The following is a 115343-nucleotide window of genomic DNA, read 5'->3' on the forward strand; positions in this document are numbered from 1 at the left end:
GCGTTCGGGGTCCACGAACCGCCCAGACTGGTCGCGGTGAACGAGCGGAAGTAGCGCCCGTTCGCGCCCATCGCCTCGACGATCATCAGGTACTGGTTCTGGCCCGCGACCTTGTACACCTGCACCGCTTCGAACAGGTTGGCGGTCGAGTCGCTCATCACCGTCGTGTAATTCGAGCCGAAGCTGCCCGGGAAGTTACCGATCGGCATGCTGGCCCGGTAGATGCTGCCGTTGTCGCCGGCGAAGAACAGGTACATGTTCTGGTCGTCGCCGATGAGCGTCTCGTCGATCGGGGCCGCGCCGCCGGAGAGGCTACCGGTGAACAGCGGCTGGTTCGACGACCAGCCGTTCGGATTGGTGGGGTCGCTCGCCGTCCGGTAGAAGAACGGCGTCGCACCCCACTGGGACGCGATCACCCAGATGTTCTTCGGCGCGAAGTAGAAAAGCGTCGGCGCCACGGTGCCGGAGGACATCCCGTTCTGACTGGCCGAGGCCATATCGGACCAGTTGGTGAACAGGCCGAAGTTCATCGAGCCGTACGAGCCCGCGGTGTCGGTCGTCGACGCGTAGACCAGATGCTTGCCGTTGTAGACCACGCTGGAGAAGTCCTTGAGCCCGACCCACCCCGACTTCGGGGCGGCCAGCGGACCGGTCGAAGTCCAGCGGTATGTCGACGGCAGAGTGCAGGTGCCGGGCGGGGTGGTCGGGGCCGTGGTGGGCGGCGTGGTCGGCCCGGTCGTCGGAGTGGTGCCGCCGGTGCACGCCACGCCGTTCAGGGCGAAACTTGTGGGCGCGGGGTTGCTGCCGGTCCATGAGCCGTTGAAACCGAACGACACCGCGCCGTTGGTCGGCACTGACGCGTTGTAGCTCATGTTCTTGGCCGTGACCGCGGAACCGCTCTGCGTCAACGACGTGTTCCACGCCTGGGTCACCGTTTGCCCGGCACCGAACGACCAGGTCAGCGTCCAACCGGTCAACGGATCACCCAGGTTGGTGATCGCCACGTTGGCGCCGAACCCGCCCTGCCACTGCGACGACACCGCATAGTCCACCGAACAGCCCGCGGTCGCCGCGTCGGCCGGCAACGCCACGACGACCGCCGCCGACGCCAGCCCCAAGACGCCGGCCAGCACCGCGCCGACATTGACCGCTCTGAATCTCGTCATCGCTGTTCTCCTGACCCGAACGGCCGCCTACGCATTGACCGGAGCGGATGGGAGCGCTCCCATAGAGCCTGTCATGTTGCCAGAATGCTGCTGCATGTTCAAGACGTCTTTCCGGGGAGACTCGAGGCCGCCGAGTCGGCAAGGAGCTCTTCCCTGACAACGCCGGTGCTGAATCGGCCGCAACGAGTTTTCATTGCCGGGTATTCGCATTATGGGAAGGCACGTGACATCACATCCACCGTGCCGGCCCGGGCTCGTCCCAGGTTCTGGTGACCCGGCCCCGTCGTCACGACGAGCCGAGCAGCTCGGCCACCGTCCGGACGGGCACCAGCGCGCCGGCCGCCGCCGCGAGCTTCTCGTCCATCGTCACCAGAGCCGCCGTCGAGCATCTTCCGCGCGGTGCGGACGTCGCTCGCTCCCGCCCGGACCGAGGCGTGGGCCTGCGGGAGTGCTTGTGCGAGCGCAGCAGCGCGGGAGCGATCAGCGCGTGCCCGGCCGGGACCGGCGACCGGTCGGTCACGAGCCGGACGGCCACCGGGACGTCGATGACGAACGTGGACATGGGCGCAGCCTTCCCAGGCGCCGGCCGGGCGAGGGCCGGTCAGCGTCGAGCCTCCTCCCCCGCGGCGGTGAGCCGTGCGCGATGTGATCACCGCCTCGGCCGCCGCTACGGTCGGCAGCAGGTCGGTCCCGGCTCGAGGTACACCGGCCGGATCCCGTTCATGCGCAGCCACATGTCGTGATTGAAGTAGTGCGGCTGCCGGGCGACCGTGCCGATGTGCTCGATCACCTCGGGCGCCGCCGGGTACCGCGGCGCCGCCTGAGCGAGATCGAGCAGGTCGCGCTTCCTTGCCCGGTACTCGAGGACTTCGTACGCCGCGCCGATGGGTGAGTCGATCTGCCGCACCACTGCGGGGTCAGCCGCACCACGCGCTCCTTACCACGCTGCCGGGATGGCGTTGGCGGCCACCCGGTCATTCGCGACGGTGACCCCTCAAGACAGCGGTCACGGGCCCGGGCCGCCCGTCCCCGATAAAGGGACAGGTACCGGACCTCGTTCGCCGCCCGCGGTTTTGTCGAACCCGCGGTGACCCGCGCGGTTCCGTGGGATCGGTTTCACGGTCGCGACCAACGGCCAATGGACGTTGCCATCGGTCTCCTGCAGTAGGTGACGTCGTGTCCGCCGGGCAGCGCCTGGATCAGCAGTTCACGGCCGGTGGCGCCGGTACCCCGAGAATGAGCAGTTCATGCGAAGTCTTCGACGTGGTCTTTCGGCGAACATGACCGGGTCGTCCGCAGCCGGGATGCCGTGCAGCCGCATGACCGTCGCGGGCTCGCCGCGGTCCGTCGGCGTCGGGCCGGAACAGCCGGCCGCGCAGGGTGACGCCTTCGGCGTCGATCTCGACATCATGCATGGTCATGGGTCGGCTCCCGGTTCTCAGTGGGACGTGATGGGGGTGTGGCGGTCCCGGAGTGCTTTGCGGGCGAGGTTGACCGGCCCGACGAGCCGGGCGAGGCGGATGGACCGGTCGAAGGTGGCCTTCCCGGGGCGAGCGCCAACCGGGTTCGGCGCCCGTAGCGGCGGCCGACCGCTCCGGCCGTGCTCTCGTCCCCACGGATGACGAACGCCTCCGGGCGTCGATCATGGGGTAGGTCATCATGACGCGGGTGCCGACGGGGAGGATCCCCGCCGGCACCGGTGGTGCGGGCCTACTTGACGGCGAATGCTTCGGCGTAGGTGTAGCCGGTGACGTGGTGGCCGCCGTAGGTTCCGGTGACCTTCGCGCTGCCTTCGTAGCGCGGGAAGGGGGCCAGCAGTTCCTGGTTGTCGGCGGTCACGGTGACGGTCAGTGTGGCGTGGCGGGCGGGGATCGTGACGGTCCAGCGGGTCGCGTACCGGTTACCGCTGACCGGGCTGGTCCAGAGGCTCGACGGGTCGTACGCCGTGGTGACCGTGGTGACGGTGTGGGTGCCGTCCGGGCTCAGGATGGTGGCGAAGGCGTTTCTGGTCTTGCCCCGCTGGTCCCACAGGCTGACCTTGTCGCCGTTGGACAGGTTGAGGTCCATCCACGTCCACGAGCTGGGCTGGGTTTGCCTGTCGGGCAGCGGCCCCCACTGCCGATCGAACCAGGACTCGCCGTGAACCCCGGCTGGGTGCGCCCGTCGAGGGTCAGAGTTCCGGTGGTGTCCACCGTGGGGATGCTGTATTCGTCGTTGCCGTATCGCGGGTCACCGAACATGGCGAAGTAGCCGGTTCCCCCGTTGTAGAGGACGTTGCCGCGCGGGCGCAGGGTGACGTCGATGGATCCCTCCGGCACCGTGGCGTGCAGGGTCATCTGGTTGATGTCGCCGGTCCAGGTGATGTTGCTGGCCATGGCCTCCGACGACTTCGCCCGGCGGTGGCGCGACGCCAACGCCGCCAACATCGAGCAACTCGCCGACCACCTGCGCGAGGCACGAGCCCACGGCTGCCTTCCCGGGCAGAACCCCCGCCTGGCCGCCGCCGCCCTGTCGGCGATGCTGGAACACGCCTGCCTGACCTGGGGCAACCCGGACTGGCGCCCACCACACCTACCCGACGACCCCGAACAGGCCATCGACGCCCTGACAGCCCTCGCGCTGGGCGGCATAGCGGGAAACGACGCGATCCCCTCGCAGCCACGGTGACAGCCCCACCAGCGCGCACCGGCAACCATGATCGACGAGCCGGCACCGCCTCCGTCCGCGCGACCGGAATCGCGACCGGAACGCCGGGCCGGGCGACGGGTGCCGACGGCGGAGTCGCTCGTCTTCTCACGTACGGCCGCGGAAGGTCGATGATCCTGGTGCGCCCACCGCTCTCACCGTCCCAGGAGCGCCATGATCGTGCGCCCGGACGCCGCCGCTGGCCAGCCCCAACCCGAAGCCGAGCCACGGGTCCTCGGCCGCGCAACCGGCCTCGACGATGCCCCGGCAGGCCCGCACCTCGTCGGCGAGCGCCGCCTCGACGAGCACCTGCTTCGTCGGAAAGCGGCGGTAGAGGGTCGCGGGACCCACTCCCGCGCGACGAGCGACCTGGCGCATGGTGACCCCGAGTCCGTGCTCGGCGAACAACGCGCGAGCCGAATCAAGAACTCGATCGCGGTTCTCCCGCGCGTCGGCGCGAAGCAGATGAGGCACTTGCTCGCTCATCCTTCTCACTTCCTCCAAGTGGACGCCAGCGTCCATTAGCGTCCCCGCCGTACGACGTCGGCGGTGCCGGAGACGGAAGTAGCGGTGCGAGCAGTGGCAATCCAAGCTTTCGGGGATCCCGGCGGCATGGCGACGATCGAGGTCCCCGCACCGCGGGCCGGCTCCGGGCAGGTGGTCATCGAGACCGAGGCGATCGGGGTCGGCGGGGTCGATGCCGTCATCCGCCGCGGGACCCTGGGCGGCTACGGGTTCACGACCGGACTGATTCCGGGCAGCGAGGTCGCAGGGCGGGTGACGGCGGTCGGCACTGATGTCGGCGAGTCTTGGCTGGGTCGCCGCGTGTGGGCGTTCACCGGAACCGGCGGCGGATACGCCGAGCAAGCCCTCGCCCGGATCGCCGACGTCGTCGCGCTCCCCCACGACCTGAGCTCCATCGACGCGGTGACTCTCGGAAGCGCGGCCCCCGTCGCACATTTCGCTCTCACCCACGCGCACTTCGCACCGGGTGAGTCCGTGCTGGTGCGCGGCGCATCGGGCAGCATCGGCATCGCGACCGTGCAGATCGCCGCACGCGGCGGGGCGGAAATGATCGCGGTGACGACGTCGTCGCCCGAGCGTGGGGGCCTGCTTCGTGGGCTCGGCGCGACCCACGTCCTCGACCGCTCCGGGGCGGGGGGTCCGACAACGCCGGAAACGTACGACGTCGTCATCGACATCGTCGGTGGACCCGACCTGCCGAGCTTCATCGACCGACTCGCTCCGAACGGGCGCACGGTGATCGTTGGCGTGGTGGCGGGGATGCCCCCGACGGACTTCGGCATGCGCCTGATCGCCGCGTTCCAGAAGTCCCGCTCGCTGGCCAAGTTCAGTCTCGATACTGTTCCGGTTGCCGCCAGGGACGCGGTCCGCCAGGAGCAGTTCGCCGCTGCCGCCAGCGGCGAGTCGCACGCGGTCGGGCACGCCGTGCTGCCGCTGAACCAAGCCGCCGAAGCGCATCGACAGATGGACGCCGGTGAAGTGTTCGGGCGTATCGTCCTCACGCCCTGACTCCTCAGCGGGGCGCGTATTCGGATCTTGTTCAGGACCGGTACGGGGCCGGGGTCAGCAACAGATTCGGGTCGGTGGCGGTGGTGTGTAGGCGGCGCTGAGCACATGACCCTGCGCGCCGCCCACGTCACCAGAGGAGACGCTGTGCAATCGGGGCTCCCGTAGAGACGGCGAGCCTGCGGGCGCGGACCACCAGCATGGGTTGTCGGCGGCTCAGGGTGGCGACCACCGACGAGCCGGGCTTCCACCGGCGGATCGGCAGCGGGTTGTCCGGCCGGTGGAAACGGCTGTCGAGGGGCCGATGACCGGGCTGACGTCAGTCGCCGGGCTGGACGAGGCCGATGCGGTAGGCGAAGACCACCGCCTGGACGCGGTCGCGCAGGTCGAGCTTCATCAGGATGCGGGAGACGTACGTCTTCACGGTCTCGCCGCCGATGACCAGGGTGGCCGCGATCTCGGGGTTGGACAGGCCGGTGGCGATCAGGCGGAGCACCTCGCGTTCGCGCGGGGTGAGGGCGTCGACCGCGGAGCCGGCGGTCGTGGCGGGGCGGATGCGGGTGGCGTAGCGGCCGATCAGTCGGCGGGTGACTGCCGGGGCCAGCAGTGCCTCGCCGCGGGCGACCGTGCGGACCGCGTCGATCAGCTGGGGTGGGTCGGCGTCCTTGAGCAGGAAGCCGCTCGCGCCGGCGCGGAGGGCGTCGTAGACGTGTTCGTCGACGTTGAACGTGGTCACGACCAGGACCTTGGCCGGGTCGGTGACGCCGGTGCCGGCCAGGGCGCGGGTCGCCTCGATGCCGTCCATGACCGGCATGCGGATGTCCATCACGACCACCTCCGGCTTGAGGCGGCGGGCCTGCTCGACGGCGGCCCGGCCGTCGGTGGCCTCGCCGACGACCGTGATGTCGGGCTGGGCGTCGAGGATGGTGACGAACCCGGTGCGGACGAGGGCCTGGTCGTCGCAGACCAGCACGGTGATCATGTGGCCTCCGCCGGGAGGTGGGCGGCGACGGTGAAGGCGCCGTCGCCGGCCGGGCCCGCGGTGAGCGAGCCGCCGAACAGCTCGACGCGTTCACGCAGGCCGGCCAGGCCACGGCCGGAGCCGGCGGCGGCGATGCGGGGCAGGCCCGGGGCGGTCGTCACCGAGATGTCGACGCTGGACGGGCGGTAGCCGAGCCGGACGACGGTGGGGCGGCCGGCGGCGTACTTCAGGGCGTTGGTGAGGGATTCCTGGACGACGCGGTACGCGGTGAGGTCTCGCCCGGTGCCCAGCGTCGCCGGCGGCGAGCCCTCCTCGATCAGCGCGACCGGCTGGCCCGCGGCCCGGGTGCGTTCGATGAGTTCGGGCAGCGCGGTCAGGCCGGGCAGCCGGTCGCGGGGAGCCTCGCGGGCCGGGTCGAGCACGCCGAGCAGGTCGCGCAGGTCGCCGAGGGCCCGCTTGCCGGTGTCCTTGATCGCGGTCAGGCTCTCGCGGGCCGGGTCGGGCGGCAGGAACTGCGCCGCGTTGGCCTGCACGACCATCGCTGTCACGTGGTGGGTGACCACGTCGTGCAGTTCGCGGGCGATGCGGGCCCGCTCGTCGGCCCGCGCCGCTTCGGCCTCGACGCGGCGCCGCATCTCGATGGTCGAGCGCATGGCCCGCACGTACGACCCGACGAGCCACGCGCCGGCGAGGGCGGCGTAGAAGGCCGCGTAGTCGGCGACCTGGTCGACCGAGCCGGCATGATGCAGCGCGACCGCCAGAGCGGCGAAACCGCCGGTGGCCGCGAGGGCGGTCCACCGGCGGGATCTCTTCTGGTACGCGGCCGCGCTGTAGATCGCGACGAGCAGGCCCAGGCTCGCGAACGTCGCGTACCCCCGCAGCTCCTGGACCGAGAAACCGGCCGCGACCACCGCCAGGGTGACCGCCGGCCGGGGCCGGCGCAGAGCCAGCGGGAGCGACTGGGCCAGCACGGCGAACGCGGCCAGCGCATCGACCGGCCGATGCGGGAGTTCGCCGAGCCGCGTCCCGTGGGTCGCCAGCGGCGGTACGAAGGCGATCAGCGCGAGGGCCACACCCAGCGCGGCATCGCGCACGAGCGGCGAACGAGGGGACACGGCAGCAGCGTATCGGCGCCGGGTGTTCAACGCGCCCGCGAAGCGCGACGCAGCAGCCAGGCCGAAGCGACCACCCCGACCAGGATCGCGAAGATGCTCGCCTCCGGCCCGAAACCGCCGCCGCTGATCAGGGCGGCCCCGTGCGGCTCGCCGACGACGAGACCGCCGTGGAACGCCGAGCCGGAGTCGGTCGAGCCGAACAGGCCCGACTCGGCGAAATTCCACCCCAGATGCAGGCCGATCGGCAGCCAGAGGCTACGGCTGACCGTGTACGCGGCGCCGAGCAGCACCCCCGCCTCCACCGCGATGGCCAGCGCGCCCCACAGCGTCGCCCCAGGGTTGAACAGGTGCAATGCCCCGAACAGCAGGCCAGAGACGGCAAGCGCGACCGCGGTGTTGGCCCACTGCTGGATGAGCCGGAACAGGACGCCCCGGAAGAGGAGTTCCTCGGTCACGGCGACTCCGCACATCACACCGAACGTGGCGATCGTGCCGCTCACCGAGCCCCAGCCGGCGATGCGGTAGCCGCCGAACAGGGCGATCAACGCGATCACGACGCCGAACAGCAGGATGCCGAGCCCGAAGCCGCGGAGCACGCCCCGCCGCGCATCGCCGAGCGCCAGCTCGTCGACCGGCCGTTGTTCCAGCCGGCCCACCAGGGCGCGGTAGGCGAGGAGGCCACCGGTCGCGACCACCGCGCCGACGAGGAGGCCGAGGACGGCATGCCCGGCGACGGCCGACTCGATCGGCCCGGCGATCACGATCAGCGCGAAGAACGCGACGAGCAGCACCAGCATGCGCACGCCCGCGGGCCGCAACCAGCGCGGCAGGCGGGAGAGGGAGGTCGAAGTCATGGGAGAAACGCTAGGGATCCGCCGCCCGGCAGTCGTCCCCGTCAGGTAAGCAGTCGCGATCCCCCACAGGGGGGATGACTCAGATCGGAAACGACCTCCCTGTTCTGCCGGGCGTCAGTGGCAGTGCTCCTCGATGCCGATGGAGGCCGATGGGCCGCCGGCTGCGAGTAGGTCAGCAAGCTCATGCGCCGAGCTTGGCCGCTCGGCCTGGCGGTCTCCGCCCTGTGGGCGCCGAGCGCGGCGACGCGCGCTGATCGAACTAGTCCAGAAAGCATCGGATAGGCCGTGGTGTCTTAGGGGTGCACGGGCTCCCGTCCGGGGCGCCTGGTGGTCGGCCATCCACTGCACTGCGTTCACCGCCGGGCGGAACCGCTCGGTCCGCCCGACTTGATCGCCCGGCGGACGTCGTCGGCGTACGCCTCAGGCTGTGCCCAGGCCGCGAAGTGGCCGCCGGTGTCGTGCTCGACGTAATCGCTGATGTTCAGGAACGCCTCGGCGTAGCTTCGCGGTTCCGGCTTGGTGTCGTCGGCGAACACCGAGAGCACGGTGGGCGTCTCCACCCGGGCGAGGACAACGGCCGGTTCGGTGTACGAGGTGAGGGAGGTGCCGATCGTCCCGGTGACCCAGTACGCGGTGATCCAGGTGAGCAGCTCGTCCACCGTGAACGCCGACTCGCCGGACCAGGAGTCGAGCTTCTCCACCAGCCACGCCGCCAGCCCGGCGGGTGAGTCGCCGAGGGCGACCGCGAGCGTGTTCGGCCGGGTCGACTGCTCGGCGATGTATCCGCCGTCGGTCCGGAACCACTGCGCCGCCCGGTCCAGGTAGGCGGCCGCGTCCGGTGCCAGCTGCGCCCGGTCGGCGCAGCGTCGCCGTGAGCAGGGCACTCCCCCGAGTCGCGGAGAGCAAGGCGACGGCCAGAACGCAGGCTGCGCGCAGACGACCTCCCGGAACGCAGCACCGCGCCCAGGCTGCGGCGTCAGCGGCCCGTGTCGGGCCGCCTTGAAGACGTACAGAAAAAGGTTGAACAGGAATTCGGCAGCCAATCCGGCAGCCGGTTGCCGACCGCCAGTTGAGCGCCTTGATCAGGAGCCGCACGGCAAATGCGCGGCAACAAGCTCGCCACGTAAGATGTCCGCGCAGGTCAGATGGCTTGGCTCTACCGATCTTCAAGACTGGTGTGACCGGCATCCGGGTCAGTCGGGTTCGATTCCCGTCCGCCTCCGCTGACCAGCACCGATGTGGGCGGGAAGGTGGCATGGCGATCGATCCGCGGCGGGTGGACAACGAGGTGCTGACCGAGGAGACCGATTTCGCCGACCTGGCCTACCGGGCGCTGATCGGCACCGCCGGCGGGTCGACCCGGGCCGACTGCTTCCCGCTGGACTGGGTCTTCCGCGCCTATCGGGAACTGGCCGGGTCACCCTATGCCGACCTGCTGGCGAGGGGCATGGCCGACTGCCTGACCGCGGACGATCCGTTCGTACGCGCTCAGGCCCTGATCTTCTTCGACGCGGAGCCGGAGGCGGCCGGCGGGGAGCGGATCGCGTCGCTCGACAGCAGCCACCGCGATCTCTTCGCGGGAGTGCCGGACCCGATGTCGCCGGGTCACGACCTGGGCGAGCGGCTCGCCTGGGTGGCCGCCGTCCGAGCCCGGCGCGGGGCCGGCCGGGACGCGGAACCGGGAGCGGCGCCATGAGTGGCGAACTGGCGCAGAGCATGGCCATCGCGGCGTTCGGCACGATGTGGCTGGCGGGTTCGCGCGGTGACCTGCAACGCCTCCCCCAGCTCGCGGATCTGGTCGCCTTCGACTCGGTGGCGGGCGTCGAACCGTGGCTGGAGGGCCTGGCCGCCGACGGGGTGGAGCGGCTGTGGCTGGCCGTCCCGGGCCTCGGGATCACGGGCTCGCCGTACGGGCCGGTCGCGCCGGTGAGTGCGGGTTTCCTGGGTGGCCTTCCGGCCGGGCTGGTGAGCACCGGCACGGCCGGCCGCCACCGGTGGCGAGGACAGTGGAGTCCCGCCACCCGGGCCGGCGACGGCGCCCAGATCCTGGTGGTCAACTACCTGTCCGAGCCGGTGGCGGTCGCCCCGGCACGGATCGGCACCGGCGAGGCCCGCGCTGGCCTGGACGAGGCGCTCGACCGGGCCGCCCGCTTCGCCGACCGCCACGAGCTGCCGGAGTGGGCGCGGTTGTTCGCCGAGGCTCGCCGGCCGCCGGAGGCGCGCCGTCGTGACCTGTTCCCCGCGTCGTGGCCCGATCCCGACGGCCCCGCGCTGGCCGCGACGGCGATGGCGGCCTGGGTGTTCGGGGGCATGGGGTCGTGGAACGACCTCGGGTTCGCCGACGGCGAGGCACAGCGGGAGTACGAACAGATCAGCCGCGACCTCCTCGAGACCGTCCTGCGGGCCTGCATCGCGGCCGTCAACATCGACCTCCGATGAGCCGGCCGCTCTCCCCCGGCCGGAAATGAGCCGGCCGCTCTCCCCCGGCCGGAAATGAGCCGGCCGCTCTCCCCCGGCCGGAAATGAGCCGGTGCGGGCATCCGACCCGCGCCGACCGGATGGTCAAGGGGTTCGGGCGGGAGTGCGCCGCCCAGTTGGGGCTGGTCGGCCGGACGGTCGACATCGAGCACGAGGGGCCCGACCTGTTCGACGTCCTCGACGACCTGACGGACGACGCCTGCGACGGCGCCGACCGGCCGGCCGACCGCTGAGCTCAGGGCTCCAGGTCGACCGCCGCCTTCAGCGAGCCGTCCATGGAGAACGGGACCGAATCGTGCTCGTGCACCACCAGCCAGCGGCCGTCGATCCGGCGCAGGCCGAGCGTCGCGCGGTACCAGAGCGTGAACGGCGAAGTGGCGCCGCGCGGAGTCGCCGTCATCGAGTCGAGGCTGGTCGCGAAGGCCACGTCGCCGTCGGCGGTGATCTCGAGCCGGGTCACCGTGCGCTGCGGCGGGGCCTCGAAGCCCTTCAGCCACGCCTCGAGGCCCGACGGGTCGTGCCCGTGCGGGTCGCTGACCAGCGGCGGGGCGAGGGTGTAGGCGACCACCGACGGCGCGTTGTACTGCTGCATGCCGGCCACGTCGCCGGCCGACAGGCGCTCGGCGCGGGCCAGGATCACGTCCCTGATCTGCTCGTTCATCTCGTTCTCCTTCTTGAATCAAGAAACTTCCGCGGGTACGTCGAAGCCACCGGCCCGGTTTCGACATCCTGGTGAGCGAAGGAGTGAGCATGAAATATCTGATCCTGATCCAGTCGAACCCGCGCAGCCTGGCCGCCTGGGAGAAGATGTCCGACGACGAGCGGATGGCGTTCGGGCGCGATCACCGGCGGCTGTCCGAGCGGATGGCCGACGAGGGGGTGCTGGTGGTCTCCGAGGGGCTGGCCGACCACTCCCTGTCCAAGTGGGTCTCGGTGCGGGACGGCGGCACGATCAGCTCGGACGGGCCGTACGCCGAGGTCAAGGAGCATCTGGCCGGGTTCTACCTGATCGACACGCCGAGTCTGGACGAGGCGATCGCGTGGGCGGCCCGGGTGCCGGACGCCAGGTACACCGAGGTCGAGGTGCGGCCGGTGCTCGACATGAGCGGCTGGGAGTTCTGACCGTGGTCGAGGACCTGCTGCGGACCTCGGCGCCGCAGGTCCTGGCCGCGGTCGCCCGGCGTTACGGCGACTTCGACGCGGCCGAGGACGCGGTGCAGGAGGCTCTCTTTGCGGCCAGCCGGCAGTGGCCGGCGGACGGAATTCCCGACAACCCGGTCGCCTGGCTGATCCGGGTGGCCTCCCGCCGGCTCATCGAGATCGTCCGCAACGAGCGGGCCCGGCGCCGCCGTGAGGAGTCTCTACTTCAAGATCCCATTGCTTGCGTACGGGGTGACGACGAGCTGACGCTGCTGCTGCTCTGTTGCCATCCGGCCCTGACGCCGCCCGCCCAGGTGGCCCTCACGCTGCGCGCGGTCGGCGGGCTCAGCACCGCGGAGATCGCCCGGGCGCTGCTGATCCCGGAGAAGACGGTCGGCCAGCGGATCAGCCGGGCGAAGCAGCGCCTGCGGGACGTGGGCGCGAAGTTCACGCTGCCCGGTGACCTGGAAGCGCGGCTCCCCGGCGTACGGCAAACCCTGTATTTGATCTTCAATGAGGGGTCGACGGCGAGCTCGGGATCGGCGTTGCACCGGGTGGAGTTGAGCGCGGAGGCGATCCGGCTGACCCGGCAGTTGCGGGCGTTGCGACCCGAGGACGGCGAGGTGGCCGGGCTGCTGGCGCTGATGCTGCTCACCGATGCGCGGCGGCCGGCCCGGACGCGGGAGGACGGGGCGCTGGTGCCGCTCGCGGAGCAGGACCGTGCGCTGTGGGACCGGGACTTCATCGCCGAGGGCGTCGCGCTCATCACCGACGCGCTGCGGCGGTACGCGGTCGGGCCGTTCCAGGTGCAGGCGGCGATCGCGGCGGTGCACGACGAGGCGCCGAGCGCGGCCGAGACGGACTGGCCGCAGATTCTCGAGCTGTATCGGCTGCTGGCGGCGCTGGCGCCGGGGCCGATGGTGACGCTGAACCGGATCGTGGCGCTGGCCGAGGTGGACGGACCGGCGGCCGGGTTGCGGGCCCTCGACGCGGCGGAGCTCGATCACTACCGGGTGGCGGCGGTCCGGGCGCATCTGCTGGAACGCGCCGGCGATCTCGGGGCGGCCCGGGAGGAGTACCGGCGGGCGGCGCGGCTGACCCTGAGCCTGCCGGAACGTCGATACCTGGAGGCGCGGGTGGCCCGCCTGGCGTAAACCTCTTGGTATGCCGGAGTGGAAAGAAGTCCTCGACGAGGCCAGCCAGTATGCGATCCGTTATCTCGACGGGCTGCCGTCGCGGCCGGTCGGCAGCAGCGCCACGCTTTCGTCGCTGCGGGCGGATCTCGACCTGCCGCTGCCCGTGCACGGCACCGACCCCCGTTCCGTGGTCGCGGATCTGGCGCGGTTCGCCGATCCGGGCATGGTGGCGTCGTCGAGCGGGCGGTTCTTCGGGTTCGTGATCGGCGGTGCGACGCCGGCGGCGCTGGCGGCCGACTGGCTGACCTCGGTGTGGGACCAGAACGCGGGGCTGTACGTGATCGGGCCGGCGGCCGCGGTCGTCGAGGACGTCGCGGCGCGGTGGCTCGCGTCGCTGCTGGGTCTGCCCGCGGGCGTCTCGTGCGGGTTCGTGACCGGCGCGCAGATGGCCAACTTCACCGGGCTGGCGATCGGGACGCAGGTGGTGCTCGGCCGGGCGGGGTGGAACGTCGCGGTCGACGGGCTGTGGGGCGCGCCCCGGGTGCGGGTGCTCGCCGGGCGCGGGCGGCACGGGACGATCGACCGGGCGCTGCGGTTCCTCGGGATGGGTACCGGCTCGATCGTCGAGGTCGAGGCGGACGGCCAGGGGCGGATGCTGCCCTCGGCGTTGCGGGCGGCGCTGGCCGCGGAGAGCGGGCCGGCGATCGTGTGCGCGCAGGCCGGGAACGTGAACAGCGGCGCGTTCGACCCGGTCGGCGAGATCTGCGACCTGGCCCACGCCGCGGGCGCCTGGGTGCACGTCGACGGGGCGTTCGGCCTCTGGGCGGTGCTGGATGAGCGGCACCACGTGGCGCGGGCAGGCGGCGATGCGCATCTCGGTGTCCAACTGGTCGACGACGCCGTCCGACGTGGACCGCTCGGTCGAGGCGATCCTGCGCTGCCTCTAATGCTCGACCGTCGGCAGGATCGTGCGGCTGCGGCCGGGTCGCGGGTACGCCTCGGCGGCGGCCGCCAGCCGTACAGCATGATCGCGCTGTTTCTGCCAATGCCCGTAGAGCGCGCCCCGCCGCGACAGCCGGTCGGCCTCGCTGATCGTCTCGGGGTCGACATCGCCGGGCGGCGCGTCCCGCCAGGGCGTGCCCGGCAGCGGCATGAAGGTGTGCGCGTGGATCCGCGCGCCCAGATCCGCCAGCTCACGGGCGAGCCCGAGCGACGCGTCCACGTCCGCCCGCCCCTCCCCCGGCATCCCGAAGATCATGTCCACGTTGATCTGGAAGCCCTCCTCGACTCCCAGCCGCACCGCCCGCCTGACCTCCTCGACACCGTGGCCCCGCTTGGCCGCGTCCAGCACCCGATCGGACCCGGACTGGGCACCGACTATGATGTTGGTGTTCGCGCAGTAGCGTCTGACCAGCTTCAGGGCTTCGCGGCTGACGTGCTCGGGGCGGATCTCGCTGGGAAAGCTGCCGAAGAAGACGCGCCCGTCCGGGCCGATCCCCTCCTTGCAACTGGCCAGCAGCTCCTCGACGGCGGCGAGGTCGGGCTCGTCGGTCTGGCTGCCGTAGGACATGGCCGTCGGGGTGATGAAGCGGACGTCGCGCAGGCCGCGGGCCCGCATCTGGTCGACGTGCCAGCGCACGTTGCCGACGCTGCGATGCCGGAACCGCGCCGAGAACATGAACGGCGTCTGGCAGAAGCGGCAGGCGTAAATGCAGCCGCGCGTGATTTCGAGCGCGTTGAATTTTCCCCACTTCAGCGCGAAGCCCGGGAAGTCGTCGAGTGGGCGTTGCCTGGCCTTCCCGGTCTTGACGATTTGGCCGGATTTATCGCGATAAGTTAGGCCAGTGATGCCGGTCGGGTCGCCTTTCGCGTCGACGAGGCTGAGCAGGGTGGACTCGCCCTCGCCGACCGCCGCGACGTCCCAGCCCGCGTCGAGAGTCTGCACCGGCTCGGCAGTGGCATGCACTCCCCCGGCGATGTGCGTGACGTCGGGCCCGTCGGCGAGTTCCCTGATCTGCTCGAGCTCGCCCGCCATCGCCGCCGCGTCGGGCGAATAGAAAGACCACAACACCAGCGTGCGTACGCCGTCAGCCAGCCCGGCGCGGATGTGCTCGGCCGTCGCCTCAGGAGTCTCGCCGAACCGGACCTCGTACCGGGTGGCCGTCTCGTGCTGCCCCAACGCGCCCAGCAGCACGTGGAAGCCGTACGTCACCGCCTTGCGGTAACGCAGCACCAGGACCAGGTCCAGATCGCTCATGCCGCGATTTTGCCAGCCCGCACACGGAGCCGGCAGCGGGCCGCCACGGGAGGCAACCGGCCGCCACGAACGACCAAACGGTGTGGTCCTTCGTGGTGATCCCCGTACCGGTTGCTGGTCCCCACCACGCAGTGTCCATGTGATCTCCGCGGGGAACATCGCGTCTACGCGGTAGTCGCGTCACTCGTAACTACCGCGTTTGCGGTAGCCTGCCCCGATGGCCGGCCCGAATCATGAGGTTTCCTCGGATCCTGCCCCGTTCGTGGGACGCGACGACCTGCTGTCCACCGCGCAGCGCATGCTGGACGAGCTCAACGCGCGGCTGCTGACGCTGACCGGTCCGGGGGGCGTGGGCAAGACCCGCATGGCGGAAAAGCTCGCCGCCCTGCAGCCGAAACGGTCCTGGGTCGTGGACCTGCGGCCGCTGGCGGGCCAGTCGGAGGTGACCGCCGACCGCCTCATCGGGCATCTGGCGCTCACGATGGACATCCGGCGCAACGGGCCGGTGACCCTCGACGTGGTCCGCGACCACCTCGGCGGCCGCCCGGCGCTGGTGGTGCTGGACAACTGCGATCAGTTCCTCGACGCGGCCCGCGCGTTCGTCCCGGCGCTGTTGTCGGCGGTGCCGGGCCTGCGGATCGTCGCCACCTCCCGCGAGGATCTGGACCTGGAGGCCGAGCACCTGCTGCGCGTGCAGCCGCTCGAGCTCAAGCACGCGGTGGCGCTGTTCGTCGAGCACGCCAGGAAGGGTGGCGTCGAACCGGCCGAGCTGGCGAACGCCGCGGCGGTGGAGGAGCTCTGCGAGAAGGGTGACCGGCTGCCGCTGGCTCTGCGGCTGCTCGCGGTCAAGGTTGCCCGCGGCATGTCCGTGACCGACCTCATCGCGCTGCTGGCCGACGACCGGTTCGGCACGCTGTCCGGCCTGGCCGCCGTCGTGGCGGTCAGCTACGACCAGTGCAGCCCGGAGGAACAACTGGTGTGGCAGCGCCTCGGGGTGTTCGCCGGCGCCTTCGACCCGCACACCGCGACGGCCGTGGCCGGGGGCGCCGGGGTCGAGCCCGCCCGGGTCCGGCACGTGATCACCGAGCTGGTGGGCAAGTCCGTCATCAGTGTGGAGCGGGCAGGGGGTGCGACCCGCTACCGCATGCTCGACACGCTGCGCGATTACGGGCTGCGTGAGCTGCGCGACGATGCGCGACGGGTGCGAGACCTGCACCGGGACCACTTCGCGCGGGGCGTCGAGGCCGCCGCGCTGGAGTGGTTCGGCCCGCACGAGATCAAGATCATGACGGACCTGTACGGGCAGCTGGAGGACATCCTCGCGGCCGTCGACCACTCGCTGGCGGTGGGCGACACGGTCGCCGCGGCCGCGCTGGCCCTGGCCCTCATCCGCACGAGGGCACCGCACTTCTTCGGCTTCCTCGATCTGATGGCGCAGACGTTGAAACGCGCCGTCGCCGCCTTCGAGCAGGCCGGCGAGACGGTCCGCGAGGAGCATTTCGCGGCGCTGGCCACGACCGCCGCGGCGCACGGGTGGGTGCTGGCCACGCAGGGCCGGGCCGCCGAAGCCCGGGCGATGGCCGCCCTCGCCGAGGCCCAGTTCACCGGCCGCGGCCTGGAGATTCCCGCGGAGCTCCGGTACCCCCTCGGCGCCATCGAGGCCCTCGCCTCGGGCGACCCGAAGGCGATCGACATGCTGGCCCGGGCGCGCGCGGCGTTCGCCCGGGCCGGCGTCCGGAGCGACGGGCACATGGCGGCCATGATGGAATCGCTGGCCGCGAGCTTCGCCACGATCGAGGCTCTCGCCGCCGGTGATCCGGCGGCCGCGGAGATGGCGGCCCGGGCCCGGACCATCGCCAAGGGGTACCGCGCCGAGGCCGAGGAATCCCAAGGCCCCTGGTCCATCGCGTGGGGGGTCTGGGCCGACGCGCTGGCCGCGCACCTGGAGGATCGCGAGGAAGCCGTCGCGCTCGCGCACGACTGCCTCGGCCGGGAGGAGGAGCTGGGCGACGGATGGGGCGGGCTCTGGGCGGCCGCGCTCACCGCGGGTATCTACGCGGCCCAGCTCGCCGGCGTCACCGACCCTCGCGAGCGGGCTGCCGCCGCGCGCCTGGCGGCGCGGCTGCTCGGCGAGGCCGACCGGCGGCGCGACGTCATGGGCATCGTCGGGAAGGGCCTGGGCCCGCTGCACCGGTTCCGGGCGCAGGCTCAGGACCAGATCCGCGCCGTCCTCGATCCCGCGGAGTACGCCAAGTACTACGAGGCCGGGCGGCGCAAGCATGGCGAGGCGACGAGACTCGCGCTGGGCAAGCCGGTGTCGGCCCGGCCGCGGAAGCGTTCCACCCGCGGTGAGCTGACCTCCCGCGAGCGCGACGTGCTCGAGCTGGTCGCGCGCGGGCTGACCAATGCCGAGATCGGCGCCGACCTGCATCTGTCCCCGGCGACGGTGGGCACCCACCTCAAGAACGCGTCGGCCAAGATCGGCGTGCACAACCGGACCGCGGCCGCCTACTGGTACACCACCAACCTGGCCGGTGAAAGGGCGTAGCCGCTCTCGGTGCCTCACGGTCCGGTGTGTGCGAACGGTGTCCACATGCTGGGCCGATCGGGGTGGGCGGTGCGCAGCCGGCGGACCGCGTGGTGCAGCGCCCGCGCCGCCGGCCGGGCGTCCGGCACGCCGTCGCGCACCAGCGCCGTGTAGACGTCGCGCGCGATCTCCGCGGCCTGCTCGTCCCACACCGACCACAGGGTGGCGATGACGTGCCGGTATCCGGTGTAGTGCAACGCCGCGGCCAGCGTGATCGCCTCGTCCGGCAGGCGCCGGCCGCCCACCGCCGTCTTGCACCCGGACAGATACGCAAACTCCCCTCGGTACTGCCGCGAGCCGAGGTCGGTGACGGTGAGCGGACCGTCGTGCAGAAGCAGGCCGCCGCGCGACGGGTCGGCCAGGTTCTGCTCGCCGTGGCAGGCGAAGTGGACCCAGTCGTGCTCGGACAAGGCGCGCAGGACGGCGTCGCGGGTGGCTTGCCGCCCGACCAGCCGGGTGGGGGTCTCGGTGAAGTGGTGTCCGATCAGTTCTTCCTCGACCCGCACGTTCGGCAGGTCGGCCTGCCCCGGTGTGGCCGGCATGCCGACGAACAGCATCCGGCCTGATCCGGCCGTGTGCTGCCGGGCTTCGCGCAGAGCCCGCAGGGTCGGCGTGTACGACGACACGACCCGATCGAGGACTGCGGCGCCCGGCGTCCGGTGATCACCGGCCGCATGAATCGGCAGCAGCGTCAGCAGCCCCGTCGGGCACCACCAGACGCGCGGCCAGGGCTCTCCCGGAACGGGCGGCGCCGCATGGCCGAGGTGGTCCAGGAGCTCGCGGGCGAACGCCTCCCACATCCACCGCAGACAGTCGTCGAGCGGCCCCTCGACGCGCGCCTCGTCCCCGGCCGGCGCCAGGTCACGCCGGCCTTCGCCGCGTTCGGTCGCCCGCTGCCGGGCGCCTACCGCCGTCAAATACGCCTGCGCCTGCGCGGCGACACCCTCGCTGGTGAGGTGCCGCAGTTCGACGACCTCCACCCCGGACGTACGGACGATGAGCGCGTCGCAGCGCCAGCGGCTGACGTTCAGGATGACCACCGGCCCGCCCGCGGCCGCCGGCAGCAACGTCTCCAGCCGCGGAGGCCGCAGGAAGTCCGCGAATCCCGGCAGGCCACGGACCTGGTCGACGAGCTGGTCCCATTCGCGGGCCAGCGCCATGCGCCGATCGGCGTCAGGGGTGTTCCGGGGCCGCATCACTCACTCTCCGCCGTGGGTCGCTCGAACCAGCCGCGTATCTCGTCGAGGCGCTCGGCCGCCGCCGGCGAGGCCGTCCGCAACCGGGCCAGGTCGGTGCGCCGGTTCAGTTGGTGCGACCAGAGGACCGCGCGGCCGGCCTCCAGCAGCTCCACGGCCAGGCCCGCCTCCGCGGCCCGCACCGCCGTCGCGGCCGCGTCGGTCGCCGGGGGCGCCTCGGCGAGCCGCGCCTCGCGAGCCGCCCGGCGAAGTCCGGGCCAGGCCGCCGTCGGCAGCAACTCGACCGCGCGGCGGTAGCCGAGCAGTGCGTCGCCGGTCCAGCCGGCTTCCGCGGCGAGCTCGCCGAGCGCGACGGCGGCGCGCAGGGCGTTGTGCATCGACAGCGTAGGCACCCGCTGCCGGACCGCGGTGACCAGCAGTTTCCGTGCCTCGGCGCGTCGCCGTCCGTCGTCCGGGCCGCGCCGGAGCAGTTCGGCCAGCTCACAGCTCAGCGCGTCGGCCAGCGGGTGACCGGGCCCGGCCAGGGCGAGCCCCTCCCGGACCGCCGCCTCTCCGCGATCGAGGGCCGCCCCGTCTCCGGTCACGTCGTACCAGCGCCGCGCCATCAGGCCGACGCGTTGCAGCAACATCGGGCGGCCGGGGCCACCGGCGGCCAGGGCCTGCCCGGCGAGCTCCCGGGCCCGCCGCAGGTCGCCGAGGTCGCCGCCGGCCAGGTGCCGCATGAGCAACGCCATCGACAGCGTGCTCAGCCGGCCGGCGTGATCGACGTTGTCCGCCGGGTCGTCGCCCAGCGCGTCCTCGGCCACCTCGACCGCCTCGGTGAGCATTGCCGGTTCGCCGGTGACCCGCAGCACCTGGCTCAGTTCGCTCGCGTAGATCGCCCGGTACGGGTCGACCCGCGACAGCGTGGCCAGCGCCTCCCGGCCGGCGGTGATCGCTCCGTTCAGGTCCTCCGGGTCGCCGGTGTACTGATAGCGGGCGCCGAGCGCACCGATGAGCGCGCCGAGCCGCTGGCCCCGGTGCAGCGGTCCGCGTGCCGGTTCGCGGGCGTCGCGCAGGGCGGCCAGCAGGTCGCCGGTGTCGGCGGTCGCCTCATAGCGGGCGAGCAGCGCCAAGGCCCGGTTGGTGATCCCGGGCGCGGGGTCGTCGCCGTGGCGAACGGCCTCGGAGGCGGCCTCGATCGCCTCGTCCAGGTCGGCGGGGTCGCCGTACCGGAGGAACCGGGACCGCAGGACGGCCGAAAGATCACTCCCGAAGCTCGCCCGTTCCTCGGCCTGCACGCCCGGCGAGGCGATCGCCTCCCGCAGACGCCCGACGGCCGCGTCGAGATCGGCGGCGGCGGATGTCTGCTCGTAACGCCAGATCAGGCCGTTGCTGAGCGCGGCGAGCACGAGCGGCCGGTCGGGATGGCCGGGCGGCAGGCGGGCGGCGGAGCGCTCCAGGTGGCTGATCGCCCGGTCGAGGCTGGGGCGGTGGTGGCGCAGCCGGAAGCGCGCCAGGCGGATCGTGCCACGCAGCGAGTAGAGCTGGCCGAGAACGCTCACACCTCAATCTGGCGGACAGGGATGACGAGCCGGACCCGCTATCCTTTTTGGATGGGCGTGACGGCCGATCACGACGAGATGAGCCACGGTTACGGCGACTTCTCGGCGAGGCTGCGGGCGGCCCGTTCGCAGGCCGGCCTGTCCCAGGAGGAGCTGGCCGAGCGTTCCGGGCTGAGTGTCCGCGCGATCGGCAACCTGGAACGCGGCCGGATCCGCCGGCCGTTCCTGGACACCGTGAACCGGCTGGCCGATTCGCTGGGCCTGAGCGCGACGACCCGGGCCGACTTCGTCGTAGCCGCGGGTCATCGGCCCGCCGCCCCGGCGACCCGCGCAGACGTGGCGACCGGACCGGCCACCGTGCCGCGCCAACTGCCGGCGGCGATACCCGACTTCACCGGCCGGTCGGACAGCCTGGAGGTGCTCACCAAGCGGTGGGAGGACGCGCGAGCCGCGGGCGGCACCATGATCATCTCGGTCATCGACGGACCGCCGGGGGTGGGCAAGACCGCCCTGGCCGTCGTCTGGGCACACCAGGTGGCCGGCGCGTTTCCGGACGGCCAGCTCTACCTCAACCTGCGCGGCTTCGATCCGTCCGGCAAAATGGTGCCGCCCGAGTCGGCCGTCCGCGCCTTCCTGGATGCGCTCGGTGTGCCGGCCGAGCGCATTCCTTCCCGGCCCGAGTCGCAGGCCGCGCAGTACCGGAGCCTGCTGGCCGACAAGCGAATGCTGATCGTGCTGGACAACGCGCGCAACGCCGAGCAGGTCCGGCCGCTCCTGCCCGGAGGGTCCGGCTGCATGGTGGTGGTGACCAGCCGGGTCCGGCTCGCCGGCCTGGCCGCCGCGGAGGGCGCGGGGCTGCTCACCCTGGACGTGCTGTCCGCTCACGAAGCGGGCGCCCTGCTCACCAGCCGCCTCGGGCCGGCCCGGTCGGCGGCCGAGCCGGGCGCGGTGGCCGAGCTGGCCCGGCTGTGCGGGCGACTTCCGCTGGCGCTGAGCGTCGCCGCGGCACTGGCCATGTCCCGGCCCCGGGTCCCGCTGGCCACGGTGGCGGCGGAACTGGCCACGGCCGGCCGGCTGAGCGCATTGGACACCGGCGACCCGGCAACGAACGTCCGGACCGTCTTCTCCTGGTCCTGCCGGAACCTCGACGAACCGGCCGCGAGGATGTTCCGGCTCCTCGGCGTCCATCCCGGCCCCGACATCACCGTGCCGGCCGCCGCCGCACTGATGCAAGTCCCGGCGCCACACGCGAGCGCCGCGCTGGCCGCGCTGGCCATGGCCAATTTGATCGAAGAGCTCACACCCCACCGGTACACGGCACACGACTTGCTGCATGCGTACGCCGTCGAACAGGCCGCCGAGCTCGAGCCCGCGGCGGCCCGGAGCGCCGCACTTCACCGCGTTCTCGACTATTACCTGCACACCAGCCATGACGCCGCACTACTGCTCAACCCGTCCGGGGAACCGGTGAACCTGGGCGCACCGCAGCCCGGAGTCACGCCGGAACGGATATCCGACAAAGAGCACGCGCTGGCCTGGTTCGACGCCGAGCACCGGGTCTTGATCGCCGCCGTGGCCGCCGCGGCCGAGGCCGGCTTCGACGCGTGCGCCTGGCAGCTGGCCTGGGCGCTGGACACCTTCCTGGACTGGCGCGGCTTCTGGCAGGAATGGGCCGCCACGCAGCGCATCGCGCTGGCCGCGGCAACGCGTCTGGGCGACCTGGCCGGCCAGGCCACGGCCGGCCGTCTGCTCGGGCACAGCTGGGCCCGGCTCGGCGACTACGACAAGTCCCGGGCTCAGCTCACGGAAAGCCTCCGGCTGTACGAGCTGCTGGGCGACCAGGTCGGCCAGGGCCGCATACACCAGACACTCGGCTGGCTGGCCGAGCGGCAGGGCCGGAACACCGATGCCCTCGGTCACGCCGAACAAGCTCTCGTCCTGTACCAGGCCACCGGGGACAAGGATCGGCTGGCCGCGGCACTGAACAACGTCGGCTGGTGCCACGCCCTGCTCGGCAGCTACCAGCGGTCCCGGGAGTTCACCAAGCAGGCGCTGGAGGCGTACCGGGAAATTGGGCACCTGCCCGGCGAGGCCAACATCTGGGACAGTCTCGGCAACGCCGAGCACAACCTCGGGAACCTCGCCGCGGCCAAGGAATGCTACCGAAACGCCCTGGCCATCGTCACCGCGCTCGGCGACCGCTACCACCAGGCGGAGTACCTCACCCACCTCGGCGAGGTGCAGCACACCGCCAGGGAACAGGCCGAGGCCCGGGACTCCTGGCAGGACGCCCTGGCCATCCTGGAGGAACTGGACCACCCCGACGCGATCTCGGTCCGGGAAAGGCTGACGATGCGCGCGTGAGGCGGGTCCGGTTCACTCACCCCGCGGTTCTGCCGGCCGGAAACGGAACCTGGCAGACTGGCCCGATGCCGGCCTCTCTCCCACCGGACAACCTGCGCACCGGCTGGGATCGGGGTGAGCCGGCGCTCGCGCCGAGCACGATCACGAGCACGACCTTCGGCCAGCTGTTCGCGACCAAGGTTCAGGGCCAGGTGTACGCGCAGCCGCTCGTCATCGGCGGCACCGTCGTCGCCGGTACCGAGGACAACTACGTCTACGGCCTGGACGCGGCGACCGGGGCGGTGAAATGGCAGCGCAGCCTGGGGCCGTCGTGGCCGGCCAGCGCGATCGGCTGCGCGGACATCGCGCCCACCATCGGCAACACGTCCACCGGCGTCTACGACGCGACGACCGGCCACGTCTATCTGACCACGAAGGTCGACGACGGACCCGACGTGCTGCATCCCAACTGGTACCTGCACGCGGTCGAGGCCGGATCCGGGGCGGAGCGGGCCGGCTGGCCGGTGAAGATCGTCGGCACGCCCTCCAACGATCCGGCTCACCCGTTCCAGCCGTACGACGTGAATCAGCGGCCCGGGCTGCTGCTGCTGGACGGCAGCGTCTACCTGGCGTTCGGCTCGATGTGCGACCACGGCCACTACGTCGGCTGGGTGGCCGGCGTGCACACCGGCACCCGGGCGATCAGCATGTGGTCCGACGAGGCCGGGGTCACCAGCAGCGGGGCCGGGATCTGGCAGGCGGGCGGTGGCCTGGTCTCGGACGGTCCCGGCCGCATCTTCCTGACCACCGGCAACGGCGTGACCGCCCCGGACGGGCCCGGCGGCAACCCGCCGCAGCAGCTGTCCGAGTCCGTCGTACGGCTCGGCGTCGCGGCCGACGGCACGATCTCCGCGAGGGACTTCTTCAGCCCGGCCAACGCCGCCCAGCTCGACCGCAACGACCAGGACCTCGGCTCGGGCGGGCCGGTCGCGCTGCCCGCACCGTACTTCGGCACGGCGGCCACGCCGAACCTGATGGTGCAGATCGGCAAGGACGGCCGGTTGTTCCTGCTCGACCGGGACCGCCTCGGTGGGAAGAACCAGAAGGCCGGTGGCGGCGACGATGTGGTCCGCGTGGCCGGCCCGTACCTGGGCGTCTGGGGACATCCCGCGGCGTACGGCGGTGAAGGCGGTTTTGTGTACGTCGTGCAGAACAGCGGCAGCATGCTGGCCTTCAAGTACGGTGTCGACGGCTCGAACCGGCCGACGCTGTCCCTCGCCGGGAACAGCTCGGAAAGCTTCGGCTACAGCTCCGGATCGCCGATCGTCACCTCGGACGGCACCACGCCGGGCACCGCCGTGGTGTGGGCGACCAATGTGGACGGCTCGTCCGGCGCGAACGGGCGGCTCTGCGCCTACGACGCCGTACCGGCGGACGGTCACCTCACGCTGCTGCGCTCCTTCCCGATCGGCACCGGCGCGAAGTTCTCCACGCCGGCCTCGGCCGATGGGCGGGTCTACATCGGGACCCGCGACGGGTTCGTCTACGGCTTCGGGCAGCCCGCCACCGCCGCGCTGCAAACCGCCCAGACGCCCTTCGGCGACGTGCTCGTCTCGCGGACCGGCACCGCCACGGTGACCGCGACCGCCACCCGCACCGTCACCGTCACCGCCGTCAGCACCAGCGGGCCACCGTTCGCGGCGACCGCGCCGGCGCTTCCGGTCACCCTGACCGCCGGCCAGACGATCTCCGTTCCCGTCTCGTTCTCCCCCACCTCGCCGGGCTCGTTCACCGGCGCGCTGCGGTTCGCCGTCATCGAGGCCGGCGTCGGCCAGACGCTCGGGGCCGGCCTGCAGGGCACCGCCATCAAGCCCGGTCTGACCGCGATGCCGGCGACCCTGGACTTCGGCGACATCGCCGTCGGCACCGACAAGTACCTGACGGTCAACATCACCAACACCGGTACGACGGACGAGACCGTCACCGCGGTGACCGGCCCGGCGGCGCCGTTCACCGTCACCGGGCTGCCTGCCGTCGGCACCGTCCTGGGGCCCGGGCAGTCCGTCGGCGCGTCGGTGACCTACCGGCCCGAGGCGGCCGGCGCCGACACGTCGTCGATCACGGTCACCGGCCCGCAGGGCGACGCCACCGCCGCGCTGACCGGCACCGGCGCCACGGGCGTGGCCCAACTCTCCATCACGCCGGAGTCGCTCAGCTTCGGCGCCGTGCCGATCGGTGGATCCGCCACCAGGACCCTGGCGGTGGCGAACACCGGCAACCTTCCGGTCACCGTCACCAAGGCGGCGCCGCCCGCACTGCCGTTCGTGGTGAACACGCCGCTGCCCGAGGGCCTGGTCCTCAATCCCGAGGACACCGCGCAGGTCGACGTCACCTTCGCTCCGACGGAGGCCGGCAGCTTCAGCAACGCGTACGTGATCAGCTCGGACGACGGCCACGGCGCGCACGACATCCCGGTCCTGGGCACCGCCGCCGGCCTGCCCGGCGGAACGCCGTTGCCGACGATCACCCAGGGCGGCTGGTTCGTCAACGGGTCGGCCCGGATCGCCGGCACCGAGGTGATTCTCACCCCGGACGCGGCGGGTCTGGCCGGATCCGCGGTGTACTCGACGCCGGTGCCCAGCGACGGCCTGACCGCGTCGTTCACCGCGCGGATCGGCGGCGGGTCGGGCGGCGACGGCATGACCTTCGCCCTGCTCGCCGCGTCCGGCAACACCGGCCGCAGTCTGGGCGGCGGCGGTGGCGGCCTCGGCTTCGCCGGCCTGCCGGGCGTCGCGATCGCCCTCGACACGTACGGCAACGGGGCGGATCCGTCGAACAACTTCCTGGGCATCAGCACCGGCGCCACCGGCGGGGCGCTGACCTACATCGCGACCACGACGAACATCCCGAACCTGCGCAGCGGCCCGCACGGCGTCACGGTGACCGTCTCCGGCACGACGATCACCGTCTTCCTCGACGGTGCCCAGCGGCTGTCGGTCGACGTGCCCGGCCTCGCGCCGGCCGTCCTGCCCGCGTTCACCGGCGGCACCGGCACGGCCACCGACCTGCACGCGGTACGGGACGTCGCGATCAGCTCCGGCGGCACCAAGCTGCCCCCGCCGGGAACCGGCTGGCGGTTCAGCGGCTCGGCCGACGTCGCCGGATCCCGGGTGGTCCTCACCCCGGCGGCGACGTCGCGGGCCGGCACGGCCCTGTACACCGACCCGGTCGCCACCGACGGGTTGACCGCCTCCTTCACCCTGTCGATCGGCGGGGGAACGGGCGCCGACGGGGCCGCGCTCGTCCTGCTGGACCCCGCACAGGCGAGCCCGACGAGTGTGGGCGAGGCGGGCGGCGGCCTCGGGTTCGCCGGTCTGGCCGGCGTCGCCGTGTCGTTCGTGACCTATCCGCACGACCTTCTCGGGATCGAGACCGGTACGGCCGGCGGCGCCCCCTCGGTCCTGGCGTCCACCACCGACGTCCCGGACCTGCGGGCGCGCAGCCATGACGTGGTGGTCTCGGTCGGCGGCACCACGATCAGCGTCGCCATCGACGGAACGGACGTGCTCAGCCAGGCGGTTCCGGCGCTGCAGCCGACCGCGCTCGTCGGCTTCTCGGCCGGCACCGGCAGCCTGACCGACGTCCACGGGATCACCGCCGCCCAGGTGGTGAGCGGCCGCACCGCCGTGCCGGCGCCCGGCGCGGGCTGGTCGCTGAACGGGTCGACGACCCTGTCGGGCGGCACGGTGCAGTTGACCGCCGCGCTCGCCGGCCAGGCCGGTACGGCCATCTACGCCACGCCGGTGCCGACCGCCCACCTGTGGGCGACCTTCACCATGGCGATCGGCGGCGGCACCGGCGCCGACGGCCTCACCTTCATGCTGCTCGATCCGGCTCGGAACGCCCCGTCCGCGGTCGGCCGCAACGGCGCCGGCCTGGGCTTCGCCGGCCTCACCGGCGTGGCGGTCGCTTTCGTCACGTACCCCCAGGGCGGCGTCACGTCGAACAACTTCGCCGGCATCCAGACCGGCACCGCCACCGGCGCGACCTTCGTCGCCACCTCCACCGCGGTGCCCGACCTGCGGACGGGAACCCACGAGGTGGGCGTGGCCGTCGCCGGCGGCAGCCTCGTGGTGGCCATCGACGGGTCGCCATTGTTCACCACCCCGGTCGCCGGCATTCCGGCAACCGGCCTGATCGGGTTCTCCGGCGCCACCGGCGGCCTGACCGACGTCCACACCGTGAGCGGCCTGCACATCGCGTACTGACGACCGGGCTCCACGCCCGAGGATCGCGGCAAACCGGCCGGCAGCGATGCGTCGCGATCACGTCCGGTCGCGTGCCATGACTTCCTCCCGGTACTCCTCTCCGTGATCGAGGCCGGACCACTGGGTGCTGTCCGTCAGACATGGGCAGGTGCCAGGGAGGGCTGAAGAAAATGACAGCAGCGAGGTGCGGTCTCCCGCGAGGGCGGCGCAAGTTTGCCCAGGTCCGGCTGGGGTTCCGGCGCGCGGCCGGCCGTTGCCGCCGAACGGATGAACCCGGATGGGTGAAGCGGATGACCCGGGCGATCGTGGCGCTGGTCCTTGCCTGGTCGGCGACGCTGTCGGTCCTCGTGTCATCGGGTGGAGTGGCGGAGGCGGCACCGGATACCACGGGTGAGGTGCAGCCGATCCACCTCGTGATCGCGGTGGACGAGTCCGGGAGCCTCTCCGAATCGGACATCGGGCAGGAGCGGATCGCCGCGGCGAGCATCGCGATGAGCGAGCTCTCGCCGCAGTCGGACGTGACGGTCTTCGGATTCGGCAGCAACACCGGTGGCGTGCCGGCCGTCGACGGGCGCCGGATCTGCTCGCTGAAGCCGGGCGCGGCCGCGCAGGACCGCGAGGCCGTGGGCAACTGCGTCGAGCAGAACATCGCCCGGCGGGAGCGCGGCAAGGGCGACAACACCGACTTCGTCGCCGCGCTGAACCAGGGCCTCGACGCCCTCACCCGGCCGCCCCGCGACGATCGGCCCCGGCTGCTCCTGCTGCTGACCGACGGACGGCTCGACGTACGCGGGGACCGCAACTACGGCGAGGACGAGGCAAGCCAGCAGCGCTACGCCCAGGAGCAGCTCGAGAAGCTCGTGGTGCCCAAGGCGCACGGCGCGGGCGTGCAGATCTGGCCGATCGGTTTCGGCTCCGACATCGACTTCGAGATGCTGAAGTTCCTCGCCTCGAACGGTGGGCTGACCGGCTGCGAGGATCACCAGGCCGCGCCGGTGGCGAAGCGGGCCGCGGACGCCACCGCGGCGGTGGCCGCCATGATGGACGCCTTCGTCCAGGCCCGCTGCCTCGACCAGAACCGGTCCCCGCAGCGGCCGCTCGGCGACGGCGGCCAGGTCGACCTGCAGGTGTCCGTGCCGGCGATCGCCACGGACGGCGCGATCAACGTGGTCAAGGGCGACCCGCGGGTCAAGGTCGCCTACCTCGACCCGACCGGCAAGCAGGCCCCGGCGGTCGGCACGGTGGACGACACGACGTACGAGCTCGCCGGGACCAGCGGGGTCGTGGAGTCCATGCGGATCCGCAATCCCCGGCCGGGCACCTGGCACGTCCGGCTGACGGCGCCGGCCGATCTCACCGATCGGATGGTCAGTGCCACCGCCATCTGGCAGGGCGTGCTGCGTACGGTGTTCGTGCTGGACCCGCCGAGCCCGCAGCCGGGCGAGAAGTTCGCCGTGCTGATGCGGCCGCAGACCCGGTCCGCCGAGATCACCGATCCGGCCGCCCTGCGTGGCCTGTCCTTCTCGGCGGTGCTGTCCGGCCCCGGCGTCGATGCCGGCGTCGCTCGACTCGCCGACGACGGCACGGCACCGGACGCGCGGGCGGCCGACGCTTACTACAGCGCGTACTTCACGCTGCCGGCCGACGCGAAGGGCACCTACCAGGTCGTGGGACGGGCGACCGGGCCCGGCGTGACCAGCGACCAGCGGGTGCAGACGTTCCAGGTCGGCCCCGGCGGCCCGCAGGTCCGGGTGAAGGTCGTGCTCGACGGCGCCGAGGGCCTGCCGGGCGCCGAGATCACCGGCCGGCTGCTGAGCACCAACGAGACGACCCAGCCCCGACCCGTACGGCTGAAATTGGATGGACCGGGCCACGACGCGGTAAGCCTGGCGAGCACCGGGGCGACGCTACCGCCCGGCTCCGGCAGCACGGCCTTCACGATCCGGATCGCCGACAACGCCGCCGCGGGCGCGGTCGGCGGCGTCATCCAGGTGGTGGACGCCGGCACCGGCACCGTCCTCGGCAACGCACCGCTCGACGTAAAGGTGCTGCCGAAGCCGACGGTCTGGGACAAGTGGCCCTGGATGCTCGCCGGGTTCCTGCTGCTCACCGCCGTCGGCGTGCTGATCTGGCAGGTGCGCCGGCGCCGCGTGCGCGCCGCGGACCTGCGCGACGTCGAGCTGACCCTGTTCGAGGACGGTGCGCCGCTGCGGCCCGTGTTGAAGCTGCCGCCGGGAGACCGGTTCGCGTTCGACATCCGGATCCCGGACGACGGCACCCCGCCCTCGCTGCAGCGGGTCGCGCCGGGCAGCCACCGGTTCACGATCGAGCGCGCCGACGGCGGGTTCCGGGTGGACCTCCCGGACGACATGACCACGCCGGACCGGCCGGTGCTGAAGCTCGCCTCCGGCGAGACGGTCCCGCTGCCCGAGCACCCCCGGCTCGCCCTGAACGCCCGCAACCCCGACGCCCCGGTTCCGGAGCAGGCCACGGGTGACTGGCCCGGCGACGAGGAGTACGAGCCGGCGACCAGCTCCTCCTATCACGACGACGACGATCTCTAGCTGCGGAAGGGAACTCAGCGATGCACCTCTACCACCCGGTGATGTTCGTCGGTCTGGGCGGCACCGGATGCCGGATCGGCGCCGAGCTCGAACGACGACTGCGTGAGGAGCTGTGCGGCCCGGACGGCCTGAAGCTGCACGGACCGGACTTCAGCCTGACGGAGCTGCAGCCGTTCCAGCTCCCCTCGTGCCTCCAATTCGTGTACGCCGACCTGAGCGAGGACGAGCTGGCGCAGGTCCGGCAGCGCTCGGTGCCCAACGAGGCACACATGGACGTGGCCGCGCGGACCGCGTACTACGCGTACGACCTGCTTCCGGAGTTCGAGAGCTATCCGAAGGTCGCCAAGAACCTGCGCGTCAAGGTCCCGGACGCCGTCGGCAGCTGGCTTCCGCCGGGTGAGCACGAGCCCATGGTCGTGCCGCTGCGGCTGGGTGCGGGTCAGCTGCCCACGGTCGGCCGGGCGGCGCTGTTCGAGACCGTCTCGGACTCCGTGGAGGTGGTCCGCCAGCCGATCAGCCGGGCCATCGACGCGATCACGACCTCGGCGATCGAGCTGCGGGTCCTCAACCCGACGCACAATCCGGGCCTGAACACGGTCGACGTGTTCGTCGCGTTCTCCGTCGCCGGCGGGACCGGGGCGGGCATCTTCTACGACTACCTGCACCTCGTCGAGTCCGCGTTCCAGCGGGTGCCCAACCTGCAGGTGAAGATCTACCCGCTGATCCTGATGCCGTCCGCGTTCGAGACCGGCCGCGGCGGCGGGATCCCGGCCGCGCTGAACGCGGGCCGGGCGCTGCTGGACATGTTCCGGCTCATCGACGACCTCAACCAGGACCAGCGGGCGCACGGCGACATCGGGGCCGACCTGGTCAGCCAGGGACTGCACGTGCGCTACCCCCGCGAGGGCGACATCAAGATGCGGCTCGGCTCGATGCAGACCGCCTTCCTGTTCAGCAAGGCGGCCGGCATCGAGCGCGACGACCTGCACCGCTCGGTGGTCGCGCTGATCATGTCGCTGGTCGGCCAGGAGACGCCGGCCGGCACCGACGCGGCCGGGGCGCCGATGTCGTTCGCCGACAGCTTCATCAACAGCGCGATCGACCGGCAGAGCCTGTCGCCCACCCGGATCGGGTGCCGCGGCGTGTCCACCAGCCTGGTCGGGTCGCTGACCGTGCCGTTCGACGACCTGGCCGACATGTTCGCCGGCCGGCTGCTCGGTCGGGGCGTCCGCGAGCTGCTGGTGGTGCCGCCGGGCCGGGCCGAGTCCAACCGCGGCCCGATCCGCGACTTCTTCAAGGGCGCGCACGTCGCGAAGGTCTGGGAGCGCGGCGGCGTCGAGTTCGACGACCCGGCCGCCGGGGCCGGGGCGAAGGGCGCCGCGATGATCCGGGGCATGGTGAAGGAACGGGTCCGCCGGATGAACGAGAGCCTGCAGGCCCTGGACCAGACGGTGACCCACACGATGCCGGAGATCGTCCGCGACTTCGCCCCGATGGAGGGCGCCCGCATGGTGCTGCACTCGGCGGACGTGTTCCGGCTCAAGCGGGTCGTCTTCGGGGACCAGGCCCTCAGCGAGGACATCGACCGGCTGGGCGTGCGCGGGGTCATGGAGAGCCGCCGGGTCCCGCCGACCCCGCCGGTGAAGCAGTGGGAGACCGATCCGCGCCCGCCGCAACTGCTCGACATCAAGGACGGGCTCATCCGCCGGGCCAAAGCCAGCGAGGCCGCGGTCGGCGACCTGATCAAGCAGCAGGACGAGTGGTTCCGGTACAAGACCAGGCGGGTCTGGCACGCGGCGTGGAACGACCATCGCAACGTCTGGCAGCAGCGGCTCAACCGGTTCTGCCAGCACCTGCGATCGCTGGTCGACGAGTTGGCCGCGCACGAGCGCGAATGCGAGGAGGCGTTCAACCGCCGGGCCGAGGATCTCTACCGCACCCGGATCGGCGTCAGCTATCTGCTGCCCTTGCGCAACGACCTCGAGCAGACGTACGCCGAAATGCTGCGCCGCCTCGCCAAGGGCGGGAAGCGGGAGAACGCGACCGAGGGCGAGATCGTCAGTACCCTGCTCGGCGAGTCGGGCTGGGAGGAGGCGCTCGCCGCGGCCGCCCAGCCGGGCCGCGGCGCCGAGTACGGCGTACGGCTGATCCTCGCCCGCCTCAAGCAGGAGGTCGTCCGCATCCTGCGCGGCGGCGACCAGGACGACGTCCCGCTGCTGCCGCACATGAGGCACCTGCTGCGGGTGGCGGCCAAGCACGTGCACGACGTGCCGGTCGCGGAGTCGGACGTGCAGCAGTTCGTCGCGACCCTGGCCGGCATGCTCCCCGCCGGCTTCGTACCGGAAGGCAGCGGCAAGCTCAGCGTCCTGGTCGTCTATCCGGCGGCGGCCGCGGACGACGAGATCGAGCGGTGGCTCGGCGATCAGCTGCGGTTGTCGACCCGGCGCGGCGACCTGCCGATCCAGTTCCGGGTGGGCGAGACCGAGGCGATCACCGTGGCCCGGGTCCGCTCCGGGATGGGCATCACCGAGGTGCCCGAGCTGCGCCAGGTGCTGCTCGACTGGGCCGGCGCCGTGCAGAGCCCACGGTCCGACTCGTTCCTGCCCTGGCGGCAGCGGCTCGGCTTCAAGGAGGACTGGCTGGCCACCACCGAGGCGCACCGGCAGCAGATCCTGCAGCGGCTGCTGTGCGCCGCCTGGAACGGCCAGGTGACCTGCGCCGACGGCACCGAGTCGCCGTCCCGGATCCGCATCTCGCTGCCGGGCGGCCCGGACGCCGAGGCGATGCGGCTGGACCTCACCACGTTCGGCAAGGCGTCCTCGTGGGGCAGCCTGCTGCAGCAGTACGAGATGTGGACGCTCACCGACGGCGGCGAGATCCGGCTCAACTTCTGCGCGAGCCTGATGGAGACCGTGCCGCTCGGATTCGCCGAGACGATCGCCGACCCCGACCCGCTCTACTGGGAGTTGGCCGGCATGGCGGAGCGGCAGGTGAAGATCCTCCGGGAGATGCGCGAGCGGATGCCGGCCGGCAGCCGGCAACGCTGCGATCAGCTGCTGGCGTTCTGGGAGGTGACCTTCCCGGCCGCCCGCCGCCGCACGTTCCTCGGCGCGGCGCCCAACGGCAACTCGCTGGAGGCGCTGGAGGTCACCGTCAAGAACCGCGAGCAGGACCGATGAGCGCGGAGGCGACGGTCGGCGTGACCGGCCCGGTGCCGGTCATCGACCTGCGCCGGGAGTACCCCGGCCTGCTGGCGCATCCGCACTTCCACAGCTACGTCCGGGCCGGCGCGGCGTCGCTCATGCCCGCCGACCAGGCGGCCGACGGCATCGACCTGAGCTGCGTGATCCTCGTGGACGAGGCGGCGCGGCTGCTGGAGCACAGCCCGGCCTTCGCGTTCGTGCTCGGGTCCGCCGCGGTCCGGAAGGTGGTCTGTGTCGCCCTCGGGATGGCCGACCCCGCGGAGCGTACCGCGGTCGTGCTCCCGTCGGTCCTGAACAGCGAGTCCGTGGCGGTGCTGTGGGCCGGCGACCCGGTGGGGATCCCGTGGCTGATCGGGCACGGCGCCGCGTCGGTCGTGCAGACCGCGCCGCCGCCCACGGGCGGCGATCCCCCGGCGCTGCTCGACCTGCTCGGCGCGCTGCGGACCCGGGACGTGTTCCTGCGCGTGGTCGCGGAGGCCCAGCGGGTGGACACGCCGGTCACCGCGCCGGCCGTCCGGATGTTGTCGAGCCGGCTCGACGAAGCCGTGCTCGTCTCGGCCGAGCGCCAGGCCCTGCTCGCCGTCATCACCGGCGGGGAGGTGGGCGAGTCCGGTGCGGGCCGGGTGCCGGCGTCCGACCCCGGCAACGACGTACGAGCGGTCGAGCAGGCGTTTCCCCCGGGGCCGGCCGCGCGCCCCGGTGGCCGGATCAGAACCGCCCGGGAGGAGGCGGAGAAAGCGGTGGCCAGGACACAGACGACGGTGACCGCCGCCGGCCGGTGGTGGTCGGTGTTCACCCCGCTCGCCGGCGGCAACGTCCCGCAGCTCGCCGCGGCGGGAGCCGATGCCCTCGACCGGTACCGCACCGAGCTCGCCGAGCTGTTCCGGGCGCTGGACACGAGCCGCGACGATCAGCGGCGAGCCGAGCTCCGCGCGCGGGGCGTCACGTTGCCGGCGGCCACGCCGCCGCGTACCGCGGTGGTCGACGACATCCGCCGGCTCGTCGAGAACTCCCTCGAAGCCCACAAAGGACTGGAGCGGACCGTACGCCTGCTGCGCGGGCTGAGTGCGAAGCTGCTACCGATGGGCAGCGCGGCCCGGGTGCCCGCCCTCGGCGAGGCGACGGCCGGGGTGGTCCCGCCCGAGCCGATGCCGGGCGGCTTCGGCAGCCCGGTCGTGCCGGTGCTGACCGTCCTGGCACCGGCCGTCGCCGCGGCCGCCCCGCTGCCCGCCCGGTACGCCTGCCTGGCCGCGGTGCTGATCCTGGTGCTGGGCGCGGTCGCGGTCCGGCTCAAGCGCCGTCGCCTCGGACTCGAACGGCCCGAGCCGTTGCGCGACGCCGGCGCGGTGCTCGTCATGGCGCTGCTGGCCGGCGGGGGCACCGCTCTCTCGGCCGCGGTCGCCACCCGCATCGGCGCACCGGCGGGGACGGCGCCGGCGCCGATCGGGCTGCTCCTCGCGGTCGCGACGCCGATTCTGTGGTGGCAGCTGCTCGTCCGCCGATGGACGCGGAACCTGGCCGGCGGCGGCCGGCGCGAGGCGCTCGACCGGCTGAACCGGCTGTGGGACGACGCCACCGGCGAATGGGTGGTGGCCGATGCCCGCCGCCAGGCCTCGAACACGGCCCGCAGCACCGCCGCCGGGCTCGACAAGATACGTGCGGTCCTCGCCGCGCGGGCGGGAGCGCAGGCCCCGAAGTCCAGTCGCGTACCACAGCCCCGGTCCGGCAGCCGGGCCGCGGCCGGCGCGATGTGGCAGGACCTGGTCACCCTTGTCGGGCTCTGCCTCGCCGACCGCTGGGCCGAGGCGCGGGCCGGCGAGCTGGAGGGGCTGCCCGACCGCGCCGGGGCCGCCGCGACGACCCTTCTCGGCGAGTACGAGGAGCACCTGCGCGGCCGGGGCGTCGACGAACCACCGCCCGGCTGGCCGGCGCGCCGCGACGGCGGGCAACCGCCCTGGTGGGACACCCGGATGCGGGGGGCCGTCTTCGCCGACGGCGAGGCGGTACAGCTGCTCTGCTCCGACGACCAGGTGCCCCTGCTGAGTCGTGACCTGCGGCGCGCGGCGACCGTACGGTTCGCGCCGCGCCTCGCCCGGGCCGCCCTCACCGAGCGCGACGGTCTCGAGCCGGCGGAGGATGCCACCGCCGGCGTACTGGTGTGGACCTCGTCCGGCACGGCCGCGGGGCTGGTCCACCTCGTACCGCTCCGAGCGGGGGTGCGGCACGTCCAGACCGAGTCGGCGGCCGCGCCGGACCAGGACCGGCCGGCCGGGGGTGCACCGCGGTGACCCTTCTGCTCCGGACCACGATCACGGTGCTGCTCGTCGCGGTGCTGGCGCTGGCCGCATGGTCCACTGTCCAGGGTTGGCGCGGCCGGCCGAAGCGCGCACAGCGGAGGAACCCCCATGGTTGACACCGTCGGCGAGGTGGCCCTCGACTTCATCACCCCGGACCGGCAACGGGTCACGTGGAGCGCGACGACCGAGCCGGCCGGCCCCGGCCCGGGCGGCCCCGGCCTGCACGTACGCGAGCTCACGTTGCGCGCCGGGCAGCAACGGGTCCTGCAGCGGCGGCTGCGCCGCGAGCCCGCGGCCGGCCCGGGCGACGACGAGCGGCAGCTCGACGCGGAGATCGCCGCCGGGCTGCGGCTCGCCCGGCGTTATCCGGGCGGCGCGTACCCGCACACGCTGCCGCGCCTGCTCGGCTATCGCGTCGACGTCGAGCGGCCGTACGCGCTGTGGCAGCCCGTCCACGGCCCGAAGATCCAGGACGTCGTCGACGGCCTGGACAACGACGCCCTCGACCGCATGCTGGTCGACCTGCTGAGCACCCTGGTCCAGCTCGGTGCCGCCGGGGTGGTGCTGCGCACGATCGGGCCCCGGACGGTGGCCTGGACCGGGGAGCACGTGATGATCCGCGACCTGCGGCACGCCGTGCTGGCCGGCACGCCGCGTACGCCGCTGGGCAGCCCGCCGTTCGCGTCGCAGGAGCAGCTACGCGGCACCGGCCGGGCCGACGCCCGCGACGATGTGTGGAGCGCCGTGGTGCTGCTGGGCTCCCTGCTCGACCCGGACAACGACTCCCTGCGGGAGCGGCTCGGCGCCCGGTACTCCGCGCTTCTCGGCGACGCGCTCGAGCCGCGGGCGGCGCTGCGCCCGACCGCCGCGGAACTGCTCCGGCAGCTGGGCCACGAACCGCCGGCCCCGGCCGCCCGGACCGCCGAGCTCGAGCGGCTGGCCGCCGGGCGGCGCCGGTTCGACGAGGTGTTCCGGCAGCGTGGCCAGTCCCCGACGCCGGCCCGGGAGCCCGCGCACGTCCCGGAGCGACGCCGGCGCCGGTGGTGGCGGGCCCGCCCGCCGGCCCGGCGCACGGGCCCGGCCCGGGGGCGCGACTGCTACCTGTGCCTGGATCCGGTCGAGTGGGCCGAGCAGGACCTCTACACCTGGGCCGGGGACGGCTACCGGCCGATCGATCCCGGCAGCCTCGGCAGCGGGCGGCGCCGGGACGACCGGCTGCAGCAGGCGTTCCGGCGCTGTCCCAACCCGTCCGGCGACGCCCCGCCGCACTACCTCCCGGCCGCCTACCTGCTCGGCGGAGCGCCGATCAACGTCGGCCTGATCGGGGACAGCGGGGTGGGCAAGACGCATCTGCTGGCGGGCATCATGCGCGAGATCGAGTCGAACGTGCTGAACGACTTCGGCATCATCACCAACGCCGTCGACATCGCGTGGCACGACCAGTTCCGGCGGACCCGGGTCCACCCGCTGTACCAGAACGGCCGGACGCTCGAGTACACCCGGCGCACCGACGAGGTCGACTTCGCCGACGGGCTGGTCCTCTCGCACGGCCCCCACCGGCGGCCGCTGATGTTCTTCGACATCGCTGGGGAGATGCTCGCCCCCGAGCACCAGCGCACCCGGGCCACCCAGTTCCTGGCCGTGGTCGACGCGCTGATCTTCGTGGCCGATCCGGCCCGGGCCGAGCCCGACGTCACGTTCGAGGCGGTGCTCGACCGGCTGTCCCACCGCCGCGGCGCCGACGGCCTGCTGGACCTGCCGTCCGTGGTGGTCGTGACCAAGTCCGACCTGCTGCGCTTCGAGGAGCCGGTGGACCGCTGGATCGGGCGGTCCGACCTGGAACAGCGCTGGCGGGACCCGCGGCTGGTGACGGCGGAGAGCCGGGACGCGTACGCGTTCCTGCACGCCCGCGACCGGCTCCCCCAGCTGGCGCCCCTGCACCGCTGCCGGCGCGCCACCCTGCACTTCGCATCCGCGACCGGCGCGAGCGACGCCGACGGCGTCTTTCCGTTCGGCGCGCGTCCGCACCGCTGCGCGCAGCCGCTGGTGTCGTTGCTCGACATGCTCGGTGCCCTGCCCGCACCCCCGGAAGGAGGCGACACGTGACGCCGGGCGCCGTCGACCGGGTGGACGTGGTGACGTTCGAATGGACGCCCAGGCTCGCGCGCGGCGGCAGCGGGCTCGGCGTCGTACGGTCGTCGCTGCCGGAACACGAGCAGGCGCGCTGGTGCGACGAACTGGTCACCCGGGTCTCCGTACCGCCGGGCGACTCGGAACCCAGCACGTGCTACCTGCGCTTCGGGGACCGGGCGGTGCTGCTGCACCGGACCCCGGTCCAGGATCAACTGAACCGCGGGTCGACCAGGACCACGGCGTTGATCGGGCCCCGGTCGGTGCTGACGCTGGACCGCGCGATCGCGCTGCGGCCGGACACCGAGCCGGACGAGTGCGACGGGCCGTACGAGTCCTACCCGGGCGAGTGGGCCGGCGCCAGCGACGACGACGATCTGCTGGCCTCGCTGGCCAAGGGGCACCGCGACAAGGCGATCACGCTGGTGGCCGGGCTGCTGAACGGGGTGCCGGCGGAGGGCTACGCGATCCGGGCGGGGAACGCCGATCCGCGGGTCCTGCTCTGGGTGGCGTCGCGCTGCGTGCCCGCCGAGGCGTGGACGTTCTCCACCCGGGAGAGTTCGACCACGGCGGCCGGGCTGCCGATGCTGGTGTTCGCCACCGGCCAGCAGCCCCGATCCAGTTTCGGCTCGCAGCGCCCGTGGCTCGATCTGAGCCGGCCGCTGCCGGAGCGGCCGGACACCGTGGCCGCCGCGACCCGCCGCGTCGACGACGTCCTTACCGGACGATCGCGGACCGTGCCGCTCCCCCAGACCCAGGCCCCGCCCCAGATCCAGCCTCAGCCCCGACTCCAGACCCGGCTCCAGCCCCAGCCCCCGCGACAGCGCCGGCCGGCGCCGGAGCAGGAGGCCGTCGCGCACCGGCCGCGGACCTGGCGGCCCGGCCCGTACGCGCTGCGGTTGTTCCTCTTGTTCGCCTGGTCGGCCGTCTTCATCGTGCTGCTCGCCCTCGCCGGACAGGTACGGCCGTGAGCCGGACCCGGATCGACCCGGACGTCCTGTCGGCGGCCCTGCAGGCGGCGGTGGTGCTCCTGCTCACGCTGGCGCGGTCCGATCCGCCGCGGACGGCCTCGATCGCGTTCATCGGGGTGGGCTGCTGCGCCTACCTGATGCTGTCCGCGGCCACGCTGCGCTACCCGGAGCGGGCCGCGGAGCTGCGCGGGATCCTGACCGTCACCGGGACCCTCGCGGCGGCGGGTTTCGTGCTGCGGCTCGGACCGGATCCGGCCGGCGCGCTACGGGAGTGGACGCTGTTCACGGTCGGCGCCGGAGTGCTGTTCCTGAGCACCGGATGGCCGGCCGGGTTCCGCTGGACGACCGGCGGCCAATGGGTGGCGGCCGGTCTGACGCTGGCCGCCGCGGTCGCCCTCGTACCGGCCCGGGGACTCGACGGCACGCGAGCCGGCGCGCTGCTGGCCTACTCCGCCCCGGTGCCGGTCCTCGCCCTCGCCCTGACCGCGCTGGCGGCCGGTGCCGCGCGGCTCTCGCCGGCCCGGTTCTCGCTGACCGCGCAGGCCTGGGTCGTGTCGCTGCCGCCGCTCGCCGTCTACGCGTACACCCGGGATCCCGGCGCCCTGCCGCTGGTCGGCCTGCCGCTGTTCGCGGTGCTGGTCGCGGCCCATCTGACCGGGTTGGGCGGCGGCTGGTTGCGGCTGCTCGCGGTGAGCACCAGCAGCGTCCTGTGCGTCGTGGCCGGCGTCGCCGGGCTGATCGCGTTCCATCCCGGCGGCGCCTTCCGGCTGACCGGCCCCGCCTCCGCCCGCGACCTGCTCGGGGCCGCTCCCGGCACCACCGGATCGGTCGCCGGCGGCCCGGCCGTCGTCCTGCTCCTCGCACTCTCCGCCGTCCTGTCCGTCCAGGTCGCACTGCTGTTCGCGGCGGTCGTCCGGCGGCCGGAACGGGACCGCGACGAGGTGCTCCCGTTCGTCGCCGGCGTCACCGTCCTGCTGCTCGTGCTCCTGGCCGGCCCGGGCGCCGCCGGCGCCGGCCTGCCGGTGCCGGCCAGCCTCGCCGTGCTGCCGATCGCGTCCGACGGGGCGAGCTACCTCATCACGCTGGCCGGAGTCGGCCTCCTCTTCGGCGTGGCCGCCGACCGACGCCGCGAAACGCCGAGCGGCCAGGGCCGCCGATGATCCTTCAGACTTTCGAACCAGCTACCGGTTCCGCCACAGTGGTCAGGTGACAACGGCGAGAGAACGTCCCGTGACACCGATCCAACCGGATCCCGGCCCCGATCCCGGTCAGCGGGCCGAATTGGTGGCCGGGCTGCGAGCACTCGCGCAATTCCTCGAGGAGCGGCCAGAAATACCGTGCCCGCAGAGCATCCGCGCACAGCACACCGTCCTCCCGCCGGCCGACGCAAAAGGCCAACGGCTGCCGCTACCCGATGAAGCCAAGATCGCGGCGGTACGCGAAATAGCCGGCTTGCTCGGCGTACCGCCGCGGATCGACGACAGCCGAGCCACGTTCCCCTATCCCCTCGGCGGCGACGTCCACTACGTCATGCCCGCCCTGCTCGGCGAACAACCGGCTGCCAACGCCATGAATCGCGTGGTCAACCGCGGCGGAGCAGCTCGGCGGCCGCGGTCATGGCGCGCATCTTGCCGGTCGCCGAATCCCAGGGCAGGTACTTCATGCCGCAATCGGGGGCGAGCACCACTTTCTCGGGCGCGACGTACGGCAGGGCGCGCCGCACCCGCTCGACGACCGTGTCGACCGCCTCGACCTCGGGGTCGGCCAGGTCGAGCACGCCCAGCACGATGGTCTTGCCGGTGAGGTGTTTCAGTACCGAGGTGGCGAGACGGGACTGGGCCGTCTCGATCGAGATCTGGTCGCAGGCGCAGTCGGCCAGTTCCGGCAGGAACGAGTAGCCCGACGGCCGCTCGTGGACGATCGCCGCGTAGCCGAAACAGAGATGCACCACCGTGGTGCCGGCCGCGCCGTCCAGGGCGCGGTGGAGAGCTCTCAGGCCGTACGCGCGGGCCGGCTCCGGCCGGGCCTGGAGCCAGGGCTCGTCCAGCTGGACGATGTCCGCGCCGGCCGCGAAGAGGTCACGCACCTCCGCGTTGACGGCGTCGGCGTAGGCGTACGCAAGGATTTCGGGGTTTCGGTAGTAATCGTCCACCGTCTGCTGGGACATGGTGAAGGGGCCGGGCACGGTGACCTTGATCGTACGGTCGGTGTGCGCCCGCAGGAAGCGGACGTCGGCCACCTGCACCGGACGCGGCCGGCGCACCTCACCGACCACCCGGGGCACGAGATTCGGCTGACCGCCGCGGCCCGGCGACTCGCCCGGATTGTCGTGATCGAGCCCGGTCAGCGCCGTCGCGAAGTGGTTCGAGTAGCTCTCCCGGCGGATCTCGCCGTCGGTCAGGACGTCCAGGCCGGCCTCCTCCTGGGCCCGGATCGCCAGCAGCGTCGCGTCGTCCTGGGCGCGGGCGAGGTCTTCCGGCGCGGGCCGCCACAGCTCGGCCGCCCGCACCCGCGGCGGCAGCCGCGCCGCGAGCCGGCCCCGGTCGATCAGCCACTCCGGCTGCGGAAAGCTACCTACGAGGCTGGTCGGGAACAGCGGGAGGGTCGGCATGCACCCAGTATCCCCGGCCGCCGGCGATTGACCGTTGCCTCGACGGCTCGCAGGCTGGATCGATGAGGTGGAGCGGATCCGGTGCCCGGCGAACCGCCCGGCGGCTCGCCGTCGTCGACGGCTACCGGTTCCCGGCCGGCGTCCGCCACCGGTTCACCGTGGCGCGCGGCGACCTCGGCACCGCCGAGGTCGCCCTGGTGCAGAGCGCGGCCCGGCAGTGGTTCCGGCTGGCCGCCCGCCACCCCACGGCCCGCTTGGCGATGCCCTCGGTCGTCGTCGACGATCTGTGGCGCGAGATGGTCCGCGACACCCGCGACTACGCCGAGTTCTGCGCCGCCGCGTTCGGCCGCCCGTTGCCCCGCCCGCCGGAGCCCGAGGCGGACCGCCCGGCCCGGCTGGCCACCACGTTCCGCCTGGCTCGGGAGGACGAGCCGGGCCGGGAGGACGAGCCGGGCCGGGAGGACGAGCCGGGCCCGCCCGCGGCGTTGCCGCTGCTGTTCCGCGTCGACCGGGAGCTGGGCGTGCCGGGCGGCGCCTACTACCTGGCCGACTGCGGCGGCGGCTGGGAGGTCTGCCACGGGATGCCCGGAGCAGCCTGCCTGAGGCACATCACCGGCATCAGGTACGCGCGCCGCTGGCTGGTGCGCTTCGACTCTTGATCCATCCGCTCTAGGATTCCCGCCGGGGACCTACCCCGTGGCGGAAGAGGTGGCTGACCTTGTGGAAGAGGATGTGGCGGGCCGTCGGCGCGTGGCCCGGCTTCACCCCGGTGGCCCGCAGCCTGGTCGGTCTCGACAAGTGGCTCGGCCGGATCAGCCGCGGGCGGGTGGTCGCGCTGGGCATGGCCCCGTCGCTGATCCTGACCACCACCGGGCGCCGCTCCGCGCAGCCCCGTAGCTGTCCGCTGCAGTTCGTCCGGGACGGCGACGACCTCATCGTGATCGCCTCCAACTGGGGCGGGGCGAACGACCCGGGCTGGGCCTGGAACCTGCGCGCCGACCCCACCGCCCGGGTGCTGCTGGGCGGCCGCGACTTCCCGGTCACGGCCCGGGAGACCGAGGGCGCCGACCGCGACCGCCTCTGGCGCCTGATCGTCGACCAGTGGCCGGGGTATCAGGCGTACCAGACCCGCGCGTCCCACCGGGAGCTGCGCATCTTCCGCCTCACCCCGGCCGCCTGACCGCCGGCTTGCTGCTTTCCCGGGGCAGGATCCGGTACGGGATGGTGACCCGTCGCGGGCGCCGGCCGGGCTCGGCGATCCGCTCGATCAGCAGGTCGATCGCCACCTCGGCCAGCCTCGCCTTGTCGATGCCGACCGTGGTCAGCGGGGGCACGGCGTACCGCCCGTCGGTGATGTCGTCGTAGCCGGCGACGGAGACGTCGTCGGGGACCCGGATGCCCCGGCGCCACAGCGTGTTGAGCGCCCCGAGCGCCTGCGAGTCGGTCAGGCAGAAGATCGCGTCGGGCAGCGGGCAACGGTCGAGGTACTCGTCGAGGGCCGCGGCCGCGGCGGCGGTCGTCCAGGTCGGGTTGGGGATCTCGAGGTCGGCCGAGGGGGCGAGGCCGGCGGCGGTGAGCGCCTGGCGGTAGCCCTCGCGGCGGAGGCGGGCGCTCTCCGACACGAACAGGCCCAGCATCGCGATGCGGCGATGCCCGAGGCCGATGAGGTGCTCGACCAGGTCCCGGCTGGCCGCCACGTTGTCGACCCAGACATGGTCGGTGGTGTCCTGCCGTACCTCGCCGAGGAAGACCATCGGCGGGGTGACCGGGGTCGGCTGGAGGGCGGCGCTGGTGAGCAGCACCGGGCTCATGATCAGGCCGTCGATCAGGTGCCGCCGGGCCTGGGACAGCAGGTGCCGCTCCCGCTCGTAGTTGTCGAAGCCGGTCTCCTCGATCTGCACCCCGAGGTCGCGCCCGGCGGCGGCGAGCGCGAACTCGCGGATCAGCTCGGCGGAGTACGGCGAGCTGAGATTCGGCAGGGCCAGGCAGATCAGGCCGCTGCGGCCGTTGCGCAGGCCGCGCGCGGAGAAGTTCGGCACGTAGTTCAGGGCGGCCACGGCCGACTCGACGCGGGCGCGCACCTCGGGGCTGAACCGCCCGGTGCCGTTGACCACATTCGACACCGTCTTCGCCGAGACCCCGGCGTGGAGGGCCACGTCCTTCAGCGTCACCCGCATCTGCCGCGCTCACCCCGCCTCCACAGCTTTCTCATCATACGAAGGCCTCTTGCCAACCCGGCCCCCGGAAACAATCCTGACGCTTACTCCCCGATTCAACGTTGAACCACGACCGGACGCAAGGCCGGGCGGAGGAGGGCGGAGCTCATGACCGGACCGATGTCACGCCGTACGCTCATGAAGGGTGTTTTCGCCGGTCTCGGCGCCGCTTCTCTCGCCGCCTGCTCCTCCCCCGTTGGCGCCGGGATCGCCGGCACCCCGATCGATCCCGGCACCGTCGACTACTGGAATCTCTTCGGTGGCGGCGACGGCGTCCGGATGCAGCAGATGGAGGACGCCTACCGCAAGGCGAACCCCGGCACACCCCTGCAGGCGGTCACGCTGGCCTGGGGGAACCCGTACTACACCAAGCTCACCCTGGCCACCGTCGGCCGCAAGCCGCCGAACGTGGCGGTCTCGCACCTGACCCGGATGAAGACCCTGCAGGCGGCCGACCTGCTGGAGGAGCTCAAGCCGGCGGATCTCGCCCGGCACGGGATGTCGGCCGAGATGTTCAACCAGCGCGCCTGGAACGCCGGGCTGGTCGGCGGCAAGGCGTACGCGATCCCGATCGACACCCATCCGTTCGTGCTGTTCTACAACACCAAGATCTGCGGGCAGGCCGGCCTGCTGGACGCGGCCGGCAACCTGGCGCCGATCGCCGGGCCCGACGCCTTCACCGAAGCGCTGGCCAAGGTGCAGAAGGTGACCGGCCAGTTCGGCGCCACGCACGGGATCAACGGCGACACGGCGACCCCGTGGCGGCTCTTCCAGACGCTCTATTCCCAGCTCGGCGGCGAGGTGCTCGGCGACGAGGGCACCAGGGTGGTGCTCGACGACGCCAAGGCCACGCAGGTGCTGTCCTTCCTGCGTACCCTCACTGTTGAAAAGAAACTGATGCCGGGCAGCATCGACTACCAGGGCGCGATCGCGCTGTTCGCGAACGGCGCGGCCGGCTTCCACCTCAACGGCGAATGGGAGATCAGCACCTTCCAGACCGCGAAGATGCCGTTCGGCATGACGCTGGTGCCCAACGTCTACGGCGGCACCTACGCGGTCCAGGCCGACTCGCACACGCTGGTCGTCCCGAAGGGCGGCGCCGCCGCGAGCGGCCAGCTGGACCGGTCGCTGGGCTTCATCAAGTCGATGCTCGACCAGAGCATGACGTGGGCGCAGGGCGGCCACATCCCGGCCTGGCTGCCGGTCGCGCAGAGCGACGCCTTCAAGAAGCTCACCCCGCAGTCGAACTACGCGGCGGCCGCGGACTCCGCGGTGTACGACCCGCCCGGCTGGTACTCCGGCTCCGGCTCGGACTTCGAGAACATCATGGGCTCGGCCATCGGCGCCGTCGAAGCCGGCCAGTTGGCGCCGGACGCCGCGATCGCGCAGATCCGGACCAAGCTCTCCGCGCTCGCGAGCACAGCGTCGCCGGTCTGAGGAGGTACGCACCGTGACCATCACCGCCGACTACGAGACCGTCGAGGACCGGCCGGTCCGGCCGGTCGACCCCGACACCACCCGCGTCACCGAGCACGGCCACGCCCGGCCCGCCTGGCTCATGATGACGCCGTTCCTCGCGCTGTACCTGCTGTTCATCATCGGACCGTCGATCTACATGATGGTGATGAGCTTCTTCGACACCAGCCTCACCCGGCCGGGGCTCGGCGGCTTCGCCGGGTTCGGCAACTTCGCCGAGGCGCTCGGCAGCTCCGACTTCTGGTCGTCGATGTGGCACACCGTCTGGTTCACCATCCTCACCACGCCGCCGCTGGTCGTGCTGGCCTTCGTCTTCGCGCTGCTCGCCGACCGGGCCAGCCGCGGACGGTGGTTCTTCCGGCTCGCGTTCTTCCTGCCGTACATCCTGCCCTCGGCCGTGGTGGCGCTGATCTGGCTCTGGCTGTACACCCCGCAGCTCGGCCTGCTCAGCAAGATCGTGACCGGCCTGGGCCTCACCGAGCCGAACTGGCTCGGCGACCCGAGCCTGGCGATGTGGTCGCTGGCCTTCACGACCGTCTGGTGGACGCTCGGCTTCAACTTCGTGCTCTACCTGGCCGGCCTGCAGGACATCCCGCGGGACCTGTACGAGGCGGCCGCGATGGACGGGGCGGCGCCGTGGCAGCAGATCCGGCGGATCACCATCCCGATGCTCCGCCGCACCACCTCACTGGTGATCGTGCTGCAGATCATCGCGTCGCTGAAGCTCTTCGACCAGCCGTACCTGATGACCAGCGGCGGCCCCAACTACGCCACCCGGCCCGCCCTCGAATACGTGTACGACATGGGGTTCACCGACTTCCGCACCGGCTACGCCGCCGCGGTGTCGACGCTGTTCTTCATCCTCGTGCTCGCCGTGTCCGCCGTGTGGGTGTTCCTCACCCGCCGCCAGGAACAGGGGTTCTGACATGACCACGCTCGCCACCGGCACCGGGGTGCGCAAGGGCACGCGTACGGAAGTGACCCAGGCCGTGGTGGACCGCCGGCTGAAGGTGTTCAACGGGGTCTGCGTGGGGGTGCTGATCGCGTTCGCGCTGATCTGGCTGGTGCCCGTCCTGTGGGCGATCGACACCTCGCTCAAACCCAACGCCGAGACCACCAGCACCACGTGGTGGATCGACCACCCCACGCTGGACTCGTACCGCACCCTTCTCGCCCAGGGCGACATCTGGAACTGGTACGCGTCGAGCTTCATCACCTCGCTGGCCACCGCGGCCGGCACCGTGCTCGTCGGCAGCATGGCCGCGTACGCGCTGTCCCGGATGCGCTTCCGCTACCGCTGGGTGGTGTTCTGGTTCATCCTGATCGGCATCATGATCCCGCAGCAGGCGCTGATCGTGCCGCAGTTCCGGGAGTTCGGCGCGCTGCACCTGCTGAACACGTACTGGGCGGTGATCCTGCCGCAGATCCCGGCCGCGATCGCGGTGTTCATCTTCAAGCAGTTCTTCGACAACCTGCCGCGCGACCTCGACGAGGCGGCCCGGGTGGACGGCGCCGGATTCTTCCGTACGTACTGGCGGATCGTCCTGCCGCTGAGCCGGCCGGTGGTCGCCGCGGTGGCGATCTTCACGTTCGTGTGGAGCTGGAACAACCTGCTCTGGCCGCTGCTGGTGCTGTCGAACCCCAAGCTCATGACCATCCCGGTCGGCCTCGCGACCGTCCAGGGCAGCTACGGCATCCGGTACGCGGACACCATGGCCTCCGCGGTCCTCGGCGCGCTGCCGCTCGTGCTGATCTTCCTGTTCTTCCAGCGCCGCATCGTCGAGGGCATCGCCGGCACCGGCCTGAAGGGGTGATCTCGTGCGGCACGCGTCGCTCGCCGTCGACCCGGCCCAGCGGGTGTCCGAGGTGGACCCGCGGCTCTACGGATCGTTCGTGGAACACCTGGGCCGGTGCGTCTACACCGGGATCTACGAGCCCGGCCACCCCGAGGCCGACGAGGCCGGGTTCCGGCGCGACGTGGCCGGCCTGGTCCGCGAGCTCGGCGTGCCGCTGGTGCGCTATCCCGGCGGCAACTTCGTCTCCGGGTACGACTGGGAGGACGGCATCGGACCGCGCGAGCGGCGCCCCCGCCGGCTCGACCTGGCGTGGCGCTCGATCGAGACGAACCAGGTCGGCGTGGACGACTTCGTGCGCTGGTGCCGCGGGGTGGGCAGCGAGCCGATGATGGCGGTCAACCTCGGCACCCGGGGCCTGGACGCGGCGCGCCACCTGGTCGAGTACTGCAACCACCCGTCCGGCACGTACTGGTCCGACCTGCGGCGCGCGAACGGAACAGAGCAACCGCATGACGTACGGCTGTGGTGCCTGGGCAACGAGATGGATGGCCCGTGGCAGATCGGCCACAAGACCGCGTACGAGTACGCCCGGCTGGCCGCCGAGACCGCCAAGGCGATGCGCCGCGTCGACCCGCGCATCGAGTTGTCCGCGTGCGGCAGCTCCCACCAGCAGATGCCCACCTTCGGCGAGTGGGAGGCGACGGTCCTCGAGGAGACCTACGACCTGGTCGACTACGTCTCCCTGCACACCTACTACGAGCAGGCGGGCGACGACCGGGACAGCTTCCTCGCCCGCGCCGTGGACCTCGGCCACTTCATCGACGCGGTGGTGTCGACCTGCGATCATGTACGCGCGAAGAACGGCCACCGCAAGCGGGTGAACCTGGCGGTCGACGAGTGGAACGTGTGGTACCAGAGCCGCTTCGCCGGCGAGGAGAACCTGGACTGGGCCGAGGCGCCCCGCCTGATCGAGGACACCTACTCGGTGACCGACGCGGTCGTGGTCGGCGACCTGCTCATCACCCTGCTCCGGCACGCCGACCGGGTGAAGATCGGCTGCCTGGCCCAGCTGGTCAACGTCATCGCCCCGATCCGCACCGAACCGGGCGGCCCGGCCTGGCGGCAGTCCACGTTCCACCCGTTCGCCCTGACCTCCCGATATGGCCGCGGCACGGTCCTGCGCACCGACCCGGTGGCGCCGACGCACGAGACCGCGGCCCAGGGGGAAGTCCCGCTGCTGGCCACGGTGGCCCTGCACGACGACGAGTCCGGCGGCGTCACGCTGTTCGCCGTCAACCGGGACCAGCGGCAGGCCCTGACCTTGGACCTGGATTTGCGAGCCTGTCCCGGCCTGGTGACGGGAAAGCACGTCGCCGTCCACGACGACAACCCGGAGGCGACGAACACCACCGAGGAGCCGGACCGGGTCGCACCCCGCTCGCTCGAGGATGTCAAGGTGGCGGACGGGCGAGCGACCGTGCTCTTGCCGGCGATGTCCTGGAACATGATCCGGCTACCGGGCGACCGCTGAGGCCAGGCATCTTTCGCGCCCGAGGTGGGCGTTGGTGACCTGCGTGCTGTTCTGTGCCGGCTTGGTGGGTGGCCTGGGCTTGCCATGGCCACCCACCAAGCCCGACCGGCCGCACCAACAGCGACCACGCAGCCCCGGGCCATGGCAAGCCCCGGCCACCCACCAAGCCCGACCGCCCCCACCAACAGCGACCACGCAGCCCCGGGCCATGGCAAGCCCCGGCCACCCACCAGGCCCGACCGGCCGCCCAGAGCAGAACTGGTTACCGGCATGGCGGGGCGACGGCCAGCGAGACCGAGGCGGTGTAGGCGACCTCGCCCATGCCGACCACGCGGGCGAGGGCCCACCAGCGGGCGCCCGGGCGGGCCTCCGCCGCGGCTCGCACGGTGAACCGCAGCGTGTGAGATTCGCCGGCGGCCAGCCGGTAGCCCTGGATCCACGGGTCCACGGCCAGGTCGTCGTGGGCGTCGGCCCATGTTCCGTACGGGGAAAGCAGTTGGACCTCGCCGTGGACCGGGCCGGTGGCGAGGTTGCGCAGCCGTAGGGTCAGTGCGGTGCTGCCGCCCGGCGTCACCCGCACGTCGGCCGGGCTCAGGATGGCGTCGATGGCTGGCGGTGAGCCCGCGTCGGTGTGCTGCGGCAGCGCGACCACGGCCACATCTTCCAGGAGCTGACCGTACGGGTCGCGGATGCGGGCCGCCAGGTAGTGGTGGCCGGGCTCGCCGCCGGTGACGCGCAGGTCGAAGTGCTGGTGGCCGCCGGCGGGGAGGTCGTAGTCGAAGGGGCCGGCCGGCGAGACGCGGAGGCCGGGCGGGACGTCGAGGTCGACGCGGCCGCGGGCGGAGGAGGAAGAGGAGGAGGCGACGGTGATCCGCAGCGTCGCCGGGTCGATGTGGACGCTGACCGGGAGGTTGCCCAGTGGGGCGGGGCCCTTGTTGTGCAGCCAGTATCGGGTGGGTACGGGCTGGACGGGCTCGGTGGCGGGCTCGCCCGAGGAAGTGAGGGGCAGGCCGGGCCGGGCGACGACCGTGACCACGTCGGCGGGGGCCAGGTCGACCGTGACGTCCGGGCCGTCGGTGCCGACCGGTGGGCCGGGGCGCGGCTGTTCCAGAACATCCGCGGTGACCGGGCCGGTGAGGCCGCCGTGCAACCGGATCCGGGCCTCGACCGGCCGGCCATGCGGCTCGTAGAGGCGTACGGCGACGCGGTCCCCGTGCGGCTTGAGGGCGGTGAGCACGGCATCGGACGGCTCCACCGAGGCGAGGCCGGCGTGTGCGGGCAGGTCGCCGCCGCTCGCCGGGACCGGCTCGGCGATCAGGGGATGGTTGAGTTGCTGGCCGGCGCGGACGAAGCCGGCCCGGCGCCAGTCGCCCTCGCCGGCGATCAGGCTGTACCGGAAGGTGTGGCTCCAGTGCTGCAGGGCGAAGCCGGCGCCGTCGGGAGTGAACCGCTGCGGGCCGTCGATCCAGATGCCGCTCGGCCAGCCGGTGCAGGCGCGCATCAGGGAGAGGAACAGGCTGCCGTCCGGCGCGGCGACGAAGCCGGGCGTGCCGTGGTTGACCAGGGCGGCGGAATAGCCGGCCCAGGCCGGCTCGGTGTCCTCCCCGAGGTCGCCGATCTCGACGACGGCGTCCGAGAGGTCGGCGATCAGCGCGTCCACGCCGTCCGCGGCGACGATCAGGACCGGCAGGTCGCGGGGGCCGCGCAGGTCGGCGCCGGGGGTCCAGAGCTCGGCGCGGGGCTTGCGGGCGGGGACCAGGGTCCGGCCGGTACGGGCGAGCAGGTCCCGGTGCCCGGCGCCGGCCGAGTCGAGGACGGCGGTGGCGAAGGAGTTCTCGGCGCCGACCACCACCCGCACGTCCGGCAGGTTGGAGTCGGCGTCCAGGCTGCCGTACCGCGGGCCGCCGGGTTGGCCGGAGGTCGCGGTCACCCCCTGGCGGGCCAGGGCCACCAGCAGCGCCCGCGGGTCGCGCTCGCTGATCACCTCGGCGACGCCGATGGCGATCTGCCGTCCGCCGGTCCGCAGCCGTACGGTCGCGGAGAGCCCGGCCCAGGTGTGCGCGGGATTGTCCAGGGTCCACAGGTTTTCGGCGGCGTCCACCTCGGGGAAGCCGAACGAGCGTCCGATCGCGGCGAACCCCACCTCGGAGACCGGCAGCGCGCCGGGCAGGTCGAGGTCGAAGCGGACGCGCAGCAGCCGGTCCCGGCCGATCGAGCCGTCCACGTGGGTACGGAAGTCGATCCGGTCGGTGTCCCGCCACAGGATCACCTCGCGGGTGACCCGCAGCTGGTCGATCTCGGTGACCGCGACCAGGCGGTTCCCCGCCGGGCTGTACTCGGCCTGGACCGTGGCCGGCCGGTCCGCGAGGCCGCGCCCGGGGCCCTTGGGCAGCAGGTGCCAGGGTCCCTCGCCCCAGTGCGGGTGTTCCGCGTACTCGTCCTGGACCACGATCTCCGCGCCGAGGCCGCCGGGGCGCAGCAGATCCCGCCCGCTGCGCCGGTCGACGATCCGGGTCAGCGCGCCGCCCCGGCGAGGGTCGGCCTCGACCTCGAAGGCGTCGTTGCGGATGACGGTCTCCCCCATGGCGGGCCGCCAGCCGGGCACCGCGGCGGCCGCGTCCGCCTCGGTGACGTGCCAGGTGCGGTAGCCCAGGGCCGGCACGTCGCGGGCCGGCACCGACAGGGTGACCGCCGCGATGGTGCCGTCGGGGTGCCGGGCGACGCCCTCGGCGACCGCGGCGAGGGCGCAGCCCCGGTCGTCGGTCACCGCGACCGCGCGGGGGCCCGGCGCCGGGTAGTCGAGCCGGATCCGGGCGATGTCGTCGCGCGGCCAGGACAGGGTGTTGGCGACCAGCACCGCGCGGCCGGGGCCGGACGTGTCGGCCCGGGCGGCGAGGGCGCCGATCGCCCGCCGGCGGGCCGTGGCGCCCAGCTCGTACGCCTCCCGCCAGCCCGCGAGCAGGTCGAGGTAGACCTGGTCGGACTCGGTGCCGGTGACCGCGTCGTGGTGGGCGCCGTAGGCGAGCAGCCGCCACGCCTTGTCCAGCTGCTCGGCCGGGTAGCGGGCGCCCAGCAGCGCCGCCAGGGTGCCCAGCCGCTCGGCGTCGAGCACCAGCCCCTCGATCGCCCGCTGCGCCTGTTTGGTGTCGATGTAGGAGACGTCCTTGCCGGTGTAGACCGGGTTCATGTCCCGGGTCTGCGGCGGGAGCGCCGGGCGTTCCGCGCGGACCGCGGCGAAGAAGTCGCGGGGCAGGCCCATCACGAACCGCGGCCACACGTAGCGCTTCGCCCATTCGCGGTGGATCTCGGTGCACCAGCGGGACGGGATGTTGTGGTCGTGCCCGACCGGCAGCAGCACGTTGCGCGTCGCCGCCACCTTGCGCAGCTCGCGGAACTGGGCGTACGCCTCGGCGATGGCCTCTTCGAGAGTGTCCTTGCGTTCCAGGTCCCAGCCGGCCACGTAGTGGTTGGCCAGGTACGCGGTGGCCAGCCCGCGGCCGCTCGGCGAGATCCACTCGAACTCGCTGGGGAACTGCATGCGGGTGATGTCGCCGGTGTGCCGCTTGGCGCCGATGTGGTGGAACGGGCCGCGCGCCCAGGCGCTGGAGGTGAGCCCGGCGTCGGCCATCAGCCCGGGGAACGCCGGGTCGTGCCCGAAGACGTCGAGCATCCAGGCGCTCTGCGGGTCGCCGCCGAGCACGTCCCGCTGGTAGCCGATGCCCAGGGCCGCGTTGCGGATGGTCGACTCGGGGTGGGTCAGGTTGGTGTTGGGCTCGTTGTACATGCCGCCGACCAGCTCGACCCGGCCCTCGCGCAGCATCCGCCGCAGGTCCGCCCGGTCCTCGACGAAGACGTCCCAGTACGGCTTGAGGTAGTCGATCTCGGCGAGCACGAACCGGTAGTCGTCGTCCGTGCGTGCCGCGTCCAGATGCGCGCGGACCAGGTCGAACGCGGTCCGGACGAACGGCGGGCGCAACCTGTCCGCGCCGGGCACGTCGGGCAGTTGCTGCCAGAGTTCGGTGAAGCCGCGCTGGGTGTTCCACCAGACCGGGTCGTAGTGGAAGTGCGAGATCATCCACATGGTCCAGCCGGTGGCGGCGGCCCGCAGCGTGGCGTCGGCGCTGACCCGGCCGCCGTCGTGCTCGGCGATCACCGTGATCCGGTGGATCGAGCCCTCCGGCGCGGGAGCCGCCACGTGCACGCCGACCTCGACGACGCGCTGCTCGCCGGCGGTGAACGCGCCGGTGACCGCCGGTTCGGGGGTGCGGACGGCAGGACCTTCCACGCGTACGCGCAAGGGTGCGGAAGCCTGAGTGGCAGCGAGGGTGACCCGGACGACCTGCCGGGGTGCCGCGGCCGGCCCGAGGAAGAGATCGGTGTCCTCGACGGCGGTGATTCTCACGCGGTGTCCTCGGGGGTCCAGTCGAAGGGCTTGGCGGTGGCCCAGGCGGCGCCGGTCTCGCCGTAGAGAAGGCCGGAGCCGGCCGCCCGCCGGGTCAGTTCGGGCAGCCCGGTCAGGTCCCGCTGGGCCACCGGCACCGGCGCCGGTGAGTGCCGGACGGCCTCGGCGACCTCGGTGAAACCGCGGGTCTCGGCGAGCGGGACGAGCAGCCGTACGGCCGGATCGGCCAGGTGGGCGAGGAGGTTCTCCAGCAGATCGGTGTCCGGCCCTTCCTGGGTGTACGGCAGGACGGCGCTCCCCCGGGTGCCGTGCACGGTGATCACCGGCTCGGACTCCTCCTCCGCGCAGAGGGTGACCGCCACCGTGGCGGTGGTGCCGCGCGCGGTCACGATCCGGGCGCTCGCGGTGTCGTGCGCCTCGGCCGCCCGGGTGCGATAGGTGTCCAGTTCCACCCGCCGCACCGATTGGTCGCCGCCGGACCCGTCCAGGGTCACGGCGAGGGCGACCGCGTGCGCGAACGGGTTGGTCAGCGCGCCGTCGTTGACCACGGCGCCGCCCAGCTCGCGCCGGCCCGCCCAGCCGGAGCGCGCCCAGTACTCGGCCGGGCGCCACCACAGTCCGGTGCCGCCGATCGCCCGGATCTCGCCGAGGTCGCCGCGATCGATCCGGCGGCGCAGCTCGGCGACGGCGCCGGAGCCGAACGCCTGGAAGCCGACCTGGACCACCCGGCCGGTCTCGCGCTGGGCCCGTAGCAGCCGCTCCAGGCCGGCCAAGGTCGGCGCCGGCGGCTTCTCCAGCAGCAGGTGGGCACCGGCGCGCATGGCGGCCTCGGCCAGGTCGACGTGCGTGTGCACCGGAGTCACCAGGACGACCAGGTCCGGTTCGACGGCTTCCAGCAGCGTCATAGCGTCGGGGGCGAAGGGGGCGTCGCCGAGCAGCGCCCGCTGACCGGGATCGAGCGGTTGCGGGTCGGCGACGCCGGCCAGCCGGAGCCGCCGGGCCGCGTGCAGCCGGGCGATCCGCTCCAGGTGGCCGCGCCCGTGCCCGTGGGCGCCGATCAGGACGACCCGCGGCAGGTACGCCATCCGCTCAGTCCTTGAGGCCGGCGTTGATGTCGGCGCTCATCACGTACTTCTGGAAGACCAGGTAGATCGCCACCAGTGGGATCATGGACAGCACCGAGGCGCCCAGCAGGACCGACCAGTTCACGTTCTGCGCGCCGACGATGCTCGCCACGCCGATCTGCAGGGTGAACTGCCTGGGGTCGTTGAGGATGATCAGCGGCCAGAGGTAGTCGTTCCAGCGCCACTGGAACGAGACGATGGCGAGGGTCAGGATGATCGGCCGGGCCAGCGGCAGCATGATCCGCAGGAACGTCCGCATCTCGCCGGAGCCGTCGATGCGGGCGGCCTCCAGCAGGTCGTTCGGCACGGTGACGAAGAACTGGCGGAACATGAAGGTGCCGGTCGCGGTGATCACGGCGGGGACGACGACACCGCTGAGGCTGTTGTAAAGGCCGATGTTGCGGACGACGACGAACAGCGAGGGCAGCAGGGTCTCACCCGGCAGCATCGTGGTCGCCAGGATGCAGGCGGCGAAGACCTTGAGCCACCAGTTCCGGTACTTGGCGAGGGCGTAGCCGGCGGCGGCGCTCGCGACGATGGTCAGGACGGTCGCCGCGACCGCCACGATCAGCGTGTTGACGAAGTACCGGGCGACGTCGAACTGGGACCAGGCCTGGGTGTAGCCCGACACCGTCCACTTCTTCGGGAAGAGCGTGAGCGGGTACGTGAAGAGGTCGCCCGCCGGCTTGAAGGAGCTCAGCACGAACCACAGGCCCGGGAAGCCGTAGACGGCGGCGAGCAGCCACATGATCGAGCTCGTGCCGATCTTCCTCGGCAGGTCGCCCGTCCGGGCGGTCTTCCGCCGCCGCGGCACGGGCGGCTTGGTGGCCACGGCCATCTCAGGACCCCTTCCGGCGGTTGGCCAGCAGCTGCACGACCGCGATGATCACGAGGATCAGCATGAGGACGAACGAGGCGGCGCTCGCGTACCCGATCTGGTTGCGCCGGAAGCCGGTGGTGTAGATGTACTGAACGATCAGGTTGTTGTCGGTGCCGGGCCCGCCCGCGTTGACCGCGACGACCAACCCGTACTCCTTCATGCTGCCCAGCGTGCTGAGCAGCACCACGATGAAGGAGGTCGGCGCGATCGCCGGCAGGGTGATGCGGCGGAACTTCTGCCACGCGTTGGCGCCGTCCAGGTCGGCGGCCTCGTAGTACGCGGTGGGCACGTTCTTCAGGGCGGCGATGAACAGCAGCATGTTGAACGCCGTGTTCATCCAGGTCGCCGCGATGATCACAATGATCAGGGACAGGTTGGCGTCGGTCTGCCAGTCGACCGCCTTGCCGCCCAGCTCGGTGATGATGAAGTTGACCAGCCCGAAGTTCTCGCCGAAGATCCAGCGCCAGATGACCCCGGCGATGATCGGCGAGATCAGCCAGGGCAGGAAGAAGATCACCCGGGCCACGGTCTTTCCCCGGGAGTACGGGCTGACCATCAGGTACGCGGTGCCCAGCGACGCCACGAAGATCAGCGGGACGACGCAGGCCGTGTAGATCAGGGTGCGCTTGAGCGCCGCCCAGAACGCCGGGTCGTGCAGCAGCCGCTGGTAGTTGTCGGTACCGACCCAGGGCGCCGGGCCCACGCCGGTGTAGCTGGTGAAGGAGTACTTCAGCCCGATGACCGCCGGCCAGAGGAAGAAGAGCAGGAACAGCACCAGGTTGATCGAGATCATCAGCAGCGGCGCGGCCCAGTAGCTGTTGTGCTTCCGCCGGGGGCGCCATCGCGATGCCGTTCGGGCCGGCTCGCCGCCGGCCGGGATGCTCCGTGGCTCGGCCCGGACGCTGTCGACCATGCTCCCTCTCCTCCACTCGCCCGGCCACGTGGGCCCGCCGTCGCCGGCGGGCCCACGTGTCACCGCACTAGCCGATCTGCTGGTTCAGGCCCGCGACGATGTTGTCGGCCGTCTTCTGGGCGTCCTGCTTGCCGTTGACCAGTTTGGCCATCTCATCCTTGATCAGGCCGTCGTCGACCGACTTGCCGGCCAGCAACAGCTTGGTCCCGGTGGCCTGCCCGGAGGCGGAGATCGGGTCGGCGAGCTCCATCTCCTTGACGTACAGGGCGAACGAGTCGAGCGCGGCCTGCTTCTTGAACGGGTAGGTGAGCGTGAGGCCCTTCTCGATCGGCAGGTAGCCGTTGGTCTGGGCGAGCTTGGTGTAGTTGTCGCGCTGGAAGATGAAGTCGACCCACTTCTTGGCGGCCGCGGCCTTCGAGCCGTTGTTGAACGCGACGACCTTGCCGCCGAGGTTGATGTCGGTGGCGTGCACCGGCTGCGCCGGGGTGGGCGCGCTGGCCCAGTCGAAGTTGGTGATGCCGTCGGCGAAGTCGGCGACCTGCCAGACCCCGGAGAAGTACGCGACGACCTGGCCGCTCTTGAACAGCGCGTTCGGGTCGGCGCCGGCGCCCCAGACCGACTTGGGCATGATCACGTCGTTGTTCAGCTTGGCGAAGTCGGCCAGCGCCTGCACCGTGGTCGCGTCGGCCGGAGCGTACTTGCCGTCGGCGCCGAGCTGGAAGCCCTTGCCGCCGTGGTTGTAGATCCACGGGCGGATGCGGGCCGCCGACCGGTCGTACACCAGGTCGTATTTGGCCTTGGTCGCCGTGCGCACCTTGTCGGCGGCGGCGAGGAACTCGTCCCACGTCCAGGTCTTGCTCGGGTCGGTCGGGTAGGTGACCTTCGCCTTGTCGAACAGGGTCTTGTTGATGAACAGGCCGGCCGCCGTGACGTCGGACGGGATGGCCAGGACCTTGCTGTCCTGGGTCGTCAGCAGGTCCTTGTTGATGTTGTTGGTGGCGTTGTTCGCGGTCGCGGAGAGGTCCTGCAGCTGGTTGACCCAGAGGGTGTCCAGCGAGGGCACACTGGCCGTGTCGGGCAGCGAGTTGGCCTGCGCGGCCTGCTTGAGCTTGTCCTGGTAGCCGTCGTAGGGCACGTTGACGATCTCGACCTTGATGCCTTCCTTGGCCTCGAAGTCCTTGGCCAGGTCGGTGTAGCCCTGGTCCTGGGCGGAGGTCGAATACCAGAAGGTGATGCTCTTGGCGTCACCGGAGCTGCCACCGGAGGTGGAGGAGCATGCGCTGAGGGCGAGGGCGGTGACGACGCCGGCCGCCGCCCACCGCAAGCCTCCCCTCCGGAGCATTGCGAAATTCGTCATGGCTATCTCCTCGCAACAACATTTCATCGTCCAGTGGCGTCGGACTCTATGGGAAAGCGCTTACCTCGTCAACGCTCCTTTGCAAAGGTGAAATGCAAAGGTTTGTTGCCGGGAATCGGGAGCGCTCCCACGGGCGGCAAACGGAATCGTGCTATCCGGCTCGCGCTAAATTGCCGTTCCGATGCGCATTCGTAACCGGGACGGTGCTTTGGCACTGACGTACAGAAGCTCCCCGGACGCCGCGTCGGTACCGCCCAGGAACTCGTACTCCTCCCCCGGGTGGTAGCCCGGTTCGCTCTCCGCGGCCGGGGCAGGCCCCTCGACCGTCACGGTCAGCTCGTCGTCGCCGGCCCGGTAGCGCGCCACGGCCGGTCCCCCGTCCGGCGACGGGTCCAGCCGCCAGCCGCGCCCGTCGGTCAGGCGACGGGCGCCGGAGAGCGTGCCGCCGGGCCGGAAGGCCAGCTCCAGGCACCAGTCGACGGCCGGTCCGGAGACCGCCACGACCAGCTCGGCGCCCGTCTCCCCCGCCGATACCCGGATCTCCGTGTCCAGCGTGACGTCGTCGCGTTCCCGCCGGTCGAAGGCCATCGCGGCGCTGAACCGGCCGTCGTCGCCGAGCGCATAGCGGGCGTCCGGGCGCCGATCGGCGGCCGCCAGCGGCTGGTAGTAGGACGCGGAGACCGACTCCCGCAGGACCGCGACCGGGCCGGGCTCGACGGTCAGGCCGCCGGCCCGGAACGGCCCGAGGCCGAAGAAGACCCGCGACAGCCGGACGCTGTCCAGCACCGCCTCCCCCGCGACGACCCGCAGCAGCGTCGGCGAGTTGGCCAGGCCCGACCGGATCCGGCGATGCCGGGCGTAGTCCGAGCCGCCGAAGGCGACCGTGCTCACCCGCGGGTGGTGCGCGAGCAGAGTGCCGGCCGAGGCGAAGTGCCGCACGCGCGGGCGTTCCGGCCGGACGGCGGGCGGCAGCGGGCGGCCCAGCTCGGGGTCGAGCAGCAGCTGCGCGGCGACGTGGCCGGGCGCCACGATGCCCTGCTCCAGCGCCAGGCCGGCGGCCCAGGAGAGATCGCCGCGGCCGGTCGCCAGCGCCACCCGGCGCAGCGGCAGCAGGTAGGGGGCGAGTGGGTACGGCCGGTTCTGGTCCTGCCGCCGGGACAGCACGGTCTCCACCGAGCCGTCCGGCAGCAGCAGGTCCAGGGTCGCCGTGAGGTTGCGCTCGACCGCGCCGGCCAGCTCCGGCCGGTCGAACACCGCGGCGAGCAGCAGCAGCGACGGGTTCGAGACGAAGGCGGCGTAGTTCGGGCTGCGCTCGGAGTACAGCCCGTCCTCGTCGATGTCGACGCCCTCGGCCAGCCACTGCCCCACCCGCGCGGCCAGCTCCGGCCGGGGGTCCAGCCGGTACAGCCGGCCCAGCGCGGCGGACAGCTCCCAGCGGTGGTTGGGGGTGTGCACCCCGCCGGCGAGCAGGGCCGGGGTCGCGGCGTCCAGCAGCCGCGCGAGCTCCCGCGCGAGCGGCTCCTCCTTGTCACCCAGGAGAAGCGCCGCGTCGGCGAGATCGTTGACGGTGAACGCCGAGTCGGGCGGCGAGTCGACGTTGTCCCCGCCGCGGAACAGGCCGCCCGGGCCCTGCCGCTCACGCAGGGCGGCGGCCAGGCGCAGGGCGGTCTTCAACAGCTCGGGGTCGTCCCGCCCGGCCGCCACCAGGGTCAGGATCCGCTCGGCGAGGCGGCGGTGCTGGAGATGGCCCCAATCCTCGTCCTCGGCCATGATCGCGTCCACCTCGTGCACCAGCCCGGTGCGCACGGCGGCCAGGAAAGCCTGGTCGATCATGACGGCAGCCGGCCGTCGGCGACCAGGACCCGGATCTGCCTGGTCAGGGGCGTGCCCGGCGCGATCACGAGCGGATCGTGGTACGCCAGGGCGGCGCAGACCCCGTTGTACTCGTCCGTGCGCACGAACCACCGGTCGTCGCCCGCGAGGCCGCTGAAGACCAGGGTGTACGCGTCGTCCACGGTCACCGAGAGCCGCGGGTCGGCCGATCCGTGCGGCTCGCCGCCCGAGCCGACCGTCGCCCGCGCCGAGCCGGCCGGGAGCCGCCAGAAGAAGCCGCCGTAGCCCGCGCCGCCCTCGCGTCCGTTCGTGGCGGGGCTGCCGAGGGTCACCGGAGCCGGGCCGGGCGTGCTCAGCTCGTACGCGAAAATCAGCTCCCAACCGTGCGGCACGGCACCCGCGGTGATCGTGCGGTGCTCGCGCAGCAGGATTTCGCCCGCCGGACCGAGCCAGCTCAGCTCCTGCCCGAAGCCGCCCGCCACCGGCCGGGTCGGCCCCCCGACGATCCGGCCGTGGTCCTCGCGCCACACATAGCCCTGATCGCGGACGTAGGTGCGGCCACCCCACAAATTGGCGCCGTCGACGTCCTGCACGGTTATCGATACGCCGAGATGCCACGGGTGATCGGCCGGGAGTTCGTCGGTGACCACCGTCCCGGAAAGGGTGCGGACCGGATGCAAATAGGGGCGCGGCGCAAGCCGGGGATCGAGCTCCGGCTCGGCCACATAGGTGGCGACCGGCACCGCCCCGGCGTGCAATTCGGGCAAGCCTTCCTCCGGCTCTGGAAAACGGCGGCGGACACAGTTATCGATGGATTACCGGGCGCCCGGAATACGGTCGGCATGAGCAGCTTGCGGCGCCGCGGCCTCGACGTCAAGGGTTTGTCCTGACATTCTGAGGAACGCACCGACAAGCCCCCGTGATCGTCACCGAGGACGGACCCGCCGTGCCCGTGCCCGGGCGGCGCTGACCAGCCTCTTCGACGACCTGACCGCGGCCGGCCGGCGGCCCGGCACCGAGGTCCTGTTGTTCGAGCCGGACTGCGTCAACCGGCACGCGGCCCGGATGCTCGGCCTGCCGCCGACCGAAGGCCCCGTGCACGGCGAACGCCTGCGCCTCGCCGACGACGTACCCCTCGCCGTCCTGAGCAACTGGCTGCCGCCCCGCTTCGCCGGCCTGACCGCCGAGGCGCTCGCCGGCCAGAGCCTGTACCGGCTGATGGCCGCGTACAACGGGCGGCCCGCGGTGGCGAAGCAGCGGATCACCGTGAAGGCCGCCACGCCCGGGCAGGCCCGCCTGCTGCGGATCGCCGGCCACACCCCGCTGATCAGCATGCAGCGCACGGCCTTCGACAGCTCGGGTGCGGTCGTCGAGTTCTCCGACCACGTCTACCGCGCCGAGCACTACAGCATCGACGTGACCGTCTTCGCCCGCTAAGACTGAACGCCATGACTCGTTTCTTCCTCGTCGACGTGTTCGCCGACCGGCCGCTGACCGGCAACCCGCTGGCGCTCGTGCCCGACGCCGACGACCTGACCGTGCCGCAGATGCGGGCGATCGCCCGCGAGTTCAACCAGTCCGAGACCACCTTCCTGCTCCGGCCCGCGGAGGACGGGGTCGACTGGCGGCTGCGCTCGTTCACCCCGGCCGGCGTCGAGGTCGACGGCGCCGGGCACAACGCCCTCGGCGCGTGGCTCTGGCTGGCCGACCAGGGACTGACCGGGGACGGGCCGGCGACCACGATGCGGCAGCGGATCGGTGCCGAGATCCTCGCCGTCGAGATCCTGCGGGCACCGGGCGAGCCGGTCCGGATCGTGATGGACCAGGGCATTCCCGCGTACGGCAAGGAGGTCACCGACGTCGGACGGCTGACCGCCGCGCTCGGGCTGGAACCGCGGCACCTCGCCCCCGGCGCCGTCGCCCAGGTCGTCTCCACCGGCGTCGGGCACCTGCTCGTCCCGCTGGCCACCCGCGAGGCGGTCGACGCGGCCGTGGCGCACGACGGCGACCTCGCCGCGATCCTGGCGGCGGCCGGCGGCGAGGGCTGCTACCTCTACACGACCGCCGGCGAGGACGGGGCGGCCGCGTACACCCGCTTCTTCAACCCCACCGTCGGCATCGCGGAGGATCCGGCGACCGGGACGGCGGCGGGTCCGCTCGCCGTCGCCCTGACCCGGTCGGGCCGGGCGCCGGCCGGCGTGCCCGTCCTCATCGAGCAGGGCCACCGCCTCGGCCGGCCCAGCCGGATCCGGGTCGACGTGGCGGGCGACCGGGTGCGGCTCTCCGGCTCGGGGCTGATCTCCGCCCACGGCGAGCTCCGGCTGACCTGACCGCCGCCGTTGACCCGGCCAACGCCTTACCGTACGGTAATGCATTACCAAGCGGTAAGACGTGAGGAGACGGACATGCCCGAGGTCGCGCGTTCCATCGACATCCCCGCACCGCCGAGCGTCGTCTGGCGTCAGCTGTCCACGGCGGACGGCCTGCGCCGCTGGCTCTCCCCCGACCTCGAGATCGACCTGCGGGTCGGTGGCGCCTACCGCATGCCCGGCGGCGACGGGACCACCTGGATCAGCGGCGTCGTGCTCGACCTCGTGCCCGAGGGGCGCCTCACCCTCTCCTGGCTGGAGGAGCAGTCCGGCTGGCGCCATCCCGGCCGCCTGGTCATCACCCTCGAGCCGACCGCCGGCGGCACGCATGTCCGGCTGGTCCATGACGGCTTCGCCGGAATCGGGAAGTCCGGATGGCAGCAGACCGAGCAGGCGTACGAGCGGGGAGCCGACCGCCACCAGGTGCTGCGACTGCTGGCCGACGCCGTGACCGCCCGCGTTGCCTGACGACGCCGCGGGGCGGCCACCGGTTCCCGGCAGCGACGAGGCGTTCCGGGCGCTGGCCGACCCGACCCGCCGGCGCATCCTCGACCTGCTCGCCGACCACGGTTCGCTGACGGTCGCCGACCTGGTCGCGCAGTTCCCCGGCCTGGTCGCGTCGGGCATCTCCAAACACCTGATGGCGCTGCGCGCGGCCGGCCTGGTCACCGCCGTCCGCCGGGGGCGGCATCAGGTGTACGCGATCGACGCCGACGGGCTGGGCCGGGCGCTGGCGCCGTGGGCGGCCCGGTACGAGGCCTACTGGGCCGAGGCGTTGACCCGGCTGCGAGCGGCCTCCACCGGCACCGCCGGCACCGATCCCCGCGAATAGCCTACTATACCCATAGGCATAACGGAGGTGTGGCGATGCGGCGGCTGTTCAGCTTCCCGAACCCGGTCAACGAGGTGTCCGCGCGGGTCGTGGCGGGCGGCGTGGTCCTGATGTGCGTGGCGGCCATCGCCCTCGACCTGCCGTGGCTGACCGCGGTGATCGCGTACGGCTTCGTGGCGCGGGTGGCGACCGGCCCGACGCTCAGTCCCCTCGGTCAGCTGGCCACCCGGGTGATCACTCCGCGGCTGCGGCGGCCGGCCAAGCTGGTGCCCGGGCCGCCGAAGCGGTTCGCCCAGGGCATCGGCGCGCTGCTGTCGGTGAGCGCGGCCGTGCTCGCGCTGGGCGCCGGCCCGCGCCCGGCCGCCTACGTGCTGCTGGGGCTGGTGGCGGTCGCGGCCACGCTCGAGTCGGTCTTCGTGTACTGCATCGGTTGCAAGATCTTCGCGGGCCTGATGCGGCTCGGCGTGATCCCGGAGTCGACCTGCGAACTGTGCAACGACATCTGGAGCCGGCGACCCGCCCCCGCGGGGTCCTGAGCCGACTGGCGACCCGCGCCGGCGTGCTGGCGGATGCGAGCCCGCCGGGCCCGCGCGACTCTCGTCGAAACACCACCTCAGAAGGGGGTTTCGATGGTCACCATCGTGCTCGTGCACGGAGACTGGGCCGACGCGTGGGCGGCCGTGCTCGAGCGTCACGAGGAGAGGGGCCGCCGGGCGGTGGCTCCGCCGAACCTGCTGCGCGGGCCGGTCACCGACGCCGCGTACCTGCGTAGCTACCTGCGGACGATCGACGGTCCGATCGTGCTGGCGGCCCACCAGCCACGCCTCGCCGGCCTCGCACCCCGACAAGGTGGCCGGGCTGATCGTCGCGGCCGCCCACGCCGCGCATCCGCTGGGCTAGTGCTCCCAGGTGCGCCCGGGCAGCCGGGTGGTGACCTCCTGCAGCAGCCAGCCGTTGCCGTCGGGGTCGGCGAAGGACGCGTACGTAAGGTAGGACCGCCGCTGCGGGTCGACGCCGGGCACCAGGTTGCCGCCCTCGCGGTGGAACGGCTCGCTGACCTCGACACCGCGGTTGACCAGGTCCTTGCGGGCCGCCTCGACGTCGTCGACGACCAGCTCCAGCCGCTGCGCCGAGCCCGGCGCGACGCTGGTGAGACCCTGGCCGAACGAGATCGAGCAGTTCGAGTGCGGCGGCGTGAACTGCACCACCCGGACCTCGCCCAGGTCGAAGTCGGCGTCGAGCCGCCAGCCAAGGCGCTGATAGAAACCCTTCGCCCGGTCGACGTCGGCGACCGGCAGCGTCACGACCTCGAGCTTCATGTCGTAGCCGAGTTCCTGGCCGGTGTCGCTCATGGTGACCTCCCGTGGTCTGGTATCGACCACAGTCTGGGAGGTTCCGGCGCCCGTCGCGCCAGTAGAAACCCGGGTCACGGATAATGGGCAGAGGAGAGGCCCCTTCCATGTATGAGATGGAAGGGGCCTCGGCCCCAGCGGCCACCTTGGCCCGATCGCTCGGACCGCCTCGGCCGGCGGAGCACGCCACCATCACCCGGCAGAGCCATGGCGAACCCCGGTCGACTCGGTGCTCACCTCCCGGAACGGCGCCACTCCGGGTTGGCTTGCCAGTTCGGCGGGCCCTGTCGCGAGCTCTCGGCCCGGACGCTCGCTCTCGCGAACACCCGACCCTCGTGCCTGCTGACTGGCTCGGAAGTCTCCTTCCGACCCGGGCCTCCGTCTCTGGCGGCGTGCAAGATTTGTAGTCCTCGCGGGCCCCTATGCGCAAGACCCTGACCAGGACATCTTCAAGTTTTTCCGGGATGGCCCAGATCCTCCACAGGGCCGGCCCGGTTACCCCCAGATCAAGCCGTGTTATCCACCGGTTCATCCACAGGCCTCACCGGGTCCAGCGTTCGACGCGGAGGTGGGTGTCGGAGCCGAGCAGGAGGGTCGAGGTCCGTGGCCAGCCGGGGTTCGAGGCGCAGGTAGGTCTCCAGGTCCGGCGACACGCGGCCGGCGGCCGGGACGATCGGCTCGCCGGGCCGCTGCTCGGCGGCCAGCAGCCGCAGCGCCGCCGGGGACGGTTCGCGGGCCGTGTCGTTCGCGTGCGCCAGGACGGCGACCAGCGACAACGCCGTCAACGCCACCCCGGCGCCGGCGCGTAACCAGGCCCACCGCAGCGCCGCCACCCCCAGCGCGGCGGCGACCACCACGCGGAGCAGCGCGAAGAGCAGGTAACGAAGAACCGGTGCCCGCCGATCAGGGAGCCTGTCCGGGAGCTTTGCGCGAACCTTCCCCTTCCTGGAAGGCGGCCAAGAAATTCGATCAACTCAGGCCGGTGATGAGCCGGATGGTGACCGTCGTGTAGCGGCCGGCGGCGACGGTGACCGGCCGGGTCACCGGGCGCCGGGCCAGGGTGCCGCTGGTGGCGGCGGCCCGGATCACGTAGCTACCCGCCGGGAGCGCGACGGTGAACCGGCCGTCGGCGTCGGTGGCGAGGACGGTCTGGCCCGTCTTGTTCAGGACGACGACGCGGGCCGGCGCCGGGGTGGCGGGGCAGGGCGGGTCGGCGCGGTCCACCGGGCAGTTCAGGACGACCGTACGGCCGCGCAGCCCGGCGCCGGCGGGTGGCGAGGCGGACGGCGATGGCGTGCCCGCGGGCGCCGAGGTCGTCGGTGTGGGAGCGGCCGGCGAGGTGGCGGAGGCGCTCGGCTGCCGCGAGATCGTGCGAGTGGCGGGGCCGGAGGTCGGCGTGCCGGAATCGCAGGCGGCCGGCGCCACGGCGAGGAGCACGGCGAAGACCGCGATCGGCGTACGAAGGGAAACGCGTGGCATTCCGGTTGGACGCTCCCGCCGGACGAGGCGTTCCGGGCCGCCCCGGTGGGACGGCCCGGAACTCAGCGGGTCACGGCTGGATCAGGCTGATCCGGGTGGCCCAGTTCGCCAGCGCGGTGCGGGTGCCGCCGCAACTGCCGAACGGGGTGGCCTCGTACTGGGCCAGGGTGCAGGTCTGCGCGATGTACTCGGCGGCGACCCAGATGTTCGCCCCGTCCACCGCGGTGGCACCGTAGTCGCCCCAGCGCGGCCGCGTCGGGTTGTTGAACGCCTTGTATCCGGTGAAGCCGTCCTGCGGCCCGGCGCCGGCCTTGGCCAGGTAGATGGCCCCGGCCCCGGTGCGCCCGTCGAACGCCGAGTACGCCGCGGACGGGAAGTACCCGTCGCCGGCGAGGGTGAACGACATGACCCCGTGCCCGTCGGCGTTGACGCCGATCGCCGGGTACGTCAGGTTGTTCCCGGCGAGGCCGAGCTGACCCTGGGCCGCCAGGCCGGCGCCGAGGACGCCGTGCCGGATCTGCGGCCGGACGATGTACCAGCCGACGCCCGCCTTGGTCGCGCCGCCGACGGCGATCGCCGTGTCCAGCGCGCCGTACAGCTTGCCGTCCGTGTACGTCACCTGCTGCATGCGGGTGTCGTTGCTGTCCAGCGGCGACTCGACCTCGGGCTTGTCCGGGTCGGGCGCGCCGAGCAGGAACGTGGCGCACGGGTCGTCGTTGAGGCACTGGCCCAGCGGGAACGGCCCGGGCTTCTGGTTGGACAGCGGCGGCAGCGAGTACTTCCGCACGCCGACCCGGGTGTTCTGCAGCCGCAGATCCGGCCGGGCCCGGTCCAGCGATCTCGTGTTGGTCAGCGACCACGTCACGATGCTGGTCGAGACGTAGTCCTGGGTGCCGGTGGCCTCCTCGGCCGCGTTCGACGACAGGAAGTACGCCGTGCCGTTCTGGTCCTGGTCGTAGTCGCGGGTCGACGGCGACTGGGCCGGCCAGACGGTGAAGCCGTTCAGCCCCTGGTCGGCCGCGGTCGTGTCGAACTGGGTGACCAGCACGTCGGCGTCGCCCCGGGCGAGCGCCCGCTTGCTGAACGCGTACACCTGGGCGCTGTTGAACTCGGTGCCGAAGAACGAGTACTCGTTGGTCGTGAGGTAGAACCCGTTCGCGTCCACCCCGATGTGCGGGTAGTCGCCGATGCACGGGCAGAACGGATGCACCGGGGTGCCGTTGGTGCCGTCGTCCGTGACGTCGAGGCGGTAGATGTTCCAGGTGCCGGTCGGGTCGGCGGTCACCGCGATGTCGAGGTGGTTGTCGCCGGTGAGCTGACCGGCGGCGGTCGACTCGAGGGTGAGCACGGTCAGGAAGAACTGCCGCGTGGTGGGGTCGTACAGGCAGCTCGGGTCGGTGATCGAGGGCCCGAAGACGCCGGTCGTCCGGTTGATCGTCGGCGGGTAGCCGAAGAACGTGTTGAGGTCGACGACGCCGGTCTGGCCGCTGCCGTCCGGGTTGTACACCCGGAACGCGTCGTTGACGGCCTCGACGACGTGCCCGTTGCCGACGCAGAGCGCCTGGTCGGGCGGCTCCAGGCTGAACTGGTTGCCGTTGTTGGCGGTGCGCTGGTCGCGGTGGTTGAGCCCGTCGAAGCCGCGCAGCAGCCGCGGGTTGGTGTGCACCGTGCCGGCCGCGCTCGCCGCACTCTTCGACGCGCTCAGCGCGCGGCGCGACGGCGCCAGGCTGCGGTGCGCGCCGGCCGGCGCCGCGGTGGCGGCGGCGAAGCCGGCGTCGGGACCGGCCTCCCCCTGGCGCACCTCGGTGGCGATCGACGCGGGCAGGCCGCTGCCGGTACCGGCCACTTTGTAGGAGGCGGTGCCGACCTTGTGAACGATGCGGGGGCTGGCGGCGGGTGCCGCCGACGCGCTTGCGGGGACGCCGAGCGGGGCCAGGATGATGGCGAGGGCGGCGCCGGCGACCAGGGAACGTGTCCTGAGCATGGATCTCCTTCATCGATGAAGGCATCCACCCGCGTGCGGCAACAATCACGCAGGGTGATAGGTCGATGGCTAGTCTCGGCGCGTCGTGGGCGCTTGGGAAGCCCGGATGGAAAAGCCGTCGCTTTGAGCACCACAAGTGCGCTACGCCCCGAAGCTCGCCATACCAGCGCGTTATGGCCTTTACATAAGGCGATTTCGCCCTTATCAGCAGTTGGCGTATTTAGAGCACCATCTCGGCAGGCTGCGGAGCTGCCCGAACACCGCCCGGATCCCGCGCCGCGCGGCTCGCACAGGAATCCCACAGATTTGAACCAATTCGACAATGGTGAATACGATTCGCGTCATCCCGCTCACCCCCCTTACCCCCAGGAGGACTGATGCGACCCATCCAAAAGATCGCCGCCACCGTCGGCGCGGCCATCCTCGTGGCCGGCGGGCTGGCGTTCGGCGTCGCCGCGCCCGCCCAGGCCAAACCGCTCGGCTTCAAGCAGATGAACTCCTGCGGCACCTCGTCGGCCCGCGGCTTCGCCCGCTGCATGGCCGTGGTCCGCACCACCGTCAGCAGCCTCACCAGCAGCGACGCGGCCAGCCCCAACGCGGCGACCCCGTCCGGCCTCAGCCCGGCGAGCCTGCAGTCCGCGTACAAGCTGCCGTCCTCCACCGCCGGCTCGGGCCAGACGATCGCCATCGTGGACGCCTACGACGACCCGAACGCCGAAGCGGATCTGGGCACGTACCGCAGCTACTTCGGCCTCTCCGCGTGCACCACCGCCAACGGCTGCTTCAAGAAGGTCAGCCAGACCGGCAGCACCACCTCGCTGCCGAGCAAGGACGGCGGCTGGGCCGAGGAGATCTCACTGGACATCGACATGGTCTCGGCCATCTGCCCGAACTGCAAGATCCTGCTGGTCGAGGCCAAGAGCGCCTCGTTCGCCAACCTCGGCGCGGCGGTCAACGAGGCGGCCGCCCTCGGCGCGAACGCGATCAGCAACAGCTACGGCGGCAGCGACGCGGCCGACAGCACGTACGGCGCCTACTACAACCACCCGGGCATCGCCGTTACGGCCAGCTCGGGCGACTCCGGCTACGGCGCCGCCTACCCGGCCAGCTCGCACTACGTCACCGCGGTCGGCGGCACCACCCTCAAGACCAGCAGCACCACCCGCGGCTGGACCGAGACCGCCTGGGCCGACGCCGGCTCCGGCTGCTCCGCCTACAACACCGCGCTCACCGGCCAGGCCGGCTTCTCCACCGGCTGCTCGAAGCGGGCCGAGGCCGACGTCTCCGCGGTCGCCGACCCCGCCACCGGCGTCTCGGTCTACGACAGCTACGCCTACCAGGGCTACAGCGGCTGGCTGACCTTCGGCGGCACCAGCGCCTCCTCGCCGATCGTCGCGTCGGTCTACGGCCTGGCCGGCAACACGGCGAGCATCGACAACAACTACCCGTACACCCACTCGACGGGCCTGTTCGACGTCACCTCCGGCTCCAACGGATCGTGCAGCACCACCCAGTGGTGCAACGCCCGCGCCGGCTGGGACGGACCGACCGGCCTCGGCACCCCGAACGGCGTCACCGCCTTCTGAGCAGGCATCGGCAGACACTGTGCCGGCGGGTCGCTGCCCGCCGGCACGATGCTTTCCCGACCAGGCTTTGTGACCAGGCTCTTGTGACCAGGCCGAGCCAGATCTGCTACGCGCCCGATCCGGTCCAGGCGGCGGACCGCCGGACGCGGACGGCTGGGGCTGAGCCACCGCCGTACGGCCGCTGGGTAGATTGCCCGGATGAAGGTCATCGGTTTGGTCGGGGCGGGGCACATGGGTTCGGGTCTCGGCTGGGCCCTGCGCGAGGGCGGCCACGACGTGGTCACCTCGCTGGCGGGCCGGTCGGAGCGGACCGCGGGCCTGGCGCGCGACGCCGGGCTGCGCCTGGTCGCCCGGCCGGACGACGTGCTGGCCGAGGCGGAGGTCGTTCTGGTGGTCACCCCGCCGGGGGCCGCGGTCGACGCCGCCCGGGCGATCGCCGCGACCACCGGTACGGCCCGGCCGCTGGTGGTGGATCTGAACGCCACCTCCCCGGCGACCGCCGCCGCGGCCGCCGAGGTGGTCGGCGCCGCCGGCTTCGACTTCGTGGACGGTTCCATCTCGGGTCCGCCGCCAACGGTCCGGCCCGGGGCGCGGATCTACCTCGCCGGCCCGCGCGCGGCCGAGGTCGCGGACCTGCGCTGGACGCACGCCGAGCCGGTGGTGGTCGGCGAGCGGATCGGCGCGGCCAGCGCGGTGAAGATGTCGACGGCGTCCGTCTACAAGGGCTTGACGGGGCTGATGGCGCAGGCGATCCGGTCGGCGGCGGCCTACGACGTCCTGGAACCGGTCATGGCGGATCTCGGCGACGGCTTCGGGACGCCGTACGGGGTGGCGCTGGCGGCCACCAAGGCGCACCGCTACGTCGCCGAGATGCGGGAGATCGCCCGGTCGCAGGCGGGTGCGGGGCTGACCCCGGCCCTGTTCGAGGCGTACGCCGAGATCTGGGCCGAGGTCGCGGAGCAGCCGCTCGCCGACGGCCGGCCGGAGACCCTGTCCCGGGAGGTCACCGCCCGGCAGGTGGCCGACGGCCTGCCGACTGTCCGGTAGCCGTCCGTTCCGGCCGGTACATCGGCGTACGCTCAAAGTCCTCTCCTCGGGGGAGGCGCCATGAGCACCCTGGTCACCACCACGGACGTACCGTCCGCGGAGGTGTTCGACTTCATCCGGGACCTGACCGCCACCATGTGGGTCCCGATGGAGTGCCGCGGCCCCAGCGAGCCGGCCTACCGGGGTGAGTTCCGGGCCAGCGGCCTGGGCCCGATGCAGGTCGTGGTGCTGGACATCATGCCGATCACCGTACGCCGGACCGCCGAGCTGATCTCGCACGCCGATCCCGACCTGCTCAAGCTGTTCCTCGTCTGCGCGGGCGGCGCCTCCGTCGTCGCTCAGGGCGGCCGGCAGGCACGGTTGTCGGCCGGGGATTTCGCGTTCTACGACACCCGCCGGCCGTACGAGGTCTCCTGCGGCGTCGACGAGCGGCCGACCCAGGTGATGACGTTCATGTTCCCGCCGTCCCTGCTGCCGCTGTCGCCGAGCGGCCGCAGGCATCTGACCGCGGTGCGCATCCCGCCGACCGCGGGGATGGGCGACCTGACCGCCCAATTCCTGCTCCAGCTGGCCCGCAACGTCGAGCATTACAACCCCACCGAAGCCGCCCGGCTGTCGACCGTGGCGCTCGAGGTGCTGGCCACCCGGCTGGCCCGCGAGCTGGACGCCGGCGACTGGGGCACGCCCGAGGCCCGCCGGCACGCCCTGCTGGTCACCGTCCAGGGCTTCATCCAGCAGCACCTCGGCGACCCGCGGCTGTCGCCGGGCGGTGTGGCCGCGCACCACCACATGTCGCTGCGGTCGCTGCACCAGCTCTTCCACGACGAGGGGCTGACCGTGGCCGGCTGGATCCGGGCGCGGCGTCTGGAGCGGTGCCGCCGCGACCTGGCCGACCCGGGCCTGGACGGACACCCGGTGGCGGCCATCGGGGCCCGGTGGGGTTTCTCCAGCGCCCCCGACTTCAGCCGGGCCTTCCGTACGGCGCACGGCGTGCCACCCGCCGAGTACCGCAGATTCGCACGCGTTGTGAACACCCCTGCGCGCTGATCCAACGACGCCCGGCCCGGGCGCGTCCACCCTGGTCGTATGACGTACCCCTTCACCGACCGGACAGCCGAAGACCAGCGACTCGTCGCGCAAGGACAGGTCTTCGACCCCCTCACCCGCCGGCTCTTCGCGCGGGCCGGGCTGGCGTCCGGCATGCGCGTGCTCGACCTCGGCAGCGGAGCCGGCAACGTGGCCCGGCTGGCCGCCGAGTTCGTCGGCCCTCGCGGCCTCGTGGTCGGCGTCGAGCGCGACCCCGCGGCCGTCGAACTGGCCCGGCGCCGCACCGACGCGCCCAACATCGAGTTCCGGGTGGGCGACGTGCAGACGCTGGACGGCATCGACCACGGCTTCGACGCCGTGATCGGCCGGCTCGTGCTGATGTACCTGCCCGACCCGGTGGCCGCGCTGCGCCAAGCCGCGTCGAAGCTGCACCCGGGCGGCCTGATCTGCGTGCACGAAGCCGACCTGGCGTACCTGCCGGCCACCCCGCCGACCCCGCTGTGGGCCGAGGCGCACGGCTACTTCCTGGCGGCGCTGGAGAAAGCCGGCATCGAACGGCGGCTCGGCCTGAACCTGTTCACCATGTTCCGCTACGCCGGCCTGCCCGCCCCCGGCCTGCAGGTCGAACTGTTCGCCGCCGGCGGCCCGGACGCGCCGGCCTGGGCCTGGGCGAACGTGATCTCGGCAGCGGTCCCGCTGATGGAGCGGCACGGCATCGCCACCCGCGCCGACCTCGATCCGCCCACGCTGGCCGACCGGTTGCTGGCCGAGACCCTCGCCGCCGACGGCTGCGTCCTGGGCCCCCCGATGTACGGCGCCTGGGCTCGCGTCTAGACCGCCCAGGCAGACGTAGGGAAGGGGCCAGGTCCTTGGAGTCCTACGGTCAGGGCACGAGGCGCAGAAGGTCGTCGCGCAGCGTGGATCCTTGGGCTTGGTACGTGTCCTGACGGATGGTTACGTATTGGCGGCCTTGGAGAGCCACCTGCACCACGACGGCCGTAGCCTTCGCCCCGAGAAAGCCGGCCGGCACGGCACTTCCGTGGTCGCCGGCGGGACAGTGGAAAGCGGTTCGGTCCACCACGGGTAGGGCAGGGAAACGCTGCCACCAGGATGAAGCCGTTGGCTCGTTCGGGACCTTGGCCGGGCGCCCTGGTCGCAGCGGGTCAGGCGCCTTGACGCCGTCATCACGGCAGACGATCATGCTGCTCGCCTGAAATGCCGGCCGCGACACGTCGGGAAAGGCTCCGGGCCTTTCGGTGAGCAGCGTCAAAGGCGCCTGACGGAATTGCATGGTCTGGCTTTATCGGCGTCGGTAGCGCGGGAGGTGGCCTTGACGGCGTCGTTGACTCGTACGTTTAATAATTTCGATACTTGAATGAAGTATTGGAAGGATTCCGGTCCCGGCCGTCGTGGGGTCGGGCGACGAAGGGATCGCGACGTGTCACGAAGAAGGTTGGGCGTCGGGCTGGTCGCCGTACTGTCTTTGATCGCGTTCTGTCCGGCCGAGGCGTCCGCCGCGGCGAGGCGTCCGGCGGGCGTGTCGGTTTTTCTGACCGACCTCGCCACCAAGACATACCTGGCGCGCCGGCCCACCGTGTCGTGGCACGGCGGGACCGCCCCGGCGGGACCGGCGATCACCGTCGACAGCCGGAGGCGGTATCAGGAGATCACCGGCTTCGGGGCGTCGTTCACCGACTCCTCCGCCTGGCTCGTCGGCACCCGGCTCGACCGCGGGCAGCGCGACGCGGTGATGCGCGACCTGTTCAGCGACCAGGGCATCGGGCTGAGCTTCCTGCGCCAGCCGATGGGCGCCAGCGACTTCGCGGTGAACGGGAACTACTCGTACGACGACTTGCCGGCCGGCCGGACCGATCCGTCGCTCGCGCATTTCTCGATCGACCACGACCGGGCCTACGTGATCCCGCTGCTCCAGCAGGCCCGCCGGCTCAACCCGGAGTTGACCGTCATGGCGACGCCGTGGAGCCCACCGGGCTGGATGAAGACCACCGACTCGATGATCGGCGGGACCCTCAGGGCGGACGCCTACCAGCCGCTGGCCGACTACTTCGCGAAGTTCCTGGAGGGCTACGCGGCGGCCGGAGTTCCGGTCCGCTACATCACGCCGCAGAACGAGCCGCTCTACGTGCCGTCCGGTTATCCGGGCATGTCGCTCAGCGCCGAGCAGCAGAACGACCTGATCAAGAACTACCTCGGCCCGGCGCTGCGCGACCGCAAGCTGCGTACCGGGATCCTCGCCTACGACCACAACTGGGATGTCATCGGCTACCCGGAGACCATGTACGCCGATCCGGCCTCGACCGGGTTCGTCACCGGCACGGCGTGGCACTGCTACGGCGGCGACGTACGCGCCCAGTCGGTGTCGCACAACGACTACCCGAACAAGCCGGCGTGGCAGACGGAGTGCTCGGGCGGCACCTGGGAGGGCGACGAGCAGGCCGGCTTCGCCGCCGGGATGGGCCTGGTCATCACCAGCACGCGGGACTGGGCGAAGGGCGTGGTCCGCTGGAACATGGCCCTGGACCAGAACAACGGACCGACCAACGGCGGCTGCCTGACCTGCCGCGGCGTGGTGACGGTCGCGCAGGACGCGGCCGGCCACTGGTCGTACGCCAAGACGGTCGACTACTGGGCGCTCGGTCACGCGAGCAAGTTCGTGCGTCCGGGCGCACGCCGGATCGCGTCCAGTTCGCTCGGGGCCGGTGACGTGCAGGACGTCGCGTTCGTCAACCCGGACGGCTCCACGGCGCTGGTTGCCTTCAACTCCGCGACCACCGCGAAGACGTTCCGCGTGCAGTGGGGCGGCAAGTGGTTCACCTACCAGCTTCCGGCCGGGGCGGCGGCGACGTTCACCTGGACCGGCACCCAGCATGGCACGGCCGACCCGGCCGCGATCGGCTCGGTGGACATTCCGCTCGACAACCCGGACGGAACGCGAGCGCTCATCAGCTACGACTCCGGGCTGCTGGCGCACCAGGCGCAGGTCCGCGTCGGCGACCAGTGGCTCGGCTACACCCTCCCGACGGGCGCGTCGCTCACTCCGCCGGCCCCCGCCGTGCCGTTGCCGCGGGACGCGTGGACCGTGTCGGCCTCGACGAGCAATGCCACCGAGCCGCCCTCGAATGTGCTCGACGGCGACCCGGCCACGCGCTGGAGCACGGGCCGAGGCATGCAGGCGGGCGACTGGTTCCAGGTCGACCTCGGCTCATCGCAGACGTTCAACCAGGTCGTCCTGGACACGACCGCGAGCAGCGGCGACTCGCCGCGCGGCTATCAGCTCTTCGTGTCGGACGACGGCACGAATTGGGGGCAGCCCGTCGCGACCGGACCGGGAAGCCCGCTGACGCGGATCCTGATCCCGCAGGTCACGGCCCGCTTCATCCGGGTGGTCAACCAGGGCGACGCCGGCAACTGGTGGTCGATGCACGAGCTGAACGTGCTCGGCCCGGCCGCCGGCGCGGCAAGCGCTACGTCCGCCCCGCACGGCGGTGTCCAGCGCAAGACAGCCGTGCTGCCCGACGGCACGCAACTCCTCGTCGTGTACAACTCGGGCCGCTCCTTGGCCACCTTCGACGTGCCGTGGGGCGAATCCACCTACACCTATCGCCTGCCGTCCGGCGCCGCCGCGATCTTCACGACCCGTCAAGGCTGATCCGCCCGGCACGCCCGCCCACCTCCGGCGCGGTTCAGGGCTGGTACGCATCCCGCACAGCGGTGGCGGACAACCCGCTCGGCAGGTCGATCTGGACTGCCACCGTGATGGAACGCGAGCCCGAGTCGACCAGGTTCCCCGGTACGGGCGGCCGGCAGAGCCCGCCGGTCGCGTCCGCGGCGGCGGCCGACGGGCTGGGCAGTGGAGTGAGGAAGATGCTGCGCTGGAACACGACGAGCACGTCCAGCGTGTCGGCGTGCGGGGACAGCAGCACGACCGCGGGCTCGCCGCTGGCGGCGGCGTTGACGACCAGGGTCAGCGTGCTCTGGCCGAGCACGGACCGCTCGATCCGTTCGCCGCTCGCCCCGGGGATGCCGGCGTCGGTCACCGTGGGGCGCTGGCCGAGCACCCGCACCGGGACGTGGTTCTGCGCGTCGTCGATCTTCTGGCCGAGCATCCGCCAGCCACATGCGCCGCCGCAGTCCGCCGTCCGCCCGCCCGGCCCGCGCCGCCAGAACCAGGCAGCCGATCACCGCGGCGGCATCGATCACCAAGAAGAAGACCGTCCATCCATCCACACGTCTATCTTGGTCTTGGGCCGGGCCCGCCCGGCGGCCGGGCGCGGAGCCGGTGTTGCACTCCGCGGCCCGGTGTCCGCCAGGGACTCGGCCTTCGCTCGTACGGTCGAAGCAGCGGAACGAAATCACGCAGCGCAACCCACCGCCGTTTCCCGGCCTGGACCTCAGCTCGCGACGAAGGTGTAGCTGCCGGACGGGAGGGTGTAGCTGCCCGCCGCCTGCGGAACCGCCTCGGGCGGCGCGCTGACCGAGCCCGCCAGGCGCACCGTCGCCGTGGTGTTCGGCGGGACCACGACGCGCAGGGTCAGGGTCGAGCCGGCCTTGCTCCACGACGAGGTGGCCGGGCCGTAGCCGGTCAGCAGGGAGGCCGAGGCGGAGGTCAGCGTCCCACCCGGCGTCGGGCTGATCAGCAGTTGCTGGTAGCCCGGCGCGGCCGGTGCGAGGCCGCCGACCGACCGGTAGAGCCAGTCCCCCACCGAGCCGAGCCCGTAGTGGTTGAACGAGTTCATGCCCGGGTCCTGCAGGGTCCCGTCGGTCTTGATGCCGTCCCAGCGCTCCCAGATCGTGGTGGCGCCCCGGCCGGTCATGTAGCCCCAGCCGGGATAGTCGGGCTGCTGGAGGATCCGGTACGCGGTGTCGGCGTGCCCGTGGTCGGCCAGCACCGGCAACAGGTTCTCGACGCCCATGAAGCCCACCGAGAGGTGCCCGTTGCGGGCGTCGACCTTGGCCGCCAGCTTGTCGGCGACCGCCTGCTGCTGGGCCGCGGGCACCAGGCCGAAGGCGAGCGCCAGCACGTACCCGGTCTGGCTGTTGTTGCCGACCGTGCCGTCGGCCGCGACGAAGCGGCTGGTGAAGGCCGCCGCGATCTGGTCGGCCAGGGTGCCGTAGGACGCCGCCTCGGCGGTCCGCCCGGTGGCCGCCGCCATCCGCGACAGCAGCCGCGCCGACCAGCCGAAGTACGCCGTGCTGGACACGTCGTTCGGCGTGCCGTCGTCGACGTTGAGCCAGTCGCCGTACGTGTCCTGGTTGCGGATCAGGTCGGCGCCCGCGGTCGAGCGCAGGTAGTCGACGTACCTGGCCATCGCCGCGAAGTGCTGGTCGGCCACGGCGAGATCGCCGAACCGTTGCCAGATCGTGTACGGGACGATCACGCCCGCGTCGGCCCAGCCCGCCTTCCCGGCGCCGTCGATCACCGCCGGCGCCACGTCGGTGAACGCGCCGTCCGACCGCTGCGCGTCCACCAGGTCGTCGACGAACTTGGTCAGCAGCCCGTGGGTGTCGAAGTTGAATGTGGACGTCGCCCCGAACGCGGCGATGTCGCCGGTCCAGCCGAGCCGCTCGTCCCGCTGCGGGCAATCGGTCGGGATGGACAGCATGTTCGAGCGCGCCCCCCACATGATGTTGTGCTGCAACTGGTTGAGCATCGCGTCGCTGGACTGGAACGCGCCGGTCGCCGCGCCGGCGGTCCAGGCGGCCAGCCCGGTGAGGCTGTCCGCGGTGGGCGTGCCGGGATAGCCGGTGATCTCGACGTACCGGTAGCCGTGCACGGTGAAATGCGGCTCGAACGTCTCGGCCGCACCGGTCCCGGCCAGCGTGAACGTGTCGGTGGCCTGGGCCGAGCGCAGGTTCGCGGTGTAGAGCGTGCCGTCCGCGTTGAGGATCTCGCCGTGCCGCAGGGTGATCCGGGTGCCGGCCGGCCCGGTCGCGCGCAGCCGGTCCCAGCCCGCGAAGTTCTGCCCCAGGTCGGCGATGAACACCCCCGGCTTCGGCTGGGTGATCGCGACCGGCCGGAACGCCTGCTGCACGGTGACGCCCGGGTCGACCTGCGCCACCAGGTGCGGCAGCGCGTCGGTCCGCACCGTCACCGGCACCCCGGCCGCCGCGCCGATCCGGGCGTCCTGGTCCTCGCCCTGGTACAGGTCGTCGTCGAGGACCGCGCTGGGCGCCGCCGTCCAGGTGTTGTCGGTGCGCACCTCGGCGCGCGTGCCGTCGGCGTACTCGATGGTGAGCTTCGCCGAATACCAGGGCGACGTGCCGTACCGCTGGCTGCCGGCGAAGCCGATGTTCCCGGAGTACCAGCCGTTGCCGACCAGCGCGCCGAGGGTGTTGGCGCCGGAGCGCAGCCGCGTGGTCACGTCGTATTCGCGGTACTGCAGGCGCTTGGTGTAGTCGGTCCACCCCGGCGCGAGCCGCTCGTCGCTGACCTTCACCCCGTTGAGGTAGGTCTCGTGCAGGCCCAGCGCGGTGGCGAACAGCCGGGCGCGCACGACCGGCTTACCGACGTCAAAACCCTTGCTGACGTACGGCGTGGGCTGGGTCACCGCGACCTGCGTCCCCCACGGGCCGCCGCCGAGCGCGGCGGTGACCTTGGCGGCCGGCCACCCGGAGTCGTCGAATCCGGGCTGCTCCCAGCCGGCGGGCCCGCTCGTGGACGCCTTCCAGGTGCCGTCGGTGACGACCGGGCCGGCCTTGGCGATCACGCCGGCCGGCCCCGCGCTGGTGTTGGTCGCCGCGATCGCCAGGGTGTTGCTGCCGGCCCGGAGCTGGACGGTGACGGTCGCCGCGTGCTTCCACGAGTCGACGACCCGGCGCGAGGAGCTCACCGAGGCGCCGTTGAGCCAGACGTCGGCGGTGTCGTCGCCGGTCACCACCAGCGTCGCCGGTCCGGCGGCGGCGGCGTCGAACGTCCGCCGGAAGTACCGGGTGGCGGCCGGCGCGGAGGTGGCCGGGTCGCCCTCGGGGTACCAGATCCAGGAGGCGCCGGTCAGGCTCGCGGTGGCGGGCGCCCCGACGAAGCTCGCCTGCCACTCGGTGGCCGGGTCGAACAGGCCGGTGTCGAAGGCGGCCGGCGCGCTCCACGGGCTCGGCCGGCCCTGGGTGTCCCAGACCCGCACCTGCCAGTGGTACGTGCGGTTGCTGGCCAGCGCGGGACCGCCGTACGGCACGTCGACGCTGCGGCTCGAGGCCACCTGGCCGCTGTCCCAGACGTCCGCGGCGCCGGCCGAGGTGCCGACGGTGACCTGGTAACGGCCCTGCATCTGGGCGTTGGCGACGGTGGTCAGGCGCCAGCCGAAGCGCGGCGCGCGAGCGTCGATGCCGACCGGTTCGGTGCGCCGCTCGGTGGTCAGCCCGGACACCGCGACCGGCGAGGCGGCGGTGAGGTCCGGCGCGGCGACGTTGCTCGCCCACGGCCCGGTGCCGTACGCGCCGAGGTCCTTGGCCGTCACCCAGGTCTCCGGCACGGCGTTCGCGGCCTGCCAGGAGCCGTCGGTGACCAGGTCGGTGACGCCGGCCGCGGAGGCGATCCGGACGTGGCCGAGCAGGCCGGCCGGGCCGGCGCTGGTGTTGCGTAAGGCGATCCGGAGGGTGTTGCTGCCGGCCCGCAGCGCCGCGGCCAGGTCGAAGTACCGGGCCTGCCGCCACGAGTCGGCGACCCGGGCCGAGCCGCCCAGGTAGGTGTCGTTGAGCCAGACGTCGACGGTGTCGTCGCCGGTGACGACCAGCTGGGCATCGGTGTACGGGCCGGCCGGGGCGGTGAGGACGCGGCGCAGGTAGCGGGTGGCGGCGGGCGCGGACTTTGTCGGATCGCCTTCCGGGTACCAGATCCAGTGCGCGCCGCCGAGCGCGACCGGGGTGGCGGCGTGCGCGGGGGTGGCGAGGGTGAGCGTGAGGACAGTGACGATCGTCGCGGCCAGGGCTAGTAGGCGTTTAGCGGCCATCCGGGGCTCCTCGGGGGAAGCGAGGGGATTTAAACGTTTCAATGTGAAACGTATTAATCGTATGGCCGAGCGTCGATGTATTTCAAGAAGGAGTCCGTAGAGTTGCCCGTTTGTCAGGCCGGCTGTTGCGTGCCGCACTCCGTGCTCCCGGCCTCAGTCCGTTCTCGTGCCGCCGGGCTCCAGCTCCTGGAACAACGTGATCTGCAGCCCGGCCGGCGCCTCCAGCCGGGAGTTCAGCGAATTCCATGGCGTACGGGTCGGCGGCGCCAGCTCCTCGGCCCCGCCCGCGGTGGCCTCCGCGGTCCGCGCGACGGCGTCATCGACCTCGAACGCGACCCGGATCCGCGGCGCCACCGGACGACCGACCTCCACCTCGTCGATCATCCGCTTCTGCGCGGGGTTGGCGATCTCCAAGGTCGCCCGGCCGGCGTCGAGGATCACCACCTGCGCGTCGCCGTCACCCGCGAAGGCGGCCTGCTCCGGCAGCCCGAGCACATCCCGGTAGAACGCCACCGCCGCCGCGAAGTCCTCCGCCTCCACGACCAGCCGGAGCTGCCTGACCCGCTTCCCTCGATCCACATCGTCGTTCACCGGCAAACAGTAGATGACCGACGGGACGTCTTGCCGGTCCTGGAGAACTACGATCCGGCCATGACCACGCCTGGTTGGTACGACCCGGACTACGACGATCCGGCCGCGCCGCTGCCGGCCGATGTCGAGTCCGCCCGTGCGTGGGCGCTGCCGCCGGTGATCGCGAAGCGGCCGCCGTTCGACGCGTGGTGGTGCCCGGACTGCCAGCGGCTCCAGCAGGACGGGCTCCACCTGCACGACCACGCCCGCGCCGAGCGGCAAGGGACGTCCGGCTCGGTCTGCCCGGCCACGGGTGTCGTCGCCGTGCGGATCGGCGCGCGGCCCCCGGTCCCGGCCGGGCCGGGGTTGCCGTTGGACGGGTGGTGGTGTCCGACATGCCGGTACCTCGTACCGGACGCGGCCGCCACCCACCCGTCCCGGGCCGCGCGGCCCGTTCGCACCGAGGGCTGCACCAACCGGCGGTACCGATCGGTCCGCGTCACCGGGCGGTGACGGCCGCTCGCCGGATCTTCAAGCTGAATAACACGGAGGTATCCATGAGCCCCAAGCCGTCCTTCGCGTGGCCGGGTGCCGTTGGTAACTGGCCGATCGGGGTACTGTGTGCTGACTAGCGCGGCCCCGCCCATAGAACAGGATCCGCCGGTTGTGAGCGAGTTGACCGCTCGTCTTGATCTGCCTCTGGGTGCGAGCGCGCCGGGTACGGCCCGGCGGGTGGTGGTCGCCGTCCTGGATGGCTGGGGGTTCTCGGACGAGACCTGGTTGGATTGCGCTGCGCTGATCGTCAGCGAGGTGGTCACGAACGCCGTGCGGCACGGCGGCGGTTGCCTGGCGTTCGCGATCGAGTCCACCGGCGGGCGGGTGGTGATCTCCGCGTCCGACGCGTCGTCGCTGGTGCCTCGCCGCCGTGATCCGGATCCGGCCGGCGGGCGCGGCATCGCGCTGATCGAGGCGTTCGGTGCTCGGTGGGGCGTTGACGACCAGGACGGCGGCAAGCGGGTATGGGTCGAGCTTCCGCCGTGTCCGCGACCCGGGCCGGGCGCGGGTGACCGGCGAGGTGTCAAGGAGGCTGCGGCGTGATCATCACTCAGCAGGCCGAGCGCGGCGGTGTCGTGCGGTTGACGCTCTCGGGCGAGCTGGACCTCGCCACCGCCGACCGGCTTCAGCAACACGTACAGCGGGCTCTCGCGCAACCGGCGCGAAAGCTCGTGCTCGACCTGGCCGGCGTCGCCTTTTGTGACTCCACGGGCCTCGGCGCACTGCTGCACGCGCGCAACACCGCGGTGGAGCACGGCACCGGATTCCAGGTCACCCGCCCGCGGGGCCTCACGCAGCGGGTCCTGGAGGTCTCGGGACTGCTGGACATCCTCACCGGCGCGACCGACCCGTAGCGTACGCCCGCATTTGTGCTCTTTGCCGTTGTTGTGTGGCCTGGCATGATCAACCCACGCCGGGCTGATCGGATCGGGCAGACCATAAGCTGTACCGGTGCCGCGGGAGCCACTGATGGGCGAGGAGCAGCCGGAAGCGATCCGGTTCGCGCAGGTGCTCGGTCTGCTGGACGCAGATCCGCACGGCTGCGCCCTGGCGACCGCGGTGCGGGCCGCCGATGGCAGCATCGCCGATTTCCGGCTGGTGTATCTCAACGAGGCCGGTTGCGCGTTCCTGCAGCGCCCGGCGCAGGAGATGATCGGCCGCACGTATCGGCAGCTGTGGCCGGACACCGCCACCGACGGCACCTTGCCGTTGTACCAGCGGGTGGTCGAGGAGAAGATTCCGGCCGTACGCACGGTCTACCACGACCGGCCCACCCTGACCGGTCACTTCGAGATCCGGGTGGTGCCGCTCGGCGACGGCTTCGTGGCCCGGTTCGTCGACCTCAGCAAGCTCACCCTGGGATCGCAGACCGAGGGCGGTGCCCGCCTCTACGACGCGCTCGACGCCGCCTTCGACGGGTTCGCGGTGCTGCAGGCGGTCCGCGACGACACCGGCAGGATCACCGACTTCCGTTGCGAGTACATCAACCAGATCGGCGCCAAACTCGCCGGTCACAGCGTCGAAGACCGCATCGGGCGCGGCATCCTGGAGCAGCCGTCCCGCAGCGCCGAACTCGACCTGTTCCCCCAGCTGCGTCACGTCGCCGAGACCGGTGACAGCTGGCATCAGCAGATAGCCGTGACCGGCAGCGCTCAGACTTGGGAGAGCAAAGCGGTCCGGGTCGATGTGGACATCGTGGCGGTGTCCTACCGGGACATCACCGAGCAGGTGGACCGGCAACGGCAGCTCGAGCAGAGCGCCGCCCTGGCCCAGGCCGCCGTCGACCGTACCGACGCGTTGCAGGCGGTCACCGCGGCGCTGGCCGCCGCGAGCAGCCCCGACGAGGTCTACCTTGCCATGGGAACCGTGGTCCGCCCGACCGCCGGCGGCCAGGGCCTCGTGGTCCTGCTCGCCGAGCACGACCGGCTCGTGCTCGGCTACCACGCCGGCTACGAGGACCACGTCGTCCGGCAACTGCGGGAGCTGCCGATGTCGCACCCGTACCCGGCGACCAGCGTCGCGCTCACCGGACAGGCACGATACGTCGGTACGCCGGAGCAGTTCGACGCGGCACAACCCGACCCGGCCACCGCGATCTCCCGCGGCGGCCGGTCCGCATGGGCGTTCCTGCCGCTGAGCACCGCTGGGCAAACGCTGGGCACCCTGGTCATCGGCTACCGCGACGCCCGCGAGTTCGACCCGGACGAGCGCGCCAACCTGATGGCCTTCGCCCGCACCGCCGCACAGGCCCTGCACCGGGCCCTGCTGCACCAGGCGCAGCTGTCCATCGCCACCGACCTGCAACGAGCCCTGCTACCCGCCGCGCTGCCCACCCTCGACGGCGCCCGGCACGCCGTGCGGTACCTGCCCTGGACCCAGGGCGCCGACGTCGGCGGCGACTGGTACGACGTGATCCAGATCGACGACGCCCGCGCGGCCATCGTGATCGGCGACGTGGCCGGCCACAGCCCGCGGGCCGCTGCCATCATGGGCCAGTTGCGCAGCGCGGTACGCGCCTACGCCGCCGACGGCTACCCTCCGGCCGACGTGATCGGCCGGGCGAACCAGCACCTGTGCCGCTACGAGCCGAACGCGATGGCCACCTGCTGCTACCTCGAACTGCACCTGCACAACGGCACGGCCACCGCCGTCCTGGCCGGTCACCCACCACCGCTGCGGTACGCCGACGGCCACGCCGCGCCGCTGCGGGTGAAACCCGGGCCTCCGCTCGGCACCCGGCAGGCTACCTACCACCAGCAGACTGTCACCCTGCCGGCCGGCTGCTGCCTGCTGCTCTACACCGACGGCCTCATCGAGGACCGCCACCACACCATCGACCGCGGCCTGACCGAACTGTGCCAAGCGATCGAATCCGCACCCACACGCGACCCCGACCGCCTACTCGACCACATCCTCGACGCCGGGGTCGGACCCGACCCCCGCAGCGACGACGTCGCCATCCTCGCCCTCACCCTCGAGAGCCATCCCGCCGCACCAACGCCATGAGCGAGCGCCGCCCCATCCACGCTGGATGAGCCGGCATCTCCCGGCGCACAGCTACGTCGGCCGGTCTGCCCGGCGGGCGAACGAAGCCCGAGTTACCCGGCGGCCCCGACCACGGCGTACGAGCTGCAGCTCAGCTCTTTCGTGCCCTCGTAGTTGCAGGCCTGGTACGTGATGGTGTCGGTCTCCGCCAGGTCGAGGTTGATGTCGTGACAGTTGCCGGCGCCCAGGTTGTACTGCGGGTTGTGCCAGTTGATCCCGTTGCCGATCACGTACCAGGCGCCCGGGTGGTGCCCGTCGTCGTTGGTGTCGCAGACGAGCAGGTGCTCGCCCGTCGGGTTGAAGCAGACCGTCGCGCCGCCGTCCGGGGAGTGGACCGAATGGCCGCAGGTGCCGGCCGCGGAGGCCGCGGCGGCGGGCAGGACGAAGCTGAGGGACGTGGCTGCGGTCAGGGCGACCGCGCCCAAGATACGGCGAACCCGCATGCGAATCTCCGGTCAGTCGGCGAATGCGTTCCCGATGACGGCCCGGCCGCGTCCACTCCGGACTTGATCATCGGCGGCCCACTGTAGGCGACCGGTCCAACCGCGCCAAGCCGTTTCTGATCAGGCGCCCGTACTCGTCGTCACCGAGCGCGCCGATCCCCGCCCGCGCGAGCTCGACGTGCTCCCGGGCCCGGCCGGGATCGCCGAGCCGGCGGTAGCACTCCGCCAGGTTCAGGTGCAGCGACGGATACAGGCCGGCCACCGGCAGCGGCACGCCGGCCTGCGCCACCCGGTCGTCGGTGAGCAGGCCGGCCGCCGCCAGCGCCCGCTGATCCCAGAGCAATTCCTCGCGTACGTCGTCCTGCACGTCGGCCATCGCATGCGCGAGCACGCAGACGTGCAAGGGGTCCCCGCTCTCCCCGCCGATCTCGTCCCAGATCCGTGCGAACAGCTCGCGGGCCTCCGCCGGCCGGCCCCGATGATGATGCGACGCCACACCCTCGGCGATCCGGGCGAGCGTCACATCGTCATCGGCTTCTCCGGGCCGGTCCACGCTACGACGATGCCATAGTCACGCCGGTTCGATGGGGAGCCAGAGCTCGCAGGTCGCGGTGCTGAGATCGTCCGCCCGGTCCAGGACCGCGACGATCTCCGGGCCGGGCCGCAGGCGCCACGGGTTCGAGGGGAACCACTCGGTCGCGGTCGCGGCCCAGGCCTGCTGCAGGGCCTGCGGATACGGCCCCGCCGTCCGGAAGACCGCCCACCGCCCGGCCGGCACCTCGATGGTGTCGAGGTCGCCGGGGGCCGGGGTGTCCGCGGCGACGGCTACCCCGTGCAGGTAGGTCAGCTCGCTGCCCTCCGCCCGGTCGGGATCGAGGTCGGCGCTGACCGAAAGCAGGCCGGCCGGCTCGGTGTCGCCGAGGGCGCGCAAGCGGGCGTGTTCGTCCTGCGGCAGGGCGGCGACGTGCTGCTGGATGTGCGGGTTGACGCCCTGGTGGATCAGCGGGACGCGGGCGGCGTGCCCGGCGAGCCGGAACGCGGGGCGGTCGACGATGCGGGTGTCCATGGGGGTGCTCCCTTCGACGGTCAGGCGGAACCTGAGCTGGGGTTGGGTTCGAAGGGGGCCGCCGTCCCGGCGTACGTCACCGGGGCCGGTGCCGTGGACCGACCGGAACGCCCGGCCGAACGCCTCGGCCGAGCCGTATCCGTGCCGGACCGCGATGCTCAGCAGGTCGTCGCCGCGGACCACGTCGGCGGCGGCGACCGTCATCCGGCGCCGCCGCACGTACTCCGACAGCGGCATGCCGGCCAGCGACGAGAACATCCGCCGCAGGTGGTACTCGGTCGTGCCGAGCGCGCTCGCCACCGCCTTGACGTCGAGATCCTCGGTGAGGTTCCGCTCGACGAGGTCGACCAGCCGGTTGAGTGCCGAGATCATGAGGCCTCCTTCGACCTCGACCCTGGCCGAGGGCGCGCCCGTCGCGCCCGATCGCCGTGGCCCGATGTGATCAGGCGGTCAGCGTCCAGGACCACGTGTAGGTGCCCGGCCCGATCAGGTACGGCGGCAGCGTGTCCGGACCGCAGGAGGCGGTGCCCAGGCCGCGATGTACCGCGTCGACGTGCACGACACACCCGGCGCGCGGCACGAGCTCGTCGTGGTGCCGGGCCGCGGCCAGGTCGGCCGCCCGGTAGCGGGTGACGCTGACCTGCCGCCGGTCGTCGTCCAGGTGCACGGTCAGGTCGCCGGCCGCCCCGGCCAGCGTGAACCGCCGCACGCCGAACCGGCCGCCGCTCTCCTGCGGCCGCACATACGGCGTGAACAGCTCGTCGACCGGCGCCGCATGCCGGTCGACGCGGGCGCCGAACCGCCGGTCCGGATAGCACTCCCAGGGGCCGAGCCCGAACCAGTCGAGGTGGTCCAGCCCGGCGACGGTCTCGAAGACCATCCCGACCCGCGGCAGGTCGTCATGGCGAACGGTCACCGTCTCGGCGAACAACAGAGCGCCGTCGTACGCGGTGATCTCCTGCACGTGCGTCGCGACGTCCCCATACTCGGCCCGCACCACCGCGCGAGCGCCGTCCCGCCGCACGTCGACCAACCGCCGCGCGAGCCCCGCGAGAACCTCCCAGGACGAGGCGTGGTCGCGGTCGTTGTCGATCGGCGCCCGCCACAGGCTCAGCTCCGGCGCCCGGCTCAGCAGCGGATGCACCAGCAGCCCGTGGTCGTCGAGCGGCACGGGCGAACCCGGGCGTCGAAGGGCCGCCCGATCCGGCAGCGGGCGCGTCTCGGCCCGCAGCCGCACCTGAGGAGCGCACACCTCGGTCCCGGCGGGCGCCCACGGCTCGTCGTGGGCGGTGACCACCCGCAACGTCAACCAGGCTTCCCCGGGCGACATTTCCGAAATGTCCGGAAGGGCAAGCGCGGCCGACCCGCCTGGCCGGATGTCCGGCAGCGCGACGGCCACCGGCGAGGAGCCGGTCACGGAGTAGGAGGCGGAAAGCCACGACAAATCCCGGAAATGCTGCCGATTGCGGACGGTAAGAACCCCGTCGGAATAGGTGAGACGGATCGGGGCGGCCAATTCTCGGTGCTCGTACATCGCCGGCTTCGGCGTGCGGTCGGGGAACACCAGCCCGTCCGCGCAGAAGTTCCCGTCATTGGGCTCGTCCCCGAAGTCGCCGCCATAGGCCCACCGCCAGCCCGGCGCCGCCACCCCGTCGGACCACCCCGGATCGCCCGCCGCCGGGTCGGTCCGCTGCAGCAGCCCGTGATCCCAGAACTCCCAGATGAACCCGCCCTGCAGCCCCGGCGTGCTCTCGATCGCCGCCCAATGCTCGGCGAGCGTCCCGTTGCTGTTCCCCATCGCGTGCGAGTACTCGCACATGATCAGCGGGAGTGTCTGCCGCCCCGAGCGCGCGTGCTCGACGATCGAATCCAGCGACGGATACATCGGGCAGAGGATGTCGCTGGCGGTCTGCGGCCGCTCCCAGTCGTCCCGGATCGCCCCCTCGTACTGCACCGGCCGGGTCGGGTCGTACCGCCGCACCCATCCGGCCGCCGCGTCGTGGTTGGCGCCGTAGTCGCTCTCGTTGCCCAGCGACCAGATGATGACGCTCGGGTGGTTCACGTCCCGGCGCACCATCCGCGACACCCGCTCGACGAACTGCCCGGTGTAGAGCGGATCGTCGGCCAGTTCATGCCCGTACGCATGGCATTCGATGTTCGCTTCGTCGATCACATACAGGCCCAGTTCGTCGGCGAGGGCCAGCAGCCGCGGGTCGTTCGGGTAGTGCGAGGTGCGCACCGCGTTGAACCCGAACCGCTTCATCGTCACCAGGTCGGCCCGCAGGTCCGCGGCCGACAGCACCCGCCCGGTCACCGGGTGGAAGTCGTGCCGGTTGACCCCGCGGAAGAACACCCGCACGCCGTTGACCAGCAGATCCCGCCCGACGATCTCGACCCGCCGGAACCCGATCCGCAGGCTGGTCTGATCGGCCACCGCCCCGTCCGGCCGGTGCAGGAAAACCTTCACTTCATAGGTGTACGGCGTTTCCGCCGTCCACAACCGCACGTCCGGCACGGTCGCGACGAGCCGGGTGTGCCCCGCGTAGCTGGACACCCGCTCCTGCTCGACCCGGTCGGCCCACCACGCCGCGTCGAGCTCCAGCGGCTGGTCCCCGACCGTGGCCGTCACCGACCAGCCCGCCGGCAGCGTCCCGGCCCCGTGCGCGACGAACGCGTCCACCGCCAGCTCGCCGGTCATGTCCGCGCTCACCCGCACGTCGGTCAGGTGCAGCGGGTCCGTCGCGTACAGGAAGACCGGCCGGGTGATCCCGGCCTGCCACCAGTGATCCTGGTCCTCCAGGTAGCTGCCGTCGGACCACTTGACCACGGTGAGCCGCAGGACCGAGCGCTCCCCCGGCCGGACCCGCCCGGTCAGGTCGAACTCGGCCGCCAGGTGCGAGTCCTTCGAGGCGCCGACCGCCTCGCCGTCGAGCTCGACCAGCAGCACGCTCTCCGCCGCGCCGACGTGCAGCACGATCCGCCTGCCCGCCCAGCCGGCCGGCACCTCGACCTCGCGCTCGTACACGCCGGTCGGGTTGTCCGCCGGCAGGAACGGCGGCGGCTCCGGCCACGGCATCCGGTAGTTGGTGTACCAGGGGTGGTCGCCGACGTCCTGCATGGTCCAGCACCCCGGCACGGCGATCTCGCCCCACGACTCCCCGACCGCTTCCTCCGGGTCGTGGAGCAGCTGGAAACGCCAGACGCCGTCGAGTTCGAACCGCTCCGGGTGGTCGAGGGCGTGCATCGGCAGCCGCCCCCACCCCGACACCGCGGGTTCCCGCCACACCGCCACGGTCACGCCCGCCGCAGACGCAGGGTGAGCACCTGGAACGGGCGCACCTCGAGCGGGATCGAGCCGTCCGGTTCCGGCGCCGGGTCGTCCCCGGCCAGCGGCCGTTCCAGCAGGTCGACCACCTCCACGGCAGCGACCGGGAAGGAGGGGCGGATCCGGGCGTGCGCGCGCCCGCCGAGCGGCTCGTAGACGCGCAGGATCACGTCGCCGGAGCGGTCGTCGGCCAGCTTCACCGCCTCGATCACCACGCCGGACGACTCGACCAGCGGCACAGCCGGCTCGGCGGCGCCGCCCGGGTGGAGCCGGAGCGGCAGGTTCAGCGCGTAGCCCTCGGCGATCGCGTCGGCGACGGTGGCGCCCGGCAGGATCGCGTACGTCATCCGGTGAAGGCCCTGGTCGGCCTGCGGGTCGGGGCAGCGCGGCGCGCGCAGCAGGCTGAGCCGCACCACGGTCGCGCCGTCCTCGTCCCGGGTCGCGTCGTGGCCGTAGGTGGCGTCGTTGATCAGCGCCACGCCGTAGCCGTGCTCGCCGGCGTGCACCCAACGGTGCCCGTACACCTCGAAGCGGGCCGCCTCCCAGCTGGTGTTGGTGTGCGTGGGCCGGTGGACGTGCCCGAACTGGATTTCCGCGGCGGTCCGGTCGGCGTGCACGTCGAGCGGGAAGCCGGCCTTGAGCATCTTCTCGGCCTCGTGCCAGTCGACCTCGGTCTCGATGTCGATCCGCTTGCTGCCGGCCCGCACCCGGATCGTCTGCGTGATCCGGGAGGCGCCGAACGCCCGCTCGACCCGGATCGCGCCGGTCAGCGGGCCGGCCTCGACCAGCTTGACCGACTCGGCCTCGGTCAGATCGGTGTACTGGTGCCGGTAGTGCCGGTCGACGTCCCAGGCGTCCCACTCGTTGGGCAGGTCGGCGTGCAGGCGCAGCAGGTTGCCGCGCTGCCCGGCCGCCAGCACCTCCCGGCCGGCCACCAGGTCGGTGATCGAGGTGATCAGGCCGTCGTCGTCGAGCACCACCCGGACGAGCCCGTTGTCGAGGGTGCGGTCCTCCGCCCGTACGGGATCGGGGTCGGTCTCGGCCGCGACCAGAGGTCCCAGATAGCTCGGACCCACCTGGACGAGCCGGTCGCCCACCACCTCGGTCCGCGGCAGGGGGCCCGCGTTGAGCACCCAGGTCGCGTCGCCGGTGCCGGCCACCGCCGCCGTGGCCGCCGCGACGATCTCGGCCAGCTCGGCCAGCACCCGCTCGTAGGTGGCCTCGGCCTCGCGGTGCACCCAGGCGATCGAGCTGCCCGGCAGGATGTCGTGGAACTGGTGCAGCAGCACCGTCTTCCAAAGCCGATCAAGGCGTTCGTACGGATACGGGCTCCCGGCCCGGACCGCCGCGGTCGTCGCCACGAACTCGGCCGTGCGCAGCATGTGCTCGCTGCGCCGGTTGCCGGCCTTGGTGCGGGCCTGCGACGTGAAGGTGCCGCGGTGCAGCTCCAGGTAGAGCTCGCCGGACCAGACCGGCGCGTTCGGGTACTCGGCGCGGGCGGCGTCGAAGAACTCGTCCGGGGTCTCGATGATCACCTTCGGCGACCCTTCGAGGTCCCGCAGCCGCCGCGCCTTCTCCAGCATCTCCCGGGTGGGCCCGCCGCCGCCGTCGCCGAAGCCGAACGGCAGCAGCGACCGGGTGCCGCCGCCCTTGTCCTGATAATTGCGGACGGCGTGGGCCAGCTCGCCGCCGGTCATGTCGCTGTTGTAGGTGTCGGCCGGCGGGAAGTGCGTGAAGATCCGGCTGCCGTCGATGCCCTCCCACCAGAACGTGTGGTGCGGGAACTTGTTGGTCTGGTTCCAGGAGATCTTCTGGGTCAGGAACCAGTCCATCCCGGCCAGCCGGGCCAGCTGCGGGTACGCGGCGGTGTAGCCGAACGAGTCGGGCAGCCACACGCCGCGGCAGTCGACGCCGAACTCGTCGAGGAAGAGCCGCTTGCCGTGCACGAGCTGCCGGGCCAGGGCCTCGCCGCCGGGCAGGTTGCCGTCGGCCTCCACCCACATGCCGCCGACCGGCTCCCACTGGCCGGCCTTCACCGCGGCCTGGATGCGCCGGAACACCTCGGGCGAGTGCTCCTTGACCCACGCGTACTGCTGGGCCTGCGAGCAGGCGAAGATGAACTCCGGATAGTCGGCGGCCAGCGCGGTGACGTTGGCGAAGGTGCGGGCCGTCTTGCGGACCGTCTCGCGCAGCGGCCAGAGCCACGCACTGTCGATGTGCGCGTGGCCGACGGCGCTGATCGTGTGCGCGCTGGCGTGCGCCGGCCGGGCCAGCACCCCGGCGACCTCGGCGCGGGCGGCCGCGGCCGTGCCGGACACGTCGTCGAGGCTCAGCGCGTCGAGCGAGCGCTCCAGGGCGCGCAGGATCTCGTGCCGGCGCGGGTCGGTGACGGCCAACTCGAGCATGAGCTCGCGCAACACGTCAAGGTCGTGCAGAAGATGCCAGACCTCTTCGTCGAGCACCGCCAGCTCGGCCCGGGCCATCGTGTAGAGCGGCTCCTGCCCGGCGGTCGCCAGGTCGCCGAGCGGCGTCGGCACGAAGCCGTTGTGCAGGATGTCGGGGTTCGACGCGGCCTCGACGAGCAGGCGCACCGGCCCCGGCCCGGCGATGGCCACCTCCTGGTTGCGGGGGTTGATGCCCTTGATCGGCCGGCCCTCCGCGTCGTGCACCAGACCCTCGGCCTGCCCGCCCGGCCAGTCGCTGATCCAGCCGAGGTCGAAGACCGCCTCCACCCGCCGGCCGGCCCAGCTCGCCGGCACCTCGCCGGTGGCCCGGAACCAGCTGGTCCCCCACGGCCGGCCCCAGCGATCGCCCACCTTGAAGGGGACGAAGGCGGCGCCGAGGGCGTCGGCGACGGGCACCGGTTCGCCGGGCACATGCCAGACTTCGAGGTCGAGCGGCACCCGGTCGCCATGCACGGCCGGCCGGATCCGCTGGGTCAGTACCCGGTCGAGGCGCCGCTCGACCAGCACGCGGTCATCATGCATGTCTCGGTGGGTCCCCTTCAGGGCCGGAGGTAACCCAGCTCGGGCAGCTGGGCCTGGTAGTTGTCGAGCAGCCGCCGGGCGACCGCGACCGAGTCGACGAGCGGGTGGCCGGCCATCGCGCGCAGCGCCGCCCCGCGCGAGCCGGTGCGGGCCGCCTCGATGACCGCCCGCTCGACCGCCTTGACCGAGGTGACCAGCCCGACGGCGTGCTCGGGCAGGGCCGCGGTCGGGCAGGGGTGGGCGCCGGTCGCGTCCACCACGCAGGGCACCTCGATCACGGCGAACGGGTCCAGATCGGGCAGCGTCTCGTGGTTGCGGACGTTGAGGATCAGGTCGGCGCGCTCGTTGCGGGCGATGGCCCGCATCAGCGCCAGCGCGACCCGCTCGTAGCCGCCGGCCGCCATGTCGCTCGGGTCCCGCTCGCCCGCGCCGGCGGCCGCCCTGTTCTCGGCCATGTAGGTCGCCTCGCGCTCGTGCCGGGTGCTTTCCCAGGCCTCGTACGCCTCGACGCCGTCGCTCGCCAGCCGGGCGTAGAACCGGCCCTGCTGCTCGAGCAGGAAGGCGCCGCGGGTCTGCTCGGCGGCCCGCTCGGCGGCGACCGCCTCCCGGTTGTAGTAGTAGTAGTGCAGGTACGGGTTCGGAATGGCGCCCAGCGTACGGATCCACTCGGTGCCGAAGAGGCGGCCCTCCTCGAAGGACTTGAGCGCCGCCACGTCGGTGAGCAGGCCGGGCAGCACGTCCCGGCCGTCCACCTCGACGCCGCGCAGCCAGCCGAGGTGGTTGAGGCCGACGTAGTCGAGGCGGGCGGTGGCCGGGTCGGCGCCGAGCGCGTGCAGCACCCGGCGGCCCAGGCCGACCGGCTCGTCGCAGATGCCGATGACCCGCTCGCCGAGGTGCTCGGCCATCGCCTCGGTGACCATGCCGGCCGGGTTGGTGAAGTTGATGACCCAGGCCTGCGGGGCGACCTCGGCGACCCGGCGGGCGACCTCGATGGCGACCGGGACGGTGCGCAGCCCGTACGCGACGCCGCCGGCGCCGACCGTCTCCTGGCCGAGCACCCCCTCGTCGAGCGCGACCCGCTCGTCGATGGCGCGGCCCGCCAGCCCGTGCACCCGCACCGCGAAGAACACGAAGTCGGCGCCGGTCAGCGCCTCGGTGAGGTCGGTGGTCGCGGTGACCTCGGGGGCCAGCGGGTCGTCGCCGGCCTGCGCCCGCAGCACCCGGCCGATGGCGGCCAGGCGCGACGCGTCGAGGTCGTGGAGCGTCACGTGCGTGACCCTGCCCTCCTCGCGGTCGGCCAGCAGCGCCCGGTAGATCAACGGTACGCGGAAACCGCCGCCGCCAAGGATGGTCAGCCTCATCGCGCCTTGCCTCTCATACCTCAAGAACAGTGACGCCCGCGTCGCGGAGCGCCGTCTTCGTCCGGTCGTCGGCGGCCGCGTTGGTGACGACCGTGTCCAGCTCCTGCGGACCGCAGACCCGGGACATGCCGGTGCCGGGGAACTTACCGACGTCGGCGACCAGCACGACCTGGTCGCTCGCCGCGATCATCGCCCGCTTGACCGGCACCTCGACCACGGTGGTGTCCATGACCTGGCCGTCCGGCCGGACCCCGCTGGTGCCCAGGAACAGCCGGTCGGCGTGCACCTGGCGCAGGTTGTCCTCGGTGAGGAAGCCGATCAGCGAGCGGTAGTCGCGGCGCAGCACCCCGCCGAGCAGCACGAGCTGGATCGCCTCCTCCGCCTCCAGCTCCTCGACGACCGCGAGGCTGCTGGTGATCACGGTGAGCGTGCGGCCGCGCAGCTGCCGGGCGACCCGGTGCGCGGTGGTGCCGATGTCCAGCAGCACGGTCTCGCCGTCCTTGACCAGCTCGGCGCAGCGGCGGGCGATGGCGTCCTTCTCGTCCGCGCGGACGGCGGCCACGTCGGCGAACGGCTCGTCCCGGTCCTCGACCGAGGCGGCCCCGCCGTACACCCGCTTGAGCAGGCCCTCCTCGTCCAGCGTGACCAGGTCGCGGCGGACCGTCGCGATGCTGACGCCGAGCGAGTCGGCCAGCCCGCTGATGGTGGCTGAGCCCTCCGCGCGAACGGCGCGGAGGATCAGTTCGTGTCGTCGGCCGGGAAGCATGCGCTGACCCTACCTTTCAAACTCGCTCATCGCTACGACGATCTTTGAACGACTTTGGCGACGATGCTTGCCAAGCTCGCTCACGACGTGCACGATTCTGGCGGGATACACGTCACAGTCGCTCACAGAGGTCGAGAGGGGGCCGAGCGCGCGTGGTAGACGTCTTCGTCTCCGGACAAATGTTCTTCGACCTGGTGCTCACCGGGCTCGACCACGGGCCGATCCCGGGCACCGAGGTCTGGACCAGGGGCAGCGGCACCGGGCCGGGCGGCATCGCGAACTTCGCCGTCGCCCTGTCCCGCCTCGGCCTGAGCACGTCGCTCAGCGCGGCCTTCGGCGACGACCAGTTCGGCCGGTTCTGCTGGGAGACGCTGGAGCGGGACGAGGGCGTCGACCTGTCCCGGTCCCGGCGGCTCGCGGACTGGCCGACCCCGGTCACCGTCTCGCTCGCCTACGACGGCGACCGGGCCCTGGTGACCCACGGGGAGCCGATCCCGGTCACCGCCGACGAGCTGATCGGCGTACCGCCGGCCAGCCGCGCCGCGATCGTCCACCTCGAACCCGAGCCGACCGCCTGGATCCCGCAGGCGCACGCCGCCGGCACGCTGGTCTTCGCCGAGGTCGGCTGGGACCCCTCGCAGCAGTGGTCGGGCACCATGCTCGACCAGCTGAAGCACTGCCACGCTTTCCTGCCCAACGCCGAAGAGGCGATGGCATACACCCGGACGTCGACGCCCCGCGCCGCGGCCGCCAAGATCGCCGATCTCGTCCCGCTCGCCGTGGTCACCTGCGGCCGCGACGGCGCGATCGCGATCGACGGCGGCAGCGGCGAGGAGGCGTGGGCGCCGGCGCTCGATGTCGACGCCGTCGACACCACCGGCGCCGGCGACATCTTCGGGGCCAGCCTGGTCGCCGGCACCCTTGCCGGCTGGCCGCTGACCGACCGGCTCCACTTCGCCAACCTCTGCGCCGGACTGTCGGTGCAGCGGATCGGCGGGGCGCCGGCGGCACCCGACTGGCCCGGCATCGCGCGGTGGTGGCACGCCACCCACGATGCCCAGCTCCGCAACGACTACGCCTTTCTCGACCAGGTCATGGAATAGGAGCACCCCGGTGGAACTGTCCCGTAGGAGGTTGCTGCAGGCGGGCTTGCTCGCCGCAGCCGGCGGCGTCACCGCCGCGTGCGGCGGTGGATCGAAGAGCTCGGGCTCGAGCGGCCCCAAGGAGATCGATCTCTGGTACTGGGCCGGCGGCCTCAGCGACAAGGTCGTCGCCGACTCCGTCACCCACTTCGCGGCGCTGGGCACCGTCAAGCCGTCGGTCATCGGCGGCGACTTCAAGCAGAAGCTGACCACGACGCTCGCGGCCGGCCGGTCGTTGCCCGCGATCACCGGCATCAAGGGCGAGGACATCGCGGCCCTCCTGCCCCAGGCCAAGCAGTTCGTCGACCTCAACACCCTCGGCGCCGACAAGCTCCAGTCGCAGTACCTGACCTGGAAATGGAAGCAGGGCAGCACCCAGGACGGCAAGCTGATCGGCTTCCCGATCGACATCGGTCCCACCGGGCTGTTCTACCGCGCCGACCTGTTCGAGAAGGCCGGCCTGCCCAGCAAGCCGGAGGAGGTGGCCGCGCAGATCAAGACCTGGGACGACTGGTTCGAGGCCGGCAAGCAGTTGCACGGCAAGGTGCCCAAGTCGTTCCCGGTGAACACGGTGCAGAGCATCCTCAGCGCCGCGATCGGGCAGAACACCGTCCGGTTCATCGACACGAACAACAAGTTCGTCGGCGACCAGGACCACATCCGCAAGGCGTGGGACACCGCGCTCAAGCCGCTGACGCTCGGCATCGACGCGAAGATCAACGACAACAGCTGGAACGCGGCGATCGCCAGCGGCGCGGTCGCGGCCGAGGTCGGCGCCGCCTGGCACGGGCTGGACATCTCCAGCGCCGGGCCGGACACCAAGGGCAAGTGGCGGGTCGCGCCGACGCCGAGCGGGCCGGCCAACATCGGCGGCTCGTTCCTGGCCATCCCCGCGAAGGGCGACAACCACGAACTCGCGTTCCAGGTCATCACCTGGCTGCTCAACGCGGACAACCAGGGTCGTGGCTTCACCGACGCGTCGCTGTTCCCGTCGATGCCGGCCGCGTACAAGTTGCCGGCGCTGACCGGGCCGGACCCGTTCTTCGGCGGCCAGGTGACGATCGACGTCTTCGGGCCGGCGGCCGAGAACATCCCGATCGCTTACGAGGCGCCGGCCGACGCCGCCGTCTCCGCTCCGTACTACAACGAGATCATCAAGGTCGAGACCGGCAAGGACGCCAACCAGGCCTGGAACGACGCGGTCAGCCAGGCCAAGTCGATCGCGCAGAAGCAGGGAGTGAGCTGACGTGAGCGACCGGCGGAGACGGGCGGTGCGGCGTACCGGGATCGTCTCGTACTGGCGCCAGTACCTGGCCATCTCGCCGTTCTTCCTGGTCTTCGTCGGTTTCAACCTGATCCCGGTGTTCTTCACGCTGTATCTGGCGTTCCAGCGCTGGGATGGGCTCGGCGACATGAAATTCGTCGGACTCGACCAGTTCAAGTTCCTCATCCACGACCCGACCTTCTGGTTGTCGGTGAAGAACACGATCATCATCTGGGTGCTCGGCACGTTCCCGATGCTGTTCGTGGCGCTGATCATCGCGGTGATGCTGAACGCCGGGGTCAGGTTCACGTCCTTCTACCGGATTGCGTACTTCCTGCCCAACGTCACCTCGCTGGTGGCCGTGGCGCTGTTCTTCTTCGCGATCTTCAGCTCCTCCAACGGCCTGGTCAACGCGGTCCTGCACCTGATGCATCTGCCCCAGGTGCAGTGGTTGCAGAACCCGTTCGCGATCAAGGTGGTCATCGCGCTGCTGATGAGCTGGCAGTGGACCGGCTACAACGCGATCATCTACCTGGCCGGGCTGCAGACCATCCCCACCCAGCTGTACGAGGCGGCCCAGCTGGACGGCGCCGGACCGGTGCGCATGTTCCGGCACATCACCGTCCCGCTGCTGCGGCCGATCATCCTGTTCACGCTGATCGTCTCGACGGTCACCGGCCTGCAGAGCTTCACCGAGCCGCAGGTGCTCTTCGGCAGCACGGCCTCGGTCAACCCGAACTCCGGCGGACCGGGCCAGGCCGGCCTGACCATGATGCTCTACTTCTACCACCAGGCCTTCGACAACAACGACTACGGCTACGGCGCCGCGATCGTCTGGGCCCTCTTCCTGCTCATCCTGCTGTTCGTCGTGATCAACTGGCGCCTGGTGGCCCGCTCCGAGCGAAGGGAGAGGGTGCGGTGAGGCGGTTCAAGCTCGGGCGCGCCAGCATCCACGTGGTCCTGGCGACCGGCGTCCTGATCTCGTTCTTCCCGTTCTACTGGATGGTCGTCATGGCGACCAACACCACCGCGGACATCTACCGGTACCCGCCGAAGCTGACCCCGGGCAGCCACCTGATCGAGAACATCCACCGGCTGCTGGACAGCATCGACTTCTTCGGCTCGATGCTCAACACGGTGATGGTGGCGATCACGACCACGGTGCTGGTGCTGTTCATCGACTCGCTGGCCGCGTTCACCTTCGCGAAGTACCGCTTCCCCGGGCGGAACTTCCTGTTCGGGGCGCTGCTGGCGTTGTACATGCTGCCCACCCAGCTGGCCATCCTGCCGCAGTTCATCATCGCGTCGGATCTCGGCCTGGCCGGGACGCTGCGGGCGCTGATCATCCCGCCGATCGCCAACGCGTTCGGCATCTTCTGGATGCGGCAGTACATCACCAGCGCGGTGCCCGACGAGCTGATCGACGCCGCCAAGGTGGACGGCGCCGGCTTCTTCCGGCAGTACTGGCAGATCGCCATCCCGGCGATCCGGCCCGGCCTGGCCTTCCTCGGCATCTACGTCTTCGTGGCCGCCTGGAACGACTACATCTGGCCGCTGATCGTGCTGGTCGACCCGGACCGGATCACCCTGCAGCTGGCGCTCGCCCAGCTGAACACGGCGCACGGCACGGACTTCAGCATGGTGATGGCCGGCACGCTGCTGGCGATCATCCCCCTCGTCGTCATCTTCGGCTTCTTCGCCCGCAACTTCATCGCCGATGCCACGAAGGGAGCGGTCCGTGAATAACGTCGAGCGGTTCCAGGAGCGCCGGTTCGGCATGTTCGTCCATTGGGGGGCGTACGCGGTCGCCGCCCGCAACGAGTGGATGCGCAACCGGGAGAAGTTGACCGACGCCGAGTACCAGCGCTACGTCGACCACTTCGACCCGGACCTGTACGACCCGGCCGCCTGGGTGGCGCTCGCCGCCGAGGCCGGCATGCGGTACGCCGTGATCACCGCGAAGCACCACGACGGGTACTGCCTGTGGCCCAGCGAGCTCACCGACTACCGGGCGAGCCGCGACCTGATCGGCCCGTTCCTCCATGCCCTGCGGGACCGGGGCATGGGGGCGGGTCTCTACTACTCGCTGATCGACTGGCACCACCCGCAGTTCCCGATCGACGGGCTGCACCCGCTGCGCGACGAACCGCCGCCGGGTTCGCGGGACATCGCGGCCTACCGTTCCTATCTCCACGCCCAGGTGCGCGACCTGCTCACCCGGTACGGCCCGATCGATCAGCTGTTCCTCGACTTCTCGTACGTGGGGCACGTGCACGAGGGCCAGGTGGTGTGGGGCGGCAAGGGCGCGGCCGACTGGGACAGCCCCGCCCTCCTGGAGACGATCCGTAGCCTGCAGCCGGAGCTGCTGGTCAACGACCGGATGGACCTGCCCGGCGACTTCGTCACCCCCGAGCAGTACCAGCCGAGCGCGCCGATGACCGTCGACGGCAAGCCGGTGCCCTGGGAAGCGTGCCAGACGATGAACGGCAGCTGGGGCTACGACCGGGAGAACCGCGACTTCAAGTCGGTCGGCCTGCTCGTCCGGATGCTGATCGACACCGTCGCCAAGGACGGCAACCTGCTGCTCAATGTGGGCCCGAACGCGCGCGGCGAGATCGACCCGGCGTCGGCCGACATCCTGCGCGGGATCGGCCGGTGGATGCGTCTGCACGAGCGCTCGATCTACGGCTGCGGGCCCAGCTCGTTCACCGCGCCGCCGGACTGCCGCTTCACCCAGCGCGGCGATCGGCTCTACCTGCACCTGTTCGCGTGGCCGTTCGACGCCGTGCACCTGCCGGGGCTGGCCGGCCGCCTGCGGTACGCCCAGTTCCTGCACGACGGCTCGGAGGTCGCGCACGAGATTGCCGACCCGGACCGCCCGGCCTACGCCACCTCGTCGGCCGGCCAGGAACGCGGCACCGTCACGCTGCTGCTGCCGACCCGGCCGCCGGAGGTCGAGGTCCCGGTGATCGAGATCTTTCTGGCCCCCGCTCAGCCGTCGTCGGCGGGGTAGCGGCTCCCGACCAGGGACAGCGCCGCGCGGGCGGCCCGGTCGAAGGGCGCCACGTCGCCGGCCGCCCGGCACAGCACATGCGCCCCCTCCAGCAGCGCGATCAGCGTGGTGGCGAGGTCGTCGGCGTCGGCGGCGGGCAGCCCGGCGGCGCTCAGCCGACCGGCGAGCGTGCCGATCCATGAGCTCAGGGCGGTGGCGGAGGCCTCGCGCAACGCCGGCTCGTCCCCCATCGCCACGGCCGCGACCGCGCAGCCGCTGCCGGCGCTCGACTCGGCCACCACCGGGCGGATCATCGCCAGGAAATCCTCGGTGACCTGGACCGGGCCGGTCGCCGGCAGCCCCTCGAGGTAGCCCCGCACCTCCTGCCCGTTGCGCGCGGCCGCCTCGGCGACCAGCTGTGTCTTGCCGCCCGGGAAGTGGTGGTAGATCGCGCCCCGCGCCGCGCCGCTGGCGCCCAGCACCTCGGTGAAGGACATGCCCGCGACGCCCTGCCGGCGCAACGCGCTCACCGCGGCGTCCAGCATCCGGTTACGCGTGTCCTTCGGCACCCCGGCCCCCTTGACTAGTACGCCCATCCTAGCGCACAGTCGGAGTCGCTAGTACGTACGACCTAGTTATGGAGGAACTCATGCCCCTGACCGTCACGGCGCCGCACGGCGTCCTCACCGCGAGCGGCCGGCACCAGATCATTCCCCTGCTCAGCGCGGCCGCGATCGAGGTCAGCGGGGCGACCGGGAACGACTTCTTCACCCCGATCGTCGGCGGCCACGTCCAGATCGTCGAGCCCGGCGACGTGTACGCCGGCGGCAGCACCCGTCCCCTCGTCGTGGTGCGGCTGGATCTGCCGAACATCGGCCTGGGCACCGTGGAACTGCGGGCGGCCTTCATCAAGGCGGCCACCGAGATCGTCCAGCAGTGCGCCGTGCCCTGGCACGACCCGGCGAACACCTGGGTGAACATCTTCAACGCCCCGGACGGCGGCTGGGGCGTCGGCGGCCGCGCCTACCCGGGCGACGACCTGATCGCCGAGATCACCGCGGCCGCCCAGCGATAGCCGAGGCCCCGGACGGCGAGCGCCGTCCGGGGCCTACCCGGGATCAGGGCCGGATGATGACGGCCGGCGCATGGGCGGCCTCAGGCTTCGGGGCGGCGGTCGCCGCAGGTGGACGACGTGTGGTGGCCGCGGAGGAGTTGGTGCTGGGAGCGGATCGTCGGTTCGCCGATCAGGCGGCCGCCGGCGCCGCCGCGTTGCTTGTCGCGGGCTATGCACTCCTCGACGTCCACGTCGGTCATGTCCCAGATCACCAGGTGGGCGGCGCAGCGGGCGGCCAGGTGGCGTACCTCCTCGAGGTAGTGGGCCTGCAGGAAGAGGTCGTCGCACACCACGTCGATGCCGGAGCGCAGGAGCGCCTCGATCGCGGCGTTCACCACCAGCTGCTCCCGCTCGGCGTAATGCATCGTGTAGGCGGCATCGCTGGTCAGCACATGGGGGTGCAGCATCGCCGCGATCTGGTCGGTGCCGACCCGGGCGCGGTGTTCCGGGTCCTCGGCGACCCAGCGCAACGCCCGGGTGGTCTTACCGGCCCCGGGCAAGCCCCGTGTGACGATCAGCGTTGCTCGGCGCGACACCATCATCCCGGCTCCTCTCGCCGCCTACGGTGGTCAGGGTGGTGGTGGCCGGGTAATGGCCCGTCCATAAGGTTCTAAGGGCACCGCGCCCGCCGGTGGAGATGTTTTGGACAACTCGCGATTCGCCCCCACGCGAGACCCCGGAAAACGATGCCATCCGCCGCGCATACACGCTGTCATCTGCTGGTCACGCGGACGCGGGAATCGAGAATTGCAACAGGAAGTGTCGGCACGATCACCATCAGTGAATGGCTCGCGCAATTGTTGCTTTCTACCGAAATGGCGGAGAGCGGAAACTCTCTAGTTGCGGTCCCAGGCGACGTATGTGCGGTGGCGGTTCGCCTTCGCGTGATACATCGCCAGGTCGGCGCGGCGGATCAGCTCGGTCATCGTGGCCGGCTCGCGGGTGCCGGTGGCGACGCCGATCGACGCGGTGACGACGAGGCGGTGGCCGGCGATCGTCATCGGCTCGGCGACGGCCGACCAGATCGCGCCGACCAGGGCCGGCCAGTCCTGGTGGGCGCCGGCCAGGGACGACTCGGTGAGGACCGCGGCGAACTCGTCGCCGCTGAGGCGGACCGCCAGGTCGTCGACCAGGCAGCCGGAGAGCCGCCGCCCGACCGTGCGCAGCACCTCGTCGCCGATGGCGTGGCCGAAGCGGTCGTTGACCGGCTTGAAGCCGTCCAGATCGAGCACCAGCACCGCGTACCGGCCGGCGTTGCGGAGCATGGACGGGCCGACGGTGTCGAGCAGCCGGCGGTTGGCCAGGCCGGTGAGGTCGTCGTGGTGGATGGCCCACCACAGGGCGTCGCGTTCGGACTCGAGCCGGGCGACCCGCGCGCGCAACCGCGCCAGCTCGGCCTCGGCTGACTCCTCGCCGCACGGCGAGGAATCCGGCGCCGCGGCCGCGAGGCGGTCGGCGATATCCATTGACGCCCCCTATGACCACATCGGAGGGTCATTATTCTTGGTCAAACTTCCACCGTGCAAGATTTCACGGTGCAGAAGTTCGGTCTGACCTCTCGCAGCCGCTTGGGGCCATCGCTTACGCTCGGTGCGCAACATTTCATGACGAAAGAAGAAGGGAACGCGACGCCTATCCTTTGCGTCGTATGTCCGAATAGTACAGCGGTCGGAGACCCCGATCACGTCACGAAGAGTGAGCAGCAAGATGCATGACGACAGTAAATGGATTATGTCGAGCCGGTCGACCGGCAACGGCGGCAGCTGCGTGGAGGTGCGGCGGCACGCGGGCCTGATCGAGGTGCGCAACAGCAAGCGGCCCGAGGCGTCCACCGTGCACTTCACCGTGGAGGAGTGGGACTCGTTCCTCGACGGCGCCAAGAAGGGCGAATTCGACCAGCTGCTGACGGGCTAAAAGCTAGGGCTTGCGGCCGACGCCCGCCCAGATACCGCCCAGGCCCGGGTTCTCGATCCGTTCGGCGACGGGGCCGGGCCGCCACTCCTGCGCCCAGACCACCCCGGGCTCGAGCAGGTCGAGCCCAGCGAACAGGCGCTCGACCTGCGGGCGGAACCGGGTCGTGCCGGGGGTCGAGGTGCGCTGCCGGTAGACGTCCTCGGCCGGGGTGAACTGGTCGAAGCTTTCCTTGGCGGTGTGCGAGATCACGAAATAGCTGCCCGCGGCGACGGACCCGATCAGCGTGGCCACCGCCTCGTCCGCGACCCGGTGCTCGGGGACGAAGTGGAGGACGGCGGCCAGGACGACCCCGATCGGCTGGTCGAAGTCGAGCAGCCGGCGCACCTCGGGGTGCTCGACGATGGCCCGCGGTTCCTGCACGTCGCCGCGCACCGCCACCGCCCGGTCGTCGCCGTCCAGCAGGTCGATGCTCTCGGCCACCGCCACCGGGTCGAGGTCGGCATATGCCACCCTCGCCTCGGGGTGGACCCGCCGGGCGATGGAATGCACGTTGTCGACGGTCGGGATGCCGGAGCCGATGTCGAGGAACTGCCGGACGCCGGACTCGGCCAGGTGCCGGACCGCGTTCACCACGAACGCGCGGTTGGCCCGCGCGGCCGCCGGAATGAACGGGAACCGCTCGATGACCGCGTCCGCGGCCTCCCGGTCGGCCGGGAAGTTGTGCACGCCGCCGAGGTAGTAGTCGTACATCCGCGCGGCGGTCGCCGGCTTGCGCGAGGAGTCAGTCATGTCGGTCCATTCCGCGGAAGTCGGCGATCGGCACGGACGCCTCGCAGACGAGGTCGAAGATGCGGCGGTACTCCTGCACCTCGTCCGGCTCCTCGAGGTACACCGCGCCGACGTGCGACTCGAGGTAGACGACGTCGGGATCCTCCGGGTCGTCGAAGTCCAGGATGCGGAACGCGCCGGCCATGGCGGCGTGCGCCCCGGCCGTCCACGGCAGCACCCGGATCTCGATGTGGCCCTGCGCGGCGAGCTTGCACAGGTGCTCGACCTGCGCCGCGAGCACGGCCGGGCCGCCCACCTGCCGGGTCAGCACGCCCTCGCCGAGGACGGTGACCAGTTTCGGCTTGGGGTAGCGGGCGGCCAGCGCGGCCTGGCGCTGCAGCCGCAGCTTCACGTGCCGCTCGGTGGCGTCGCCCTCGACCTTCTCGGCGCCGTAGATGGCCCGGGCGTACTGCTCGGTCTGCAACTCGCCGGGGACGACCTCACCCTCGTACGTCCGGATCGCGGCGGCGCTCGCCTCGAGCCCGACGTAGAGCTTGAACCAGTCCGGGATCGAGGGGTTGGCGTCCCACCACTCCTCCTGGGAGGTGCCCAGCGCGAGGTCGGAGAGCGCGTTGGCGACGCTTTCGTCCACCCCGTACAACCAGCAGAGCGCTCGTACGTTGGCGACGGTCACCGGGACCTTGCCGGTCTCGATGCGGTGCAGGGTCGGCTCGGAGATGCCCAGCTTGGCCTCGGCGACCTCGCGCCGGCTCTTGCCGGTCGCCACCCGTAGCCGGGTCAGCCGGCGGCCCAGCGCCCGGCGCACCACACGCTGACCGGTGACCGGCACGCCTACTCCTCCGAACTGCGGCCACGAGACCGGGCGGGCAATGTGGCCAACACCATACCGCCGAGATCCTCAGGACCGAAAGTGCACACGCGAACACGGTCAGAGACGCGGCGTCACCGGCTGCTGCCGGGCGAGCAGCCGGGACACGTCGGCGGCGGTCATCGGCTCGCCCAGGTGGAAGCCCTGGCCGACGGTGTAGCCGAGGTCAAGCAGCGCGGTCACCTGCTCGGCGCTCTCCACGCCCTCGGCCACCGTGTCCAGGCCGAGCGCGTGCGCGAGCTGGATCACCGCGCGGGCGACCGCCTGCCGGGCGTCGGCGGCGCCCGGGTGGCCGTCGTCGATCTCGATGCCGTCCACGAACGACTTGTCCAGCTTGACGATCGCGGCCGGGAAGGCGCGCAGCAGGCTCAGCGACGACTCGCCGGTGCCGAAGTCGTCCAGGGCGAGCCGGATGCCCATCCGGTCGAGCTCGTACAGCGCCCGGGAGACCTGCTGGCCGCGGAGCACCGCCGACTCGGTCACCTCCAGCACCAGCCGCTCGCAGGGCAGCCCGCTCTCGGCCAGCGCGCCGGCCACGTCGGACACGAAATCGGGGTCGTGCAGCTGGCGCGCGGAGACGTTCAGCCCGGCCTCCGTCAGCGCGTCGGCACCGAACTCGGCCAGCCACGCCGCCGCCTGGCGGCAGGTCTCGCGCAGCACGAACCGGCCGAGCGGCACGATCAGGCCGGTCCGCTCGGCGGCCGGGATGAACTCGGCCGGCCCGACCAGGCCACGGGTCGGGTGCTGCCAGCGGACCAGGGCCTCCACGCCGATCAGGGCGTTGCCGGCGAGCCGGACGATCGGCTGGTAGACCACCCGGAACTCGTCGTTGTCCAGGGCGCGCCGAAGCTCGCCGCCGAGGCGCATGTGCGCCAGGACCGGCTCGCCCATGCCGTCGGCGTAGCGTACGAAATCGGCCTTGCCTTGCTGTTTCGCGGTGTACATGGCGACGTCGGCGTCCCGCAGCACCGCGTCGGCGGTCGCGCCCGGCTCCGCGACCGCGATGCCGATGCTGGCCTGCACCAGCAGCCGATGCTCGCTGATCGGGTGGGTGAGCGCGGCCAGCAGCCGCCGGGCCAGCTCCTCCGGGTCGGGACCGGCGCCGGTCAGCAGCACCGCGAACTCGTCGCCGCCGACCCGCACCGGCAGGCCGCCGTAGCCGACCTCGGCCTGCAGCAGCCGGGCGACCGAGACCAGCAGCCGGTCGCCGACCCCGTGGCCGAGCAGGTCGTTGACGGTTTTGAAGTCGTCCAGGTCGACCAGCAGCACCACGACCCTGCCGCTACCGGTCAGCGCGGCGGCCAGCCGCTCGCGGAACAGCGCCCGGTTGGCCAGGCCGGTGAGGCCGTCGTGGCTGACCTCGTACTGCAGCCGGGCCTCCTGCACCCGGGTGTTGCGCAGCAGCCGGGCGTTCTCCCGGTACGCCAGGTACTGCCGCACCGTGACCAGCGCGGTCACCACCACCGCGGCGATCAGCGCGATCCGGACCGGCCAGCGCAGCGGCGCGCCGAAGGCGACCGCGACCAGCGGCACGTCGACCGCCGCCACGGCCAGGTACGGCAGCAGCACGTCGGACCGGGACGGCCGGCGGCGCGGCCCCGGATCGGCCCGCCGCTGCGCCGCGACGCCGAGCGCGACCAGCACCGGGCCCAGCGGCATCACGATCGCCTGGGCCGGGACGCTGGCGAGATAGCCGAACCGGACGGCGAGCACGGCCACCACCCCGGCCGGGACGCCGCCGGAGGCCGCCACGAGCCGGATCGCCGCGCGGTCGACCGGGCCGCCGGCCACGTACGACACCTTCGTCGCGGCGGCGACCGCGGCCAGCAGCAGGAGCCCGACCAGCAGCGTCGCCTGCCGGCTCCAGGGCTCGCGGGCGGAGAGCATCGGGGCCAGCGCCGCGTACCAGAGCACGGCCGCGCAGCCGAGGAACGCGATCGTCCGGTCCAGCGCCATGCGCCACCGCTCGACCCCGCCGGTGGGCGCCACCGGCACCCGGGCGAACGCCCCGACGGCGATCACGCAGCCGGCGGCCACGCAGGCCGCCACCGGGACCGGCATGCTGCGCGTGCGGGCCTCGGCGGCGTGCGCGAACATGTCGGCGGCCAGCCACGCGTACCCGATCGTGATCACGCCGATGGCGAGCTCGATCGTGCGCCAGAAGCGCCGGGCGACCGGGTCGAGCCCGGGGTCGCGGCCGGCCAGCCGGTGCACGGCCACGCCGGCGAGGGCGGTGCCGGCCGGGACGAAGACGTACGCGAGAACCTCGCTCCCGGCGCCGACCGTCAGGAAGAGCACGCACCAGACCGTGCCCAGGGCGGCGACGGCGGCGGTGGCCAGCACGTACCGCTGCTCCTCCCGAGTCACGGAGCCGACACTATCGGTCCGGATGTGGAGCCGATCTCCCCCGAACGTTCGACGTTCTCCGAGTGGCCTCGACGCGACTGGCTAACGTCTCCTTGTGGTTCGCACAGAAATGGGTCCGCACGGGTGGCGCGACCGCTTCGCAGCATGGCCCGGACGCCTGGTCACCCTCGCCGGCATCTGGGTCCTCATCAGCTTTCCGTTGCGCTCGTTCCACTGGACCTGGTGGGTCGACTACGCCTTCGGCCTGTTCAACATCCCGGCCGAGCCGAACCTGTTCATCGCCGCGGCGATGCTGGTACTGGGCAGCGCCCTGCGGCGCCGGCTGCGGGCCGCGTACTACCTGCTGCTGGTCTACCAGGTGCTGGCCACGCTGGAGGATGTCATCACGGCGGCGTTCGGCCTGGCCTACTGGAACGACCCGGCGGAGGTCGACCTCGACGTCTCCCGCGCCGTGCTGGTGCTCACCGTGGTGGCCGTTCCGATCGGCCTGACCGTCACGGTCCTGCTGTGGCGGGCCCGGGCGGCCTTCCCGGCCCGGCTGGCGCACGCCTCCCGGCGCACGGCGCTGGCCGTGCTGGCCGCCGGGCTGGCCGCGTCCTGGGCGCTCGCCTTCGGCCTGACCTGGCTGTTCCCGCACAGCCTGCGCGGCGCCGGCGAGCGCGCGCTCTGGGCCAGCCGCACCGCCCTCGGCCTGGACACGGCCGGCGGCACCGTCGGGCTGCACCAGCACCACGGACACCACTGGGAGGCGATCGTCGCCTCGACCATCTCCGCGCTCGTCCTCTTCGGCGCGATCAGCGTCTTCCTGCGCTCGGCGCGCGCCGCGCAGTACATGACCGCCGAGGCCGAGGTGCGCGTACGCCGGATGCTGCTGACCGACGGCGAACAGGACTCGCTGGGCTACTTCGCGACCCGCCGGGACAAGTCGGTGATCTTCTCGCCGGACGGGCGGGCGGCGGTCACCTACCGGGTCGTCGCCTCGGTGAGCATGGCCAGCGCCGACCCGATCGGCCATCCCGGCTCGTGGCGGGCGGCGATCGACGCGTGGCGGGCCGAGGCGCGCCGGCACGGCTGGTTCCCGGCGGTGCTCTCGGCGAGTGAGGAGGGCGCCCGCGCGTACGTGCAAAGCGGTTTGAAAGCCCTCACCATCGGCGATGAGGCCATCCTCGAGACGGCCGCGTTCACGCTGCAGGGCAAGATCATGAGCCCGGTCCGGCGGGCGGTCACCCGGGTCCGCGACGCCGGCTACACCGGCCAGGTCCGCCGGCAGGCCACGATCGGCGCCGCCGAACTGGCCGAACTGGACGAGCTCGCGGCCGCCTGGCGCGGGGACGAGACCGAGCGCGGCTTCTCGATGGCGCTCGGCCGGCTCGGCGACCCGGCCGACGAACGCTGCGTCGTGGTCACCGCCCGCGACCCCAGCGGCCGGATCCGCGGGCTGCTCACCTTCGTCCCATGGGGCGTCCGCGGCCTCTCGCTCGACCTGATGCGCGCCGACCGGAAGGCCGAGAACGGCCTCACCGAGTTCATGGTCGCCGAGCTCATGGCCGCCTGTCCCGACCTCGGCATCCGCCGGATCTCGCTGAACTTCGCGATGTTCCGCTCGGTGTTCAGCTCGGCGGACAGCGTCGGCGCCGGCCCGGTGACCCGGCTCAGCGACGCGGTGCTCTCGGTCGCGTCCCGGTTCTGGCAGCTGGAGTCGCTCTACCGGGCCAACGCCAAATACGTGCCCGCCTGGTATCCGCGGTTCCTCTGCTTCGACTCCTCGCTCACGCTCAGCCGCGCCGCGCTGGCCGCCGGCATCGCCGAGGGTTTCCTGCCGTCGTTCGCCCCGCCGGCGCCGGATCGCGGCGGCGAGATCGTCGACGTCGTGCGGGCCCAGGAGCAGGAGTTGCTGCGGCCGCCGCGGCCCCAGCGCCGGCTCAGCGAGCAGCAACGGGCCCGGCTGGAGAAGACCGAGCGCCTGATCAAGCTCGGCCACGAGCCGTATCCGGTCTCGGTGCCGCACACCTCCTCGCTCGCCGAGGTGCGGGCGGCGCATCTGACGATCGAGCCGGACGCGCGCACCGGCGAGCGGGTCTCGGTGGTCGGCCGGGTCCGTGCGCTGCGCGATCTGGGCGGCGTGCTCTTCGCGGTGCTGCAGGACGGCCCGGTCACGTTGCAGGCCATGCTCACCGACGACGCGACGCCGCCGGCGGTCGCGCACCGGTGGCGGCAGACGGTCGACCTCGGCGACCACGTCAGCGTGACCGGCGAGGTGATCGCTTCCCGCCGCGGCGAGCTCTCCGTCCTCGTCGACGACTGGACCATGGCCGCCAAGTGCCTGCGCCCCCTGCCCGATCTGCACTCCGGCTTCACCGATCCGGAGGCCCGGCTCAGCCAGCGCCACCTCGACCTGCTGGTCAATCAGGACGCCATGCAGGTGCTGCGAGACCGGAGTGCCGCGGTGAAAGCCTTGCGTGATGCGTTTGCCGTACGGGGGTACGCCGAGGTGGAGACCCCGATGCTGCAGGCGGTGCACGGTGGCGCGGCGGCCCGGCCGTTCCGTACCCACATCAACGCGTACGACATGGAACTGTATTTGCGGATCGCGCCCGAGCTCTACCTGAAACGGCTCTGCGTGGCCGGGATGAAGAGGGTCTTCGAGCTCAACCGCAACTTCCGGAACGAGGGCGTGGACGCCACCCACAACCCGGAATTCACCTCCTTGGAAGCGTACGAGGCGTACGGCGACTACAACTCGATGCGGGAGCTGACCCGGGAGATCGTGCTTGAGGTGGCCACGGCGGTGCACGGGCGGCCGATCGCCCTGCGGCCCGAGGGGCTGGTCGACCTGAGTGCGCCGTGGCCGGTGCTGACGGTCCACGAGGCGGTCAGCCGGGCGGCCGGGGCGGAGCTGGACTCGGCCACGCCGGTCTCGAGGGTCCGCGAGGTCTGCGAGCGGCACGGCGTGCACGCCCCGGCCGAGGCGACGGCCGGGGAGCTGGTCGTGGAGCTGTACGACACGCTGGTGGAGAAGCAGACGACGTACCCGACCTTCTACACCGACTTCCCGCTGGAGACGTCGCCGCTGACCCGCACCCACCGCACCGACCCGCGGCTGGCGGAACGGTGGGACCTGGTCGCGTTCGGAATGGAGCTGGGCACCGCGTACTCGGAGCTGATCGACCCGGTCGAGCAGCGCGAACGGCTCACCGCCCAGTCGCTGAAGGCCGCGGCCGGCGATCTGGAGGCGATGCAGCTCGACGAGGCGTTCCTGACCGCATTGGAGTACGCGATGCCACCGACTGGCGGGCTGGGGCTCGGCGTGGACCGGCTGGTGATGCTGCTGACCGGCACGGCGATCCGGGCCACGCTGGCGTTCCCGTTCCACCGGCCGCTCAGTCCCCGTGGTGGTGCCGGTGGGTCGCCGGGCGGCGGTCCTCTCCGTTGAAGGCGAACGCGATCTGCGGGGTGAAGGCGTCGGTGGTGGCGTCGGTCTCGCCGAGCACGACGATGCGCTCGCCGGTGGTCAGGGTGGAGACGTCGACGGTGGAGCGGCCGTTGAGGACGATCGGCACGCTCGTGAGGTCTACGGTGGTGGGCTGGTCGGTCCCGGGGTCGGAGCCGTCGCTCGGGTCGGTGCCGTCGCTCGGGTCGGTGCCGTCGGTGGGGTCCGTGGCGGTCGGGTCCGGCTCGTCGGCCGCGGTGGTGTTACCGCCGTGCCGGTTGCCGTTGTGCCGACTGCCGTTGCCCTCGTTGCCGTTGCCCTCGTTGCCGTTGCCCCGGCCGTCGTTACCCCGGTCGCCGTCGTGCCCGCCGCCGTTGCCTTCGTCGCCATTTCCGACATTTCCGTTATTTCCGTCGTCGCCACCGTCGCCCCACTCGTTGCCGAGCGTGACCACGCTGCCGGAAATATCGGAAATGTCGCCCGCCTCGGCGATCGGGGGTGTCGTGTAGGCGTCGACGGTCGCCGCGACGACGTTGGTGCCGTCGCGCTCCCCCAGGACGATCACGAACTCGTCCTCGGCGACCGTCCCCGCGGCGCCGTCCACCGCGACGGTCGCCGCCGACGTGTCGACGGTCAGCGTGTTCTGGTCGTCGCCGAAGTCCTCCCCGCCGGCCGCCGACGTCTCGTCGAGCGTCAGCCCGGTCGCCGTCACCCCGCTCACCACGCCGAGGAACACCTCGGCCGGCTGCGGCTGCGCCACCTCGCTGCTGGCCACCAGCGTCAGGCTCTTGCCGGACTTCGCCGCGCTGCCGCTGATCGTCACGGTGTACCCGACCAGGCTGGCGCTCGACTTGCCCTTGCCGGCCGGCCGCTTCACCGTGACCACCGTGTTGGCCGGCAGGCTGGCCTTGCCGACCTTGAGCTGGCGGGTGAGCACCCGCAGCGTCTTCGGCGTGGAGGCGACGACCAGGCCCTGCACGGTGAATTTCTGCGGCTTCGGCCGCCTGCCGGCGGCCATCGCCGGGGTCGAGACGGTCAGGGCGGCCACGACGGCGGCGGCCACGGCGACGGTACGCCGGGGGAAACGGTGCAGCACGGATAGGCCCTTCGGTGGGGAGTCTCGGGGGGCGGCCGTCCGTGGCCCGCGACCACCACGCTACGTGTTCGAGCGGTCGCCGTCCGCAGCCGGAAGCGCTTTGCTACCGGCCTGCACCGCCCCCTCCCCCGTTCGTCCGAGCCCGCGTGACCGCCCGGCCCGAGCCAGGGGTGCGCTCAGGCAAGGGGCAGGTGCGCTCAGGCAAGGGCAGGTGCGCTCAGGCAAGGGCAGGGTGCGCTCGGGCTAGGCCAGCGCGCACGTCTCGGCCGGGACGGTGTTGGTGGCGGCCCAGGCAAGGGCAGGGTGCGCTCGGGCTAGGCCAGCGCGCACGTCACGGCCGGGACGGTGTTGGTGGCCGGCCGGGACGGTGTTGGTGGCGGCCGACGAGGCCAGGAAGCCGAAGGTCGCCGTTCCGCCGGGCGCCAGGCGGCCGTTCCAGTCGGCGTTGCGGGCGGTCACCGTCGCGCCGGACTGGGTGACGGTCGCGTTCCACGCCTGGCTGACGGTCTGGCCGTTGGCGAAGCCGAACGTCGCGGTCCAGCCGGCCGAGGTCGACGCCGAGCCGTTGGCCACGGTCACCTCGCCCTGGAAGCCGCCGGTCCACTGCGAGACCACCCGGTAGGTCGCCGTACAGGCACCGGCCGGCGCGGTCGTGGGCGGCGTTGTGGGAGCCGTGGTGGGCGGCGTCGTGGGCGTAGTGGTGGGTGGCGTCGTGGGAGTCGTGGTGGGCGGCGTCGTCGGCGGGGTCGTGGGCGTGGTGCCGCCCAGCACCCGCGCCACCACCGGGTACCAGGCGTCGGACATCTTCTGGAAGCCGGTGTCGTTCGGGTGGACGCCGTCGACGTTGTCGGCGACCGCGTCGTACCCGGTCCACAGGTCGGCGAGGACGATCGGCGACTGGGCGGTGGTGAGGCCCGCCGCCCACGCCGGGAGCGCGTTGTTGAGCGCCACCACATCGGCCGGGCAGGTGCTGCACGCGGCCGCGCTCATCGGGATGATCTGGGCGACGACGATCTTCATGGCCGGGTTCTGGGCGCGCATCTGGCCGACCAGCTTGGTGAAGGCGGTCAGCTTGTCCGCCAGCGGGATGTAGCCGCCCCACATGTCGTTGGTGCCCAGGTGCATGAGCACCACGTCCGGCCGGGCGGCGGCCAGCCACGGCGGCAGCTGGTCGTTGCCGGCGATCCCGGTGGCCGAGTAGCCGCCGTGCCCCTCGTGATCGAAGTCGTACGAGTAGCCGGGGTTGCAGCCGCCGCCGTCGGACTGCGTACCGACGAAGTCGATGTTGGTGTATCCGGACGTCTGCAGCCGGTGCCACAGCTTGGCCCGCCAGCACCCGGGCCCGGCCGTGATGGAGTCCCCGAGCGGCATGATCCGCACCGGGCCGGCGGCCTGCGCGGGCGGCGCCGCGGCGACGACGCCGACGAGCACCAGCAGGACGGCGAGCAGGAATCTTCGCGGCAGCACGGCAGTCCCCTTTATCGACGTGGGTGAATGGGAGCGCTCCCAAAGCATTGCCGTCCTCTCTGGACGAGTCAAGGGGCGGTGCATAACCTGCTCGCATGTGGCTCTGGCGGTGGTTCCTGGGACTGTTCCATCACGACAAACCCGGTCCGGTGCCGTTGCCCGGGCAGAGCTCGCTGCAGCCCGCCGCCCCGGCCGGGACGACGCTCGCGCAGACGCTGCTGCTGGGGCCCGCCGGGCGCGGCGGGTACCGGCCGATCGTGCCGGGGCCGGGCGAGCCGTACCTGCGGCGCCTCGACCTCGCGCCGGGCGCCGCGCAACCGTCCGGCCCGCGTACGCCGGTCGTGTCCTTTGCGCAGTTGACCGACATCCACATCGTCGACGCGCAGTCACCCGCGCGCGTGGAATATCTCGACCGGTTCGCCGGCCCCGGGTCGCTGTTCGGCGGCTTCGACCGGATCAGCGGGGCGTACCGGCCGCAGGAGATGCTGAGCGTGCAGGTCGCCGACGCGGCCGTACGGGCGGTGAACGAGCTCGTCGGCCCGGCCTTCGGGCAGCGGCCGGCCTTCGCCGTGGTGACCGGCGACAGCTGCGACAACTGCCAGCACAACGAGCTGCGCTGGTATATCGACGTGCTGGACGGCGGCCCGGTCCGCCCCGACTCCGGCGACGTGACCAAGTGGGAGGGCGTCGCCGACCTGGTGCACTACGACGTGCACTACTGGCACCCGGACGGCACCCCGCCCGGCCAGGCCGACGACCAGGCGCGCGCCACGTGGGGCTTCCCGACCGCGCCCGGCCTGCTCGACGCCGCCCGCGCGGAGCTGCCCGCGGCCGGCCTGAAGATGCCGTGGTACGCCTGCTACGGCAACCACGACGGGCTGATCCAGGGCAACCTCCCCCGGCTGCCCGAGTCGAGCGCGCTGGCCACCGGCGACGACAAGATCGTCGAGCTGCCGAACCCGGCCGACCTCGCGAAGGTCCTCGAGGGCTTCCTCCGCGCCGACGCCACGGTTCTCCAGCACGTCGAGGGCGCGGTCGTCCGCGACATCACCCCGGATCCGGCCCGCCGCCTCGTCTCTCGCAAGGAGACGGTCCAGGAGCACTTCACCACGCACGGCGCCCCGAACGGTCACGGCTTCACCGACGCGAACCTCAAGGACGGCACCGCCTACTACGCCTTCGACGCCGGCCCGGTGCGCTGCCTGGCACTGGACACCGTCAACGGCTTCGGCGGCGCGAACGGCTCCCTCGACCGCCAGCAGTTCGCCTGGCTCGAGGCGGAGCTGAAGGCCGGCAGCCGCCGCTATCTGGACGAGGCGGGCAAGGCCGTCCGGCAGGACGTCCCCGACCGGCTCTTCGTGCTGTTCAGCCATCACACCGTGGCCACCATGGACAGCTGGTTCGGGGACGACCGGGTGCTCGGTCACACCGTACGGGATCTGCTGCTGCGCTATCCGAACGCGATCCTCTGGGTCAACGGCCACACCCACATCAACGGCGTCACCGCGCACACCCGCCCACCCGCCGCGGCGGTCCCCGGTGGCTTCTACGAGATCGCCACGGCCTCGCTGATCGACTGGCCGCAGCAGGCCCGCCTGGTCGAACTGGCCGACAACCGCGACGGCACCCTCTCGGTCTTCGCCACCGTCGTCGACACCGCCGCTCCCCCGGCCTGCACCTGGCCCACCACCGAGGTGCTCGGGCTGGCCTCGCTCTCCCGCGAACTGGCCGGCAACGACTGGCAGTCCCGCGCCCGCCCCACCCCCGGCGTCGACGGCCGGCGCGGCGCCCTCACCGACCGCAATGTGGAGCTGGTGATCCCGGCGCCGTTCCCCCTCGCGGGCTGACGCGACGCGGAACTCAGGCCCAACTTCGTCACGTTTAGTGGTTTTATGTTCACGATGCAATAGGTTACGCTGACATAGATGTGGACCGAGATCCTGCTGCTCTCGCATCTCGCCGCCGGGCCGTTGCACGGCTACGAGCTGCGAAGAGTGGTGCAGGCGTCGACCGGGCACACCTTGTCGAACAACTCCCTCTATCCCACCTTGCGGCGGTTCGTCGACGCCGGCGCGGTGATCCGCAACGCGGAGGACCGGGACACGAAGCCACCCCGGCACGTGTATGCGATCACCGCCGTCGGGCGGGAGATGTTTCACGACATGCTCGCCGACTTCCCCGAGGAACTGGCGCTGAACGATGCGGAGTTCCTGGCCAGAGTGGGCAACTTCAGCTGGCTGCGGGACGACGAACGGGCCGTCGTGCTGGACACGAGGGAGTGCGCCATCGCCGCGGAACACCTGCGCCTGAGCGCCCTCGCGGCGGGCCAGGCGGATCCGTGGAGCCGCGCGGTGCTCTACGAGATCGGCCGTCGGTTCACCCAGGAGCGGGCATGGCTGGACGAGTTGCGTTCTGCCGTGCACTCAGACACCGACCCCGGAGGAAGGTCATGACCGCTATCGAGAACGCCGCACCCCGCCTGCCGTTCGACCGTGGTAACGCACTGGAGATCGCTCCGCTGTACGCCGAGTTGCGCGGCCGGGCGCCGGTGACCCGGGTACTGACCCCGGCCGGTGATCCGGCCTGGCTGGTGACCTCGTACGAGCACGTCCGCGAGGTCTTCCGCGACAACCGTTTCGGTCGCTCGCACCCCGCTCCGGAACAGGCGTCGCGCATTTCGTATGCGGCGTTGCTGGCCGGCCCGAGCGGGAATCACGACACGGAGGAGCGCGAGCACAAGCGGATGCGCCGGGTGCTCGCCCCCGCGTTCTCCGCGCCGCGCATGCGGGCGCTGGGCGACCACATCAAGACATTGACCGACGGTTGTCTCGACGCCATGCAGGCGGCACACGACGCGCACCCCGGTGAGCCGGTGGATCTGACCGAACTGCTGGCCTTTCCGTTGCCGGTCCTGGTGATCTGCGAGCTGCTCGGGGTTCCGTTCGCCGATCGGGCGCATTTCCGCCAGCTGTCCGAACGCATCGCGCTTCTCGACGGCCGCGACGACAGCGAGCGGGCCATGCACGAGTTCATGGCCTACATGTCCGGACTGGCCGAGGCGAAACGGCACGATCCGCAGCCGGACGTCATCTCCGACCTGGTCGCCGTGCAGGCGGACGATCCGACGTTCACCAACGAGGATCTCGCCCGGCTCGCCGCGGGATTGCTGTTCGCCGGCCACGAGACGACCTCGACCCGGATCGCGCTGGGCACGCTGTTCCTGCTCAGCGACCTGCGCCGCCGCGACCGGTTCGTGGCCGACCCCGACGGGCAGGTGGACCGGACCGTCGAGGAGTTGCTGCGGCTCTCGGCCACCAGCAACACCGGCGGGCTGCTGCGCTACGCCCACCAGGACGTCGAGATCGGCGGAGTCCGCATCGGGCGCGGCGACGCCGTGCTCGTCGCCACCGACGCGGCCAACCGCGACACCTCGGTCTTCAGCGACCCGGACGAGTTCGATCCCGACCGGTCACCCAATGTCCATGTCGCCTTCGGTCACGGCGCCCACGTGTGCATCGGAGCCAACCTCGCCCGTACCGAACTGCGCACCGTGTTCCCCGCGCTGTTCCGCCGATTCCCCGCCATGCGCCTTGCCGTCGGCATCGGCGACATCGCGGTCCGCAGGAACCGACTCGCCGGCGGAGTCGAGAGCGTGCCGGTCCTGCTGTGACCCGCCCGGGCCGCCGACACCGCGAAGGGAAGGGACGATCAGATGAGGGTCACCATCGACACGGAGAAGTGTGTTTCCTCCGGCCAGTGCGCCTTGACCGCGCCGGAAGTCTTCAGCCAGCGCGAATCCGACGGCGTCGGCGTCGTCCTGGACGAAGAACCCGCGCCGGAGCACCACGACCTCGTCCGGCAGAGCGAGATGTACTGCCCGGCCGCGGCAATCCAGCTTCAGGACACCTGAGACAACTGGGCTAGCGCGGCGCGGCCGCCGGCCGGGTGGCCGGCTGGAACTTGAACGAGATGGCCTCCATCAGCGGCTTGCGCTGAGTCTTCTGCACCGCGGCGATGCGCCACTCGCCGTCGCCGTCGCGGACGACGGTGTACGTCGCGAGCTTGCCGAGCTTGGCCGACCCGCCCTTGGCGGACTCACCCCGGGTGAGGACCACGGCCGCGCCGGCGCCGTAGCGGCGCACTTCGAGGATTTCGACGAGCAGGCGCGTGCCCTTCAGGAAGCTGTCGAACAGCGCCTGATGGGCGCGGCCGATCTCGGCGCCGCCGTGATAGACGGTGCCGGCGAACGTGACGTCGGTGGCGTCCGCGGTGAAGCAGGCGCCGTAGGCGGCGCCGTCGCCGCGATTCCACGCGTCCTGGCTGCGCTCGATGACGGCGCGGATAGCGGTGTCGTCGGTCATGACATCCTCCCCGTACGGTATCTTCATTGAAGAAGCTTCTGCCTCGAAGATTTCTCTTCTCTGAGGAAGAGATTAATTTACGGAGGATGCCGTGTCAATGCCGCCGGACGCCGGCCGGATCTACCGCCGCTACCTCAGCGCCGTGCTGCTGCACGGGCAGGCCGGCGCCAAGG

Annotated in this window: 97 protein-coding genes and 2 pseudogenes (2 of these 99 cut by a window edge); 51 read left to right on the forward strand and 48 right to left on the reverse strand. The window is 72.0% G+C overall.

Annotation, left to right across the window (positions count from 1 at the left end):
* From IH26_RS0134260 to IH26_RS64710, 6 genes and pseudogenes are all read right to left on the reverse strand, one after another.
* Nucleotides 1-1166 carry the 5' portion of a non-reducing end alpha-L-arabinofuranosidase family hydrolase gene (locus IH26_RS0134260; protein WP_030440410.1) on the reverse strand. Its footprint begins 220 nt before the window's first position, so 1166 of the gene's 1386 nt are visible here — the first part of the coding sequence; its start codon is at nucleotides 1164-1166; its stop codon lies beyond the left edge, outside the window.
* Between the two features lie 286 nt (nucleotides 1167-1452).
* Entirely contained in the window at nucleotides 1453-1728 is a 276-nt protein-coding gene (locus IH26_RS0134265; RefSeq protein ID WP_030440411.1) for a hypothetical protein, read from the reverse strand.
* A gap of 105 nt (nucleotides 1729-1833) precedes the next feature.
* Entirely contained in the window at nucleotides 1834-2073 is a 240-nt protein-coding gene (locus IH26_RS0134270) for a hypothetical protein (RefSeq protein ID WP_157437529.1), read from the reverse strand.
* A 292-nt stretch (nucleotides 2074-2365) separates the two neighbouring features.
* On the reverse strand, nucleotides 2366-2587 hold the full coding sequence (locus tag IH26_RS60265) for a hypothetical protein (RefSeq protein WP_157437530.1): 222 nt from the start codon (nucleotides 2585-2587) through the stop codon (nucleotides 2366-2368).
* Nucleotides 2588-2876: 289 nt separating this feature from the next.
* The gene (locus tag IH26_RS56375) at nucleotides 2877-3389 is read right to left on the reverse strand and encodes a lipocalin family protein (RefSeq protein ID WP_342668330.1); all 513 of its coding nucleotides are present in this window, start codon (nucleotides 3387-3389) and stop codon (nucleotides 2877-2879) included.
* A pseudogene (locus IH26_RS64710) lies at nucleotides 3389-3541 on the reverse strand (hypothetical protein); the annotation flags it as partial. The gene IH26_RS56375 and the pseudogene IH26_RS64710, both read right to left, overlap by 1 nt.
* On the opposite strand from IH26_RS64710, the gene IH26_RS61565 reads away from it, so the two are divergent.
* A complete protein-coding gene (locus IH26_RS61565) occupies nucleotides 3468-3833 on the forward strand; it encodes a hypothetical protein (RefSeq protein ID WP_051809015.1) in 366 nt (121 codons plus the stop codon). The pseudogene IH26_RS64710 and the gene IH26_RS61565 overlap by 74 nt on opposite strands.
* A 126-nt stretch (nucleotides 3834-3959) precedes the next feature.
* Here IH26_RS61565 and IH26_RS0134285 read toward each other — a convergent pair whose 3' ends face one another.
* A complete protein-coding gene (locus tag IH26_RS0134285; protein WP_157437532.1) occupies nucleotides 3960-4337 on the reverse strand; it encodes a TetR/AcrR family transcriptional regulator in 378 nt (125 codons plus the stop codon).
* A 126-nt stretch (nucleotides 4338-4463) separates the two neighbouring features.
* Here IH26_RS0134285 and IH26_RS0134290 point away from each other — a divergent pair, with 126 nt between their 5' ends.
* Nucleotides 4464-5384 (forward strand): zinc-binding dehydrogenase, encoded by a 921-nt coding sequence (locus tag IH26_RS0134290; RefSeq protein ID WP_245665775.1) that lies wholly within the window; start codon nucleotides 4464-4466, stop codon nucleotides 5382-5384.
* A gap of 316 nt (nucleotides 5385-5700) precedes the next feature.
* Here IH26_RS0134290 and IH26_RS0134295 read toward each other — a convergent pair whose 3' ends face one another.
* The 4 genes from IH26_RS0134295 to IH26_RS0134310 form a co-directional block, all read right to left on the reverse strand.
* Nucleotides 5701-6363 (reverse strand): response regulator, encoded by a 663-nt coding sequence (locus IH26_RS0134295; RefSeq protein ID WP_030440416.1) that lies wholly within the window; start codon nucleotides 6361-6363, stop codon nucleotides 5701-5703.
* Complete coding sequence (locus IH26_RS0134300; RefSeq protein ID WP_030440417.1) at nucleotides 6360-7478, reverse strand: sensor histidine kinase; 1119 nt, start codon at nucleotides 7476-7478, stop codon at nucleotides 6360-6362. Before IH26_RS0134300 ends, IH26_RS0134295 begins: the two co-directional genes overlap by 4 nt.
* Before the next feature lie 26 nt (nucleotides 7479-7504).
* Nucleotides 7505-8332 carry a CPBP family intramembrane glutamic endopeptidase gene (locus IH26_RS60275; protein ID WP_063763779.1) on the reverse strand — a complete coding sequence of 276 codons (828 nt, stop codon included), beginning with the start codon at nucleotides 8330-8332 and terminating at the stop codon, nucleotides 7505-7507.
* A 353-nt stretch (nucleotides 8333-8685) separates the two neighbouring features.
* Complete coding sequence (locus IH26_RS0134310) at nucleotides 8686-9216, reverse strand: hypothetical protein (protein ID WP_211268801.1); 531 nt, start codon at nucleotides 9214-9216, stop codon at nucleotides 8686-8688.
* A 371-nt stretch (nucleotides 9217-9587) separates the two neighbouring features.
* On the opposite strand from IH26_RS0134310, the gene IH26_RS0134315 reads away from it, so the two are divergent.
* From IH26_RS0134315 to IH26_RS0134325, 3 genes are all read left to right on the forward strand, one after another.
* On the forward strand, nucleotides 9588-10028 hold the full coding sequence (locus IH26_RS0134315; protein WP_030440420.1) for a hypothetical protein: 441 nt from the start codon (nucleotides 9588-9590) through the stop codon (nucleotides 10026-10028).
* Nucleotides 10025-10771 carry a hypothetical protein gene (locus IH26_RS0134320; protein WP_030440421.1) on the forward strand — a complete coding sequence of 249 codons (747 nt, stop codon included), beginning with the start codon at nucleotides 10025-10027 and terminating at the stop codon, nucleotides 10769-10771. Before IH26_RS0134315 ends, IH26_RS0134320 begins: the two co-directional genes overlap by 4 nt.
* An 83-nt stretch (nucleotides 10772-10854) precedes the next feature.
* Nucleotides 10855-11043 (forward strand): hypothetical protein, encoded by a 189-nt coding sequence (locus IH26_RS0134325; protein WP_051809019.1) that lies wholly within the window; start codon nucleotides 10855-10857, stop codon nucleotides 11041-11043.
* 2 nt (nucleotides 11044-11045) lie between these two features.
* On the opposite strand, the gene IH26_RS0134330 is transcribed toward IH26_RS0134325, so the two are convergent.
* Complete coding sequence (locus IH26_RS0134330; protein ID WP_030440423.1) at nucleotides 11046-11471, reverse strand: nuclear transport factor 2 family protein; 426 nt, start codon at nucleotides 11469-11471, stop codon at nucleotides 11046-11048.
* An 89-nt stretch (nucleotides 11472-11560) separates the two neighbouring features.
* Here IH26_RS0134330 and IH26_RS0134335 point away from each other — a divergent pair, with 89 nt between their 5' ends.
* From IH26_RS0134335 to IH26_RS64715, 3 genes and pseudogenes are all read left to right on the forward strand, one after another.
* Nucleotides 11561-11932: a YciI family protein gene (locus IH26_RS0134335; RefSeq protein ID WP_030440424.1), complete on the forward strand. Its 372-nt coding sequence runs from the start codon at nucleotides 11561-11563 to the stop codon at nucleotides 11930-11932.
* Between the two features lie 2 nt (nucleotides 11933-11934).
* Nucleotides 11935-13104 carry an RNA polymerase sigma factor gene (locus IH26_RS0134340; RefSeq protein WP_034216572.1) on the forward strand — a complete coding sequence of 390 codons (1170 nt, stop codon included), beginning with the start codon at nucleotides 11935-11937 and terminating at the stop codon, nucleotides 13102-13104.
* Between the two features lie 10 nt (nucleotides 13105-13114).
* Nucleotides 13115-13843: pseudogene (locus IH26_RS64715) on the forward strand (pyridoxal phosphate-dependent decarboxylase family protein); the annotation flags it as partial.
* Between the two features lie 186 nt (nucleotides 13844-14029).
* On the opposite strand, the gene IH26_RS0134355 reads toward IH26_RS64715, so the two are convergent.
* Nucleotides 14030-15343, reverse strand: coding sequence for a TIGR04013 family B12-binding domain/radical SAM domain-containing protein (locus IH26_RS0134355; RefSeq protein ID WP_030440426.1), 1314 nt, complete (start codon nucleotides 15341-15343; stop codon nucleotides 14030-14032).
* A gap of 217 nt (nucleotides 15344-15560) precedes the next feature.
* Between IH26_RS0134355 and IH26_RS0134360 the strand changes: the two genes are divergently transcribed.
* On the forward strand, nucleotides 15561-17891 hold the full coding sequence (locus IH26_RS0134360) for a LuxR C-terminal-related transcriptional regulator (protein WP_030440427.1): 2331 nt from the start codon (nucleotides 15561-15563) through the stop codon (nucleotides 17889-17891).
* 14 nt (nucleotides 17892-17905) lie between these two features.
* Here IH26_RS0134360 and IH26_RS56385 read toward each other — a convergent pair whose 3' ends face one another.
* Together IH26_RS56385 and IH26_RS61570 are read right to left on the reverse strand one after the other, a co-directional pair.
* Entirely contained in the window at nucleotides 17906-19126 is a 1221-nt protein-coding gene (locus tag IH26_RS56385) for a CHAT domain-containing protein (RefSeq protein WP_084599289.1), read from the reverse strand.
* Nucleotides 19126-20670, reverse strand: coding sequence for a hypothetical protein (locus tag IH26_RS61570; protein ID WP_034216574.1), 1545 nt, complete (start codon nucleotides 20668-20670; stop codon nucleotides 19126-19128). The genes IH26_RS56385 and IH26_RS61570 overlap by 1 nt, the downstream gene beginning before the upstream one ends.
* 51 nt (nucleotides 20671-20721) lie before the next feature.
* On the opposite strand from IH26_RS61570, the gene IH26_RS54345 reads away from it, so the two are divergent.
* The 9 genes from IH26_RS54345 to IH26_RS60290 all read left to right on the forward strand — a co-directional run bounded on the left by IH26_RS54345 (nucleotide 20722) and on the right by IH26_RS60290 (nucleotide 39606).
* Entirely contained in the window at nucleotides 20722-23034 is a 2313-nt protein-coding gene (locus tag IH26_RS54345) for a tetratricopeptide repeat protein (protein WP_051809026.1), read from the forward strand.
* Nucleotides 23035-23099: 65 nt separating this feature from the next.
* On the forward strand, nucleotides 23100-27281 hold the full coding sequence (locus tag IH26_RS0134385; RefSeq protein ID WP_051809027.1) for a choice-of-anchor D domain-containing protein: 4182 nt from the start codon (nucleotides 23100-23102) through the stop codon (nucleotides 27279-27281).
* A gap of 290 nt (nucleotides 27282-27571) precedes the next feature.
* The gene (locus IH26_RS0134390) at nucleotides 27572-29845 is read left to right on the forward strand and encodes a choice-of-anchor X domain-containing protein (RefSeq protein WP_030440432.1); all 2274 of its coding nucleotides are present in this window, start codon (nucleotides 27572-27574) and stop codon (nucleotides 29843-29845) included.
* A 20-nt stretch (nucleotides 29846-29865) separates the two neighbouring features.
* On the forward strand, nucleotides 29866-33024 hold the full coding sequence (locus tag IH26_RS0134395) for a tubulin-like doman-containing protein (protein WP_051809029.1): 3159 nt from the start codon (nucleotides 29866-29868) through the stop codon (nucleotides 33022-33024).
* On the forward strand, nucleotides 33021-35336 hold the full coding sequence (locus IH26_RS60280) for a hypothetical protein (RefSeq protein ID WP_030440434.1): 2316 nt from the start codon (nucleotides 33021-33023) through the stop codon (nucleotides 35334-35336). The genes IH26_RS0134395 and IH26_RS60280 overlap by 4 nt, the downstream gene beginning before the upstream one ends.
* Entirely contained in the window at nucleotides 35333-35461 is a 129-nt protein-coding gene (locus IH26_RS64050) for a hypothetical protein (RefSeq protein ID WP_281179811.1), read from the forward strand. The genes IH26_RS60280 and IH26_RS64050 overlap by 4 nt, the downstream gene beginning before the upstream one ends.
* Nucleotides 35454-37451: a TRAFAC clade GTPase domain-containing protein gene (locus tag IH26_RS0134405; protein WP_030440435.1), complete on the forward strand. Its 1998-nt coding sequence runs from the start codon at nucleotides 35454-35456 to the stop codon at nucleotides 37449-37451. Before IH26_RS64050 ends, IH26_RS0134405 begins: the two co-directional genes overlap by 8 nt.
* On the forward strand, nucleotides 37448-38446 hold the full coding sequence (locus tag IH26_RS60285; RefSeq protein WP_030440436.1) for a hypothetical protein: 999 nt from the start codon (nucleotides 37448-37450) through the stop codon (nucleotides 38444-38446). The genes IH26_RS0134405 and IH26_RS60285 overlap by 4 nt, the downstream gene beginning before the upstream one ends.
* Entirely contained in the window at nucleotides 38443-39606 is a 1164-nt protein-coding gene (locus IH26_RS60290) for a hypothetical protein (protein WP_030440437.1), read from the forward strand. Before IH26_RS60285 ends, IH26_RS60290 begins: the two co-directional genes overlap by 4 nt.
* Nucleotides 39607-40028: 422 nt before the next feature.
* Here IH26_RS60290 and IH26_RS0134425 read toward each other — a convergent pair whose 3' ends face one another.
* Nucleotides 40029-41057, reverse strand: coding sequence for a uroporphyrinogen decarboxylase family protein (locus IH26_RS0134425; protein ID WP_030440438.1), 1029 nt, complete (start codon nucleotides 41055-41057; stop codon nucleotides 40029-40031).
* Between the two features lie 62 nt (nucleotides 41058-41119).
* Here IH26_RS0134425 and IH26_RS0134430 point away from each other — a divergent pair, with 62 nt between their 5' ends.
* Together IH26_RS0134430 and IH26_RS0134435 are read left to right on the forward strand one after the other, a co-directional pair.
* On the forward strand, nucleotides 41120-41716 hold the full coding sequence (locus IH26_RS0134430) for a glycine-rich domain-containing protein (RefSeq protein ID WP_051809031.1): 597 nt from the start codon (nucleotides 41120-41122) through the stop codon (nucleotides 41714-41716).
* Between the two features lie 71 nt (nucleotides 41717-41787).
* Nucleotides 41788-42237: a nitroreductase/quinone reductase family protein gene (locus tag IH26_RS0134435; RefSeq protein WP_084599302.1), complete on the forward strand. Its 450-nt coding sequence runs from the start codon at nucleotides 41788-41790 to the stop codon at nucleotides 42235-42237.
* On the opposite strand, the gene IH26_RS0134440 is transcribed toward IH26_RS0134435, so the two are convergent.
* Entirely contained in the window at nucleotides 42221-43234 is a 1014-nt protein-coding gene (locus IH26_RS0134440) for a LacI family DNA-binding transcriptional regulator (protein ID WP_030440441.1), read from the reverse strand. The genes IH26_RS0134435 and IH26_RS0134440 overlap by 17 nt on opposite strands.
* 147 nt (nucleotides 43235-43381) lie before the next feature.
* On the opposite strand from IH26_RS0134440, the gene IH26_RS0134445 reads away from it, so the two are divergent.
* From IH26_RS0134445 to arfA, 4 genes are read left to right on the forward strand one after another with little or no spacing between them, the layout of a single operon-like run.
* Nucleotides 43382-44710: an extracellular solute-binding protein gene (locus IH26_RS0134445; RefSeq protein WP_030440442.1), complete on the forward strand. Its 1329-nt coding sequence runs from the start codon at nucleotides 43382-43384 to the stop codon at nucleotides 44708-44710.
* A 13-nt stretch (nucleotides 44711-44723) separates the two neighbouring features.
* Nucleotides 44724-45674: a carbohydrate ABC transporter permease gene (locus tag IH26_RS0134450; protein WP_051809033.1), complete on the forward strand. Its 951-nt coding sequence runs from the start codon at nucleotides 44724-44726 to the stop codon at nucleotides 45672-45674.
* 1 nt (nucleotide 45675) lies between these two features.
* Entirely contained in the window at nucleotides 45676-46563 is an 888-nt protein-coding gene (locus IH26_RS0134455) for a carbohydrate ABC transporter permease (protein WP_030440444.1), read from the forward strand.
* A 4-nt stretch (nucleotides 46564-46567) separates the two neighbouring features.
* The gene (arfA, locus tag IH26_RS0134460; RefSeq protein WP_030440445.1) at nucleotides 46568-48076 is read left to right on the forward strand and encodes an arabinosylfuranosidase ArfA; all 1509 of its coding nucleotides are present in this window, start codon (nucleotides 46568-46570) and stop codon (nucleotides 48074-48076) included.
* 262 nt (nucleotides 48077-48338) lie between these two features.
* On the opposite strand, the gene IH26_RS0134465 is transcribed toward arfA, so the two are convergent.
* From IH26_RS0134465 to IH26_RS0134495, 7 genes are all read right to left on the reverse strand, one after another.
* On the reverse strand, nucleotides 48339-52478 hold the full coding sequence (locus IH26_RS0134465) for a glycoside hydrolase family 38 N-terminal domain-containing protein (RefSeq protein ID WP_030440446.1): 4140 nt from the start codon (nucleotides 52476-52478) through the stop codon (nucleotides 48339-48341).
* Nucleotides 52475-53563: a Gfo/Idh/MocA family protein gene (locus IH26_RS0134470; protein ID WP_030440447.1), complete on the reverse strand. Its 1089-nt coding sequence runs from the start codon at nucleotides 53561-53563 to the stop codon at nucleotides 52475-52477. The genes IH26_RS0134465 and IH26_RS0134470 overlap by 4 nt, the downstream gene beginning before the upstream one ends.
* 4 nt (nucleotides 53564-53567) lie before the next feature.
* On the reverse strand, nucleotides 53568-54440 hold the full coding sequence (locus tag IH26_RS0134475; RefSeq protein WP_030440448.1) for a carbohydrate ABC transporter permease: 873 nt from the start codon (nucleotides 54438-54440) through the stop codon (nucleotides 53568-53570).
* 1 nt (nucleotide 54441) lies between these two features.
* On the reverse strand, nucleotides 54442-55395 hold the full coding sequence (locus IH26_RS0134480) for a carbohydrate ABC transporter permease (RefSeq protein WP_084599304.1): 954 nt from the start codon (nucleotides 55393-55395) through the stop codon (nucleotides 54442-54444).
* Between the two features lie 67 nt (nucleotides 55396-55462).
* Nucleotides 55463-56752: an ABC transporter substrate-binding protein gene (locus IH26_RS0134485; RefSeq protein WP_030440450.1), complete on the reverse strand. Its 1290-nt coding sequence runs from the start codon at nucleotides 56750-56752 to the stop codon at nucleotides 55463-55465.
* Nucleotides 56753-56917: 165 nt separating this feature from the next.
* Complete coding sequence (locus IH26_RS0134490; protein WP_051809035.1) at nucleotides 56918-58585, reverse strand: hypothetical protein; 1668 nt, start codon at nucleotides 58583-58585, stop codon at nucleotides 56918-56920.
* Complete coding sequence (locus tag IH26_RS0134495; RefSeq protein WP_030440452.1) at nucleotides 58582-59352, reverse strand: DUF6807 domain-containing protein; 771 nt, start codon at nucleotides 59350-59352, stop codon at nucleotides 58582-58584. The genes IH26_RS0134490 and IH26_RS0134495 overlap by 4 nt, the downstream gene beginning before the upstream one ends.
* 220 nt (nucleotides 59353-59572) lie before the next feature.
* Here IH26_RS0134495 and IH26_RS0134500 point away from each other — a divergent pair, with 220 nt between their 5' ends.
* From IH26_RS0134500 to IH26_RS0134520, 5 genes are all read left to right on the forward strand, one after another.
* Entirely contained in the window at nucleotides 59573-60022 is a 450-nt protein-coding gene (locus IH26_RS0134500) for a GntR family transcriptional regulator (protein ID WP_281179817.1), read from the forward strand.
* Between the two features lie 11 nt (nucleotides 60023-60033).
* The gene (locus tag IH26_RS0134505; protein ID WP_030440454.1) at nucleotides 60034-60915 is read left to right on the forward strand and encodes a PhzF family phenazine biosynthesis protein; all 882 of its coding nucleotides are present in this window, start codon (nucleotides 60034-60036) and stop codon (nucleotides 60913-60915) included.
* A 75-nt stretch (nucleotides 60916-60990) separates the two neighbouring features.
* Nucleotides 60991-61422: an SRPBCC family protein gene (locus IH26_RS0134510; protein ID WP_030440455.1), complete on the forward strand. Its 432-nt coding sequence runs from the start codon at nucleotides 60991-60993 to the stop codon at nucleotides 61420-61422.
* A complete protein-coding gene (locus tag IH26_RS0134515) occupies nucleotides 61415-61786 on the forward strand; it encodes an ArsR/SmtB family transcription factor (RefSeq protein WP_051809040.1) in 372 nt (123 codons plus the stop codon). Before IH26_RS0134510 ends, IH26_RS0134515 begins: the two co-directional genes overlap by 8 nt.
* 35 nt (nucleotides 61787-61821) lie before the next feature.
* Nucleotides 61822-62322 carry a DUF4395 domain-containing protein gene (locus tag IH26_RS0134520; protein WP_211268802.1) on the forward strand — a complete coding sequence of 167 codons (501 nt, stop codon included), beginning with the start codon at nucleotides 61822-61824 and terminating at the stop codon, nucleotides 62320-62322.
* Nucleotides 62323-62682: 360 nt separating this feature from the next.
* On the opposite strand, the gene IH26_RS0134525 is transcribed toward IH26_RS0134520, so the two are convergent.
* The 4 genes from IH26_RS0134525 to IH26_RS0134540 all read right to left on the reverse strand — a co-directional run bounded on the left by IH26_RS0134525 (nucleotide 62683) and on the right by IH26_RS0134540 (nucleotide 66601).
* Nucleotides 62683-63138, reverse strand: a complete 456-nt coding sequence (locus IH26_RS0134525; protein ID WP_034216576.1) for a VOC family protein — start codon at nucleotides 63136-63138, stop codon at nucleotides 62683-62685.
* Nucleotides 63139-63644: 506 nt separating this feature from the next.
* Entirely contained in the window at nucleotides 63645-63995 is a 351-nt protein-coding gene (locus tag IH26_RS0134530) for a hypothetical protein (RefSeq protein ID WP_030440459.1), read from the reverse strand.
* A 112-nt stretch (nucleotides 63996-64107) separates the two neighbouring features.
* Complete coding sequence (locus IH26_RS0134535; RefSeq protein WP_030440460.1) at nucleotides 64108-64617, reverse strand: carboxypeptidase-like regulatory domain-containing protein; 510 nt, start codon at nucleotides 64615-64617, stop codon at nucleotides 64108-64110.
* Between the two features lie 70 nt (nucleotides 64618-64687).
* A complete protein-coding gene (locus IH26_RS0134540; protein WP_030440461.1) occupies nucleotides 64688-66601 on the reverse strand; it encodes a hypothetical protein in 1914 nt (637 codons plus the stop codon).
* A gap of 377 nt (nucleotides 66602-66978) precedes the next feature.
* Here IH26_RS0134540 and IH26_RS0134545 point away from each other — a divergent pair, with 377 nt between their 5' ends.
* The 4 genes from IH26_RS0134545 to IH26_RS54350 all read left to right on the forward strand — a co-directional run bounded on the left by IH26_RS0134545 (nucleotide 66979) and on the right by IH26_RS54350 (nucleotide 71115).
* Nucleotides 66979-68187, forward strand: coding sequence for a S53 family peptidase (locus IH26_RS0134545; protein WP_051809042.1), 1209 nt, complete (start codon nucleotides 66979-66981; stop codon nucleotides 68185-68187).
* A 198-nt stretch (nucleotides 68188-68385) separates the two neighbouring features.
* The gene (locus IH26_RS0134550) at nucleotides 68386-69234 is read left to right on the forward strand and encodes an NAD(P)-dependent oxidoreductase (protein WP_030440463.1); all 849 of its coding nucleotides are present in this window, start codon (nucleotides 68386-68388) and stop codon (nucleotides 69232-69234) included.
* A 60-nt stretch (nucleotides 69235-69294) separates the two neighbouring features.
* Complete coding sequence (locus IH26_RS0134555) at nucleotides 69295-70281, forward strand: helix-turn-helix domain-containing protein (RefSeq protein ID WP_030440464.1); 987 nt, start codon at nucleotides 69295-69297, stop codon at nucleotides 70279-70281.
* A gap of 39 nt (nucleotides 70282-70320) precedes the next feature.
* Nucleotides 70321-71115: a class I SAM-dependent methyltransferase gene (locus tag IH26_RS54350; protein ID WP_034216577.1), complete on the forward strand. Its 795-nt coding sequence runs from the start codon at nucleotides 70321-70323 to the stop codon at nucleotides 71113-71115.
* Nucleotides 71116-71164: 49 nt separating this feature from the next.
* Here the strand turns inward: IH26_RS54350 and IH26_RS60295 are convergent, their stop codons facing one another.
* The gene (locus IH26_RS60295) at nucleotides 71165-71572 is read right to left on the reverse strand and encodes a hypothetical protein (RefSeq protein WP_157437535.1); all 408 of its coding nucleotides are present in this window, start codon (nucleotides 71570-71572) and stop codon (nucleotides 71165-71167) included.
* Nucleotides 71573-71719: 147 nt separating this feature from the next.
* Between IH26_RS60295 and IH26_RS56390 the strand changes: the two genes are divergently transcribed.
* Nucleotides 71720-73951 (forward strand): discoidin domain-containing protein, encoded by a 2232-nt coding sequence (locus IH26_RS56390; RefSeq protein ID WP_169789865.1) that lies wholly within the window; start codon nucleotides 71720-71722, stop codon nucleotides 73949-73951.
* A 34-nt stretch (nucleotides 73952-73985) separates the two neighbouring features.
* Here the strand turns inward: IH26_RS56390 and IH26_RS0134575 are convergent, their stop codons facing one another.
* From IH26_RS0134575 to IH26_RS0134585, 3 genes are all read right to left on the reverse strand, one after another.
* Nucleotides 73986-74408: a hypothetical protein gene (locus IH26_RS0134575; RefSeq protein ID WP_030440467.1), complete on the reverse strand. Its 423-nt coding sequence runs from the start codon at nucleotides 74406-74408 to the stop codon at nucleotides 73986-73988.
* A 285-nt stretch (nucleotides 74409-74693) separates the two neighbouring features.
* Nucleotides 74694-78248, reverse strand: a complete 3555-nt coding sequence (locus IH26_RS0134580) for an alpha-L-rhamnosidase (protein ID WP_030440468.1) — start codon at nucleotides 78246-78248, stop codon at nucleotides 74694-74696.
* Between the two features lie 153 nt (nucleotides 78249-78401).
* The gene (locus IH26_RS0134585; protein ID WP_030440469.1) at nucleotides 78402-78839 is read right to left on the reverse strand and encodes a VOC family protein; all 438 of its coding nucleotides are present in this window, start codon (nucleotides 78837-78839) and stop codon (nucleotides 78402-78404) included.
* Between the two features lie 60 nt (nucleotides 78840-78899).
* Between IH26_RS0134585 and IH26_RS0134590 the strand changes: the two genes are divergently transcribed.
* The 4 genes from IH26_RS0134590 (at nucleotide 78900) to IH26_RS56395 (ending at nucleotide 82379) form a co-directional block, all read left to right on the forward strand.
* Entirely contained in the window at nucleotides 78900-79331 is a 432-nt protein-coding gene (locus IH26_RS0134590) for a hypothetical protein (protein WP_157437536.1), read from the forward strand.
* Nucleotides 79332-79484: 153 nt separating this feature from the next.
* Nucleotides 79485-79916, forward strand: a complete 432-nt coding sequence (locus IH26_RS0134595; RefSeq protein ID WP_051809045.1) for an ATP-binding protein — start codon at nucleotides 79485-79487, stop codon at nucleotides 79914-79916.
* Nucleotides 79913-80227, forward strand: a complete 315-nt coding sequence (locus IH26_RS0134600; RefSeq protein ID WP_030440472.1) for an STAS domain-containing protein — start codon at nucleotides 79913-79915, stop codon at nucleotides 80225-80227. The genes IH26_RS0134595 and IH26_RS0134600 overlap by 4 nt, the downstream gene beginning before the upstream one ends.
* A gap of 97 nt (nucleotides 80228-80324) precedes the next feature.
* Nucleotides 80325-82379, forward strand: a complete 2055-nt coding sequence (locus IH26_RS56395) for a SpoIIE family protein phosphatase (protein ID WP_157437537.1) — start codon at nucleotides 80325-80327, stop codon at nucleotides 82377-82379.
* Between the two features lie 92 nt (nucleotides 82380-82471).
* On the opposite strand, the gene IH26_RS0134610 is transcribed toward IH26_RS56395, so the two are convergent.
* The 7 genes from IH26_RS0134610 to IH26_RS0134645 form a co-directional block, all read right to left on the reverse strand.
* The gene (locus IH26_RS0134610; RefSeq protein ID WP_157437538.1) at nucleotides 82472-82861 is read right to left on the reverse strand and encodes a hypothetical protein; all 390 of its coding nucleotides are present in this window, start codon (nucleotides 82859-82861) and stop codon (nucleotides 82472-82474) included.
* Nucleotides 82862-82928: 67 nt separating this feature from the next.
* Nucleotides 82929-83414, reverse strand: a complete 486-nt coding sequence (locus tag IH26_RS0134620) for a tetratricopeptide repeat protein (RefSeq protein ID WP_030440475.1) — start codon at nucleotides 83412-83414, stop codon at nucleotides 82929-82931.
* An 18-nt stretch (nucleotides 83415-83432) separates the two neighbouring features.
* On the reverse strand, nucleotides 83433-84299 hold the full coding sequence (locus IH26_RS0134625; protein WP_030440476.1) for an AraC family transcriptional regulator: 867 nt from the start codon (nucleotides 84297-84299) through the stop codon (nucleotides 83433-83435).
* Between the two features lie 70 nt (nucleotides 84300-84369).
* Complete coding sequence (locus IH26_RS0134630; protein ID WP_030440477.1) at nucleotides 84370-87225, reverse strand: glycoside hydrolase family 2 TIM barrel-domain containing protein; 2856 nt, start codon at nucleotides 87223-87225, stop codon at nucleotides 84370-84372.
* On the reverse strand, nucleotides 87222-90239 hold the full coding sequence (locus IH26_RS0134635; RefSeq protein ID WP_030440478.1) for an alpha-mannosidase: 3018 nt from the start codon (nucleotides 90237-90239) through the stop codon (nucleotides 87222-87224). The genes IH26_RS0134630 and IH26_RS0134635 overlap by 4 nt, the downstream gene beginning before the upstream one ends.
* Nucleotides 90240-90256: 17 nt before the next feature.
* The gene (locus tag IH26_RS0134640) at nucleotides 90257-91600 is read right to left on the reverse strand and encodes a 6-phospho-beta-glucosidase (protein WP_030440479.1); all 1344 of its coding nucleotides are present in this window, start codon (nucleotides 91598-91600) and stop codon (nucleotides 90257-90259) included.
* A 13-nt stretch (nucleotides 91601-91613) separates the two neighbouring features.
* Complete coding sequence (locus IH26_RS0134645) at nucleotides 91614-92366, reverse strand: DeoR/GlpR family DNA-binding transcription regulator (RefSeq protein ID WP_030440480.1); 753 nt, start codon at nucleotides 92364-92366, stop codon at nucleotides 91614-91616.
* A 152-nt stretch (nucleotides 92367-92518) separates the two neighbouring features.
* Here IH26_RS0134645 and IH26_RS0134650 point away from each other — a divergent pair, with 152 nt between their 5' ends.
* The 5 genes from IH26_RS0134650 to IH26_RS0134670 are packed head-to-tail and all read left to right on the forward strand — an operon-like array spanning nucleotide 92519 to nucleotide 97785.
* Nucleotides 92519-93469, forward strand: coding sequence for a carbohydrate kinase family protein (locus IH26_RS0134650; RefSeq protein ID WP_063763780.1), 951 nt, complete (start codon nucleotides 92519-92521; stop codon nucleotides 93467-93469).
* A 10-nt stretch (nucleotides 93470-93479) separates the two neighbouring features.
* Nucleotides 93480-94754: an extracellular solute-binding protein gene (locus tag IH26_RS0134655; protein WP_030440482.1), complete on the forward strand. Its 1275-nt coding sequence runs from the start codon at nucleotides 93480-93482 to the stop codon at nucleotides 94752-94754.
* A 1-nt stretch (nucleotide 94755) separates the two neighbouring features.
* Entirely contained in the window at nucleotides 94756-95694 is a 939-nt protein-coding gene (locus tag IH26_RS0134660; protein WP_211268803.1) for a carbohydrate ABC transporter permease, read from the forward strand.
* Nucleotides 95691-96518 carry a carbohydrate ABC transporter permease gene (locus tag IH26_RS0134665; protein ID WP_034216578.1) on the forward strand — a complete coding sequence of 276 codons (828 nt, stop codon included), beginning with the start codon at nucleotides 95691-95693 and terminating at the stop codon, nucleotides 96516-96518. Before IH26_RS0134660 ends, IH26_RS0134665 begins: the two co-directional genes overlap by 4 nt.
* Nucleotides 96511-97785: an alpha-L-fucosidase gene (locus tag IH26_RS0134670; RefSeq protein ID WP_030440484.1), complete on the forward strand. Its 1275-nt coding sequence runs from the start codon at nucleotides 96511-96513 to the stop codon at nucleotides 97783-97785. The genes IH26_RS0134665 and IH26_RS0134670 overlap by 8 nt, the downstream gene beginning before the upstream one ends.
* On the opposite strand, the gene IH26_RS0134675 is transcribed toward IH26_RS0134670, so the two are convergent.
* On the reverse strand, nucleotides 97764-98360 hold the full coding sequence (locus IH26_RS0134675) for a TetR/AcrR family transcriptional regulator (protein WP_051809054.1): 597 nt from the start codon (nucleotides 98358-98360) through the stop codon (nucleotides 97764-97766). The two genes, IH26_RS0134670 and IH26_RS0134675, sit on opposite strands and share 22 nt — an antisense overlap.
* A 53-nt stretch (nucleotides 98361-98413) precedes the next feature.
* Between IH26_RS0134675 and IH26_RS0134680 the strand changes: the two genes are divergently transcribed.
* Nucleotides 98414-98839 (forward strand): tautomerase family protein, encoded by a 426-nt coding sequence (locus IH26_RS0134680; protein WP_030440486.1) that lies wholly within the window; start codon nucleotides 98414-98416, stop codon nucleotides 98837-98839.
* An 80-nt stretch (nucleotides 98840-98919) separates the two neighbouring features.
* On the opposite strand, the gene IH26_RS0134685 is transcribed toward IH26_RS0134680, so the two are convergent.
* Nucleotides 98920-99420, reverse strand: coding sequence for an AAA family ATPase (locus IH26_RS0134685; RefSeq protein WP_051809056.1), 501 nt, complete (start codon nucleotides 99418-99420; stop codon nucleotides 98920-98922).
* A 294-nt stretch (nucleotides 99421-99714) separates the two neighbouring features.
* Nucleotides 99715-100344, reverse strand: coding sequence for a GGDEF domain-containing protein (locus tag IH26_RS54355; RefSeq protein ID WP_051809057.1), 630 nt, complete (start codon nucleotides 100342-100344; stop codon nucleotides 99715-99717).
* A gap of 241 nt (nucleotides 100345-100585) precedes the next feature.
* On the opposite strand from IH26_RS54355, the gene IH26_RS0134695 reads away from it, so the two are divergent.
* Nucleotides 100586-100792, forward strand: a complete 207-nt coding sequence (locus tag IH26_RS0134695) for a DUF397 domain-containing protein (protein WP_030440489.1) — start codon at nucleotides 100586-100588, stop codon at nucleotides 100790-100792.
* 3 nt (nucleotides 100793-100795) lie between these two features.
* Here IH26_RS0134695 and IH26_RS0134700 read toward each other — a convergent pair whose 3' ends face one another.
* From IH26_RS0134700 to IH26_RS0134710, 3 genes are all read right to left on the reverse strand, one after another.
* The gene (locus IH26_RS0134700) at nucleotides 100796-101581 is read right to left on the reverse strand and encodes an SAM-dependent methyltransferase (RefSeq protein ID WP_030440490.1); all 786 of its coding nucleotides are present in this window, start codon (nucleotides 101579-101581) and stop codon (nucleotides 100796-100798) included.
* On the reverse strand, nucleotides 101574-102410 hold the full coding sequence (locus IH26_RS0134705; RefSeq protein WP_051809059.1) for a helix-turn-helix domain-containing protein: 837 nt from the start codon (nucleotides 102408-102410) through the stop codon (nucleotides 101574-101576). Before IH26_RS0134705 ends, IH26_RS0134700 begins: the two co-directional genes overlap by 8 nt.
* Before the next feature lie 99 nt (nucleotides 102411-102509).
* Nucleotides 102510-104816, reverse strand: coding sequence for a putative bifunctional diguanylate cyclase/phosphodiesterase (locus IH26_RS0134710; RefSeq protein ID WP_030440492.1), 2307 nt, complete (start codon nucleotides 104814-104816; stop codon nucleotides 102510-102512).
* A 109-nt stretch (nucleotides 104817-104925) separates the two neighbouring features.
* Here IH26_RS0134710 and lysX point away from each other — a divergent pair, with 109 nt between their 5' ends.
* Complete coding sequence (gene lysX, locus IH26_RS0134715; protein ID WP_051809061.1) at nucleotides 104926-108249, forward strand: bifunctional lysylphosphatidylglycerol synthetase/lysine--tRNA ligase LysX; 3324 nt, start codon at nucleotides 104926-104928, stop codon at nucleotides 108247-108249.
* Here lysX and IH26_RS56400 read toward each other — a convergent pair.
* Nucleotides 108197-109342 (reverse strand): hypothetical protein, encoded by a 1146-nt coding sequence (locus IH26_RS56400; RefSeq protein WP_030440494.1) that lies wholly within the window; start codon nucleotides 109340-109342, stop codon nucleotides 108197-108199. The two genes, lysX and IH26_RS56400, sit on opposite strands and share 53 nt — an antisense overlap.
* 243 nt (nucleotides 109343-109585) lie before the next feature.
* The gene (locus IH26_RS0134725; protein WP_245665779.1) at nucleotides 109586-110809 is read right to left on the reverse strand and encodes a cellulose binding domain-containing protein; all 1224 of its coding nucleotides are present in this window, start codon (nucleotides 110807-110809) and stop codon (nucleotides 109586-109588) included.
* A 95-nt stretch (nucleotides 110810-110904) separates the two neighbouring features.
* Here IH26_RS0134725 and IH26_RS0134730 point away from each other — a divergent pair, with 95 nt between their 5' ends.
* The 4 genes from IH26_RS0134730 to IH26_RS0134745 all read left to right on the forward strand — a co-directional run bounded on the left by IH26_RS0134730 (nucleotide 110905) and on the right by IH26_RS0134745 (nucleotide 114719).
* On the forward strand, nucleotides 110905-112656 hold the full coding sequence (locus IH26_RS0134730; RefSeq protein ID WP_051809063.1) for a TIGR03767 family metallophosphoesterase: 1752 nt from the start codon (nucleotides 110905-110907) through the stop codon (nucleotides 112654-112656).
* A gap of 78 nt (nucleotides 112657-112734) precedes the next feature.
* Nucleotides 112735-113262, forward strand: coding sequence for a PadR family transcriptional regulator (locus IH26_RS0134735; RefSeq protein ID WP_030440497.1), 528 nt, complete (start codon nucleotides 112735-112737; stop codon nucleotides 113260-113262).
* The gene (locus IH26_RS0134740; protein ID WP_030440498.1) at nucleotides 113259-114479 is read left to right on the forward strand and encodes a cytochrome P450; all 1221 of its coding nucleotides are present in this window, start codon (nucleotides 113259-113261) and stop codon (nucleotides 114477-114479) included. Before IH26_RS0134735 ends, IH26_RS0134740 begins: the two co-directional genes overlap by 4 nt.
* A gap of 42 nt (nucleotides 114480-114521) precedes the next feature.
* On the forward strand, nucleotides 114522-114719 hold the full coding sequence (locus IH26_RS0134745) for a ferredoxin (RefSeq protein WP_030440499.1): 198 nt from the start codon (nucleotides 114522-114524) through the stop codon (nucleotides 114717-114719).
* A gap of 10 nt (nucleotides 114720-114729) precedes the next feature.
* Here the strand turns inward: IH26_RS0134745 and IH26_RS0134750 are convergent, their stop codons facing one another.
* Nucleotides 114730-115170, reverse strand: coding sequence for an SgcJ/EcaC family oxidoreductase (locus IH26_RS0134750; protein WP_030440500.1), 441 nt, complete (start codon nucleotides 115168-115170; stop codon nucleotides 114730-114732).
* 97 nt (nucleotides 115171-115267) lie between these two features.
* Here IH26_RS0134750 and IH26_RS0134755 point away from each other — a divergent pair, with 97 nt between their 5' ends.
* Nucleotides 115268-115343, forward strand: partial view of a MarR family winged helix-turn-helix transcriptional regulator gene (locus IH26_RS0134755; protein ID WP_030440501.1) — the start only. 377 nt of this gene lie beyond the right edge of the window; 76 of the gene's 453 nt are visible here — the first part of the coding sequence; the start codon lies at nucleotides 115268-115270; its stop codon lies off the right edge, out of view.

Origin of the sequence: Actinoplanes subtropicus, from assembly GCF_000721705.1 — a bacterium.
Taxonomy (GTDB): domain Bacteria; phylum Actinomycetota; class Actinomycetes; order Mycobacteriales; family Micromonosporaceae; genus Actinoplanes; species Actinoplanes subtropicus.

Excerpts from the sequence above, each read along its gene's own strand:
- IH26_RS0134265 (WP_030440411.1), bottom strand. The coding sequence starts at position 1,728 with ATGTCCACGTTCGTCATCGACGTCCCGGTGGCCGTCCGGCTCGTGACC.
- IH26_RS60265 (WP_157437530.1), bottom strand. The coding sequence starts at position 2,587 with ATGACCATGCATGATGTCGAGATCGACGCCGAAGGCGTCACCCTGCGC.
- IH26_RS61565 (WP_051809015.1), top strand. The coding sequence starts at position 3,468 with ATGGATCCCTCCGGCACCGTGGCGTGCAGGGTCATCTGGTTGATGTCG.
- IH26_RS0134285 (WP_157437532.1), bottom strand. The coding sequence starts at position 4,337 with ATGAGCGAGCAAGTGCCTCATCTGCTTCGCGCCGACGCGCGGGAGAAC.
- IH26_RS0134290 (WP_245665775.1), top strand. The coding sequence starts at position 4,464 with ATGGCGACGATCGAGGTCCCCGCACCGCGGGCCGGCTCCGGGCAGGTG.
- IH26_RS0134295 (WP_030440416.1), bottom strand. The coding sequence starts at position 6,363 with ATGATCACCGTGCTGGTCTGCGACGACCAGGCCCTCGTCCGCACCGGG.
- IH26_RS60275 (WP_063763779.1), bottom strand. The coding sequence starts at position 8,332 with ATGACTTCGACCTCCCTCTCCCGCCTGCCGCGCTGGTTGCGGCCCGCG.
- IH26_RS0134315 (WP_030440420.1), top strand. The coding sequence starts at position 9,588 with ATGGCGATCGATCCGCGGCGGGTGGACAACGAGGTGCTGACCGAGGAG.
- IH26_RS0134320 (WP_030440421.1), top strand. The coding sequence starts at position 10,025 with ATGAGTGGCGAACTGGCGCAGAGCATGGCCATCGCGGCGTTCGGCACG.
- IH26_RS0134325 (WP_051809019.1), top strand. The coding sequence starts at position 10,855 with ATGAGCCGGTGCGGGCATCCGACCCGCGCCGACCGGATGGTCAAGGGG.
- IH26_RS0134330 (WP_030440423.1), bottom strand. The coding sequence starts at position 11,471 with ATGAACGAGCAGATCAGGGACGTGATCCTGGCCCGCGCCGAGCGCCTG.
- IH26_RS0134335 (WP_030440424.1), top strand. The coding sequence starts at position 11,561 with ATGAAATATCTGATCCTGATCCAGTCGAACCCGCGCAGCCTGGCCGCC.
- IH26_RS0134355 (WP_030440426.1), bottom strand. The coding sequence starts at position 15,343 with ATGAGCGATCTGGACCTGGTCCTGGTGCTGCGTTACCGCAAGGCGGTG.
- IH26_RS0134360 (WP_030440427.1), top strand. The coding sequence starts at position 15,561 with ATGGCCGGCCCGAATCATGAGGTTTCCTCGGATCCTGCCCCGTTCGTG.
- IH26_RS56385 (WP_084599289.1), bottom strand. The coding sequence starts at position 19,126 with ATGCGGCCCCGGAACACCCCTGACGCCGATCGGCGCATGGCGCTGGCC.
- IH26_RS54345 (WP_051809026.1), top strand. The coding sequence starts at position 20,722 with ATGGGCGTGACGGCCGATCACGACGAGATGAGCCACGGTTACGGCGAC.
- IH26_RS0134385 (WP_051809027.1), top strand. The coding sequence starts at position 23,100 with ATGCCGGCCTCTCTCCCACCGGACAACCTGCGCACCGGCTGGGATCGG.
- IH26_RS0134390 (WP_030440432.1), top strand. The coding sequence starts at position 27,572 with ATGACCCGGGCGATCGTGGCGCTGGTCCTTGCCTGGTCGGCGACGCTG.
- IH26_RS0134395 (WP_051809029.1), top strand. The coding sequence starts at position 29,866 with ATGCACCTCTACCACCCGGTGATGTTCGTCGGTCTGGGCGGCACCGGA.
- IH26_RS60280 (WP_030440434.1), top strand. The coding sequence starts at position 33,021 with ATGAGCGCGGAGGCGACGGTCGGCGTGACCGGCCCGGTGCCGGTCATC.
- IH26_RS0134405 (WP_030440435.1), top strand. The coding sequence starts at position 35,454 with ATGGTTGACACCGTCGGCGAGGTGGCCCTCGACTTCATCACCCCGGAC.
- IH26_RS0134425 (WP_030440438.1), bottom strand. The coding sequence starts at position 41,057 with ATGCCGACCCTCCCGCTGTTCCCGACCAGCCTCGTAGGTAGCTTTCCG.
- IH26_RS0134430 (WP_051809031.1), top strand. The coding sequence starts at position 41,120 with ATGAGGTGGAGCGGATCCGGTGCCCGGCGAACCGCCCGGCGGCTCGCC.
- IH26_RS0134435 (WP_084599302.1), top strand. The coding sequence starts at position 41,788 with ATGTGGCGGGCCGTCGGCGCGTGGCCCGGCTTCACCCCGGTGGCCCGC.
- IH26_RS0134440 (WP_030440441.1), bottom strand. The coding sequence starts at position 43,234 with ATGCGGGTGACGCTGAAGGACGTGGCCCTCCACGCCGGGGTCTCGGCG.
- IH26_RS0134445 (WP_030440442.1), top strand. The coding sequence starts at position 43,382 with ATGACCGGACCGATGTCACGCCGTACGCTCATGAAGGGTGTTTTCGCC.
- IH26_RS0134455 (WP_030440444.1), top strand. The coding sequence starts at position 45,676 with ATGACCACGCTCGCCACCGGCACCGGGGTGCGCAAGGGCACGCGTACG.
- IH26_RS0134470 (WP_030440447.1), bottom strand. The coding sequence starts at position 53,563 with ATGGCGTACCTGCCGCGGGTCGTCCTGATCGGCGCCCACGGGCACGGG.
- IH26_RS0134475 (WP_030440448.1), bottom strand. The coding sequence starts at position 54,440 with ATGGCCGTGGCCACCAAGCCGCCCGTGCCGCGGCGGCGGAAGACCGCC.
- IH26_RS0134480 (WP_084599304.1), bottom strand. The coding sequence starts at position 55,395 with ATGGTCGACAGCGTCCGGGCCGAGCCACGGAGCATCCCGGCCGGCGGC.
- IH26_RS0134485 (WP_030440450.1), bottom strand. The coding sequence starts at position 56,752 with ATGACGAATTTCGCAATGCTCCGGAGGGGAGGCTTGCGGTGGGCGGCG.
- IH26_RS0134490 (WP_051809035.1), bottom strand. The coding sequence starts at position 58,585 with ATGATCGACCAGGCTTTCCTGGCCGCCGTGCGCACCGGGCTGGTGCAC.
- IH26_RS0134505 (WP_030440454.1), top strand. The coding sequence starts at position 60,034 with ATGACTCGTTTCTTCCTCGTCGACGTGTTCGCCGACCGGCCGCTGACC.
- IH26_RS0134510 (WP_030440455.1), top strand. The coding sequence starts at position 60,991 with ATGCCCGAGGTCGCGCGTTCCATCGACATCCCCGCACCGCCGAGCGTC.
- IH26_RS0134520 (WP_211268802.1), top strand. The coding sequence starts at position 61,822 with ATGCGGCGGCTGTTCAGCTTCCCGAACCCGGTCAACGAGGTGTCCGCG.
- IH26_RS0134525 (WP_034216576.1), bottom strand. The coding sequence starts at position 63,138 with ATGAGCGACACCGGCCAGGAACTCGGCTACGACATGAAGCTCGAGGTC.
- IH26_RS0134535 (WP_030440460.1), bottom strand. The coding sequence starts at position 64,617 with ATGCCACGCGTTTCCCTTCGTACGCCGATCGCGGTCTTCGCCGTGCTC.
- IH26_RS0134540 (WP_030440461.1), bottom strand. The coding sequence starts at position 66,601 with ATGCTCAGGACACGTTCCCTGGTCGCCGGCGCCGCCCTCGCCATCATC.
- IH26_RS0134545 (WP_051809042.1), top strand. The coding sequence starts at position 66,979 with ATGCGACCCATCCAAAAGATCGCCGCCACCGTCGGCGCGGCCATCCTC.
- IH26_RS0134550 (WP_030440463.1), top strand. The coding sequence starts at position 68,386 with ATGAAGGTCATCGGTTTGGTCGGGGCGGGGCACATGGGTTCGGGTCTC.
- IH26_RS0134555 (WP_030440464.1), top strand. The coding sequence starts at position 69,295 with ATGAGCACCCTGGTCACCACCACGGACGTACCGTCCGCGGAGGTGTTC.
- IH26_RS54350 (WP_034216577.1), top strand. The coding sequence starts at position 70,321 with ATGACGTACCCCTTCACCGACCGGACAGCCGAAGACCAGCGACTCGTC.
- IH26_RS60295 (WP_157437535.1), bottom strand. The coding sequence starts at position 71,572 with ATGCAATTCCGTCAGGCGCCTTTGACGCTGCTCACCGAAAGGCCCGGA.
- IH26_RS0134575 (WP_030440467.1), bottom strand. The coding sequence starts at position 74,408 with ATGCTCGGCCAGAAGATCGACGACGCGCAGAACCACGTCCCGGTGCGG.
- IH26_RS0134580 (WP_030440468.1), bottom strand. The coding sequence starts at position 78,248 with ATGGCCGCTAAACGCCTACTAGCCCTGGCCGCGACGATCGTCACTGTC.
- IH26_RS0134590 (WP_157437536.1), top strand. The coding sequence starts at position 78,900 with ATGACCACGCCTGGTTGGTACGACCCGGACTACGACGATCCGGCCGCG.
- IH26_RS0134610 (WP_157437538.1), bottom strand. The coding sequence starts at position 82,861 with ATGCGGGTTCGCCGTATCTTGGGCGCGGTCGCCCTGACCGCAGCCACG.
- IH26_RS0134625 (WP_030440476.1), bottom strand. The coding sequence starts at position 84,299 with ATGATCTCGGCACTCAACCGGCTGGTCGACCTCGTCGAGCGGAACCTC.
- IH26_RS0134635 (WP_030440478.1), bottom strand. The coding sequence starts at position 90,239 with ATGCATGATGACCGCGTGCTGGTCGAGCGGCGCCTCGACCGGGTACTG.
- IH26_RS0134640 (WP_030440479.1), bottom strand. The coding sequence starts at position 91,600 with ATGAGGCTGACCATCCTTGGCGGCGGCGGTTTCCGCGTACCGTTGATC.
- IH26_RS0134645 (WP_030440480.1), bottom strand. The coding sequence starts at position 92,366 with ATGCTTCCCGGCCGACGACACGAACTGATCCTCCGCGCCGTTCGCGCG.
- IH26_RS0134675 (WP_051809054.1), bottom strand. The coding sequence starts at position 98,360 with ATGGGCGTACTAGTCAAGGGGGCCGGGGTGCCGAAGGACACGCGTAAC.
- IH26_RS0134680 (WP_030440486.1), top strand. The coding sequence starts at position 98,414 with ATGCCCCTGACCGTCACGGCGCCGCACGGCGTCCTCACCGCGAGCGGC.
- IH26_RS0134685 (WP_051809056.1), bottom strand. The coding sequence starts at position 99,420 with ATGATGGTGTCGCGCCGAGCAACGCTGATCGTCACACGGGGCTTGCCC.
- IH26_RS54355 (WP_051809057.1), bottom strand. The coding sequence starts at position 100,344 with ATGGATATCGCCGACCGCCTCGCGGCCGCGGCGCCGGATTCCTCGCCG.
- IH26_RS0134695 (WP_030440489.1), top strand. The coding sequence starts at position 100,586 with ATGCATGACGACAGTAAATGGATTATGTCGAGCCGGTCGACCGGCAAC.
- IH26_RS0134700 (WP_030440490.1), bottom strand. The coding sequence starts at position 101,581 with ATGACTGACTCCTCGCGCAAGCCGGCGACCGCCGCGCGGATGTACGAC.
- lysX (WP_051809061.1), top strand. The coding sequence starts at position 104,926 with ATGGGTCCGCACGGGTGGCGCGACCGCTTCGCAGCATGGCCCGGACGC.
- IH26_RS0134730 (WP_051809063.1), top strand. The coding sequence starts at position 110,905 with ATGTGGCTCTGGCGGTGGTTCCTGGGACTGTTCCATCACGACAAACCC.
- IH26_RS0134735 (WP_030440497.1), top strand. The coding sequence starts at position 112,735 with ATGTGGACCGAGATCCTGCTGCTCTCGCATCTCGCCGCCGGGCCGTTG.
- IH26_RS0134740 (WP_030440498.1), top strand. The coding sequence starts at position 113,259 with ATGACCGCTATCGAGAACGCCGCACCCCGCCTGCCGTTCGACCGTGGT.
- IH26_RS0134745 (WP_030440499.1), top strand. The coding sequence starts at position 114,522 with ATGAGGGTCACCATCGACACGGAGAAGTGTGTTTCCTCCGGCCAGTGC.
- IH26_RS0134750 (WP_030440500.1), bottom strand. The coding sequence starts at position 115,170 with ATGACCGACGACACCGCTATCCGCGCCGTCATCGAGCGCAGCCAGGAC.